This window comes from Pelagibaculum spongiae (assembly GCF_003097315.1).
GTDB lineage: Bacteria > Pseudomonadota > Gammaproteobacteria > Enterobacterales > Pelagibaculaceae > Pelagibaculum > Pelagibaculum spongiae.
The window spans coordinates 1-82,202 of sequence record NZ_QDDL01000016.1; the positions used below are offsets into that span (position 1 = coordinate 1).

75 protein-coding genes are annotated in these 82,202 nt (G+C 42.1%); 47 read left to right on the forward strand and 28 right to left on the reverse strand.

The window, feature by feature from the left end:
* Positions 1 to 274: 274 nt before the first annotated feature.
* Positions 275 to 559, reverse strand: coding sequence for a helix-turn-helix domain-containing protein (locus DC094_RS21055; protein WP_116689101.1), 285 nt, complete (start codon positions 557 to 559; stop codon positions 275 to 277).
* A 1,324-nt stretch (positions 560 to 1,883) separates the two neighbouring features.
* On the opposite strand from DC094_RS21055, the gene DC094_RS21060 reads away from it, so the two are divergent.
* Positions 1,884 to 3,326: an alpha/beta fold hydrolase gene (locus tag DC094_RS21060; protein ID WP_116689102.1), complete on the forward strand. Its 1,443-nt coding sequence runs from the start codon at positions 1,884 to 1,886 to the stop codon at positions 3,324 to 3,326.
* Between the two features lie 306 nt (positions 3,327 to 3,632).
* On the opposite strand, the gene DC094_RS21065 is transcribed toward DC094_RS21060, so the two are convergent.
* Together DC094_RS21065 and dgt are read right to left on the reverse strand one after the other, a co-directional pair.
* The gene (locus tag DC094_RS21065) at positions 3,633 to 3,917 is read right to left on the reverse strand and encodes a helix-turn-helix domain-containing protein (RefSeq protein WP_116689103.1); all 285 of its coding nucleotides are present in this window, start codon (positions 3,915 to 3,917) and stop codon (positions 3,633 to 3,635) included.
* Between the two features lie 77 nt (positions 3,918 to 3,994).
* On the reverse strand, positions 3,995 to 5,455 hold the full coding sequence (gene dgt / locus DC094_RS21070; protein WP_206605722.1) for a dGTPase: 1,461 nt from the start codon (positions 5,453 to 5,455) through the stop codon (positions 3,995 to 3,997).
* A gap of 380 nt (positions 5,456 to 5,835) precedes the next feature.
* Between dgt and DC094_RS21075 the strand changes: the two genes are divergently transcribed.
* Positions 5,836 to 6,312: a pilin gene (locus DC094_RS21075; RefSeq protein WP_116689104.1), complete on the forward strand. Its 477-nt coding sequence runs from the start codon at positions 5,836 to 5,838 to the stop codon at positions 6,310 to 6,312.
* A gap of 61 nt (positions 6,313 to 6,373) precedes the next feature.
* Here the strand turns inward: DC094_RS21075 and DC094_RS21080 are convergent, their stop codons facing one another.
* Positions 6,374 to 8,101 carry a CRTAC1 family protein gene (locus DC094_RS21080; RefSeq protein ID WP_116689105.1) on the reverse strand — a complete coding sequence of 576 codons (1,728 nt, stop codon included), beginning with the start codon at positions 8,099 to 8,101 and terminating at the stop codon, positions 6,374 to 6,376.
* Between the two features lie 289 nt (positions 8,102 to 8,390).
* On the opposite strand from DC094_RS21080, the gene DC094_RS21085 reads away from it, so the two are divergent.
* The gene (locus tag DC094_RS21085; protein ID WP_133245653.1) at positions 8,391 to 8,825 is read left to right on the forward strand and encodes a TlpA family protein disulfide reductase; all 435 of its coding nucleotides are present in this window, start codon (positions 8,391 to 8,393) and stop codon (positions 8,823 to 8,825) included.
* 4 nt (positions 8,826 to 8,829) lie between these two features.
* On the opposite strand, the gene DC094_RS21090 is transcribed toward DC094_RS21085, so the two are convergent.
* Positions 8,830 to 9,357: a DUF4124 domain-containing protein gene (locus DC094_RS21090; protein WP_116689107.1), complete on the reverse strand. Its 528-nt coding sequence runs from the start codon at positions 9,355 to 9,357 to the stop codon at positions 8,830 to 8,832.
* 514 nt (positions 9,358 to 9,871) lie between these two features.
* Here DC094_RS21090 and DC094_RS21095 point away from each other — a divergent pair.
* From DC094_RS21095 to DC094_RS21110, 4 genes are all read left to right on the forward strand, one after another.
* On the forward strand, positions 9,872 to 12,373 hold the full coding sequence (locus DC094_RS21095; protein WP_116689108.1) for a heavy metal translocating P-type ATPase: 2,502 nt from the start codon (positions 9,872 to 9,874) through the stop codon (positions 12,371 to 12,373).
* Between the two features lie 368 nt (positions 12,374 to 12,741).
* Positions 12,742 to 15,648, forward strand: coding sequence for a tandem-95 repeat protein (locus DC094_RS21100; RefSeq protein WP_116689109.1), 2,907 nt, complete (start codon positions 12,742 to 12,744; stop codon positions 15,646 to 15,648).
* 11 nt (positions 15,649 to 15,659) lie between these two features.
* Positions 15,660 to 16,097 (forward strand): hypothetical protein, encoded by a 438-nt coding sequence (locus tag DC094_RS21105; RefSeq protein ID WP_116689110.1) that lies wholly within the window; start codon positions 15,660 to 15,662, stop codon positions 16,095 to 16,097.
* An 877-nt stretch (positions 16,098 to 16,974) separates the two neighbouring features.
* Positions 16,975 to 17,568, forward strand: coding sequence for a cytochrome P460 family protein (locus DC094_RS21110; protein ID WP_241504103.1), 594 nt, complete (start codon positions 16,975 to 16,977; stop codon positions 17,566 to 17,568).
* Between the two features lie 173 nt (positions 17,569 to 17,741).
* On the opposite strand, the gene ylqF is transcribed toward DC094_RS21110, so the two are convergent.
* Entirely contained in the window at positions 17,742 to 18,650 is a 909-nt protein-coding gene (gene ylqF, locus DC094_RS21115; protein ID WP_116689111.1) for a ribosome biogenesis GTPase YlqF, read from the reverse strand.
* A gap of 251 nt (positions 18,651 to 18,901) precedes the next feature.
* Here ylqF and DC094_RS21120 point away from each other — a divergent pair, with 251 nt between their 5' ends.
* Positions 18,902 to 19,726, forward strand: coding sequence for a CvfB family protein (locus tag DC094_RS21120; RefSeq protein ID WP_241504104.1), 825 nt, complete (start codon positions 18,902 to 18,904; stop codon positions 19,724 to 19,726).
* Positions 19,727 to 19,817: 91 nt separating this feature from the next.
* Here DC094_RS21120 and DC094_RS21125 read toward each other — a convergent pair whose 3' ends face one another.
* On the reverse strand, positions 19,818 to 20,249 hold the full coding sequence (locus DC094_RS21125) for a thioredoxin domain-containing protein (RefSeq protein ID WP_133245654.1): 432 nt from the start codon (positions 20,247 to 20,249) through the stop codon (positions 19,818 to 19,820).
* Positions 20,250 to 20,297: 48 nt separating this feature from the next.
* Positions 20,298 to 21,239 carry a LysR family transcriptional regulator gene (locus DC094_RS21130; RefSeq protein WP_116689114.1) on the reverse strand — a complete coding sequence of 314 codons (942 nt, stop codon included), beginning with the start codon at positions 21,237 to 21,239 and terminating at the stop codon, positions 20,298 to 20,300.
* A gap of 258 nt (positions 21,240 to 21,497) precedes the next feature.
* Between DC094_RS21130 and DC094_RS21135 the strand changes: the two genes are divergently transcribed.
* Positions 21,498 to 22,094 (forward strand): FMN-dependent NADH-azoreductase, encoded by a 597-nt coding sequence (locus tag DC094_RS21135; protein ID WP_116689115.1) that lies wholly within the window; start codon positions 21,498 to 21,500, stop codon positions 22,092 to 22,094.
* Positions 22,095 to 22,160: 66 nt separating this feature from the next.
* On the opposite strand, the gene tnpC (DC094_RS21140) is transcribed toward DC094_RS21135, so the two are convergent.
* A complete protein-coding gene (tnpC, locus tag DC094_RS21140) occupies positions 22,161 to 22,946 on the reverse strand; it encodes an IS66 family transposase (RefSeq protein ID WP_158527421.1) in 786 nt (261 codons plus the stop codon).
* An 828-nt stretch (positions 22,947 to 23,774) separates the two neighbouring features.
* On the opposite strand from tnpC (DC094_RS21140), the gene DC094_RS21145 reads away from it, so the two are divergent.
* From DC094_RS21145 to DC094_RS21160, 4 genes are all read left to right on the forward strand, one after another.
* A complete protein-coding gene (locus DC094_RS21145; RefSeq protein ID WP_116689117.1) occupies positions 23,775 to 24,239 on the forward strand; it encodes a hypothetical protein in 465 nt (154 codons plus the stop codon).
* A 127-nt stretch (positions 24,240 to 24,366) separates the two neighbouring features.
* Complete coding sequence (locus DC094_RS21150; protein WP_116689118.1) at positions 24,367 to 24,696, forward strand: hypothetical protein; 330 nt, start codon at positions 24,367 to 24,369, stop codon at positions 24,694 to 24,696.
* A 291-nt stretch (positions 24,697 to 24,987) separates the two neighbouring features.
* Positions 24,988 to 25,473, forward strand: a complete 486-nt coding sequence (locus DC094_RS21155; protein WP_116689119.1) for a Cthe_2314 family HEPN domain-containing protein — start codon at positions 24,988 to 24,990, stop codon at positions 25,471 to 25,473.
* Positions 25,474 to 25,516: 43 nt separating this feature from the next.
* A complete protein-coding gene (locus tag DC094_RS21160) occupies positions 25,517 to 26,623 on the forward strand; it encodes a transposase (protein WP_116689120.1) in 1,107 nt (368 codons plus the stop codon).
* A 685-nt stretch (positions 26,624 to 27,308) separates the two neighbouring features.
* Here the strand turns inward: DC094_RS21160 and DC094_RS21170 are convergent.
* Positions 27,309 to 28,217 (reverse strand): DUF417 family protein, encoded by a 909-nt coding sequence (locus DC094_RS21170; protein WP_116689122.1) that lies wholly within the window; start codon positions 28,215 to 28,217, stop codon positions 27,309 to 27,311.
* Between the two features lie 1,243 nt (positions 28,218 to 29,460).
* Here DC094_RS21170 and DC094_RS21175 point away from each other — a divergent pair.
* From DC094_RS21175 to DC094_RS21210, 8 genes are all read left to right on the forward strand, one after another.
* Complete coding sequence (locus DC094_RS21175) at positions 29,461 to 30,222, forward strand: hypothetical protein (RefSeq protein ID WP_116689123.1); 762 nt, start codon at positions 29,461 to 29,463, stop codon at positions 30,220 to 30,222.
* 61 nt (positions 30,223 to 30,283) lie between these two features.
* A complete protein-coding gene (locus DC094_RS21180; RefSeq protein WP_133245655.1) occupies positions 30,284 to 30,886 on the forward strand; it encodes a SecY-interacting protein Syd in 603 nt (200 codons plus the stop codon).
* A 93-nt stretch (positions 30,887 to 30,979) separates the two neighbouring features.
* Positions 30,980 to 31,852, forward strand: a complete 873-nt coding sequence (gene htpX, locus DC094_RS21185) for a protease HtpX (protein ID WP_116689125.1) — start codon at positions 30,980 to 30,982, stop codon at positions 31,850 to 31,852.
* A gap of 191 nt (positions 31,853 to 32,043) precedes the next feature.
* Positions 32,044 to 32,727 (forward strand): acireductone synthase, encoded by a 684-nt coding sequence (mtnC, locus tag DC094_RS21190; protein ID WP_116689126.1) that lies wholly within the window; start codon positions 32,044 to 32,046, stop codon positions 32,725 to 32,727.
* A 229-nt stretch (positions 32,728 to 32,956) separates the two neighbouring features.
* Entirely contained in the window at positions 32,957 to 33,613 is a 657-nt protein-coding gene (gene queC, locus DC094_RS21195; RefSeq protein ID WP_116689127.1) for a 7-cyano-7-deazaguanine synthase QueC, read from the forward strand.
* Between the two features lie 16 nt (positions 33,614 to 33,629).
* Positions 33,630 to 34,304 carry a 7-carboxy-7-deazaguanine synthase gene (gene queE, locus DC094_RS21200; protein ID WP_116689128.1) on the forward strand — a complete coding sequence of 225 codons (675 nt, stop codon included), beginning with the start codon at positions 33,630 to 33,632 and terminating at the stop codon, positions 34,302 to 34,304.
* Between the two features lie 51 nt (positions 34,305 to 34,355).
* Positions 34,356 to 34,709: a 6-carboxytetrahydropterin synthase QueD gene (queD, locus tag DC094_RS21205; RefSeq protein ID WP_116689129.1), complete on the forward strand. Its 354-nt coding sequence runs from the start codon at positions 34,356 to 34,358 to the stop codon at positions 34,707 to 34,709.
* 249 nt (positions 34,710 to 34,958) lie between these two features.
* A complete protein-coding gene (locus tag DC094_RS21210) occupies positions 34,959 to 35,468 on the forward strand; it encodes a hypothetical protein (RefSeq protein WP_116689130.1) in 510 nt (169 codons plus the stop codon).
* Between the two features lie 37 nt (positions 35,469 to 35,505).
* On the opposite strand, the gene DC094_RS21215 is transcribed toward DC094_RS21210, so the two are convergent.
* The 3 genes from DC094_RS21215 to DC094_RS21225 form a co-directional block, all read right to left on the reverse strand.
* Positions 35,506 to 36,024 carry an Hcp family type VI secretion system effector gene (locus DC094_RS21215; RefSeq protein WP_116689171.1) on the reverse strand — a complete coding sequence of 173 codons (519 nt, stop codon included), beginning with the start codon at positions 36,022 to 36,024 and terminating at the stop codon, positions 35,506 to 35,508.
* Positions 36,025 to 36,461: 437 nt separating this feature from the next.
* Entirely contained in the window at positions 36,462 to 36,794 is a 333-nt protein-coding gene (locus tag DC094_RS21220) for a hypothetical protein (protein ID WP_241504105.1), read from the reverse strand.
* Positions 36,795 to 37,068: 274 nt separating this feature from the next.
* Complete coding sequence (locus tag DC094_RS21225) at positions 37,069 to 37,590, reverse strand: hypothetical protein (RefSeq protein WP_116689131.1); 522 nt, start codon at positions 37,588 to 37,590, stop codon at positions 37,069 to 37,071.
* 158 nt (positions 37,591 to 37,748) lie between these two features.
* Between DC094_RS21225 and mrcB the strand changes: the two genes are divergently transcribed.
* From mrcB to rluF, 3 genes are all read left to right on the forward strand, one after another.
* A complete protein-coding gene (gene mrcB, locus DC094_RS21230) occupies positions 37,749 to 39,977 on the forward strand; it encodes a penicillin-binding protein 1B (protein ID WP_158527422.1) in 2,229 nt (742 codons plus the stop codon).
* A gap of 63 nt (positions 39,978 to 40,040) precedes the next feature.
* Entirely contained in the window at positions 40,041 to 40,526 is a 486-nt protein-coding gene (locus tag DC094_RS21235; protein WP_116689133.1) for a tetratricopeptide repeat protein, read from the forward strand.
* A gap of 174 nt (positions 40,527 to 40,700) precedes the next feature.
* Positions 40,701 to 41,756: a 23S rRNA pseudouridine(2604) synthase RluF gene (gene rluF / locus DC094_RS21240; RefSeq protein WP_116689134.1), complete on the forward strand. Its 1,056-nt coding sequence runs from the start codon at positions 40,701 to 40,703 to the stop codon at positions 41,754 to 41,756.
* 137 nt (positions 41,757 to 41,893) lie between these two features.
* Here the strand turns inward: rluF and DC094_RS21245 are convergent, their stop codons facing one another.
* Positions 41,894 to 42,349, reverse strand: a complete 456-nt coding sequence (locus DC094_RS21245) for a hypothetical protein (protein ID WP_116689135.1) — start codon at positions 42,347 to 42,349, stop codon at positions 41,894 to 41,896.
* Positions 42,350 to 42,464: 115 nt separating this feature from the next.
* Between DC094_RS21245 and DC094_RS21250 the strand changes: the two genes are divergently transcribed.
* Both DC094_RS21250 and DC094_RS21255 read left to right on the forward strand, forming a co-directional pair.
* Positions 42,465 to 42,695, forward strand: coding sequence for a DUF3293 domain-containing protein (locus tag DC094_RS21250; protein ID WP_116689136.1), 231 nt, complete (start codon positions 42,465 to 42,467; stop codon positions 42,693 to 42,695).
* A gap of 308 nt (positions 42,696 to 43,003) precedes the next feature.
* Positions 43,004 to 43,642, forward strand: coding sequence for a YopT-type cysteine protease domain-containing protein (locus DC094_RS21255; RefSeq protein ID WP_116689137.1), 639 nt, complete (start codon positions 43,004 to 43,006; stop codon positions 43,640 to 43,642).
* Positions 43,643 to 43,714: 72 nt separating this feature from the next.
* Here the strand turns inward: DC094_RS21255 and DC094_RS22655 are convergent, their stop codons facing one another.
* A complete protein-coding gene (locus tag DC094_RS22655; RefSeq protein ID WP_255420954.1) occupies positions 43,715 to 43,939 on the reverse strand; it encodes a type 2 periplasmic-binding domain-containing protein in 225 nt (74 codons plus the stop codon).
* Between the two features lie 18 nt (positions 43,940 to 43,957).
* Positions 43,958 to 44,554, reverse strand: coding sequence for a LysR family transcriptional regulator (locus DC094_RS21260; RefSeq protein WP_255420953.1), 597 nt, complete (start codon positions 44,552 to 44,554; stop codon positions 43,958 to 43,960).
* A gap of 119 nt (positions 44,555 to 44,673) precedes the next feature.
* Here DC094_RS21260 and DC094_RS21265 point away from each other — a divergent pair, with 119 nt between their 5' ends.
* Positions 44,674 to 45,699 carry a zinc-binding alcohol dehydrogenase family protein gene (locus DC094_RS21265; RefSeq protein WP_116689138.1) on the forward strand — a complete coding sequence of 342 codons (1,026 nt, stop codon included), beginning with the start codon at positions 44,674 to 44,676 and terminating at the stop codon, positions 45,697 to 45,699.
* 139 nt (positions 45,700 to 45,838) lie between these two features.
* Positions 45,839 to 46,336 carry a thioredoxin family protein gene (locus DC094_RS21270; protein WP_241504107.1) on the forward strand — a complete coding sequence of 166 codons (498 nt, stop codon included), beginning with the start codon at positions 45,839 to 45,841 and terminating at the stop codon, positions 46,334 to 46,336.
* Positions 46,337 to 46,344: 8 nt separating this feature from the next.
* Here the strand turns inward: DC094_RS21270 and DC094_RS21275 are convergent, their stop codons facing one another.
* From DC094_RS21275 to DC094_RS21285, 3 genes are all read right to left on the reverse strand, one after another.
* On the reverse strand, positions 46,345 to 47,040 hold the full coding sequence (locus tag DC094_RS21275) for a hypothetical protein (RefSeq protein ID WP_116689140.1): 696 nt from the start codon (positions 47,038 to 47,040) through the stop codon (positions 46,345 to 46,347).
* 188 nt (positions 47,041 to 47,228) lie between these two features.
* A complete protein-coding gene (locus DC094_RS21280; protein WP_116689141.1) occupies positions 47,229 to 48,233 on the reverse strand; it encodes a S66 family peptidase in 1,005 nt (334 codons plus the stop codon).
* A 110-nt stretch (positions 48,234 to 48,343) separates the two neighbouring features.
* Positions 48,344 to 48,856, reverse strand: coding sequence for a hypothetical protein (locus tag DC094_RS21285; RefSeq protein WP_116689142.1), 513 nt, complete (start codon positions 48,854 to 48,856; stop codon positions 48,344 to 48,346).
* A 345-nt stretch (positions 48,857 to 49,201) separates the two neighbouring features.
* Here DC094_RS21285 and DC094_RS21290 point away from each other — a divergent pair, with 345 nt between their 5' ends.
* On the forward strand, positions 49,202 to 49,471 hold the full coding sequence (locus DC094_RS21290; protein WP_116689143.1) for a type II toxin-antitoxin system TacA family antitoxin: 270 nt from the start codon (positions 49,202 to 49,204) through the stop codon (positions 49,469 to 49,471).
* A 2-nt stretch (positions 49,472 to 49,473) separates the two neighbouring features.
* Positions 49,474 to 49,971, forward strand: coding sequence for a GNAT family N-acetyltransferase (locus DC094_RS21295; protein ID WP_116689144.1), 498 nt, complete (start codon positions 49,474 to 49,476; stop codon positions 49,969 to 49,971).
* Positions 49,972 to 50,029: 58 nt separating this feature from the next.
* On the opposite strand, the gene tnpC (DC094_RS21300) is transcribed toward DC094_RS21295, so the two are convergent.
* Complete coding sequence (gene tnpC / locus DC094_RS21300) at positions 50,030 to 51,472, reverse strand: IS66 family transposase (RefSeq protein WP_116689145.1); 1,443 nt, start codon at positions 51,470 to 51,472, stop codon at positions 50,030 to 50,032.
* A gap of 417 nt (positions 51,473 to 51,889) precedes the next feature.
* On the opposite strand from tnpC (DC094_RS21300), the gene DC094_RS21305 reads away from it, so the two are divergent.
* Both DC094_RS21305 and DC094_RS21310 read left to right on the forward strand, forming a co-directional pair.
* A complete protein-coding gene (locus DC094_RS21305; protein WP_133245656.1) occupies positions 51,890 to 53,035 on the forward strand; it encodes a transposase in 1,146 nt (381 codons plus the stop codon).
* A gap of 406 nt (positions 53,036 to 53,441) precedes the next feature.
* Entirely contained in the window at positions 53,442 to 53,762 is a 321-nt protein-coding gene (locus DC094_RS21310; RefSeq protein WP_116689147.1) for a DUF3293 domain-containing protein, read from the forward strand.
* On the opposite strand, the gene DC094_RS21315 is transcribed toward DC094_RS21310, so the two are convergent.
* A complete protein-coding gene (locus tag DC094_RS21315; RefSeq protein WP_116689148.1) occupies positions 53,748 to 54,674 on the reverse strand; it encodes a LysR family transcriptional regulator in 927 nt (308 codons plus the stop codon). The genes DC094_RS21310 and DC094_RS21315 overlap by 15 nt on opposite strands.
* A gap of 130 nt (positions 54,675 to 54,804) precedes the next feature.
* Between DC094_RS21315 and DC094_RS21320 the strand changes: the two genes are divergently transcribed.
* From DC094_RS21320 to DC094_RS21330, 3 genes are all read left to right on the forward strand, one after another.
* Positions 54,805 to 55,833, forward strand: a complete 1,029-nt coding sequence (locus DC094_RS21320; protein ID WP_116689149.1) for a zinc-binding alcohol dehydrogenase family protein — start codon at positions 54,805 to 54,807, stop codon at positions 55,831 to 55,833.
* A 37-nt stretch (positions 55,834 to 55,870) separates the two neighbouring features.
* Positions 55,871 to 56,161, forward strand: coding sequence for a putative quinol monooxygenase (locus tag DC094_RS21325; RefSeq protein WP_116689150.1), 291 nt, complete (start codon positions 55,871 to 55,873; stop codon positions 56,159 to 56,161).
* 80 nt (positions 56,162 to 56,241) lie between these two features.
* Positions 56,242 to 56,787, forward strand: coding sequence for a thioredoxin family protein (locus DC094_RS21330; protein WP_116689151.1), 546 nt, complete (start codon positions 56,242 to 56,244; stop codon positions 56,785 to 56,787).
* A gap of 6 nt (positions 56,788 to 56,793) precedes the next feature.
* Here the strand turns inward: DC094_RS21330 and modC are convergent, their stop codons facing one another.
* Genes modC through modA form a run of 3 tightly spaced genes read right to left on the reverse strand, consistent with a single transcriptional unit; the run spans position 56,794 to position 59,382 of the window.
* Positions 56,794 to 57,894, reverse strand: a complete 1,101-nt coding sequence (modC, locus tag DC094_RS21335; protein WP_116689152.1) for a molybdenum ABC transporter ATP-binding protein — start codon at positions 57,892 to 57,894, stop codon at positions 56,794 to 56,796.
* 22 nt (positions 57,895 to 57,916) lie between these two features.
* On the reverse strand, positions 57,917 to 58,603 hold the full coding sequence (gene modB, locus DC094_RS21340; protein ID WP_116689153.1) for a molybdate ABC transporter permease subunit: 687 nt from the start codon (positions 58,601 to 58,603) through the stop codon (positions 57,917 to 57,919).
* Between the two features lie 35 nt (positions 58,604 to 58,638).
* Entirely contained in the window at positions 58,639 to 59,382 is a 744-nt protein-coding gene (gene modA, locus DC094_RS21345; protein ID WP_116689154.1) for a molybdate ABC transporter substrate-binding protein, read from the reverse strand.
* A gap of 434 nt (positions 59,383 to 59,816) precedes the next feature.
* Here modA and bioD point away from each other — a divergent pair, with 434 nt between their 5' ends.
* A complete protein-coding gene (gene bioD / locus DC094_RS21350) occupies positions 59,817 to 60,479 on the forward strand; it encodes a dethiobiotin synthase (protein ID WP_116689155.1) in 663 nt (220 codons plus the stop codon).
* A gap of 385 nt (positions 60,480 to 60,864) precedes the next feature.
* Complete coding sequence (locus tag DC094_RS21355; RefSeq protein ID WP_116689156.1) at positions 60,865 to 62,520, forward strand: Y4lR family protein; 1,656 nt, start codon at positions 60,865 to 60,867, stop codon at positions 62,518 to 62,520.
* A 224-nt stretch (positions 62,521 to 62,744) separates the two neighbouring features.
* On the opposite strand, the gene gcvT is transcribed toward DC094_RS21355, so the two are convergent.
* Both gcvT and DC094_RS21365 read right to left on the reverse strand, forming a co-directional pair.
* On the reverse strand, positions 62,745 to 63,875 hold the full coding sequence (gene gcvT, locus DC094_RS21360; RefSeq protein WP_116689157.1) for a glycine cleavage system aminomethyltransferase GcvT: 1,131 nt from the start codon (positions 63,873 to 63,875) through the stop codon (positions 62,745 to 62,747).
* A gap of 89 nt (positions 63,876 to 63,964) precedes the next feature.
* The gene (locus tag DC094_RS21365) at positions 63,965 to 65,341 is read right to left on the reverse strand and encodes an alanine/glycine:cation symporter family protein (RefSeq protein ID WP_116689158.1); all 1,377 of its coding nucleotides are present in this window, start codon (positions 65,339 to 65,341) and stop codon (positions 63,965 to 63,967) included.
* Between the two features lie 606 nt (positions 65,342 to 65,947).
* Between DC094_RS21365 and DC094_RS21370 the strand changes: the two genes are divergently transcribed.
* The 9 genes from DC094_RS21370 to DC094_RS21410 all read left to right on the forward strand — a co-directional run bounded on the left by DC094_RS21370 (position 65,948) and on the right by DC094_RS21410 (position 77,013).
* Positions 65,948 to 67,327 carry an L-serine ammonia-lyase gene (locus DC094_RS21370; RefSeq protein WP_116689159.1) on the forward strand — a complete coding sequence of 460 codons (1,380 nt, stop codon included), beginning with the start codon at positions 65,948 to 65,950 and terminating at the stop codon, positions 67,325 to 67,327.
* Positions 67,328 to 67,450: 123 nt separating this feature from the next.
* Complete coding sequence (locus tag DC094_RS21375; protein WP_116689160.1) at positions 67,451 to 68,746, forward strand: serine hydroxymethyltransferase; 1,296 nt, start codon at positions 67,451 to 67,453, stop codon at positions 68,744 to 68,746.
* 33 nt (positions 68,747 to 68,779) lie between these two features.
* Positions 68,780 to 69,166 (forward strand): glycine cleavage system protein GcvH, encoded by a 387-nt coding sequence (gene gcvH / locus DC094_RS21380; RefSeq protein WP_170114609.1) that lies wholly within the window; start codon positions 68,780 to 68,782, stop codon positions 69,164 to 69,166.
* 305 nt (positions 69,167 to 69,471) lie between these two features.
* Complete coding sequence (gene gcvP, locus DC094_RS21385; protein WP_116689161.1) at positions 69,472 to 72,360, forward strand: aminomethyl-transferring glycine dehydrogenase; 2,889 nt, start codon at positions 69,472 to 69,474, stop codon at positions 72,358 to 72,360.
* A gap of 203 nt (positions 72,361 to 72,563) precedes the next feature.
* The gene (locus DC094_RS21390) at positions 72,564 to 73,601 is read left to right on the forward strand and encodes a hypothetical protein (protein WP_116689162.1); all 1,038 of its coding nucleotides are present in this window, start codon (positions 72,564 to 72,566) and stop codon (positions 73,599 to 73,601) included.
* 381 nt (positions 73,602 to 73,982) lie between these two features.
* Positions 73,983 to 74,978 (forward strand): bifunctional 5,10-methylenetetrahydrofolate dehydrogenase/5,10-methenyltetrahydrofolate cyclohydrolase, encoded by a 996-nt coding sequence (locus DC094_RS21395; protein WP_206605723.1) that lies wholly within the window; start codon positions 73,983 to 73,985, stop codon positions 74,976 to 74,978.
* A 137-nt stretch (positions 74,979 to 75,115) separates the two neighbouring features.
* On the forward strand, positions 75,116 to 76,006 hold the full coding sequence (folD, locus tag DC094_RS21400) for a bifunctional methylenetetrahydrofolate dehydrogenase/methenyltetrahydrofolate cyclohydrolase FolD (RefSeq protein WP_116689163.1): 891 nt from the start codon (positions 75,116 to 75,118) through the stop codon (positions 76,004 to 76,006).
* Positions 76,007 to 76,158: 152 nt separating this feature from the next.
* Positions 76,159 to 76,470 carry a DUF2834 domain-containing protein gene (locus tag DC094_RS21405; RefSeq protein ID WP_116689164.1) on the forward strand — a complete coding sequence of 104 codons (312 nt, stop codon included), beginning with the start codon at positions 76,159 to 76,161 and terminating at the stop codon, positions 76,468 to 76,470.
* 39 nt (positions 76,471 to 76,509) lie between these two features.
* The gene (locus tag DC094_RS21410; protein WP_116689165.1) at positions 76,510 to 77,013 is read left to right on the forward strand and encodes a GNAT family N-acetyltransferase; all 504 of its coding nucleotides are present in this window, start codon (positions 76,510 to 76,512) and stop codon (positions 77,011 to 77,013) included.
* 258 nt (positions 77,014 to 77,271) lie between these two features.
* Here the strand turns inward: DC094_RS21410 and DC094_RS21415 are convergent, their stop codons facing one another.
* Positions 77,272 to 78,009 (reverse strand): MIP/aquaporin family protein, encoded by a 738-nt coding sequence (locus DC094_RS21415; RefSeq protein WP_116689166.1) that lies wholly within the window; start codon positions 78,007 to 78,009, stop codon positions 77,272 to 77,274.
* A gap of 83 nt (positions 78,010 to 78,092) precedes the next feature.
* Positions 78,093 to 79,571: a glycerol kinase GlpK gene (gene glpK / locus DC094_RS21420; RefSeq protein ID WP_116689167.1), complete on the reverse strand. Its 1,479-nt coding sequence runs from the start codon at positions 79,569 to 79,571 to the stop codon at positions 78,093 to 78,095.
* Between the two features lie 860 nt (positions 79,572 to 80,431).
* Between glpK and DC094_RS21425 the strand changes: the two genes are divergently transcribed.
* Complete coding sequence (locus tag DC094_RS21425) at positions 80,432 to 81,115, forward strand: phospholipase D-like domain-containing protein (RefSeq protein ID WP_116689168.1); 684 nt, start codon at positions 80,432 to 80,434, stop codon at positions 81,113 to 81,115.
* Positions 81,116 to 82,202 lie beyond the last annotated feature (1,087 nt).

Consider the following 82,202-nt stretch of genomic DNA (forward strand, 5'->3'; position numbering starts at 1 on the left):
CAAGTATGGGAGAAATCAAGGCAAATTTTTCACGGGTTACATCGCTGGGATAAGGCTGTCTTTCGGACATCAAAGGCTGCTACATAAGTACTTTGATTGTAATTATCTCACAGCATAGAGATTCTAAGCAGGTTCTTAGGTACATGTTCATGATCAACTTCTGTTAGTATTTAGCGCTTCTGAGTGTAGTTAAGGAATTAGAAATTAGTTAATTTAAGGTAGAGTGAAGCTAGGAAGTGAAAAAAATAGCACCTGCTATATTTTATCCTTTGCACTAAAGTTCTAAAACATCCTTTATTTTCTGCAGGTTGTTTTTGATCCATCCCTTGTTAATAGCGCCCCATGACGTTATCGAATAGCTTCTATTTATGGTGCCGCCTGCATCGGTGCACTCTATATCTAATTCTGCAAGCGCTTTAATAGTATCTTGCAAAGTGCGCCTAGGCATTCCGGTTGTTTCTAAAATGAGTGGTGGCGTATTGATACCAGTATCGATCAAATGAGCAACAAGAAGCCTACGGTAATAGCTTGTTTTTGTTTTACTAGGTTTGTTTGTCATTTTAGTGTTAAACCCTCATTTTTAATCGTAGCGATATTGGTAGCTGCTGCTCGATCGAATAGTTTATAAGTTATCTAGCGATGCAATATTAATTGTTCAGCTTCAACATTATGATAAGATCTGATTAAGATAAACTGCATATTCCATTTCTGATACGATGGTTTCAGGTAATATAGATATCTATTAATACATACCTATCAAGTGTCTGGCGAGACGGTCGACTTCGGCTCAAGCATTGTGCCTTGGGTGCAAATGAAGGAGTTAACGATTAATTAATTTTTACTACATTACAAATACATTAAATTAACGGATATTATTAGACATTTTATTGTCAGATAATGAGAGGGCTTCTATGTAACAATCAATAAACTCCATTGGTCGGATGCATTGTTTGACAGATTGCTCTTAAGCTTTTTAGCAATCTATACTACTGTATGTTTTTTTGTGGATGTACAGGTTAAAGGATAAGTGCAATACACTATACGGTAGTTAGAGTCAGCTTATATCTGTTAGAGGGCAAGCATATGGTGATTTCTTGTCAGCTGTTATGGTTTTTTACTCTGCGTAATTTTAAATATATTGAAATACTCAAGAAACTTATACCTCTAACGCCCTTCTGCTTTATTCTCTAATTTTAAAATTAAAACCACTGGCTTCTAGCTGTTATAATCTAGCGTTTCGCTTGAAGAATTAAGTGAATCGTACTTTTGGAGTATCGCTGCAGAAGCTATACAATGTTTGTGATTAAATGCCACTTTATGCTTATGGTGAAATGTCATTGTTTGGCGTTCAATGTTGATGTAATTTTTAGAGCTAGTCGGAGAATTAATAAAGCAGCCATGCTTTTTAAGTAAAAATATTTAAAAAGTATAGTTAGTAAAGGATATGCGCTATTTTTTTTGTATGATTTTAGTTGATGCGAGTGAAAAATAAAACATAGTTTTTAATCAAAATCAGTAAGCTCTTTCTCGGCAGAATGCTAACTGCTAGCAATAGATGTTGACTTGTACTTAGCTTTCAAGCTGAAACACGAACCCACTGATAGTAACTTAACACAATACTTTTTATTTAAACGATTTGATTGGGTGTAGATTGAAAGTATTCTCGACATTTTCTGAATTTCTTCCATCCATGAGATTCATACTAAAGCCAAATGCAGGAACTCAATTGCCATAGGTGGCAACTCAGCAGTAATGAATTAAAAAAACAGAAACAATTTAATTTTATTGCTACTTACATTAGTACTATTGCTCATTGGAGCTAGTCAGCGCTTGTTCAGTTTGACGAATGTTTTTTCATTATTTACCAACGAAGGATTCCACGTATGAACAAAAACCACATAAAGTTAATTGCATGTGCAATAGTTGCAACCAGTGCATTAAGCGCTTGTAGCGATTCCTCTAAAACAGTCACTAAGTCCTATAGATCAATTGATTGTGAACAAATGCTTTCAACAGAGCAAATGGCTTCGTTAACACCTAGTTCAAGTTGTGGTTTTCTTAGCGTACCAGAAATTCATGCAATATACGGTGAGCCTGCGTCAGAGAAAAATATTGAAATAGCAGTTGTTAAATTAGCATCAACCTCTAGCAGTAAAAAAAGCGATCCAGTAGTTTATCTTGAAGGCGGTCCGGGTGGTAGCGCAATTGCTAGCATATCTCGAATTGCAAGAAGTGCGACATTTCTGGATGAAAGAGATGTCTATCTTGTTGATCAACGAGGGACTGGTTATTCAAGACCTGCACTATTTTGTACAGAATATTCTGGTGAAGCAGGCACGCCAGATGAATTAAGAGCATGTAAAGCTAGGCTTGAAGGTTTAGGTGCAAATTTGAATGCTTATAATAGTATTCATAATGCAATGGATTTCATTCAATTAAGGAAATCTTTAGGGATTCCAGAATGGAATATATACGGTATTTCTTATGGTACGCGTCTAGCGACAACAATCATACGTGAAAATAACGAAGGTATTCGAAGTGTTATTTTAGATGGTGTGTTTCCAATAGAAGTCAATGGTCTTTCTGACACATCATGGTCAAACTATGAATCACTCAATCAAATATTAATTAACTGTAATAATAGCACCGATTGCTCGGCTATAGAGTTCTATAATACTGTCGAAAGTATTCTTGCACGTATGCATAATGCAGGCATGATTGAAGAGAGTCGAGTCTTTATTCAAAACTTAATTAATTTTTCTGCCGAGCCAACCATTACTGATTATTTGTCTGCGGTTAATGCAGATATAAGCAGCTATGCTTTAATTTTAGAGGAGGATGAATCCGAGAGTGGAAGTGAAAACATTTTTTATAATGCGATGGGCTTATCGACAGTGTGCGCGGAAGAGTATTATTTCCTTGGTCAAAGTGTATTAAATGATAATAGTGAAGGCTGGTCAGAAGCAGCACAAATAACAATAAATGGCATGTATCATATGGGATTTGATGATATATCTTGTGAAGCGTGGGATGTTGCAGGTGCTAATGATATTGAAAAACAAGCTGTTTCTAGCAACTTACCCGTATTAATACTAAATGGTACGAATGATACGCAAACGCCTGTCGCTTGGGGCAATTTAGTTGCTCAGAACTTAACTAATTCACAGAGTGCAACAAACCCTAGAGGTGGTCACGGGCAACTGTTTGCTGATGAAGCTTGCTTTGAAGAACTTGCTAGTGCTTTTATTAAAAACCCAAATCATATAGTTGATCAAAGTTGTGTGTTAGATATTCCAGCTGTTTCTTATGATCCTCTAGATAATTAGGGATAATTTATAATCCTTATTTAATCTATGGTGTTAATTGTTTGGTTCAGATTGTGGGCAATGTTTTAACTACTTTAATATGACTACAAGGAAGTAGTCTGCTAAGGAAGAAATATCGATTGGTGATAGTGCTAACCTAAAATAAAAGATTTTCTTACATGTTTTTTTTGATTCTTTTCGCATGTTAAAAGAACATTTGAGTGTTTTTTCGAGTGATTGAGAGTCGGAAATCTGAAGCTGTCAAAACACAGTTTTTCTGACTAATTAGTTGTAGGCTCATTAGTTACGCAAAATTTGTTCTTCGCACTAAAGTTCTAAAACGTCCTTTATTTTCTGTAAATTACCTTTAATCCATTCTTTGTTAATAGCGCCCCATGATGTTATCGAATAACTTCTATTTATGGTGCCGCCTGCATCGGTGCACTCTATATCTAATTCTGCAAGCGCTTTGATGGTATCTTGCAAAGTGCGTCTAGGCATGCCGGTTGCTTGCAAAATGAGTGGTGGCGTATTGATGCCAGTATCGATCAAATGCGCAACAAAAAGCCTACGGTAATAACTTGTTTTTGTTTTGCTAGGTTTGTTTGTCATTTTATCTTTTAGTCCTCATTTAATAATTGTTATTTTAATCTTGATCTAACTTGATTCAATTAAAATCAAAATAGTTTTTATCCGCTTGCACTGATATTTTGAAACTCGGCCATGGCAAAGTGATCGGTCATGCTGCTGATATAGTCGATGACTAACCTGGTTCGGTAATAAAACTCCAACAACCGATCTTCTTCTGAGGCTGTTGCTTTTAATGTAATATTGGCGGTGGCTGTGAGGTAAGCGGCTTTCTGTTTTTCAGAAATTTTGTGGAATAACCGAGTTTCAATGATCTTGTGCTTTAGATTATTTTCATTGACTAAAAGCTGGAAATCTGTAAAAGATAAATCAAGCAATTGACCGTATGTTTTTAACAAGCCAGAAATAATTGAAAATCCTTTCAGTTCTAAATCTTCCACTTCTGGGCAGCTGTAGACTTTGCGTACCGACACATCGCGCAAGCTTTCTAGTGCGCAATGGTATTCATCGTGGCCATCGAGTAATGATTCATCCAACGTGCCGTCGAATACTTGTTGGTGGTGTTTTAAATAGCGGTCGGCGGAGTATTCTACCAGATCATTAACCAGCTCGGTACGCAGCGTTAGAATATAATGATGGCTGCTGTCGCTATTGTTTTTATATCTTTCTTGCGCTTTATCGAGGATTTTATAAAAGTAATCGGTTTCTAATTTATCCGATGGTTTTTGTTGACTAAGCTTTAACCATGAATTTCTTAGTTCGCTATTTAATGCCTCAATCGATAAGATTCCTTTCGTCACTGCGTCGTCTAAATCGGCAATGCAGTAAGAAATATCATCGGCGGCTTCCATGATATAAACCAAAGGAAAACGGCAGCCTGGAGCGATAGATAGCGCTTGATTAATTTTTTCGATTAATGGTAATTCAGAAAAATAATAACCAGGTTTCTTCTGTCGATAGCCAAACTGGCTGCTCTTATCTGGTTTGGCTTCGGCAGGTGTTCGAGTGTATTTAATGATGCTAGCTAGTTGTGTCAGGCTTAGATTGAGAGTTTGTAAACTGTGCAAAGTTCGCAGGCCTTGGGCATTACCCTCAAAAGTCAGCAAATCATCCAATAGCTGCTGCTTTAACTCACTGTCATCGAATTGAGCAAAGCAAGCTGTCACTTTTTCTGCCGCCCACAAGTTAATGGCTTCTTCACCAAAATGGCCAAAAGGTGGGTTGCCGATGTCGTGTAATAGGCAAGCAATCTCGATACAACTGACAAAACCTTCAGAAAACTCAAGAGGAAAATGGTTATCTGACTGCTTAGATAGCTTCTTTAGGATAGTTTTGGCGATGTAGCGGCCAACTTGCAACACTTCCAATGAATGGGTCAGGCGGCTGCGAATGGCGGCGTTAGTCTCTAGTGGAAATACTTGGGTCTTTTGCTGCAAGCGCCGCACTGCCGCTGAGTTGAAGGCTCGGCCACGATCGCTTTCCATCTCATCATTGAAATCGCGAGGCTCGGTGATGCTTGAGCCGCGAAAACGAGTGGATTTGAGTTTTAGCTGATAGTCCATTGTCGCTATCCTTTGATATTCTGAAACCATTGTCTGTCTATTATCTGTCATGTCAATAAAAAGCTAGCTTTGAGGGGAACTGAATAAGTATTGGCTGTAATCAGAAAAGGAGGTCGGCCAAGTTATTTTAAATAACATTCTCCTCATTAGTTGCTATGGCTGCTTATTAACTGAACGAAACTAAATGAAAGCTTTGTATAATGATTGGATTAATATTTATGAGTCCTATTAAGAAATTTATAATTTTTGTTTGTTATTGGTTGTTTAATAGATAAATAACTAGGGCTGTAGGTTTTTATAAAAATAATAAGATAGATGTTTGATAGGTATGGGCTTATGCTTTTTAGGTGGTGTCCTGTCTTGTTCTAATTAAAAACATTATGAATAAATACTCTGGTTTAACACTTATCGAGTTAATGTTGGTATTACTTGTAGTAGGTTTTGTTTCTATTTATAGTTTTCTGGCTTATGAAAAAAATTTGAATCGTGCTCGATTTTCTGAAGTGCTCAGTGAGATTTCATCAATAAAAATAGATGTAAACGAATTTGCTGCAATGCATTTACGTTTTCCGTCGATGGTTGAGCGATTTTATGGAAAAGATTACAAGTTTTATCAACGTGATATTTTCATGAGCACTTGGTCTTCTGATGATTTGTATGTTATTCAGATTAAGATTTTGGACAATGGATTTGTTGAACATATTCAGTTTTATGGGAAATTATCGCCACTTCATCCAGGTACTATATCTTGGAATTGTCTGGTTGAATCTCAAACGCTCGGTGGCCCAGGGTCGGCTAGGTTTGCACCTAATTCATGTGTGCATCAAAATGTATTTGTCTACGAAAATAAGCCTTAATTTATCTGTACGCTATACACTTCTTTAAAAGCCATCCTTGGCAATAATTTATATCTGCTAGTTAATTACTAATTGCAGTGCCTGTTCCCTGGTTAAGCGTCACGCTTTGGTTTTTATTGAATGATCCAAAGCTTTCTTTGCTGCCATCGGCCCAAGTAACGCTGATTTGAGCGGCTGTCTCTCGGGCAAGGCCAAAGGTCGGCCATGGTGAATCTGATGATGCAAAGCCGGTACCGGCATATACGCGCTGGGTTTGCGTGCCAGCTTTAGTGGTCACTTGAATTTTTGCGCCGACAGCAGTTGCTTGGCCATTGGAAGGCTGAAGCTTCACCGTGACAGAATTGAGATTATTACCTTGATTTTCTAATAGAATGGGGCGACCTGAATCGACAACGGTTGTAGTACCCGGTGGGACAAAACGTTCGGTTTTTACCAATAGATCGACAAAACCATCGTTATCGTAATCTGCCTTAGATACCCCTGAAGTAACGTTTTGACGTAAATCGCCGCCGCTCTTTTGTTGGCTTGCCTCATCAAAGCCACCATTTTGATTATTAATAAATAAATAACCTGGATTAGCAAAGCGGCCGACTACACCGAGTATTGGAATGGATCCAGTGAAAAATAAATCCTGATAGCCATCGTTATTTACATCAGCAAAAGTAGAGCCCCAGCTGAATTCTCGCTCGGCAAGACCTAATTGATCAGCAACGTCGGTATAAGTATTATCACCATTATTTAAAAATAAGGCATGCTGGCGGAAGTCTTGAATAGGATCATCTGCTGGGTCAGAGATGCGTGTAGACTGGGCAAAGTTACTGGCAAAGAAATCATCATCGCCATCGTTATCGATATCAGCAAAAGAAATACTCATCCAAAAGCCAGGCAGATTAACTCCGGCTTGTACTGCAACATCAGTAAAGGTGTTGTCGCCATTATTTCTGAATAACTGAATGGGCGTGGGGCGAAACTGAACATCGTTGCAGTTACCGACATAGATATCCTGATCACCATCGTTTTCGTAGTCATTGAATGCAACGCTACACGCGCCAATTCCTGAACCTAAACCGGAGCTTGCTGAAATGTCGGTATAAGTTAAGTCACCGTTGTTCAGATATAGTTTGTTGTCATGCTGATTTGCTGGACCACCAAAGAGCCCACTAGGAAGCAGCGGATTAAGGGCGGGAGCGAGATCTAAATGCCCTGGAGAAGAGACAAACAGATCGAGCAAACCATCGCCATTGATATCAGCCATTGCGGCAGAAATAGCCGTTTCAGCTGTTTCAACACCTGCACTAGCAGCGATATTAGTAAAAGTGCCATCGCCATTGTTATGGTACAGGAGATTGGGTGACTGCTCGGAAAAAGCAAAAAATCCTTCGCCGGAAGCAAACAGGTCGATATAACCGTCATTGTCGATATCGCCAGCAACAACCGCAGAGTTACCCCCGTTACTGGTTAAGCCAGCCTGTGCCGTAACATCGGTAAATTCACCATTATTATTTTGCAGTAGTGCATTGGAAAAGCCGATGCTGTTAGTTAAATATAAATCCAAGTCACCATCATTGTCATAATCTAGCCAAGCTGAGCCAGATATTCCTTCGCCACTAATTTGATTAGGTTGAGCAAAGTTTACGGGAGCAGATTGGCGGTTAAAAGAAGACAGCTTGTCTGAAACATTGTTTAATGTGACAGATTCGTCTGAACTGTGGTTGTCGCAGCCTGTCAGAGCGAGAGCAGAACCGATGCTTATTACAGCAAGCAGTTTTTGTTTCTGTTTTTTATTCATTTAACAAACCTTGGATTGTGTTCATTAGTTATTGGTGAGATAAAAGCTTTTTTTGAGTTTTCATAATGATTAAATGTCGCATTTATATTTTGACCAAATCAAACAATATAGGTTCACGGTTTTTATAAACAAATACCTGTTATTATATTTTGTTTTTTATGATGCTTTGTAGTTTTGATAGTTTATGAGTTTGATAGTGAGAGGGAATGGTTAGGTGAAATTAAAATTTAAAAAGTATTTTTTCGAAGTATTAATAGTAGTTATTTTGTTTACAGGTCTCAGTATCTGGATGAGCAGAAACATGCTGGATAGTGGCGTGCAGATTCCAGCACAGCAGTTACCCAATTTGAGTGGTGAGTTGGTTGAACTGCAATGGCCGTCAGAATCAAAAAGAACATTGGTTTATTTTTTCGCGCCTTGGTGCACTTTTTGTAAAGTCAGTATGCCGGGTTTGAATTTTCTTTTACCCGATTCTGACCAAGCTGCAAAAAAACTAAATGTGATTGCGATAGGGCTGGATTATCAAAGCCAAGAAGAAGTGCAAACATTTATTGACGGTACCGGTTTTACAGGGCAGGTATTGCTGGGTAACCGGCAGTTAGCCCAGCAGTTTCAAGTGCAGGTTTATCCGAGCTATTACATTTTGGATCAAAATGGTGTGGTGTTACGGCGTGATCAAGGGCTGAGCACACCGCCGGGATTGTGGTTGCGAGCAAATTTGTAGATTGCTAATTGATGCATCGTTTAGGGTTGTTATATTGATTCATGCAGCGATAAATAGAATTCTTATAACTCGTTAAATCAGTTAAACATTGGTTATATGAAAGGCTGCGTTTTAAATTTGTCAATTGGTGGATTTGAGTGCGGTATTTCTTTTGAGTAATTTTATAATACTTATGCTGGTGCAATAGGTATTTCATTTTTTTATCGATGGATTTTTTTGTATTTTTTATAATTACATTACAGTTTGGTTGATTTTTATTTGTAGATTTATAATTGCGAGAATTTGGTTGGTTGTTGAGGGCTGATTGAGCCCAAGTGCGATTTCTCTTTGCTTGCTTTTTTTGCTCGCGAATATTCTTTCTGGCGGATTGCGGATCTGATTCAACATACAGTTTATTCGAAGGAGTGTTGCGAGGCTTATTGCTGGAAAAGTGTTTAACACCTTGTTCATCTGTCCAGGTGAATACTTCTGCCGCTGGTAACGATGTGCAAATCGCAATAGATGCAAGTAAAATAATCTTTGCAAGATTCATAGTTTGAATAGCTGTGGCTAGTTACAAGGTTTATGCGGTGTACCTTGCTATTGTTGCCGGATAAAAACAAGTTTTATGTTGATTCAGTTGGCGGTTGTTGCTTAGTATTTTTAGGCTACCAGCAATGAAATAAATGCAAAAATTGCGATACAAAGATCTAGCGGCATTGTTATGAGTGCCCCCCAGATAAGGGCGCTAAACATTATGGATTTGAACGCTGTTGTCGTTTGTTCAGGTTCAGATGCCGCGGATTGATAATGGCGGCTCCATTCATGCTGCGGCTCTAAATATCTCTCGCTGGTCAAACCACTTCCTATTTTGTAATGTTATATCCTTGACATCGATGCCATTTAACTTGTTATAACATATCAATATTTGTCGAATTCTGTTGTTATTTGATCCGCCGCAGACTAATTGCGTCAAAAAGGTGTAAAAGAGTATCTCAGGGGTTGCTTTTACTATCTTATGAATTATCATTCATATGAAATTTAATTCATAAGATAGCGGTGACATGATGAATGGCGGAACAAGTTGTTGCTCAAGTAAAAGCTGCTCGGGGGCTAACTCAATAAGCGCCAGCGCTACTTCTCAATCCAAATCCAAATCTGTAGCGAGCCGTTCCAGTGCTGTAGGCAATCATGTCGCAGCGGTGAGTAAACCTAGCTTGGGCAAGATTTCTGCAATTTCTGCTTTGTCGACGCCAGGCAAATCAGCAGATGATTTGCCGCGCCAGCAAGCGAGTGCCGGGTCAGAAGATAGTTGTGCCAGCTCGGATTGCTGTAGCGGAAACAGCAACTATAAAGAGCCAGATTTAGATGCTGCTGAATTAAAAAAAGCCGGTGCCAAGTTTTGGTATGTCGCCGGAATGGATTGTCCTGCTTGCGCCAGTGCAGTTGAAAACGCCTTAGCAAGAATTACTGGCATCGAAAAAGCCGCTATTTCCTTTTCTACTCAAAAACTACAAGTCGTTTTTGCCGATGGATTTAACGGCAATCCCGTTGTGGAATCTACGGTAAGCGGTCTCGGTTTTACCCTTTCTAAAACTAGAATTTCTGCCGATCAGCAACCTAAAGTTTCTTGGTTAGTTCAATATCAACAATTAATTGTTTTGGCGGCACTCATAGTATTGGGCTTGGTGTTAGGTGCTGTTTTACCGACAGAAAATGCAATTTACAGTAAAGCAATGTTGGTTTTGGCGACGCTTTGGGGGTTGATTCCTGTCGCCAAGCAAGCAATTGAACTGGCTAAAACAGGCAGCCCCTTTTCGATTGAAACCTTAATGACGATTGCTGCGTTAGGCGCGTTAATTCTTGGGGAAACCTTAGAAGCCGGCATGGTGTTATTACTGTTTTTAGTCGGCGAGCACTTGGAAGGTTTGGCGGCCAGTAAGGCTCGTCAAGGTGTTGAAAGCTTAATGGCTTTAAGCCCCGACCAAGCTTGGCGAATTCGCACTACTGAAAATGGCGAAGAGAAAACGCAAGTATTAGCCAGTGATTTATTGCCTGGCGATATTATCGAAGTGCTGCCGGGTGATCGATTGGCCGCTGATGGACAGTTACTCTCATTAGCTGCAAGCTTTGATGAAAGTGCATTAACTGGAGAGTCTGTGCCAGTAGACCGAGTTGCTGGAGAAAATGTTCTGGCTGGAAGCTTAGCAGCTGACCAAGTAGCAAGGCTTAAAGTCACTTCAGAGCCAGGTCATAATGCGATTGACCGAATTTTAAAATTAATCGAAGAAGCTGAAGAAAGTAAAGCACCGATTGAGCGGTTTATTGATAAATTCTCCCGCTGGTATACCCCATCAATTATGCTCTTTTCAGCATTAGTGATTGTTATTCCTCCAATATTTTTTGCTGCCGAATGGTCGGTTTGGATTTATCGCGGCTTAACCATGTTATTAATCGGTTGCCCATGTGCCCTGGTAATTTCTACTCCCGCTGCGGTGACTTCTGGTTTGGCTCGAGCGGCTAAACAGGGCATTCTAATTAAAGGTGGTGCGGCATTAGAGCAGTTAGGTTCGGTTAAGCAAGTTGCTTTTGATAAAACAGGAACACTGACTCAAGGTAAACCGCAGGTTGTCGATCTGGTTGCATTTAATGGTAATGAGCAGCGGTTGCTTGAATTGGCCGCAGCGGTTGAATCGGTATCTCGCCATCCACTAGCTCAAGCGGTCGTTGCTTATGCAAAACTTCAACAGATTGATATTCCACTTGCCGAAAATGTTGCAGCTCAAGCAGGTAAAGGAGTTTCCGGTCAGGTTGAAGCACAGAGCATATTAATTGGTTCTCCGGTGCATTTAGCTCAGAAAATTAACCAATATGACCAGTTTGCAGCAAATCGCTTGAATGTTGCCGGTGCTAAAGTAGTAACCAGTGCAAGCGAAAAAATTGCGGAATTGGAAGCGCACGGAAAAACGGTGATTGCAGTCGTTAACCAAAGTGCCGCTGATGATCAGCAATTATTAGGTGTGATTGCGATTAGCGATACTTTACGACCTGATGCAATTAAAGCGATGGAATTGTTAAAGCGGATGAATATTTCCAGCGTCATGCTAACTGGAGATAACCCTCGTGCTGCAGCAGCCATTGCAGGCACTTTAGGCATAGATTTCAGAGCAGGTTTGTTGCCAGAAGATAAGGTCGCCCAAGTTCAGCTGTTGCAGGCAGCGTCACCGGTTGCAATGGTTGGTGATGGTATTAACGATGCTCCGGCGTTGAAATCAGCACATGTTGGTATCGCAATGGGACAAGGCACCGATGTGGCATTAGAAACTGCCGATGCCGCACTGACCAATGATCGGGTAACTGACCTAGCATCGATGATCGATCTATCTCGAGCAACGTTACAGATTATTCGCCAAAATGTAATATTTGCCATTGGTTTAAAAGTAGTTTTCTTGGCCACCAGTTTGTTTGGTGTCACCGGCTTAATGCTGGCAGTAATTGCCGATACTGGAGCAACTGCGTTGGTAACGCTGAACTCATTAAGATTATTACGACGAAAACGACTTGAATAATGAGCTTCGCAGGCTAGCTATTTTTGAAGAGCTGACTTTTGATTTATATGGGAAGTTAAAAGCTGGAGTTTACTCCGGCTTTTTTATGTGCTTAATTTAGCTAAACATTTATTTTCTAATTAGCTAATGTAGTCAATCATGATAGTGGTTGACGTACTTCTCTAAATTGAAAGTTGGTTGCAATGCAAAGATTAATGAAAAATACAAGTTATTTATAATATCAACAATGCCTGATAATATGTACCTTCTCGATCCTACCAGAAGATCGTAAAATGCTAATAACAATATATCGCCATCGAAGCAAATTGATAATTTAGAAATATTAAATATTCTAATATTATTGATTTATAAAAGAAAAAAGGGTGTTTATGAAAGGTAAGTTAGTAACAGTATTCTGTTTGCCGCTTTTGTTGTCATGCGGCGGCGGCGGTGGAGGAGGTTCGGAAGATAAGAGCAATCAGCCACCTCAAGTTGATGATGTTAGTATTACTTTGAATGAAGATAGCTCAGTTAATGGGCAGCTTCTGGCAACAGATCCTGAAAATGAAAGCTTGAGCTATTCATTAGGTGATTTGCCTACTAAAGGCACGGTATCAGTTAATGACGTAACCGGTGCCTTTGTTTTTATTGCAACTAAAGATGCTTTTGGTAGTGATAGTTTTAGTTTGAATGTTTCTGACGGCACGAGTTCTGTTTCAGTCACGGTTCCGGTAACGATCAATCCAATTAATGATGCGCCAAAAACACTGTCGATCCAGCAAACCTTTTCAGGAACTGAAGATCAGCCAGTTGTAGGAACGATCAGCGCATCGGATCCTGACGGCGATATCCTTAGCTACACCATGTTGCAAAATTCCAGTAATGGAGAAGTCACGCTAGATGGAAATCAGTTTAGTTACATGCCAGCAGCTAACTTTAACGGCGCTAGCAGTTTTACCGTCAAGATTTCTGATGAATTGGTATCGATAAATAAAACGGTGCAACTACAAATTGCTCCAGTTAATGATGCGCCTGTTGCCCAGCAGAGCATTCTTTCATTAGAAACGGGTCAAAATCAGCCAAGAAACCTCACGCTACCTGTTATAGATGTTGATGGTGATCCGTTGTCAGCCGTTGTTAAAACAGCGCCAAAAAATGGCAATGCCAGTTTTAATGGGCTGCAATTACTTTATTCTCCAGGTGATTTCATTGGTACTGACCTGCTGATTGCAACGGTCAGTGATAGAAATATTTCGTTAGATATCACCATCAATATCACAGTGACCGAAGCCAGTGAACCGCCAGTGATTAGTAGAAATCAAGTATTCGATGCAAAAGATGGTCGAATTGTTCAAGGACAAATTCTGGCAACCGATCTAGATAGTCGTAATCTAATATTCTCTTTGCCTGCGCAAAACCTTGCGGGTAATTTTAATTTAAAGAGTAACGGATCATTTGATTACACTTATAACGGATCTAGCGTTGTGTTTGAAAATATTTTAGTGAATGTTTCAGATGCGACCAGCACGGTAAGTGGTTCAATACGGATCGATATTACATCAGATCCGTTATATTCTGAACAATGGCATTTAAATAATACTGGACAGAGAGCTTACTCAGCGAGCTCCGGCGTGGTTGGCCAAGATATTAATATTGATGATTTACACCAAAATCAAAATAACGGCAGCGGTATTTTCGTTGCTGTGGTTGATACGGGTTTAGAGATTAACCATCCAGATTTAAAAAATAATGTTATTTCTGGTAAATCAAAGAATTATAGCTCGCCAGTCAACTCAGACCCATCACCAACAAGCAATGGAGGTGATCATGGAACGTCGGTTGCCGGTTTAATTGCTGCCCAAGCCTATAACAATATTGGTGGGCGAGGCGTTGCGCCTAACGCTTCGATTGCCGGTTTTAATTTTCTTTTAAGAGAAAACCAAAGCATATCTAACTTGTTAGATAGTCATGGTGGAGCAGCAACGGCCGATGCGCGAGTAATTAATCAAAGTTTTGGTAGTAGTTTTTTGTCACCGGTTCCATTTAATACTGAAAATCATGATGTGGTTGAAGCACAATTTATTGAAATTACATCGAATAACTCAGGAAGAGGAATTTCTTTTATAAAGTCTGCTGGCAACTCATTTTGTCGAATTTTTAATGCAGATCAACTTGAGTTCAGTGGTGTTACGCCTGATTTTATTTATTGCCAAAATGCTTTTTCTGATAATACAGAGGTAAGGCGATTAACTGCTCATGTTGCTGGCATAGAGCCAATGAGTTCTAGTTTTTATGAAACAGTGATTTCGGCATTAAATGCAACAGGAACCTTGAGCTCCTATTCGTCGGTCGGCTCATCGGTTTGGGCGACTGCACCCGGTGGAGAGTACGGTTTTAACCAACCAGCAATGATTACTACTGATGTGCAAAGTTGTAATCAAGGTTATGCAACTGACCAATCTGAAGCGCCATTTGATCGAGGCCTTAGAGGTGATAATTCAAGCTGCGATTACACTTCTACTTTTAATGGCACTTCTTCTGCAGCCCCCGTTGTTTCTGGAGTATTTGCATTAATCTATCAAGCAGACCCTTCTTTAAGCTGGCGTGATGCTAGAGATATTGTTGCTCGAACTGCGACTAAGGTTGATGCTAATTTTCGGCCAGTTATTTTAAATAATGGCGGGTTATCCATCACCGCTGAACCCGGTTGGCTGGCTAATGCTGCAGGCTTTGACTTTCATAACTGGTATGGTTTTGGGCGGGTAAATGCCAAAGCTGCAGTGACTTTGGCAAAAAGCAGTAGTTACCAGAAACTACCTGTATTGAAAAAAACAGGGTTTATTACTGCATCAACTAGAAACATAACCATTGCAGAAAACAGCGTTTTGGGCGCAGAAAAGCAAATTAATATCACCAATAATTATACAGTTGAATCGATTCAGTTGAAAATTAGCATTCAGCATCGTCGAGATGCTGACTTGATGATTGAAGTGGAATCACCACAAGGAACTAAAAGCGTTGTAATGACGCCAAGAAGTTTATTGGTTTATGATCTTTCGGATGACTATTCAAATTCAGATTTTTTTGGTGATTACAAAGACACAATACTGCTAAGCCATGCATTTTATGGTGAGAATAGCCAAGGTGTTTGGAAAGTAAGGGTTATTGATACTAATTCGGGTGCTTTCCGATTTTATATAACGAACAATTTTGAAAGACCTGTCTCTGTTACTCGATCTAATAATTCCAGCCCAGGGCAATTCCAGCAAGCGGCGATTAAAATATACGGTCACTAAGGGTTTTATATATGAAAAAGATTATTAACATGATTGCCTTAGTGGTCGTGCTTGGCTCTGGTCAACTCGTCGCTCAGGAAAATCAAACAAGTTTTACCAGCGCAGGTTATAACTATCGACCTATTGCGGTACAAAGTGCTTTAAGCGCGGATGCCAACGTTAATGTTGTTGCTAACGGCATTTATGCTGGTCGCCAAGTGCGAGAGTTACAAAGCAATAAAGTCGGTAGTATTTCTGGAGTAATAGTGGTTAAGCATGATGGTACTGTCACTAAAGCGGCTTTGGACTTGCCCAGTGGCGCAAAAACAACTTCGGTAGGCGGACGTTTTTGGTTAATTGAATACCCGAAAACTATCGAATTGCAGCAGGTTTCTATTGACTTGATGGGGGTTGCAGGAGTCGAACGCGCTGAAATGGAAGTGTTAATGCAGCGTAAAATGGCGATGTAATTTTCAAAAAGCCATTTAACTAAAAGCTGATCGTATAAAAGTTGTGGGAAAAAATAGCCCATGTCATAGATAGCTAACTTTATGCTACAAGGTTTATCAAACCTACATACAACATAAGGTTCGGTGCCTCGATAAACAGGATGTTTATTTTATTCCACGACCCTTAGAGTCGTAGTATTTAAGGGAAGTAAAATTTCTGCTGAGAGTGCTAGCAGATCCAAACAGTTTTTAAGTAGAGGTCCAGGTGATTTTATTCGTGCTGTACAGGCTGTTAATCGAGTAAAACTCCGATCAAAAGTTGTTAAGTATAATGCCAGTAATTACTCTTGGTTTGATTATGCGAAAAAGGTTTGGGAGTTACTGTTAGGGGCTCAAGAATTTAAAATTGTCCCGAATATTGTAGGTTTGATGAGGCCGAAAATGTTCCATACATTTTTCGGCATTCCCCACTTCCGTGTGGGTCACGTAGCGAAATCAGACATCTGGCGATACGTCCCAAAAGTGTCTGATTGCGCCGAAGGCTTATCAAACCTACGCGCAACATAAGGTTCGGTGCCTCGAGAAACAGAGTATTTATTATATTCCACGACCTTTAAAGAAAAGAGCAAACCTTAAATCGCCTTCTGCAACGGAATAATTAATCGTGACACTTGATAGCGGTAAAGATATTTATTGGCCTTCGTTTAGTTTCAGTTGTTTTTTAGATATCGAAAGCATATGTTCAAAAAAACTAAAGCTACTTATTCATTAAACAAAATTTTCTTGAATTGCACTGCAGTATGCTTTTCCAAGCGGATGAATGGGATGCTATCGAAGAATATTCGGAAGATTTGTTAGTGATAAATGTTGAATGTTCACTGAATTATGGAGAATTTTTATGAAACGACTTAATACGTTGCGAAAAAAAGTACAAACAAAAATAGTGCCTGCTATATCCATGTCAGTAATGTTGAGTGCATCATTCTTGATGGCGAGCGAAGCAATAGCTGATGATAAATCGTTCTCTCCATATGTTGATACTCAAGGCAATATAAGCTTGCCTGATGATTTTCGCATATCGATGGTTCACTTGGGCTCATGGTTTGTGCCTGAGGGTGCAGCTAGTGGTTTTCATGATGTTTACACCGAGAAGTCGAGCGCACAAGCATATCGAAAAACGGGTAAATTCCCTGATGGTGCAACTCTTGTGAAGGAACTACGAGCTTCTAAAACAGGCGATTATACAACGGGTCAAGGCGTGGGGCACGCGGTGACAGATGTTAAGCAGTGGTTTGTGATGATCAAGGATGCGAAAGGACGTTTCTCTGATAATAAAATTTGGGGTGAAGGTTGGGGTTGGGGTTTATATAAGCCGGACAACCGTAGTAAAAATGTTTCTTCTAACTACAAAGCTGATTGTTTAGGTTGTCACTTGCCAGCTAAAAACACAGACCTTGTTTATGTTGGAGCTTATCCAACCTTAGGTAAGTAGTCAGAAAATAGTGGTTCGAGAAGTTTGCTAGCATGAGTGATGGAATTTTTAAGGCCCTGTAGAGATTTTTAAATTATCCCGATCACTGGAGAAAAGCCTCAGTGCCCTCTGACATTTTGCATTGTTTGTCAGAAGGCACTGGTGTTTTTCTAACCAAAGTGACAGAGGTGACTTTAGCTTCTGCGACCCTTACCTTCTTTTTTGGCTTTTTCTTTTTGAGCTTGCTCAACCGCTGCCAATTCAGCTTCCACCATTTCTGGTGTTTCTAGGGTCACTTTGCCCAGCACGCCACTACGATAATCATTGATCATTGCAGTGGCCACTTTGTGAATATCTGGAATACCACCCTTGCGCATATGACCGCGCACAACCGCAATCATTTCCAGCATTTCAATATTGTCTACCGGAAGTTCTGTCAGGCGGAAATGCTTTTGTGTGATGGCTGGATAACGGTCGAGTAAATATTCGGCCATAAACAATGCAGCATCTTCATATTCAAAGATGGAATCTTTAATCGCAGCCGACAGCGCCAAGCGATATCCACAGGCTTCTGGCTCAAGGCGAGGCCATAAAAAGCCAGGCGTGTCATAAAGCACAATATTGCTAGGTAACTTGATTCTCTGTTGAATTTTGGTGACTGCTGGCGTGTTACCGGTTTGTGCAATCGCCCGATCTGCCAAGGTATTAATTAGGGTCGATTTTCCAACATTGGGAATACCTAAAATCAAAGCATTCAATGGCTTGATAATGTAATTACGCCCTTCTGGCATCATTTTCTGGCACAGCTCAAGTATGCGTTTAACTTCGCCTTTTTGTTTCTGGTGCAGGGCAATGGCTTTAACGCCAGGCTCTTGCTGCAAGGTCTCGACCCATCGTTTAGTCACTGCAGGGTCTGCTAAATCGCTCTTGTTCAGGATCTTTAAAAATGGCTTTTCACCTCTCAGTAGTGGCACCAAGGGGTTGCTGCTGGAGTAGGGTAGCCGGGCGTCCAACACTTCGATCACCACATCGATCTTCGGCATCAGCTGTTTGATCTCTTTGCGGGCCTTGTGCATGTGGCCTGGGAACCAGTTAATCGCCATTCTTAATCTCGCTTGTTAAATACATCGTCGCAGCCAAGGCTATCGCCCTCTAGGGAGAATAGAAACTATTGCTTTCAGCCCAACCATTGGCATGAAATATCAGCTAAACGGTTGGTCTGGCAATTGGCGCGCTATTAAGTCGGCTATTCTAATCGGTTTGACTGCAGATGGCAGCTTGAACCAGAAAACTAATGTATGCTTGCGGTGTTTTTTAGTGTTAGAGGCAGGCAGGCATGGTTAAGTTAGGGCAGATGAATCGACTTAAGGTCATTAAACAGGTCGATTTTGGACTCTTTCTAGATGGCGGTAATAAAGATATCGATGGATTTGGTGAGATTCTATTACCACGTCGTTACGTGCCTGAGAATACTCAGATTGGTGATGATTTAGATGTGTTCATCTACCTCGATTCTGAAGATCAGTATATTGCCACTACTGAAACACCCAAAGTAATGCTGGGCCAGTTTGCCTGTTTGAATGTGGCAATGGTCAACCAAGTGGGTGCATTTCTTGATTGGGGCTTACCGAAAGATTTGCTGGTACCTTTTGCCCAGCAGCGACCAAAAATGGAAGAAGACCGCCATTATGTGGTGTATGTCTACCTCGATAACTCGGGCCGTATTGCCGCAACTGGTCGTTATGATAAACACCTCAACCAGAGCAAGCCTGAATATAAATCACGCCAGAAAGTTAACGTTCTGGTGGCGGGTCGAACCGATTTAGGCACCAAGGTGATTGTTGAAAATGCCCATTGGGGACAAATTTTCCAGTCAGACATTACCCAGCCATTAAAGTATGGCCAGAAGCTGGAAGCCTTTATCAAGAAAATCCATGAAAATGGCAATATTGATATTATGCTAGAGCAACCTGGCTACGCTAAAATCGATGCATTATCGCAAAGTATTTTAAATAAATTACATGCATCTCGTGGCTTTTTGCCGGTACATGATAAAACAGATCCAGAGCTGATTCGCCGTTTGTTCTTGTGCAGTAAAAAATCTTTCAAGCAAGCAATTGGCGGCTTGAAGCGACAGGGTTTGATTGAGATTCAAGGCCAGGGCATTAAACTGCTTTAATTGATTTGAAAAAGCCGCCGCTGTATTAATTATTATATTAATACAGCGGCGGCTTTTTTGTGTCTGTCTTTTAATCGATTATTTTTAGCATTTAAGCGCGTTTAATAATCGAGAATAAATCAACTTCCAATGACACCATCGGTTTTTCTTCAATGCGACCCACTTCACGACCCTCTTTCTTGATGATAAAGGTAGGCACCTTGGTAAATTCATAAGCAGCTGCCAAACCATCTGGGTCTTGCTTTTTACGGTCTACTGCAATGTAGTTAACTTTCCACAGCAGTTTGCTCTTGGCTTCCATCAAGGCGATGAACTTACCGACATGATGATGACAATCGGTGCACCAGGTGCCGACGATTACGGTAATTTCGATGCTTTCATCTGGCAGGATTTTTTGCAAAACATCATGGTTTGGGGTGAATTTGCTATGAAAATGTCTGAACAACTTCTGTTCGATCAACTGTTCTGGGGTAACTTTGCCGAGGATTAACATCTGGTGCTGCTCTTGAAAAAACTTTGGCACAGATTAACACATCTGCAGCCATTACGTGTTGGCTGAGACAATACTCGGTTATGGACTATCCGTTTGACCACTGCAATCTAATGGCTGATGGGCAGCGATTTGCTGGCGAATCATATCGATCATATGGTTAGTTGCCGGGCCACTATAACCGTGGTGGCTGTGCACCATATATAACGGAACCTTGCGGGCTCTGCCTTGTTTCAATGGCAGTGTTTTTAACTGGCCACTGACTAATTCGGGGCGAATTTTTTCTATTGGCAACCAAGCAAAGCCAATGCCCTTGCATGCGGCATAAATTGATGCGGTTGGATGGCTAACGGTCAGGCGTTTTGGTGAACCTAACCAGCCGCCATCTCTATTTTGTTTGCCTGAATCACTAATAACTAGCTGGCAATGCTGACGTAAATCTACCTCGTCAATTGTCCGCTTCAGTTGGTGAAGCGGGTGCTCCGGGCTGGCAACCGCAAGAAACTCCACATCGATAATCGGGTCGCCAATAATCCCCGGCGTTAATATGGCACCAATCGCAATCTGATATTGGCTATCGAGCATTGCTTCAGTGGTACCGCTCAGCACGGTTTCTCTCAATTCGACCCGGGTTAGTGGATAACTTTTTTGGAAATTAGCCACTGCATCCAGAATCATCCAAGTCGGAAATAGTGCGTCGTAAGCAATTTTTATATCGGACTCAACCCCTTTGGAAAACTGCTGTGCCAGAGATTCAATCTGTTGGGATTGTTGTAATAACTGGCAGGCGCTGTGATAGATGAGCTTGCCTCGTTCAGTCAGTACCGATTTTCTGCCTTGTAACTTAAATAACCGTAAACCCAAGTTACTTTCAAGCTTTTGTACGCTGTAGCTAATAGATGATTGGCTTTTTCTTAAATACTCAGCCGCAGCGGCATAACCACCTTGCTCGACCACTGCAATCAAGGCTTGCCACTGTTCCAGCGTGACTTTGGCTGAGGGTTTTATCTGTTGGCTTGCCATTAACGCACCTTAAATGTTGATTAACCCTAGCGGACTGATCTGGCGGGCAGCCAGTCTAAAAGTAGTACTAGTGTAATCAAACACATCTAAAAATTCGATCATACTCCACGGTTTTTTACTATGTATGATCGACTCAATTCATACCAAACTCGCTGTCAGTTGCTTCAAGCCGCTTACAGTCATTTAAAGCGGTCGCAGCAAATTTATTAATCTTCCGGGTAATGGCGCTTTACGGTAATAGCGTTAAAGGTGATAAAAATGAAAAAACTTCTTTATGTAAAAAGCAGCTTGTTTGGTGACAATGGCCAATCGAGCCAACTGGCACAGCATTTAATTGAGCAATGGCAGCAGGTTCATCAAGGTGAAGTGACAGAACGCGACTTAATTGCACAGCCGTTGCCGATGCTTGATTTGGAAGTGATGGGCGCTTTAGGCAGTGAAGCCGGACAACGAAGTGAAGCGCAACAGCAAGTTATTGACTTAGCAGATCAACTGAAAGATGAAATTGAAACCGCCGATGCACTGGTGATCGGTGTGCCGACCTACAACTTCAACCTACCGATTCAAATGAAAGCCTGGTTTGATTTATTAGCCCGTGCTGGTGTGACGTTTAAATACACTGACAAAGGACCGGTAGGTTTAATGCAAGATAAACCGGTGTATTTAATTGCGACTCGCGGTGGGCAATTACATCAGCAAGGTATCGATCATCAAATGCCTTTTGTTCGTCAATTCTTAGCATTTATTGGACTGACTTCGGTGCACACGATTTATGCGGAAGATTTGGCAATGGGTGATGCGGCAGAAGCTTCATTAGATCAAGCCAAAAAAGAAATTAGCCAAATTATTGGGTAAAGCACTCGGCATTCTATTCCATGCCAGTCTTTGTTAAGGCTTCAAAATTTGTAACCATTCAGCATGTCACACCAACCGATCCAATTTCTCCTGAATAAAGTCCGGCCATTTACCCGCAAATAATAACGACAAAGCCTCCCCAACACCGACCCCATGTTTTTGGCAGGTCGATATATAGCTCCGGATTCTGCAATACGCTTTCACGCCATCCCATGAGCGGAAGCAGCCTGATATCTTCTGTTGAACCTTGCTCATACGGAAGTCCCGTTCACCCTGATTATTGGTAAACGGTGCTCGGGTATTACTCATAAACCGCAGCACGTCTGCTTCAAAATCCCGCAGCCGTTCTAATAAATTTCTCGATTTACTTCGTGCTAATTTCCCTCGTTTTAATTGACCTTTTTTATCCGCTTTTTTTGGCTCAGGTGCCGGGCATTCCCGATCACCTGCTTTTAATATTTTTCGATATCGCTTCACCCATTTTTGACACTGCTTTTCATCCAACTCACCCCCCGCCTCATTGACTGCTGTATTCATTTCATAAAGCAGATCTTCCATTGCCTTGGCCCACTGCTGGCCATCTTGCTCATGGGCTCGCGCCAATTCACGTACATGATGGGCGTTACACAATACATGCAAGCACAGCACAAATCGGTAGTAGCTTTTCCAGTGATCGTGTACCAATAAAACGGTAAATTTAGGCAAGATGTCGATCGCTTCCATTGCCTCGATACCTCTTGATTCATGCGCTTCAATCCACGTCCAGCGGTCATTGCTCGCGACATGTAGCCACTTTCGTTTACCATTGATATTGACGCCGGTTTCATCGGCGCGAAAACTGATGCCACCCAAAAGAATGACTATACAAGATAAAAAATAACTTATGAGTAAACTGATTTGATGATTTATTAGTTTGCTTGTTATAAAAATATCTTATTGTTGGCCAAACACGATTGTGGGTGGCAAGCAAGTTGACCTACGGAATTAAATCGATGAATTAATTGCTCGCCCGCGTAGGTTGCACGGAGCGCTATGCGCGACCTGCAACTTTCGGGGGTATCAGTGAATTCCCTGCAAACATTATGTCGGAATTGTTTTGTGGTTTTTAGTGGATATATCAACCGTTGAAATCAATTGCACGATTGTTCCGTACAACCTCGTATCCTGGGTAAGCTCAAGCGCACCCGGGTTTTTCGTAAGCGTTATATTTTTCAAAATTCTAACGTGATTCAATCGTAGAAAAATAAGTCGTTTAATAAATCGCTAACCAGATATTTAAACAAGTCCCCAGCGTCAAACCACCAGACTTCCAGCGCCAAATAACGCACCTCGAAGCCATAAAAGCAACCTGAAGTGAAAAGCTGTATATATAAACAGTCTATTTCTGAGGATGCTGGTTTTTATGCGCGTTTTGACTGAACGCTATCGCTAGAATGCGCGTTTTACCGAAGGTAAACCAGTTTAAATAACATCATATCAATAGGTTGAGGTGAGTCTGTTCCGAAATAACAAAAAACCTGTTATCTTGAGATAACAGGCATGCGCGGTTTCTCGGTCAGGATTGGAAGATCTGAGGAAAACTAGAAGTATTTCAGGTGGTTGCATATTTACCAGTATGCTACAAAACCGGTATATCGCGCATGCATACTATTAAGCTGTTATGACTTTTTAGAGGGTACGATGAAGAAGATTATTCCTGCACTAGGCGTTCTATTATTAGCAGGCTGCGCCACCAAGTATGTCCCGCCTCAAGGAGTTGATCTCGTTGAAGTGACATATAACCTAAGTTCCTCACCTAAGTCGGGGCCATTCTTTTATGCACCAACTTCAGTGTTTAAATTTGAAAGCAAAGACTGTGCAAGTCCGAGCGCTATAGCAACCCTCAAAGCGCCTGATGGTAAAATTGATTCAATAACAGTACAGGTTCCTGCAGATCAGCCTCTAATAAATAGCTACAGCACCATAACTCAAGAAGGCTCCCAAATGGTTACTAGAATAACCGGGACTGAATTTATACCTGAAAAAAATCATCAATATATTATTTCTGTATATGCATTTAGCGGGGCTTTGGTTCGAGATGTTTCTCTGACAGAACAACAAACAATAAATGCCGCTACCGAAAAAAATGAAATCTGTACTTTTTAAATTGTCATAACAAATAAGGATAGGTGTCGCGCAGCGGCTTCGTTCAACAAACACAAGCAACCGACTCGAATTTCGCCAAGGCTCAATTCTCCCTGGTTGTTGTAAACCGTTATATGTACGGGGATGTATGAGAAGTAACTGGAAGACTCAAAAAGGAGATGAATGGAGCTACGAAGATGGCTCTATTAAATCAGTTGCTGATTTTGATTCACATACCCAAATATTTACTATTAGAGATTTAAGTGGTGATCCGAGTAAAAGAAAATTGCTGGCTTTTATCAAACTTACGCAGTCTGGTTTTACTGACGCAGCGTTGGAGCTAAAGGTAAGTCGTTTCAGTCAAGGTACTAAGAAACAACTCGGCTTACTTCAATCTGGCGGCATAATAGAGTTGGCGGCTAAAGAGTCGGATTCCGGTGCTGTTAAAATTAATTACGTTAAACAAAAGAAATGGTGACAAGTGTGGTCTTAGCATATAATCGGGTAGCCGAGGGTCTCTAACCCTCAGCCCCCACAACACCCTGCATGCGGGTCCGCACAGGGCGTTTCACTTGGGATAGTGAAGCGTGATCCATCTTTCTCTTAACGAGAATAAGCCCTCAGCATCTAAATATGCATTGGTTAAACCTTGCTGAATGCCCGGTTTTTTCGGATAAATTTTACAGTCGCGCTTTTTGCAAAAGACACCGCAAAAAGCGCGACTGTAAAATTAGCCGTTGTTTGAGGTGTTATGTTCTAAGGAGTAAATTTGAATCATCGAATTTTCACTCTATTTCTAAGTGATTTAGAGTTTCACAAGAAAGATATAGAACCAACAGATGACCAGCAATATCAAATTGACTGCTGGCAAACGTGTAAATCTATTGATACAGCTTTGAGAAAGCTTGTAATCGCTGAGCAATGTATAAGAAAATCACATGCTTTCTGCCCTAATGATCATCAAGTGGCTGAATATATTGAATTTCATATTGAAAATTACATAATACGAAGTCGCTCTGTATATGACAGAGTTCTGATATTCACAAATTTTCTTTGTGATATTCAAATGTCAAAAGAATATGTGAATCATAATGCAATAATAACAAATCAAAAAATTGAAAAATGGAAACTAAAAAATAAACTAAAATCTGTAAATAAGAGAGTAATAACGCCACCCAAGATCTTATTTATACCTGCCAAAAAACATTTGATTTCTCATTCGATTGCTATTGATTTAATCTGTGAAAACCGTTGATTTTTGCAGGAGCGGCACTTGAAAAAGTTGTCATTTTCACATCATGCCAGCACCTAGAGCCATTCTTTACGATCCGAAGGAAAATCCATTTCTCCACGTAATTTCGCGTTGTGTTAGGCGAGGGTGGCTGTGTGGGGAAGACCCAACTCTGCTCAAAAAACACCGTAAAAATTATGATCACCGTCGCCAATGGATTGTCGATAGAATTGATCGACTGAGCCAAGCGTTTGCGGTTGATATTGCTGCTTACGCTGTGATGTCGAATCACTATCATCTAGTGGTTTATATCGATGTCGAGCGTGCCAAAAGCTGGAATATCAAGCAGGTGTTGTTGCAATACTGCAAAGTGTTTTCGCCTCATCCGTGGGTTAAAGATTATCTCGATCCACACAAGCACCGTTTACTTACCCAGATGCAGGTTCGATGGGTCGAAGAAACTGCCAGCACGATTTACCGAGAGCGGCTTTATTCTATAAGCTGGTTTATGCGCTCAATTAACGAGCCATTGGCACGACTCGCCAATGCAGAAGATCAATGTAAAGGTCGTTTTTGGGAGGGGCGTTTTAAGGCGCAAGCATTGCTGGATGAACAAGCCCTGCTAACCTGCATGGCTTATGTCGACCTGAATCCGTTGCGTGCTGGTATTGCACAAACGCCAGAAAGTTCGAATTACACTTCGGTTCAAGCTCGAATTGAAACTGAATTACCCGCCAGTAATCATCGTAGAAATAAAAGCCGAAAAACAAATGGTCAGCGTCGCTACGATTACAATTTCGCCCGATTAAAACCTTTTGTTGATAGTGAAACCAAGTCCAGTATTAACATCAAAGATAAACCTCATCCGCTGCCATTTAAATTAAAAGATTATCTGGAACTGGTTGATGCTAGTGCTCGCATGGCGCGAGCTAATAAAAAGTATCATATGGACGATAGTTTGCCGCCAATTTTTGAGCGATTAAAAATTGATGCTGATGCACGCTGGTGGGCTTCTGCCATGAGCGGTCGCAGCACTGCAATGGCCAGTGCGCGACAGTTTGCCCATGCGATGGGGAGTGCGCTGAACCTCAAACAGTTCAAAGAGCGAGTCAAGCAACAAACTGAGGCTTGTCGACAGCAGACACATGCGCAAGGAAAACAACCGCCTTCTTGATTTAGCTGTTAAAAAATTAAATACATTTTTAATAACCGGAGCTAATCCGGTATTCGTCGTGGTATCGATTCAGTATCATCGCATCCGAAGCGAAGAAGTGACTGCCGCAACCATTTTAAATACCAGTAATTTTCAGTTATCTCGGTTATCAGAATTTTTGATTGAGATATAGTTAAAAACTTGGGTGGCGTCATTCTTTTCATTCTTTTGCGTCATTCTTTATAGCTGTTAAAAAATTAAACACATTTTTAATAACCGGAGCTAATCCGGTATTCGTCGTGGTATCGATTCAGTATCATCGCATCCGAAGCGAAGAAGTGACTGCCGCAACCATTTTAAATACTAATAATTTTCAGTTATCTCGGTTATCAGAATTTTTGATTGAGATATAGTTAAAAACTTGGGTGGCGTCATTCTTTGTTATCAGAATTTTTGATTGAGATATAGTTAAAAACTTGGGTGGCGTCATTCTTTCACTTCATTCTTTCAGGATGCCGAAGGCTTATCAAACCTATATGCAGCAAAATATTCGATGCCTTGTAAGGAGGGATGTTTATTATTTGCCGCAGCCATAATTTCGCGTTGTGTTGGGCGAGAGTGACACTCTTTATAGATTTAAAATTGGGTAGCGTCATAGAAAATAACCAAAGAGGTTACGAGCCTCTTTGGTTATTAAGGATGTTTTCTAGTACTCACGCCATAAAATAATTGCAGCAGCGAGTAGCAGTTGATCTTTAAGTACAAAAACACCTGTACGGTTTAATAGTGGAAAGAAAGAGTCGGGATTCCAACCAGGAGTAGAAAACATAAAGGTTAATGTGCCAAAAGCAGTCAGAGCAATACCGATAACACCGAGAGTGCCTAGCAGGCGATTAAATGGCAGGCACAATAGCAATGCAAGAAAGGCCCACTCAACAATACCAATAAAGTTAGAAGCACCTTGTACACTCCAAATGGCATAGGTCCAATTGAAAAAGATATTTGGTTCCATCAAGCGGACAATACCCTTGGCTTCAAATTCGTAGAATTTCATCCAGCCAATCCAACCCATAACCAGAACAATTCCTGCAAAGCAGCAGAAAATTGCTAGCTTTCGAACCAACAAAGCATTGCTGCAGTTTTCTTTTTCCTGCAGATATTGCGATAAGATATAAGCTGGAACTGCAAACATCGACAGATATTTTAATAGATTTTGTCCAGAACCTATTATTGGAAACCCACCCAAGGCATCAACCCAAACTGGGTTGGTAAATAAGTAGAGAAAATTGAGCGCAAAAATCGCCATCGCCATCAAACAACCAATAATACCAAGTTTCCGATTGTTTAAACCTAGCAAAATCAGTAAGCCAGCAGGTACTTCAAATAGCGCCATTAAAACACCAATAGTTGGTGTTCCTATGGTTGTTAATAAACCATCGAAAAGTGGGCTATTGCCCAGCCAGAACTCTATTTGTTGATGTTCTGGTGGTGATAGCTTTAATAAACCGACCCAGATTAGATAGAGTGCAGTTACCGCACTCAGATAAATCATTAGCTTGCTATCGGAAGGGCGAAAATTTATAGCTCGCTCTATTGTAGACACTTCATTGTTCATAATTTGCTCTCATGAAAATAATAATAACGTTAGCAGCAGCAAAAGACAGTGGATTCTATTTTTAATATCAGAATTCTCTAATCAAGAAAATACTGATGTTGATTTTTCAATCATGACGCTTTGATGATGTTTTTTTAAATAAGTTTCGATGAGTCAATGAATGTATGATTTAAATCAAAGCATTAGTGTTAGAATCATAAAAATAGTGTAATTACAATTGAAGAAAGACATAAATATTTTGATTGCTGTCATAAATAAAATCACTTGACATTGAAATAAAACAATAACGCCACTCAAGATGCTATTTATATCTGCCAAAAAACATTTGATTTTTCATTCGATTGCTATTGATTTAATCTGTGAAAGCCGTTGATTGTTGCAAGGGCAGCGCTTGAAAAAATTGTCATTTTCATATCATGCCAGCACCTAGAGCTATTCTTTACGATCAAAAAGAAAATCCTTCACTTCCTTTTTAAAGTACGCATGTTATTTTTCGTTGTGTTAGGCGAGGATGGCACTCTTCAATAGATAAGCTCAAGGCTACGGGAAGATTAAACACTACTCAAAAATCACCGTAAAAATTATGACCATCGCCGCCAGTATTTTTCCGTTATATCGATCATCAGGGTTTTTGATTGAGATAGTTAAAAACTTGGGTGGCGTGATGCAATTCGATTTATAGTTTCGAGCATTCTTTGGTTTTTACTTATGCGGCTGATGCATTGTTCATTATATTCTCAACCCTACTATCAGGCTTATTGAGCTATTGGGTGTGTGAGTTAAGAAAAATATAACAAGTAAGGACAGGTATCGGCTGCGCGACAGCTGTCCTAAGGGTCGTAGAATATAATAAATACTCTGTTTCTCCAGGCACTGAACCTTATGTTGCGCGTAGCTTTGATAAGCCTTCGGCGCAATCAGATACTTTTGGGATGTATCGCCAGATATCTAATTTCGCTACGTGACTCACGCGGAAGTGGGGAATGCCGAAAAATGTATGGAACATTTTCGGCCTCATCAAACCTACAATATTCGGGACAATTTTAAATTTGTGAACCCCTTATTTGTTGGAATATTTCAGTGCAACTAGTTGACTGGTTAATTTATAGCCTAGTTTATTAATAAATCATTGATTCGTTTGTATCAGGCAACCTTCCCTTGGTCTAACTAATCCTATATTTCCCACATAACTATCAAATTTCTAATATTATTAATAATTCTATGATTACTTTGGTGCAACAGAATGAAGCTATTCGGTGGGCTGCTTGGATTACTTTTAGCTGCTTTTATTTACGCTACTCCTGTCTTTGCGCAAGACCCATATTGGAATAGCAAGATTTCAAACAATGATTTAGTAATTAATAATAGCGGGCAATTAAACTATGTTTCTTGGTTGATTCGGCGCTTCGGATCTACTGATGTTGGAGATATTGGTCCTTGGAGAAGTAGTAAGTTAATGGAAATTGAATCAAGGGTTTCTCCAGCCGTATTGATTAATGATGCTGAACTGTTAAATGGTGAAGGTTTCGATGGCCGCTCATTTCTTTTATATTCTAATGACCAAGAAATAGAAATGGAAATGGAAATGTCTTTTGCTGAGAGTGAAAATGATGGTGTGGCTCTTATTGATATTGCCCGAAGCACGACAGATGTATTGCTAATGGGTGCAACTAAAACAATTAGTGCTGAATTACAAAATTATAAGCAGATACCATACGCTAGTCTTTATTTTGTTCGCAATGATTATATAAATGAGAGAGAGGCTGACAAGGGTGAAGATAATGTCATTCGATTTGGTAAAGGCCAAGAGTTGAACAACACTTTGCAAGAAGTAGCAGGTGCTACCGCTATTCTATGGGATAAGTATGAATATGCAGTACCACAAGACATTCATAATGCGTTAGTCAGTGGGCGGTTTGAAAAAACCAGAAAAATTAACTTACGAAAGTCATTGTTTATATTGAAGCAACAATACCCAGTCGACCCTAGGTTAAAGCAAAAATAATGTAAATTGGTTGCGCCAAACTGTTAAATCTGCGCTAATTTGTCGCAGATTTTTTTTGTTTATGAGTAGCCCAATGCCTTCTGAATCGACAGTTATCGACCAACTGGATCGTTTGTTTTCTGATCTTTTACAACAGGCAGATCAGCAGCACAGTAGAAAGCCGCTATGTGATTTTGATGAGGAATGGCCGTCAGATTGTCACCTTGAAGGGACTCAGGAAGATAGCGAGCAAGGTCTACAGATTCAATGGCAACCGGTTAAACAACAGCCAATCAAGCAGCTATCTGGTTTAGTTAAATCTTTGGAGCTATCGGTTCATCAAGATTTTCAAGACTATATAGGCGCTTACCATTCAGAATGCTTACCCGCTATTTGGTCATCGGAACATGAAGCGCCAGGCAGTTTGACGCTGATTTTTTGTAATAGCGATCAAGACCTAGATTTGATGCAGCAAAATCTATTAGGTCACTCGTTGGCTAAGCAGAAGAACAAGCAAGAGCAAAACTGGTTCTTTGCCACCACTGATAATGACATGGTGATTTGTTTGAATCAGGAAACCGGTGAAGTTGAACTAGAAAAACCAGGTTATAAGCCAGAGCGAGTTTTGGCAGCTAGCTTATCTACATTTCTGGCCGATTGTCAGGTAGATCAAACACGTATCTAACTAGATCAAAAATTTTGACATAATATGTCTTGATTTTATGCTTGGTGGCTTTATATTACTCCCCATAACCAATCAGTAAGTTTGGAGTTTGTAATGCTGCGAGTTGTTTTATTTTTGGCTACTAACCTAGCTGTGTTGCTAGTTGCCAGTGTGATTATGAGTCTGCTGGGGTTGAGCACTAACAGCATGTCTGGACTGCTAGTGTTTTGTGCATTATTTGGTTTTGGCGGTGCATTGTTATCACTGTTTATTTCCAAGTGGATGGCCAAGCGTTCGGTGGGGGCGATTGTTATTGAGCGGCCGGAAAATGCTGAGCAGCAATGGCTAGTAGAGACAGTTAAAGATTTGTCACAAAAAGCAGGCATTGGCATGCCAGAAGTTGCGATGTTCCATTCGCCACAGTCTAATGCTTTTGCCACCGGCTGGAATAAAAATAAGGCTTTGGTTGCAGTGAGTGATAGCTTGCTGCAGCGAATGAGCCGTGAAGAAGTTAAAGCTGTTCTTGGCCATGAAATTGGACATATTGCCAATGGCGACATGGTGACATTGACCCTGATTCAAGGCGTGGTGAATACCTTTGTGATGTTCTTTGCCCGAATTATTGGTCAAACAGTCGATAGCTTTTTGTCGAGCGATGAAGAAGGCGAAAGCAGCGGTTATGGTATTGCTTACTTTGTTACGACTATCATTGCAGAGATTTGTTTAGGCATTCTGGCATCGATATTGGTTGCCTGGTTCTCTCGCCGCCGTGAATTTCGTGCCGATGAAGCAGGTGCCAGTTTGGTGAGCAATACAGCAATGATTGGCGCACTACAGGCCTTGCAGCGAGAACAAGAGATGCCAGAGCAAATGCCACAATCTTTGATGGCGTTTGGTATTAATAAAGGCAAACGCAAGGGTTTGGCCGAAATGTTCTCCAGCCACCCGCCGTTGGATGTTCGTATTAATGCGTTGCGAAATCAATAATTGCACTACTTGCTAAAGTTGTAGCTTTTTGAATCAAAAAAGAAACTAGACCAGATCGAAAGCGGAGATGACAACTCCGCTTTTTTTTTTGTGTTCTATCGCTATAATGCGCCCTTCTTTTCCGGCCAGCCGAAATTTTTCTATGCTGGCACAGTTCTGACAGGGTAGTTAGATACTGTTTTGGGGGATTTATGACTCGAGCTTTACTGGTTGACCTAGAAGGTACGATTTGTCCGGTCGACTTTGTGTACAAGACTCTTAAGGATTATTCGATCCAGCAGATGTCAGCTTATCTGACAGATCGTGCTGCGAAGAATGCTCTTCCGCACGCTTTGAAAGCTTTAGCAGATGCTGCTGACATCGAGCCAGGTAATTTAGCTGCATTGGCAGATCAACTGGTACATTGGATTCAACAGGATGAAAAATCAGCACAGCTTAAAATGTTGCAGTGCCAAGTTTGGGCTGAAGGCTTTATCAAAGGCGACTTAAGCTTTCCGGTATTTGAAGATTCTGCCAGCCATTTGCGCCAGTGGAAGCTGGTGGGTGTGCGCAGCTATTTATTATCAACTGCACCGGTAATGGCACAAAAGCTAATGCTGGAACACAGTCGTTATGGTGATCTGCAAGACGTAGTGTCAGGCCATTTTGATACGCACATTGGTTGTAAAGTTGAAACTAATACTTACCAACAAGTTGCTAATAAACTAAAGCTCAAGCCGTCAGAAATTTTGTTTATTTCAGACAGTGCTGAAGAGTTAGATGCAGCAGCAGAAACCGGCATGCAAACCTGTCATTTGGTACGAGATGGTCAGGAAGCCGATTCAGGGCATAAAATCGTTAACGATTTTTACGAAATAACCCCGGAATATCTCTAATTTTAATGATGTTAGCTACTGGACAATTTCAAATCAGTAGGTAGCCAAACCCTTTCCTCTGGTCACCGAATGCTTGCAGTGGCCGACAGATTCTTTAAAGTATTATTTATCTACCAGCGGTTAGCTTTATAGCTAATCCGCTGGTTTTGTGTGTCTGGTAATCTTGGTTAACGATTTTAGTTAAACAAGAGCAGCCAGCAGAGAAACGAGCAAGAGAAATTAGACCAGTATGAAAAAAGCAGTTGTTATTTATTCAGGCGGCATGGATTCATTTACCTTGCTGCATCGAGTGATCAAACAGGGCTATCAGCCGTTTGCGTTGTCATTCAACTATGGCCAACGTCATAGCAAAGAACTCGTGGTTGCCGCTGAAGTATGCCAAGCACTTGGCGTTGAGCATAAGGTGGTGGATATCACTGCAATCAATCAGTTGTTGCAGGGTTCTTCGTTGACTTCGAGCGATATCGATGTTGCTGAAGGTCACTATGAAGAAGACAATATGAAGTCGACCGTGGTGCCTAACCGCAATATGATTTTATTATCGCTAGCGACCGGATATGCAATTTCCCTTAAAGCCGATGAAGTGTTTTATGGTGCCCATGGGGGTGACCATGCAATTTATCCAGATTGTCGCCCTGAATTTGTAAAAGCAGTCAGTGATGTGACAAGAATTTGTGATTATCACCCGGTAGAAATCCGAGCACCTTATCTAGATGTCAGCAAGGGACAAATTCTAGCTGAAGGTTTAGAGATGGGGTTGGATTATGGCCAAAGCTGGACTTGCTACAATGGCCGCGAAAAGGCTTGTGGCAAATGCGGCTCTTGCGTTGAACGTTTAGAAGCGTTTTCTCAGAACCAGAAAATCGACCCATTAACTTACGAATAATTTCGGAAGTATTGCCATGAGCTACAGCGTTAAAGAAGTTTTTTATACCTTGCAGGGTGAAGGCGCCATGACCGGCCGAGCTTCGGTGTTTTGTCGTTTTTCTGGCTGTAATTTATGGTCTGGGTTAGAAAAACATCGAGCAGAGTCACCTTGTCATTTTTGCGATACTGATTTTCGGGGAACTGACGGCCCCGGTGGTGGAAAATTTACAGCGGCAAAAACGCTAGCCAATCACATTGCAAGTTTCTGGCCGGAAAATGCCGCTAATACCGGTAATTCGCAAAAGCCTTATGTGGTGATCACTGGTGGTGAACCATTGCTGCAGCTAGACCAAGCTTTGGTTGATGCATTGCATCAAGTCGGTTTTGAAATTGGCATTGAAACCAACGGCACCCAGCCGGCACCTTCGGGCATTGACTGGTTGTGTTTAAGCCCTAAAACCAAAGACATAGTGCTGGAATATTGCGATGAACTGAAACTGGTTTATCCGTTGCAGAATATCAAACCAGAAGATTTTGCTAACTTCCCTGCCAAAATTTATTACTTAACTCCTATGGCCGATCCAAAAGCGGCTGACAATAATTCAACGCTTTATCAGGATCAAATCACCCGTCAAACTATCGATTATTGCCATAGTCACCCGCAATGGCGATTAAATTTACAATCGCATAAGCTGGTCAATATCCCTTAACTTATTATTGCGCTTCTGACTGTTTTTCGGAAAAGCGACAGGTCAAATTGAATGGAAATTTATAAAGATTTTACTTTCGAAGCTGCTCACAAATTACCGCATGTACCCGATGGTCATCAGTGCGGACGTTTGCACGGACACTCATTTCAAGTGCGGATTGTTGTAGAAGGCGAGCCAGACCCCAAAACTGGCTGGATTATCGATTTTGCTGAAATTAAAGCCACCTTTAAGCCGATCTGGAGTCAATTAGATCATTACTACCTCAATGATATCCCTGGGCTAGAAAATCCAACCTCAGAAGTCTTGTGTAAGTGGATTTGGCAGCAGCTTAAACCACAAATGCCACTACTGAGCAGAATTGAAATTAAAGAAACTTGTACCAGTGGTTGTATTTATCGTGGTTAATGCTTTGAAGGTCGGTACTTGCTGACTTTCTTTCCTATGTGATTCACATTTTTAATATGAATCACATCACTGTAATAGCCTGGATTTCAATTAATCTTGTTAGAGGTAAGTGTTACAGGGAAAAGAAATGGACTTCTTTAAGGGTAACAGTAAAGGCGGCAAGGGCTCTCCAAAGGCTGCTGCAAAAGTTAAGGCTGGGGTTATCTACCAAGTGGAGATGATTGGGAGTGCCTGAGATGCGCCAATGCAATGCCTTTAATTAATGACAAAGTAAAAGATGTTATATTTTTAGGTGCAACGCCTTCGCAAGATAAGTTTTTTCGAGAAGCTTGTGCTCATGCAGTATGCAAGCAGTGTTGGAATCGAAGATTTTCTATTGCAACGAACAGAAATCATAATCCTTATGATTATTTTGGGACACCTAGTCCGATAATGCACCCATCAAAAAAGAGTGAGCAGGTTGCCGTATTAGAAACGCTCTCAGATGTAAATGTAAACTGCATGTTTCATCAAAATCCAGTGAATTTCATTTTATATTTTTATGGTTTTTCTTCTATTGATGCCTTGGAAAGAATAGCGTTAAAAACATTTGTTGAAAAAGGTTATGAGATTGCCAGCTACAGAATTGAAAATAGAAAAATTCAGGATGAATTTGGTCACATAAGAAATTCGGTAATTAAAAAGAAATCCATTGAAGTGTTTTGTAAGCGTGCAAAGTCTGAAGAACTAAATGAACATTTGGCTGCTTTAAATTTTTAAAAAAGGGCTTTCTATTTCTTCGGAAAGCCCCTTTTGTTTAAGCTTCTACCGGCGTACGCCAGTCATCAGCACCAGATGTGCCTGCTACTGTATGTTCCCAGTCAATTTTTCGATATGCCACCGAAACTTGAATAAGTTGGGTGAATTCTTTTTTATTACTATCTTGGCAGTGCGGCATTTTGCAATCAACATCGACAATAGTTGCATCAGTTAATGTAGTAGTAAAAAAGTGCTCTTGTTTACCTTCAACTGAAGTACGATACCACCGTAGCTGAATTTTTGGCAGCATTTCTCCAGACGCCAAAGCGTTGTACATCAATGGAACAGCTTTGTTTAATGCAACGGTAAATTTAAAAGGTTTATGAACTCTTTGGCCTGCAGGTTGCCCTGATTGTGGGTCAGTCGGTACCGTGACCACATGATCAAACTCTTGCACCAGCATTTCATCTTCATGGCCTTCAACGTAAATATTACCGACCGAGTCTGAAGTGAACGCACCGGCAGTAATGTTGCCCTGGGTTTTGCCTTCAATGGCGATATAACAAGGTGTTGGCATGGGAAATTCCTTTTCGGTTTTTATGATTTGGCAATTATCGAAAAGCATAGATCGTGCCACTATAGGTAACTTGTTGTTATTGTTTGAATAGTGGTCTATTTGAGTTTTGTGGCAGAAGGTCAAAGTCAGATTTGGCTCATTATTTCAGGTAATAACTGACCTAAAGGCAATTTGTAGTAAAGCAGAGGGGATTAATTTTTTCGAAAAAAGAAATAAGCCTCGATTGAGATTTATCAAGCGATAGAAGGCTAAAGAACAAGAAAAATAAAGAAGTAAAAAATAGGAACAACTTTAAACGCTTTAGTTCGCAGGGCTATGTATTTAAAAAATAATTAAATACATAAAGCCTGCGAGCCTTAGCTATGCGATAGCAGATGTACACCCAAACTACTCCAAAGTGTGCTGAATCCTGCACCTTGGAGTGGTTGGGTATAAAATTAAGCGTATTCGCTTGGGTCGACAGCTACAGCCAGAGAGCGCTTTTCAATTCGCAAATCTTTAGTCGTTTCCTGATAACGGAAAACCAGAGTTTGACCTTCGTTGATACCCAGATCTGGTGTATTGGCAAAATAGGTGAACTCTTTATCGTCAACCGTCAATTTGTGGATCCAGTACTCAGGCATACCTAACCATTCAGTATGCGGGCCATCACTAACATGTTTTTGGAGCACTCCGCGTGCCATTAATTTCTGTTGTTTTTTGAAATTGCGGCGCAAATGACGAGCCATCTGTTTTTCTTCTCCGGTTTTACACAACCAACAACCTGCCATCACGAAGGCTATCCGTGCCAGCAGTTATTGCTAAATGGGATCTAAAACGAGTCCTGTTCGAGCATTGCCAAAGGATGAACGCACTTTTTCCATCCATATGATTTTGACAAACTTCTCATTTGCAGGGTTTTTCTTGTCCCGGTCAGGACGAGCAGCATTATACCTGTCTTGACAAACTTTCGTATTCGAACCAGATCAATATTCATCTAAATCGTGTTAACGGCTGATTCTGATAACTTAATTGCGACAATGCACGTACTAATAGTCAGGCAAGTCAGGCGATTTCAGCCATATCGATCATGTTGTCAGCGACCGGAACGACAATCGCCGTCAGATGACGGTTCGGATGTAGGCTAGAAACATACAAATGTGCTGGCCGTGGCTGACTGGGTTGTCGCTGATTGGGCAGCAGGCAATCGAGCGGTATTTTGCTGTTATGACTAGTGCATTCAATTAATTTCGCCAGTTGATCTTTTGCCAATAACTGCTCAAGCGGTAAATTACCTTGCCAGTGTTTGCGTGCTGCAGGATTAACCGAGCGAAAAGCATTTCGCTCTAATATCTGTTCAGCAATATGCGGATGTTTTTTGATCTGGCAGATTAGCGCTTGGCTCCCACCAGAGAGAAATTTTTCTATCTGCAATTGGTCCAGATCAAGCCTCAGCACTGGCAAAGGCAGCTGATCCAATCTGACAGCAGCTTTTCTAAAACGTTTCGCTTGTCGTTGATAGCGGTAAAGCAACAAAATCATTACCAAGTTAACCAGTAATAAAAATGTCCAGTGAATCGGGGGCATCGGCGTCCGTTCCTTTGCCAATCACAGAGCCAATTATCATGCGATGAATAAACGTGGCTTTGCAAGGGCTTAAAATTGAACGATTTGTTAAAAAACAGTTGTGATGGTGCGCTGGACTGAATAGCCTGTTGCTTTCTGCTACAAACTGTATCCAACCTTTGTTACGTCTTTTTGCCAAACTACTCTTAATTGCTGCGGTATTAGTTACTGTGCTACTGGTTTACTTCGATGCGCAGATTCGTCAGCGCTTTGAAGGACGACGTTGGTCGCTACCGTCGCATGTCTACGCCAAGCCGGTTTCACTCTATCAAGGTGCTGGGTTATCGCGTGCTCAGTTAGTCAGTCATTTAAAGCAACTAGGTTATCGACCTTGTCCCGGTGACTATCCTCGAGTTGGCCAATACTGCGGTAAATCCACCAGCCTGCAGATTAAAACCCGTGGCTTTAATGGCTGGAATGGCAAGCAAACGGCTGAACTGGTGCGAATGAATTTTGCCAGCCAGACAATTCGTCGATTCAAAACTGATTCTGGAAGCGCGCTGGTTCAGCTAGAACCGCTAATGATTGGTGGAATCTATCCGGCGCATCGGGAAGATCGGCAATTGGTGCAACTCAAGCAGGTGCCCACTTTATTGGTCGAAGCACTGTTGGCGACTGAAGATCGGGATTTCTACGAGCACTTTGGTATCTCATTAAAAGGCATTGCCCGTGCGCTGTGGGTCAATATTAGCTCAGGTAAAACTCGCCAGGGCGGTAGTACGCTGACCCAACAATTAGTGAAAAACCTGTTTCTGACCAATCAACGAACGTTAAGCCGAAAAGCCCAAGAAGCCATGATGGCACTCTTGCTGGAGTGGCATTATTCCAAAGCTGAAATTCTAGAAAGTTATCTGAATGAAGTTTATTTAGGGCAGCAGGGGCAAAACAGTATTAATGGTTTTGGCTTGGCGGCACGATTTTATTTTGGCCAGCCACTAGAGCAATTAGATATCGACCAGCTAGCGTTGCTCGCTGGAATGGTTAAAGGGCCTTCTTGGTACAATCCACGCCGCCATCCTGATAGGGCGCTTGAGCGACGTAATTTAGTGCTTAAGTTACTGGCTGAACAAGGAAAGCTGACTCAGGGGCAATTAAATCGTTATCAAGCCCAGCCGTTAGGTCTTGCTTCAAAGCCACAACCAAAAAAACATTGGGGCTATTTGCAGTTGGTCAAGCAACAGCTGGCAGAAGATTATCGAGAGCAAGATTTAAAGCAACAAGGTTTGCAGATATTTACCGCAATGAACCCTATGATTCAGCAGCAAGCTGAAAAGGCATTGAATAACGGTTTAACGCGGCTGGAACGACAAAAGAAAATCACTAAAGCTAGCTTGCAGGGTGCAGTGCTGGTGAGTGATAGCCAGAGTGCTGAAGTGCTGGCGTTGGTGCCAGGCAGAGACAGTTTTCAAAAGGGTTTTAATCGTGCTTTGTTAGCACGCAGGCCAGTAGGCTCTTTATTAAAACCGGCAATTTATCTAGCGGCTCTTGAGCAAGGTATGCCGCTCTATCAATTAATTGATGACCAGCCAGTTTCACTAAAAATGACCAATGGTGAAACTTGGCAGCCTGCCAACTACGACAAAAAAATACATGGCAAGGTAATGCTAGAAAATTCCTTGGCGGACTCGCTCAATTTAGCCAGCGTTCGGCTTGGGTTAGATTTAGGTATGCCAATGGTTGCCGATAGTTTGCAGCGATTGGGGCTGCAATTGCCTGAGAGAATTTACCCTTCTTTATTGCTAGGTGGTGTTAGCTACACGCCATGGCAAATGCAGCAAATGTATCAAACCATCGCTGGTGGTGGCTTTTATAGCCCGTTGCGGAGTGTGTTAGCAGTTACTGACCATCGAGGCGCTTCACTCAATCGTTATCCACTGGAAACCGGACAACGATTTGATGAAAAATCGGTTTATCAATTGAATCATGCGTTGCAACAGGTAGTGAAAACGGGAACTGCACGCGGCTTGAGTTGGCGTTATAAAAAATACCAAATTGCCGGAAAAACCGGAACCACCGATGATTTAAGAGATAGTTGGTTTGCCGGTTACAGCGGTAATTTGTTAGCGCTGGTGTGGTTGGGGCGAGATGATAATAAACCTGCCGGACTTACCGGAAGTTCGGGTGCATTAAAGATCTGGCAAGGGTTGATGGATCCGTTAGTGATGACTCACAATGATCAACCATTACCTGATGGATTGCAGATGATTCCCGTCGATGCGAAAGGTCGTTTGGCTAAAGGATGTAAAAATGTTCAGCAGCTACCGACCCCGGTTGGGCAAATGCCGCAGCAATCAGTAAACTGCCGCCGAGGAATTCTGGATCGGCTAGGTGATTTGTTGGGTGGTTAAGACTTCAACCTAGCCCGTTATTTATGAGCTCTTATACAGATTTTATTTTATCGGAAGCCATTCATGCAGCAGTTTAAGTTTGTTAAAAAGTTAGTGTTCACTATCGCCCTATCATTTTTAGCGGGTTGTGGTGGCGTCGATTATAGAATTATTGGTACCGACAGTAGTTCTGGCGACAACAGAGGGAGCCGTTCTGGTGAGATTATTTATCCTGACACGTCTCCAACTCCCCGGCCTACTCCTGCTCCCGACGCTTCATCACCGCAATCTTCAGAAGATCGGCCAGTGAGTAACCAACCGGCGATTCAGCAGTTATTAACTCAAGCAAGATCAGCCAAGGCTGCCGGTAATTTTCAGTCGGCAGCAGTGACACTTGAGCAAGCACTCACTATTGATAATCGTAACGCTGAATTATGGTTGGAGTTAGCGTGGGTGCGGCAAGCAATGGGGCAACCTAGCCAAGCAATTAACCTAGCTAAGCGAGCAAGGCAATATGGCCAAGGCTTGATAAAACGACAGGCACAGCAGTTGATCGACCGCCTTTCCTAGCTTGATTGCGACAAGCCTGATTCAATAGAAGACAGCTCATCTGCATTAGGTCACTTGCGATAAGCAAAATATTTCTGGCATGGCTGAAAAATGTTAGGCTGCGGCTGTTTTTAACCTGCTGGCTCGGCCTGGAGATAACTTGCTTCAGCTGGCCAACTTCAGCCCGGATGTTGCATGCCTAGTTCAGCCTTTTCCAAACCATCGATTCGTCTTAATAAGTACATCAGTGAAAGTGGCATTTGTTCACGCCGCGAAGCGGATCGTTTTGTCGAGCAGGGCAATGTATATATTAACGGCACGCGTGCTCAGGTGGGCGATCAGGTCACGCCCGGTGACTTGGTTAAGGTTAATGGCCAGCAAATTGAACCGTGGGATCAAGAACAGCTGGTATTTATTGCACTAAATAAGCCGGTTGGCATTGTCAGTACTACCGAAGCGGCTGAGCGAGACAATGTGGTTGATTTTGTTGGCCACACAAAACGTATTTTCCCGATTGGCCGATTGGATAAAGACTCTCAGGGATTGATATTCCTGACCAACAACGGTGATCTGGTTAATAAGATTTTGCGCGCCGGTAATAGTCACGACAAAGAATATATTGTGACGGTCAATAAGCCGATTACCGATGATTTTATTAAAGGCATGGCCGGTGGTGTTCCAATTCTTGGCACCATGACTAAAAAATGTAAAGTTGAGCGGGTTTCTAATAGCAGTTTTAAAATTGTTTTAGTTCAAGGGTTAAATCGACAAATTCGTCGCATGTGTGATCATTTTAATTTTCAAGTGACCAAGCTTGAAAGAACTAAAATCATGAACATCAGCCTGAAGGGAATTTCGGTTGGCGACTGGCGTGATTTAACTGAAAAAGAGTTACAAGAAATTTCTAAATCGATTGAGCACTCTTCTTCTGAAGCAGCGCCAGGTACCCGTACTCAAACTAAAAAAGCATCACCCAATAAAAAAAGTAGCAATCGCCATTCGGGTTCTGGATCGCCGGTAGGCCAACGCTCAAAAGAACAAGGCGATCGCTCAGAGCGAGCAGGTCAGCGTAATGGTCGACCATCTGAGCAAGCGCGTGGTAAGCCAGGTTCCAAACCTGCAGGTGGTCGTTCATCGGGTAAACCGGCGTCACGAGGCGGGCGCAATGCAGCTGCGACTGCTGGCAAGCCGACATCACGCCCGGCAAAAAATAAGTCACGTAAACCGAATAAGCCAAGAAATAGCAGATAAAAAAATTATTAATAAAAAAGGCAGTGAAGATACTTCACTGCCTTTTTTTATTGTCTATTCAATCTATTGAATGTGTTTCCAATAAAATACTAGCATTATAAATTTCAAATATTTATTTGATTAGTTTTTAGCTAGCTTTAGCTGGCAATAGCAGAGGATTGAGGGCGGTTGTTGCTAGCACGCTTAAGTGCGCATTTACATAAACCGCCACACAATGCCGGGCAGCTGGAGCAAGGTTTGTTTTTGAAAGGTTTGCTGGCAAAGCTCTCAGATGCTTCAACCAGCTTCAACTTAGTTTGGGCAGGGGCTTTAACAACTGGGGTAGTGTCAGGTTGAGGTTGACCCAATCCTAATGCAGAAAGTTGTAGCGCCAATGCTTGCTGGTGTTTGCTGCTGGCTTTGGGGGCCAGTAATTGAATGAGCATTTCAGCGGCTTGTTGCTGCTTCTCTTTACTGTCGGCCAGCTGACTAATCATTGGCAATAGCTCCGATAACGCCAACTCGTGGGACAACAGCTTCTTACCCAACTTGCCCTTTGGCTTGTCGGGGTGTTTGCTGCAATCTTTCAACAGTTTTTTGGAAAGAGAAGACATAACTGACTCGTCGTTATCAACTAATGCAAATGATAACGATTATCAAATGAGAGTCAATGCCATTGGTCACCTTTGAGTGCATAAAATCAAAGCGCTGAAGGCGAGGTGTCAATTAATGCTTCGCCTAATGGCGCTTATAACTCCAGCTGAATTCTGCATCTTAATAAGTGGCTTGGTCATAAAACTTGGCTCGATTGCGCTAAGTGATGTTGAAAACCGCATAGCAAATAAGCAGTTGTTGAATCAGATAAAAGCACTTGGGTTGATTGTGATGGCTGGAGATGGGCTGCCGTATGATAGTCATTGGAATATCGAACATGGCTTTTCTATCTGTAATGTTTCCTAGGTACAAGCAGCTGAATTGGCGAAATAATTTAAGCAAAACGTTATTACAGTTTCAGGTGTTGCTAATCTTCTTGAGTTGCTTTGGTTGAATTGATATTTCAATTGGAAAGTCTGAGTATTAAACAATATTTTCAATATATTTTAATGACAATCAGTTGTATTTTTATTAAAAATAAACCACTTAATGATCATAATATGCCTTTTGATGCATTTTCCTTATACTAACTATAAAAATGGTAGTGGTTCAAAAATTAAAGCAGAAATTATTGGTATGATTCTGGAAATACCATAATTTAGTAGTAGCTGTATATGGTCACTAAAGCAGATAAGTTCCGTGAAATAAGCGCACGACATAACGGATACAGTGTCGCGTTTTCGCAAAGAAAAAACTATGGTTACTTTAGAGGGGGGGGAGGGTTAACCCGGGTAGCAGAAAAATTGTTTAATAATGATGCTAAAGAGGGTTATTGTTTTGGCTTATCATTATATTTTTTAGAGTGTAGCAATGATATAGATCAGTTTACTAATTTATATGTTTCTAATGTTGGCCGCGGAAAAATTAGAGGATACCAAAAATCGCAGGCAGTCACTAGAACATCTAATATAACGCACCATACTCTTGCTGCAATGTTGTTACAGCCAAATTATTCCCAGGTGTATGAGAAAAAAGTGTCAACAGCTGAAGAGTTGTTGAGTGCATTAAAAACACCCGATGCAAGTTCGTATTTAATTTCTCTTGCTTCCAAAGGGAGTAGTCATGCGATTACTTGCTCAGCCATGCCCGATGGAAACTGTGTTTATTTTGATCCCAATTATGGAATGATCTCTTTACGAGATAGAAACGAACTAGTTCAAATGGTTTCAGAAATGATAGGTGAACTAAATATTCAAAAATCCTACAAGCATTTTATTGTCAGTGCTTATAGTCCTAAAAATACCGGGCATTAATGTTGGTAATGCATACCACGCCGATACATAATCTAGTTTTTGTGATCGGCGTGGCTATTTGCAGTTAAAAAATTAACTTACTGTGTGCAACATCCCCTTCTCAACTAACTTCTGCAAAATTTTTTTACACTTATTTTTCAGCATATCCCTGAGTAACCTAACCGCCGGTGTGATCGACTGCCGGCTAGGGCAAATAATCCACAGCTCAGTTAGTCTTGGCTGAAATTCTGGCATGATATTCACCACACGCCCTTCTAGTAAATCTGCCGCAATATCGAGGCAGGATTTTACTGCAATGCCTTTGCCTGCAACGCATCAGCGCCGCACTAAATCACCATCGTTAGAAGCACGGTTTCCGTTCATTTTAATTTTATATTCGATGCCGTCTTTAGTGAACTTCCAGACATTATTAATAATGTCGTGCAACTGATAAAAAAGCCCATTATGCGAAGCTAAATCATGTGGATGCTTTGGTGAGCCGTAGCGTAAGGCGATATCGACTGAATCACGGTAAAAATCGATATTACTATCGCTAACATGAGTGCGCAGACTGAGCGAAGGGTAATCATCCATAAACTGATCCATCCATGGAATAATCAAATTCCTACCTAAATCAGATGACAGCGCAACCCGTAATTCACCATCAACCACATCCAAGTCTTCCTTCACATTCTGCTGCGCCTGTTCGAGCATTTGCAGTGCTTGCTGGCAATTAGGTAAATAGCGCTCGCCGACATGGGAAAGCCTCAAATGACGTGTGGTACGAACAAATAGCTCGACACCTAGCGACTGCTCAACCCGTTTAACGGCTGCGCTGGCAGTAGTAATATGCATATCCAAGTTGGCTGCAGCGGCAGTGATACTGCGGAATTCGGCGACTTTGAGTATCACTTGCAGGTCTTCTAACAACATATTGCCAAATAATTTTTGATAATGTTTCTTCTATTGTGCTGTTTCTGGTTAGGTAATCAGGATCTACTATTGGAGTCATTGATCTGAAGTATCGTTGAAGACCCAATAGGATAAATATTATGAAAGCAGTTGGCTATCTTAAATCTCTACCGATTACTGATGTTGAATCTTTGCTTGATATCGAGCTAGAGCAACCAGTTGCCACCGGCCACGATTTACTGGTTAAAGTGAAAGCGATTGCGGTCAATCCGGTAGATTGTAAAATTCGTAAAAGAGTCGCCGGTGAAAATGGCCAATATAAAGTCATCGGTTGGGATGCGGTGGGTGAAGTGGTTGCGACTGGCGAGCAGGTATCAAAATTCAAACCGGGCGATGCGGTGTATTACGCCGGTGATTTAAACCGTCAGGGCAGTAATGCTGAATACCAATTGGTCGACCAGCGAATTGTTGGCAGAAAGCCGACGAGTTTATCTGATGCTGAAGCGGCTGCATTACCGTTAACAGCAATTACCGCCTGGGAATTGTTGTTTGAGCATTTAAATATTCAAAAGCAGTCACCGACTGAAAATAAAAAATCCAATGAAATTATTTTAGTGATAGGGGCCGCTGGCGGCGTGGGTTCTATTTTAATTCAACTCGCTAAAGCCATTTCTGGTGCAACGATTATTGGAACCGCCTCGCGTGAAAGTTCACAGCAATGGGTAAAGCAGTTAGGTGCCGATCATGTGATTGATCATAGCCAGCCGCTGCAGTCACAAATTGAAGCTTTAAATATTGGCTTAATCACGCATATCGCCAGCCTTAATGGTACCGGCAGCTATTTTGATGGTTACCCAGATTTACTGGTGCCGTTTGGAAAAATCGCCATGATTGACGATCCAGGCCCACTAGATGTAATGAAACTGAAACTGAAAAGCCTTTCATTACATATTGAGTTTATGTTTGCTCGTTCCATGTTTAATGCAGTCGATATTGATGAGCAAGGTAAATTATTAAGCGAGTTAGCTGAATTGGTTGATCAGGGATACGTTAAAACCACTGTTGGAAAAAACCTTGGAAAAATCAATGCTGAGAATCTGAAAATGGCGCATCAGCAGCTTGAATCTGGCCAATCAATCGGAAAGATTGTTTTGGAAGGGTTTTAAAGCAGGCTTCATTTTATCTATCTGTGCTGGTCGGCAACAACGGTCAGTACGACTTTTACCGAATATTTTACAAAATAAGTTTTTATGCTGTTAGATACCCACAAATTGTGACTTTGGCTGGAAAGCACCGGACTTTACTTTGCAAAATGCTGATGGTGAAGCATTTACTATGAGTGATCATCTCGGTGAAAAAGGTCTGCTAGTGATGTTTGTTTGTAATCACTGTCCTTATTATGTTCAAGCGATTGCAAGTTCGCTCGCGACAGATAAAAAGTTGCTGATGAGTGAAGGTATTCAAGTGCTGGCAGTCATGTCTAACAACTATCAAATGTTTGAAGAAGATTCACCTGAAAATATGAAACGCTTTGCACAAAAGTACCATTTTGACTTTCCCTACTTGGTTGATCAAAGCCAAAAAATTGGCCAGCAATATAATGCAGTTTGTACGCCAGACTTTTTTGGATTTAATGCACAGGGTGAGCTCCAATATCGCGGCCGCTTTGACAATAAAGGCATGGGTGAAGCAAGCAGCAGAGTACCTGAGCTAGTCAATGCAATGCAGATGATTGCAGCAACCGGTCGCGGACCAGAACAGCAAATACCTAGCATGGGTTGTTCGATTAAGTGGCGGGAATAAATATTGACTTAAACGCAATTAGAATCATTGTTTAGTGCTTTGTTTTTCAATGTGACTTTGATTTTCTTTGCAGCGTTTGCAGGCCAGTTTTGTGCTGTCAAAAAGAGTGCAAATAGAATGATAAATATGAATGATATAGAGAATGCAGCAGTTTTTACGAGGTTTTTGTCATCAGAAAACAAAAAAGAAAGCAATAGTAGTGCCGCCGATATAAACAATAAAATTCCAGAGAAACAATTGTACCAGTAGCTGAGCTTGTCTATTTTCGTAAATTCTTTGATTTGTATGTCATCGCTGCTCGATGTTTCAAAATATGGCGTAGCTCTTTTTATTGTAATCCAATTTATTTCGATAGATGTAGAGTTATAGAGATTAATAAGTTTTTTTCTTTCAAGCTTCTCTGCATAAATTCCTGTGGCGGATTCGAAGTAATATGCATCGCGTAGGTCTTTGATCACTGGCAGAGAATCGTTACACGCACATTCTGCATTGCTAATGTAATTTTCGATATCTTTCAGTCGATTCTTCTTTTTCCGTTCTACTAAATCAAATAGGTGAGAGGAGTCCTTTTTTAGTAGGCTCCAAAATAAAAAACCAACCAATACTACCCAGGCTGAAGGATTTTCCAGGATGCCTTGAAAAGCTTCTAGAAATTTAGGGATACTGTTCAAGGCTTCTGTCGCTGTACTAAGGTCTTTGTCCATGGGGGGAAGGGGGCTCATGGTTAGTTGATTGACGCTAAGGCATCATTTTACCACAGGCGCTACTAATATCTAGCAACGCCAGAAGTCATATCGTATAAGACTTCTGTTTTTAATTATCCACATAACGCCATGATTTTGATCTCTGAATAAACTTAAATGCCTAGAGTTAAAACCAATTGACTGGCTGATTAGTTTGCTGACACCCACCGTTCTTGAAGGCTAAATGACAGGTTATCAAAATCAATTTCGGCTTGAATACCTAGCGGGGTGACTAGCATTGGGTGCGTATGGCAGCTGTCGAAGCCACAGAGTATGGGCACAACTTTACTATTTAATACTTCTAGTAAAACATCTAGTGGCGTTCGCCCAGTTCCTTTATCGTCGAACAATTCATGCTTGCCCAACACAACTGCTCCAACTTTATCGAATACACCACAAGCTAATAGATGAGCGAATGAACGCTCGACAGTTTCAATACCTTTCAGAGAATCTTCAATAAGTAAGATATCACCAGATTGAATTTCTGGCATATATTGGCTGCCCCAAATTCCTGCCATAGTATTTAAATTACCACCGATTATACGCCCTTTAATTGTCCCTTTACCTAGGAATTTCCATTCATTTTGGTAGGTTGGTTTTGCTGAATCTTGAGCTTCCCAGTTATGTTTAATGTCTGTCCATACCTGGGGCATACAATATGAATGGTGATTAGATTCGCAGGATAGGATTTCCATGAAAGCATTAAAAGTTTCATCAACCAAAGGCGGAAATTCGCCAAATGAAGCAACTAAAGCAGGACCATAAAAAGTGATGAGTCCTGTTTGGGCATAAATACCCAACAGCAAAGCCGTTACGTCTGAATAGCCGATGATTATTTTCGGGTCATTTCTCAGTGCTTCATAATCAATGTAAGGCAGTAATGCGTTACTGTTGCTACCACCGATTGTTGACATAATACAACGCACACTAGGATCTCTAATGAGTTGATTTAGCTCTTCTGCTCGCGCTTGGATTGAACCTGATCGATAGTTGTCTGACTTGCCTGTGAGCGAGCCTGATACTAATTCAAAGCCTTTAAATTCTAAGAAAGACTTTGCCCGTTGAAAGCGATTTGGAGCAAATACTGTTGCAGGTGAAGATGGTGAGAAAAAGCCAATTTTGTCACCAATATTCAAAGCTTTTGGATATAACATTTAATTCTATTCTCTATAGCTTTATTAAGTAAAATTATAATTGGTAGAGTTTATTATTCAACGCTCGAATAGATGTCGGCTGCGCGACACCTATCCTTATTTATTATGTTTTAAAGTTGTGAGGATTCGCTTTCCTGTTTGTTACGCCGTTCATTTGATGACTGTTTTTTAAATGAACGCATGAGATCATCTCTAATATAATTCATAGACATATCAAAGCTCATATGAGGGGCATCAAGAGTGATTTCAGTTCCTTCATTTCTGTATTTAACTGATTTGTTTCCGACAAATGGAATCTTGCTGCTTATTTGTTTGTATTTTTTTCCTAATGCTTTATTAACGTATCCGAACTTTGATTTAGGAAGTGTTGTCAACACTGCAATTAGCTTATGGTTTATATCAAATATAGTTGTGACTTCCTTTAATCCGTCAAACTTTATCTCGCTTGTAGGTATGGAATACATATTGCCACCACTGTATTTGTTTGTTCCCGTATGTCTAACATCGTACAATTCTCTTAAATCTTTTTCTGTTGTCTTACCTAAATCCATACCAAATATTGTTGGATCAGCAATTGCAGAAAAGCTCAACAGTGATAAACCTAAAATCATCCCTATTTTCATTTTTACACTCCTTTGTGTGGTTTTGAAACATAACGTTCAAATCATGCGCAGCAGAGTGCGGTCGCATGGTTTTTTTGTGTACGCCCGGCATAGACATGAACTAATGGGGTGAAAGTTCCCTGCAGGAAAACCTACGTCAATGGTTTTGGATCACCTGTTTGTGCGTCATACGTGGCATATCAAACTGAATAAAACCATTTAACGATAACTGTTAGCTAATGGCAAGAGCTTATCTGTGAGGATTGATCTAGAGGAATTCGCGTGCCAAAGTGTCACAAAAATTGCCAGCATCTGGCAGCCATACTATACTCATCGCGTGCCAGTTTGACACTTATGGAGGCAACTATGGCAACTGCTTTACCTCGTATCACTGCCCGCGTAGACATTGATACTCAAGAACTACTATCGCAGGCAGCAGCTATCGCTGGCATGTCTAGTATTAACTCATTTGTTCTTAGTGCTGCTGTTGAAAAAGCAAAACAGATTATGGAGCGTGAACGAACACTTAAGCTCAGCCAACGTGATGCCATGATGCTCATGGATGCACTTGATGGGCCAGCTAAAGTTAACCAACGTTTGCAACAGGCAGCTGATCGTTACAAGGACAAAAACTAATAATGCAGACGGTACAGTTAGACAAAAGCAAACACGACCGTCATCATTTTGATTGTGGTATTGATGCTCTAAATAATTATCTCAGAATAATGGCTAGTCAGCAGGCCAAGAAAGATAATACGCGTACTTTTGTTCTTGAAGATGCTAAATGTACGGAGCATATTATTGGTTACTATACGCTGACTATGACACCAATTGATTTAACATCGTTACCAATAAAATTACAAAAGAAACATCAGAATGTCAGCTCTGGCGGCTTAATCGCACGACTTGCTGTTGACCAACGATATAAAGGTAATGGCTATGGTGAATGGTTGCTTATTGATGCATTAAAAAAATTGTTGATGGCCTGTGAGGCTGTAGCCTTTCCTATTGTTATCGTTGATGCTAAAGATGGTGTTGAATGCTTTTATAAAAAATATGGTTTTACTGCATTTCAAGATACTGAAAACAAATTGTTTATAACTATTTCAGATCTGCGGGCTAGCATTGGTAGCTGATTTTTTTGCCAACGACATTTAAGATCTTTCTATATTTTGGTCGTAACCATTCAGCATGTCACACCAACCGATCCAATTTCTCCTGAATAAAGTCCGGCCATTTACCCGCAAATAATAACGACAAAGCCTCCCCAACACCGACCCCATGTTTTTGGCAGGTCGATATATAGCTCCGGATTCTGCAATACGCTTTCACGCCATCCCATGAGCGGAAGCAGCCTGATATCTTCTGCTGAACCTTGCTCATACGGAAGTCCCGTTCACCCTGATTATTGGTAAACGGTGCTCGGGTATTACTCATAAACCGCAGCACGTCTGCTTCAAAATCCCGCAGCCGTTCTAATAAATTTCTCGATTTACTTCGTGCTAATTTCCCTCGTTTTAATTGACCTTTTTTATCCGCTTTTTTTGGCTCAGGTGCCGGGCATTCCCGATCACCTGCTTTTAATATTTTTCGATATCGCTTCACCCATTTTTGACACTGCTTTTCATCCAACTCACCCCCCGCCTCATTGACTGCTGTATTCATTTCATAAAGCAGATCTTCCATTGCTTTGGCCCACTGCTGGCCATCTTGCTCATGGGCTCGCGCCAATTCACGTACATGATGGGCGTTACACAATACATGCAAGCACAGCACAAATCGGTAGTAGCTTTTCCAGTGATCGTGTACCAATAAACCGGTAAATTTAGGCAAGATGTCGATCGCTTCCATTGCCTCGATACCTCTTGATTCATGCGCTTCAATCCACGTCCAGCGGTCATTGCTCGCGACATGTAGCCACTTTCGTTTACCATTGATATTGACGCCGGTTTCATCGGCATGAATCAAATCTCCAGCACGCAAAATAGCCGGTACTAACTGAGCAAATGGCTTCAGTCGATGAAAAGCTTCCTGATTAAAATTGGCAAGGCTACCGGTGCTGATTGGCGCATCCAATATCTCAGCGAAGTGCTTTTGAGTCCGTTCATAAGGAATCAGCTGGTAGCTCGACATATAAACCGCGTTGGCTTTAAACTCATTGCCATATTGTATTGGCCGAGTGACCCCTTGCGGAAACTCAGCAACAAACTGGTTACCCTGCTCGTCTTGTAGAATCTGCGCCCGATATTCGGTGACATATCGGGTAATACGAACATCAACTACTTGGCGGCTTTCACTGCCAACAACACGGTATTTTCCTTTCGGCAATTGGCTACGATCAATCGTAATATCCAGCACTTCATCTGGGTCATTCACCGGTGATAAATTACTGCCTTTATGGCCAGGCTGCCCGCCTGGGTTTTTATTGCTTTTGGCGCGCGATTTCTTTTCTCGATTAGGATCTGCCGATGGCGGAATGCTGGAGTTTTTGCTGTTTAGCCCTTTGCTATCAAGCAATATCTTACCGACGAGCATCAGCATACGAACCATCGCCACCAGTTCGGGCGGTAAGCTTTTGCTTTTGGCTAACAATCGCTCGGTTTCAGCGATGGTTTTATTAATTTCGATTGAGTCCATGCGGTTATTATCGCACAGGTTTTCAGGGTGGTTTTTTTGTCTCTGAGGCTTACTGTGGCGACTTTTTAGAAGCGGAATGCTGATGCGCTATTCTGAGCAAAAAACATTGATAATCAGGTGTGTTAATAGCAGTTTAATGCGGCGTTTAAGTGGTATTCTGAAAGAGGTGCTTAAATTCGGGAAAATATCAAAAAAACCTGTCAAGCGATTTTTATATTAAATTGTGCTGAATGGTTACTTTTGGTCGAATATTTTAATGGACTAAAATTCATCAAAATAAAGCGCCAAAAAATAAAGCTCAAAGAAATAAAGCGCCACCCACAAATTTATTTATAATCACGCTGCTACTTAAAAACATTTGATTTCAAAAACAAATCTATTCCAGTTAACATCAACCAACCACTGAAATGAGTTGGAGTGGATGCTTGTAAAAAGCTTTCCTTTTCTATTATGCCAGCACCCCGTGCGATCTTGTTTGACCCAAAGTCGAATCCATATGTGCATGCCTGTTCAAGATGCGTTAGGCGAGGGTGGTTGTGTGGTGAAGATCCGACAATTGTGCCTGAGCTTCGAAAAAATTATGATCATCGTCGCCAATGGATTGTCGACCGAATTGATCGGTTAACTCGGGCATTTTCGATTGATGTGGCGGCTTATGCCGTGATGAGCAATCATTATCATTTGGTGCTTTATGTCGATGTTGCACGAGCCAATAAATGGAGTGCGCGCCAGATATTATTGCAATATACCAAAGTGTTCGATGCCGAGCCGTTGGTTAAAAAATACCTCAGCTCACAAAAGCGTCTTTTACTCAGCGAAGCTGAAATTCATTATGTTGAAGCCAGAGCTGAAGAATATCGCAAGCGGTTGTATTCGATTAGTTGGTTTATGAAATCGATTAATGAACCACTGGCTCGGTTGGCCAATGCCGAAGATAATTGCAAAGGGCGTTTTTGGGAAGGCCGCTTTAAAGCTCAGGCGCTGCTCGATGAGCAAGCGTTGCTGACTTGCATGGCTTATGTTGACCTCAATCCTTTGCGAGCGGGCATAGCTAAAACACCAGAAACATCGGATTACACGTCCATTCAAGCAAGAGTCGAAACTGAGTTGGCAGAAGTGGATTCTAAATCAGGCCGTACAAAAAATAATAAAAAAGCGGCTAAAAATCAGCGCCATGGTTATCAGTTTGCTCTGTTGAAACCTTTTTCAGATAGCACTAATTCAAAGAATAAAGCCCATAAGTCACATGTAAATAAAAAACCTTTACCATTTTCATTGAATGATTATCTGGAGCTGGTTGATGCTAGTGCCCGAATGGTACGCAGTGATAAAAAATATCAAATGGATAGCCAGCTGCCACCTATTTTTGACAGACTAAAAATTGATACCACCGCAGTCTGGTGGGCTAAAACCATGAGCGGTCAAAGCAAAGCGCTTTCGAATGTTCGAGCATTTGCCCATGCGGTTGGTAGTTATTTAAGCCTCAGTGCGTTCAAGGCAAGAGTGAAGCAACAAACACAAGTTTGGCGAGCAAGCCAACCGCCACCGAAAAACTCCAGCTAATACTGCTAATAAAACCTGTATGTTTAACTTGCCGGGCATGTCCGGTGTTTCTGCTGCTTAGGCTTTTTAATAACAGCTTAAAAAGAAAAGGTTTAATCAGAATTATCTGTAAATTGTGGTGGTTTTTTTATATAAATAGAATGCCTCTAATTATAAATAGAATTATGGGTGGCGCTGTCATTCTGCTGTCATTCTGGCGTTGTTATTGGTAGTCATTGCGATCTGTAAATTGTGGTGGTTTTTGATATAAATAGAATGTCTCTAATTATAAGTAGAATTATGTGTGGCGCTGTTATTGGTACGCCTACAAACTTTAACGGTTGCAAGAGATTAAATCACTTGCAATCGAAAAAGAAATAGAAGTTTTTTTACCGACGATAAGTAAAATTATGGTTGGTAGGGTTTATTGGTAGGGTTTATTGTTTGTCAAAAGCAATCGATTAATTGCTGGGCGATTATTACAGCTTACAATCCAAAATCTGAGTTGCAGGCAGATGCTGAGAATCAGAGGGCTAACCAGCAGTTGCTGCAAGTGATCACTGATGGTGGCTTTTCAACCTTGCCGGGCGATGGGGTTCCTGCCAGTGAAAGCTGGAGCACAGAGTTGGGTTACTTTATTTGTAATATTTCTCAATCACGAGCAACTGAACTGGCTAAACAATTTAAACAGAATGCAATTATTATTTCGGGAGAGAAAAATCTGGCGAAATTATTATGGATTATTTAACAAGCCACTTTCCACCAGGTCGTTAATAACTTCTTCGCATTTATATTTCATCATATCTCTCAGCATTCTGACCGCGGGTGTAATGGATTGTCTGCTGGGGCAAATGATCCATAGCTCGGTCACTCTTGGTTGAAACTCTGGCATTACGTTGACCAGGCGCCCTTCTAATAAATCTGCGGCGACATCAAGGCAGGATTTAACAGCAATTCCTTTGCCAGCTACACACCAGCGACGTACCAGGTCTCCATCGTTAGAAGCCCGGTTTCCTGTCATTTTAATCTTGTATTCCTTGTCATCTTTATTGAATTTCCAGACATTATTAATAATATCGTGTAGCTGATAAAACAAACCATTATGCGAGACCAAATCATGGGGATGTTTTGGCGTGCCATGTTGTTGCAAATATTGCTGTGTGGCGCAGAGAATGCCGGGGACATCGCAAATTTTAAAACCATAAAGATTGGCATCAGTTGGGGAGCCATACCTTAGCGCGATATCGACTGAGTCTCGATAAAAATCAATATTACTATCGCTGATATGTGCCCGAAGGCTAAGTGAAGGGTAGTTCTCCATAAACTCATCCAGCCATGGAATGACAAGGTTCCTTCCCAGGTCAGAAGACAAAGCGATTCGAAGCTCTCCATCCACTATATCCAGATCATCTTTCACATTTTGCTGGGCTTGCTCCAGCATCTGCAGAGCTTGTTCGCAGTTGGGTAGGTAGCGTTCACCGGCACTCGATAACCTCAAATGCCGAGTGGTGCGAATAAACAAATCGACCCCAAGGGATTGTTCTACGCGTTTAACCGCCGCACTGGCAGTTGCAGTACGCATATCCAAACTGGCTGCTGCTGCGGTAATGCTGCGAAACTCAGCAACTTTCAGTATGACCTGCAGATCTTGTAACAGCATATTGTCAAAAATTATTTGATAAAGTTTCTCTAATTATGCTGTTTTTAAGCAAGTAATCAAACGCTATTCTGAGTGCCAGTTATTAAATGCACTGCACCTTTCACTATCAATTAAATATCTGGAGCGTTTTATGAAAGCAGTAGGTTATTTGAAGTCATTGCCAATTTCTGAGTCGCAATCTCTGATCGATATTGAGCTGGAACAGCCGGTAGCTCAGGGGCGTGACTTGCTGGTGAAGGTGAAAGCGATTGCGGTCAATCCGGTAGATTACAAAATTCGCCAACGTTTCTCGCCAGAGAATAACCAGCATAAAGTGATTGGTTGGGATGCAGTAGGTGAAGTCGTTGCCGTGGGTGATGCTGTGTCGAAGTTTCAACCGGGTGATGCCGTTTATTATGCGGGTGACTTAAATCGGCAGGGCAGCAATGCACAATATCAGTTAGTCGATGAGCGTATTGTTGGAAATAAACCTAAAAGTATTTCTGCTGCAGAAGCCGCTGCTTTGCCTTTGACTGCAATTACCGCCTGGGAGCTGTTGTTTGAACATTTGAATCTTAAGCAGCAAGCAACGGGCGCTAAGGCTAAGTCTGAAGAAATCATTCTGGTCATAGGAGCTGCCGGTGGTGTCGGCTCAATTTTAATTCAATTGGCTAAAGCTATTACTGGCGCAACAATTATTGCAACAGCATCTCGCGAAAGTTCCCGTCAGTGGGTTGAAAAGCTTGGTGCAGATTATGTGGTTGACCATAGCCAGCCGTTACAGCCGCAAATTGAGGCTTTGAATATTGGCCTGGTTAGCCATATTGCCAGTCTTAATGGTACGGATCATTACTTTGATAGTTATCCTGATCTGCTAAAGCCATTTGGAAAAATTGCCATAATTGATGATCCGGAAAAACCGTTAGATGTAATGAAGTTAAAGCTGAAGAGTTTATCATTTCATATCGAATTTATGTTTGCTCGCTCCATGTTTAATGCAGATGACCTTGACCAGCAAGGGCAGTTGTTAAACCAGCTTTCAGAGCTAGTGGATTCAGGATTTGTAAAAACTACTATTGCAAAAAATTTTGGAAAAATCAGTGCAGAAAACCTGAAAATAGCGCATGGCGAGTTGGAATCAGGTCAGGCTATTGGAAAAATGGTTCTGGAAGGTTTTTAAAAATTAATTTGTTATAAAAATATTGTGGGGTTTTTAAATGGCTAGGTTAACTATTGTTGCTAATATTACTGCCAAATCAGATAAGGTTGAGCTGGTTAAAAAAGAACTGGAAAAATTGATTGATATTACCCGGCAAGAAGAAGGTTGTATCAATTACGATTTACACCAGGATAATCAAAACCCAGCTCACTTTATGTTTTATGAAAACTGGCAGTCTCGTGAGTTATGGCAAATTCATATGAGCAACCAGCATCTACAGGATTACCTGGTTGCTACCGATGGAGCAGTAGAAAACTTTACGATCAATGAAATGACAAATATTGGCTAGACTTGCTTGCAAGCCTCTCGCCTCCGGTGGATTTGGTAAAATGAATTTTTTATCAAACCTGCGCTAATCAGGAATAGATCATGCTTTTAGATACGCCATTGTGTGAATTCGGCTGGAAAGCCCCGGATTTTACCTTGCAAGATCCAGCCGGAAACTCATATACCTTAAGTGAACAATTAGGTGATAAGGGTTTGCTGGTTATGTTTATTTGTAATCATTGCCCTTATGTTCAGCAAATAGCAGCCCAGTTAGCAAAAGATACCAGCCTGTTAATGGATGAAGGTGTCAAGGTGCTAGCGGTAATGTCGAACGATTATCAAATGTTCGAAGAAGATTCACCGGTAAATATGAAACGCTTTGCCCGGAAATATGGTTTCGCTTTTCCCTATCTGGTGGATGAAAATCAGCAGGTAGGCCAGCAATATGATGCAGTGTGTACTCCGGATTTCTTTGGCTTTAATGCACAAGGTGCATTGCAATATCGAGGTCGCTTTGATAATCAGGGGATGTCGGGTTCTGATACTCGAGTGCCAGAGCTATTAAATGCCATGCGCCAGATTGCTGAAACCGGGCAAGGTCCGAAACAGCAGTCACCCAGCATGGGCTGTTCGATTAAATGGCGCTAAACAAGATTATCCGCACAGAGCCATGGCTTTTATCTGTGCAAATACTTGCATCCCCGGTGTGAGTGCCAGGCGGCTGCAGGAATAATCTGAGATCTTGGCGTTGATTAAAGCATCGCCTACCTGCAATTGAACCAGCCGTTGTCCGGGTAAACTCTGCTCTAACTGACCGTTAGAAATATCGGTAATGGTAGCCGGTAATATATTTAAAATACTGCTCAGCTGCGGGCAATCCAGATTAATACTAATATCCCTGGCCTGTACTCTTAACCTGACGTTTGAGCCTGCTGCTGCATCGATCATTGGAATGCGTAATCGTTGTTGACCGAATTCAAGTTCAGTTAAATGATGAGCCGGTTGATGAGAAATCACCTTACATTGCAATACGCTAAAAGCATCTTCCCGCTGGGCGATTAAAGTATCATTTCGGGCTAGCATTTCAGCCAGTGGGCCGACGGCGGTGACTTTACCTGATTCCATTAAAATTAACTGATCGGCTAATCGAGCGACTTCTTCCGGGCTGTGGCTGACATAGAAAACTGGTATGTCTAATTGCTGGTGCAGTTGCTCAAGAAAGGGCAGCAGTTCAGACTTACTTTTAAGATCCAATGCCGATAGCGGCTCGTCCATTAATAGTAATTCTGGTTGAGTCAATAATGCTCTGGCAATTGCGACTCGCTGACGTTCTCCGCCAGAGAGTGACGCTGGCAATCGATCAATTAAATGCTCAATACCGGTTAATTGAATAATTTTCGATAGTTCTAATTGTGGTTTGTTGCTTTTTTGTCGCTGCCGATTGTTAATTCTTTTTAATGGATATTTTAGGTTTTCAATTACTGACAAATGCGGGAATAGACTGGCTTCTTGAAATACATAGCCGATAGGGCGCTGCCAAGTTGGAAGGCTTGATTGTTCAGTTTGCCAATGGTTATCGCCGATCGAAAGCGTGCCGCTGGCGTTATCTTCCAGCCCAGCCAAAATTCTTAGTAAGGTAGTTTTCCCACAACCCGATGGGCCGAATATTGCGGTAATGCCTTTGGCAGGAACGCTGAATTTGGCACTGAGTTGAAAGTCGCCACGCTGTATTTTTAAATCGGCTTTAATCTGCATTATTTAGAAAAGGCCCTGAAAACTAATGTTTGGTATTCATTACTGAGAAACGACGATTTAAACCGTAAACCGAAAGCAACATTAATAGCGATAAAATTAATAATCCGCCAGATAATAAATGGGCTTGGGTGTATTCCAGTGATTCAACATGGTCATAAATGGCGATGGATAAAACTTGAGTTTCGCCAGGAATATTGCCGCCAATCATTAACACTACGCCAAATTCTCCCAAGGTGTGGGCAAAACCCAAAACCGCTGCGGTTAAATAACCGCTTCTGGCCATTGGGAAAATCACCGAGAAAAAACGGTCAATAGGAGATGCGCCTAATGTGGCAGCAACTTCTAATGGTCGATCGCCCAAATTAGTAAAAGCATTTTGTAATGGCTGAACCACAAATGGCATTGAATAAAACACCGAGCCAATTAACAAACCAGTAAAGCTAAATGCCAGGCTACCGGCACCAAAAAACTGACTTAATTGACCAAGCGGGCCGTTGGGGCCGAGTGCAATTAATAAATAAAAGCCCAGTACAGTAGGCGGCAACACTAGCGGCAACGCGATAATCGCTTCTAGTAAAGGCTTAAAACGCCAGCGGCTTTGGCTAAGCCACCATGCAAGCGGGGTGCACAGTATTAATAATGTCAGAGTAGTTAGCCCTGCCAGTTTTAATGTGATCCATAATGCGCTGAGATCATCCGGTGATAGCATGAAACGTTCCAATAAATTAATAGCAATTGCCGATGTTACTCGGTGCTATATCCATAACGATGAATAATTTGTCTGGCAGGTGCTGATTTAAACCATGTTAGAAAATCCTGCGCCAGTGGACTGTCTTTTAATAATACAGCTTGTTGTTTGATCGGCGAGTAATCTTGTTCTGGAATCGGCCAGTAGTTGGCTGACATAGTGTTGTTTAAAATCATTTGCGAGATCACTTGTGACAATGCCACTAGCCCTAGCTGTGCATTACCACTTTTCACAAACTGATAGGTTTGGCCGATATTTTCGCCACGGACCATTTGGCTACGGAGCTTTTGCGCTCGATGGGTTTTCTGTAAATATTGCCAAGCCGCTTTACCATAGGGTGCTAATTTTGGATTGGCGATTGCTAAGTACTGAAAATCTTGTCCGTCTAGCACCTGACCATTTTCAAGTTTGTAATCGGCGCTGGGGCTCCACAACACCAATTTTCCGACTGCGTAGGTAAAACGCGATCCTGCAACAATTAGCTGTTTTTTTTCTAGCAGCTCTGGTCGGCGAGCGTCGGCAGCAAAAAATAAATCAAACGGAGCGCCATGGCTGATTTGAGCGAAGTGCTTACCCGTCGAACCGGGGATCACTTTTATTTTGTGACCGGTCTTGGCTTCAAACTGATCGGCTATTTCAGCCAGTGTGGTTTGAAAGTTACTGGCGACTGCAATCGATAATGTATCGGCAGTGGCAGCCGTTGTTATGAATGAACTTGCGAGTAACAGTCCGCTGAACATTGTTTGCCAGAAGAACCTTATTGATAGCGATGGTTTGCTTGCTGCTTGCCTGAAGAAGGCCATTGTCACCCCACTGAATGAACCACTTGCCGTTGGTTACTGACTATACCCATCGTACTTGAAAACGCTCGGGCGTTGGCTGCTTTCGTTCACCCTAATCACTTACAACCGTAAGCTCATGGGGCTTCGCTCACTTGCCATCTACTAGCATCGCCAATTACTTTTGGAATATATCGTCTGTTTGATAACGATTCTATGTTAACAGTCTGAGGCTGATTAGTTGGTAAGCTAAATTTTGAGGTGGATCAATGGTCTGACCGGTTTGGTTGGATTTTCCGCATTCAATACGGGGTTATTGTCACTTTAGACAGAAACCAATTGAGGTCTCGCTGGCTAAGGGTAAAATCCGTTACAAATTCTTTAAGTTGTTTCTGATGCAAGGTCTATTTATTACAGGCACCGATACCGGTGTCGGCAAAACGCTGGTGAGCTGTAGCTTGCTGGAGTATTTCAATCAGCGTGGCCACTCTACGTTAGGGCTTAAGCCAGTAGCTGCCGGTTGTGATTCAACTGCACAGGGACTGCGCAATGAAGATGCCGTGGCGATGATGCAATCATCTTCGGTCAAATTACCCTATGCCGATATTAATCCTTATGCATTTGAACCGGCGATTGCACCGCATTTAGCGGCCGAAGATGCTGGCGTTTGCTTGGATGCCGAGGTTTTATCCCAATATTGCCATTCGATGGAGTCGCGAGCCGATAAGTTAATTATCGAAGGTGCTGGTGGTTGGAAGGTGCCGCTCAATACCCATGAAGGTTTTGATAATTTAGCCCGCAAGCTGGAAATTTCTGTAGTGCTGGTGGTCGGCATCAAGCTGGGTTGTATTAATCATGCCTTGTTAACGGTGGAAGCTATTAGTTTTAGCGGATTAAAACTGGAAGGCTGGGTGGCTAATTGTTGTGACCCGGATGCTGAACGAGTCGCTGAAAATATTTTGACCCTAGAGCAGAAAATTGCAGAACCAAAATTGGCGACTTTGCCATTTTGTGAGACACCTCTGCCTAAGGAGATGGTCCAGTATTTTTGCTTGTGATGCTGCTAACACATGGTTTGGCAATGGATTGCTATTCTGTGACGAGTGATTGGGCAACCGCAGTAAAAACAGTCGGTTAAATGATTGAATGGCGTTGTAAAAATTCAGGTCAATAATAAACTTGCAGATTTTTTAATAGTCAGTGTTCAAGCAAGTGCTTCGGTAGCTTGCCGGTAAAATCCACGAAAAAAACAAGTTCTGCCGCTAACCGCGGCCAGTGGATAAAAGTCGTCGTAACGAAATAAAGCGATTGAACACTGATTCCCAATCTTCGGATCAGTAGTTTGAACCAGAAGCCGGTGCTTTTGGTTCAATATCCAAAACGCCAGGTTATTTACTTTATGTACATGCCTGATGAATTGACCCCGGTGAAAGGGAGTTCACCATGTCAGAGCTTAAGCAGCGAGTACGCAAGTGCTTGGCTGATATTTGTCAAACCCTTGAACAGGGAAAACCTGCGCCAGAATGGCGCGCCATGGCGACTAACTGTTCAGCGCGTGATCTGTTTCAGCAGCTACTCTATCTGACACTTGAGCGGGCAGAGCTCGCTTCTCTTTCTCGTTGCTGGATTCAGGCCTGGACCAGCATGACTCATGTTGCCTTGTTAGAAACCCGAATCTGGGTGCGTGGTCATGATGACCAAGCATTGGCTGATTGGGATTTTTGTCAGAAACAATTAAGTCATTGGTTACGCCAGGATATGGGCGACCGGGAAATGCTCGGTTTATTGCTGCGTCAGTTCGCTTTATTGGAATTGGAAATCGGTCATGATTTATCGGAATCGATCCGGGTTTGGCAAAGCCGACATAAAAGTGAAAATTTAGAAGACTGGCTAGCAGAAAATAATCTGACCGAGCCATTACCTCAGCAAGATTACGATGTTTTTTTATCGGTTGGCGAACGGATTGGTTTTTTAACCCGGGTTCGAGTGTTGGAGTGGTTAACCAATTTATTACGCAGCCCTTATGTTGCACACCGCGAATCATTAATCCTTTTTTTACTCCATCCTCGCTCAGCAGTTGCTGAACAAGCGATGCGCTTATTGCAACAACCAACCTGGCAACGACGAATTAGTAGCGTAGGACTGCGGCGTTTAATTAGCATGCGTAATTGGTTGCCGCGTGGTCGGCGAGTAAGAATTGACGAAATTATTGTTAGTTTACGCCGCTATACACCGATTGATCAGCTTGGCGAATCAAAACTCACTCATTTAATGGCTTCTTCGCTAGATGCCCGAGGTGGCCAGCTATTAATTATGGTCTGGAAACAAGGTTCAAGTTATCGAACCGGTGGCATGGTCTTAAAGCAGCAGGAAGGAATTAGCGATATTTGGGTGGGCCCGCCATCAACCAAAGCACAATGTTTGAAAGATATTAAGCGGCTGCAGGAACACTTCTGTATTTTGCCGGTAGACCAGGAATATCCAAAATTATTGATCCCTCATTTTTTAGCGATCAGTCGTTTACGGCATCAGAGAATTTCACCGTTATTACTTCAGTGGTTTGAAGTGCTAGGGATTGTTGGCTGGAATCCATGCTTTTTACCGCAGAAAGAATTGCTCAGCTTGTGGAGAGGTCAATTAACCAGTGTTGCGGAGCAGCAATATCAGCAATGGGAAGCTAACGGCCAACGCTGGTTGAAGCGAAAGTTTGCTGCTGACTGGTTGGAAGATGATCCCCAGGGGGCCGAACGAGTTAAGCAAGATTATTCTGGCTATGCCTTAATAGCGCCAGAAAAAGAAAAATGGCAAGAGCGGCTGGTGTTAACTGCCTTATGGGCTCGGCATGCAACCGGACGAATGGCACCAGATTTTAAAGAAGCAGCTTGGCAGGCGCTGTTATTTGAATCCGCAGAACGGCCAGAGCAACTACCGTTAATGAAATCGATTGTTAAGGCGACCCAAGGTTACTGGGAAAATGTAGAGCAACAAACATTACAAACTGATCAAGAGGCGTTGCTGGAGCAGAATAAAAATAATGCGCCAATGGGGATTAATGAAAAGAAAAGTATTAAGGCGACATTAACTGATCAGACTATTTGATGATTTTTTAACAGATTGGTCTGACAGAAAATATTTAAATGGACAGATGAATTAAATAGAAATAAAAAACCCTACCTAATAGAGGTAGGGTTTTTTTGGTCTAACCATGATTAAAAAATCGGTTTGACCTCTTTTTTTATCGTGTGCAAAACTTTTAGTTTGTTACCCGATATATTGACGTCGACTAGTTATTGAGAGCTGACCGGGTCAATTAAGCGAGCGAATTAACCACGGAAGTAACGCTGCTCGATGAATGGAGCGCGTGCTACTTTAACTGGCAACTTCTTACCGCGTACTTCTGCAAACAATTCAGTTTCCAGAGCACTATGTTCAATACCAACATATCCCATTAATACTGGGCAGTTAGTGGTTGGACCGAAGCTACCTGAAGTGACTACACCGGCTTTTTCGCCAGCAGCAGTAAATAATTCAACACCTTCACGAATTGGTGCACGGCCTTCACCGATTAATCCAACACGCTTACGAGTGTGATCTTTTTCAACAATTTGCTTCAGGATGATATCAGCGCCTGGGAAACCACCAGCACGTTCGCCACCAGTACGACGGTTTTTGCTGATAGCCCATAACAGGCTAGCTTCTACAGGTGTAGTAGTAGTGTTCAAGTCGTGACCGTACAGGCAAAGGCCTGATTCCAGACGTAAAGAATCGCGAGCGCCAAGGCCAATCGCTTCTACTTCTGGTTGTTCCAGCAACAGACGCGCGAACTTATCGGCTTCTGCATTTGGTACTGAAATTTCATAACCGTCTTCACCGGTGTAACCGGAACGGCTGATCAAGCAGTCGATGCCTTGAATGGTCATGGCTTGAGTATCCATGAATACCATTTTTGCAGTTTCAGGGGCTAAACGCTCCATTGCTGCTGCTGTGCCTGGACCTTGGACTGCCATTAATGCGCGGTCATCCAGTAATTCCATTGTAACGTCGTCAGGCAGATTAGCTTTTAAATGAGCGATATCCTGTTCTTTACATGCAGCGTTAACCACTACATATAAACAATCGCCGTGGTTGCTCACCATCAAGTCGTCCATGATACCGCCTTGCTCATTGGTGAACAGCGCATAACGCTGTTTGCCAGCTGGCAAATCGATGATATCAACAGGAACGAGAGCTTCTAACGCTTTAGCGGCATTGGCACCGTGTAAACGAAGTTGACCCATGTGAGAAACGTCAAAAAGACCAGACTGTTCGCGAGTGTGTAAATGCTCTTTTTTTACGCCTAGTGGATATTGAACTGGCATTGAGAAACCAGCGAAAGGCACCATTTTTGCGCCTAATTCCACATGGAGATCGAACAGAGGAGTTTTTAATAGCGTGCTTTCGGATTGTGTGCTCATGATGTTTAGATTTTCCTTCATTAATCTGACAAAGGTCAAAAGTGCCGCCCTTACTAATTAGTTGTGCGTAAGGGCGACACATTTATCAATTAACCTTTAGAAGCGGATGCTTCTTTTGCATTTTTTTCAAAATACTCTTTTGTCAACTTAAATACCACCGGGCTAAGCATTGCGAGTGCAATTAAGTTTGGTAAGGCCATTGCTGCATTTAACGTATCTGCGACCAACCAAATGAATTCAAGGCTTACTACAGCGCCTAGTGGCACGGCAATAATCCATGCTGCACGGTAGAAAGGAACTGATTTAGTACCTGCCAGATAAATCATGCAACGCTCACCGTAGAATGACCAACCGAGAATAGTGGTAAAAGCAAAAATACTGAGAGAAATAGCAATTAAGTAATTACCAACACCAGGCAAGGCTTGTGCAAATGCCATAGAAGTTAATGCTGCACCTGATTCACCAGAAGTCCATGCACCGGAAGTAATAATTACCAGACCAGTGATAGAACAAATAATGATGGTATCGATAAATGTACCGAGCATTGCAATCAAACCCTGACGAACTGGTTCTTTTGTTTGTGCTGATGCGTGTGCAATTGGAGCAGAACCTAAGCCTGCTTCGTTAGAGAATACGCCACGAGCTACACCGAAACGAATTGCTGCCCATACTGCTGCACCGGCAAAACCGCCTTCTGCTGCTGCTGGAGAGAATGCGTGGGTGAATACCAAGCTAAGGGCTGTAGGTATTTCTGATGCATTAATAAATAATACAATTAGACCAGCAATTAAATAAGCAATCGCCATTACAGGTACCAAAGAACCTGCCACTGCACCAATACGTTTAACACCACCAATAAGAACAGCAGCGGTTAATACCATTAATGCCAAGCCTGTACCCCAGGTTGGAATAGCAAAGTTAGCCTGCAATACGTCAGCGATAGAGTTTGACTGTACGGTATTACCAATACCAAAAGCAGCGATAGCACCAAAAATGGCAAATAAAGTACCTAACCAAGCCCAATTTTTACCCAGACCATTTTTGATGTAGTACATAGGGCCACCAATGTGGTTGCCGTTTGCGTCTACTTCACGGTATTTAACAGCCAGAACGGCTTCAGAGAATTTGGTAGCCATACCGACTAATGCGGTACACCACATCCAGAACAAAGCACCTGGACCACCGAGGAATACTGCAGTTGCAACACCTGCGATATTACCGGTACCTACTGTTGCTGCTAATGCAGTCATCAGTGCCTGGAAAGGAGGGAGCTCACCGTCGTTTGCTTCACCTTCTTTTGCTTTACGACCGCTGAGTAGTAATTTAAAACCCGTACCCAGTTTCAGGATGGGCATCAGTTTTAAACCTATTTGAAGGAATAAACCAACACCAAGGATCATCACCAGCATTAATGGACCCCAAACAATGCTGTTAATTTGTCCGAAGATTTGACTAAGTGTTTCCATATATAAAGCGACCTCATTCTGCTTTGTTATGTAAGAGGCAGCTCCAGATTTTGTGCGCACAAGACCCTGTTTAAATTAGTAAGTTATAAGGGAACTTTGTGACTCTGGGGCTGACAAGAGACAGAAAACCTACAAAAAACAATTGATTGATTATTTTGATAATAAGCTTCAAAGAAGCTGAATCGAACTTACATTATTGAACATGACTTTTCAATTCTGATATCTGGAGTAAAATATCGCAAAAACCGTTAATCCAGAATTAATGGTAAGACCAAAGTAGTAAAAAAAAGATCTATTCTTGATAAGTTTAACTTATCAAGATTCTAACCATATGTTTTCAGTGGTTATTGTTTTAATAGGATAAACTTAATTAACATGAACTCTGATCAGTAAAACTGTTGGTCAAACCAATAGCTGCCGTTTATCAGCGTGCTGTAGCTTTTTAAAAAAAATACTAAGTTGAACTAATGGGACGCCGTTGTTAGCTTGTTAAGGATAAGCTGCTGCTTGATAGTTTTTTTGATGGCTGATTTTTTCAGGCAGACTCATATAACTATCTAGAATTTTCTTAGAATGGAAATTTTGGAATAGATCGAGGTTAGATAGATGGCTCTAAGCATTTTCGACCTATTTAAGGTTGGGATCGGTCCCTCAAGTTCTCATACCGTAGGTCCTATGGTCGCGGGGAATCGTTTTCTTGCTGAGTTGGAAGAGCGCCAACTGTTTGAAAAGATTGCTTCTGTCAGGATTGACCTCTACGGCTCGCTAGCAATGACCGGTGAAGGCCACGCAACTGATGTTGCAATTATGATTGGTCTTGGTGGTGAAGCACCAGATAGTGTCGATCCAGATTCGGTATTACCAACTATTGAAAATATCCGTAAAAAGAAAAAAATCGTCCTTGCCGGAAAATATTCAATAGATTTTATCGAAAAAGAACATTTGATTTTCAATTTCGGGCACTCACTTCCAAAACACCCTAACGGTATGAAAATACAAGTATCCGATGATGCTGGTATTGTTTTATACCAGAATATTTATTACTCGGTGGGCGGTGGTTTTGTATTAAGTGATGCAGAAATTGATCAAAAGGGTAGCGATACATCAGGTGTTAAAATACCCTACCCGTTTGAAAATGCCAAAGAACTGATTGAATTGGCAGACAAAAATGGTTTGACCATTTCTGAGATGGTTTTAGAAAATGAAAAAATCATTTCTGGCCAAGAAAAACTCGAAAAAGGGTTAGACCAGCTTTGGGCGGTAATGGATGGTTGTATTCGCCGTGGTTGTGAACAAACCGGAATATTGCCTGGTGGATTAAATATTCGCCGCCGTGCAAATAAATTAAAAAATGATTTAATCAGCAAACCTGAAGCTGCATTTAAAGACAGTTTGGGTGTTATGGATTGGGTCAATTTGTTTGCCATTGCAGTAAATGAAGAAAATGCAGCAGGTGGCCGTGTGGTTACCGCACCAACGAATGGTGCTGCTGGTGTTATTCCTGCAGTTTTGGCTTATTACGATCGTTTTGTTCACGGTAGTACAAAAGAAGGTATTCGTACCTTTTTAACTACTTCAGCGGCGATTGGCATGTTGTACAAAAAGAACGCATCGATTTCTGCAGCAGAAGTTGGCTGCCAAGGTGAAATTGGTGTGGCGTGTTCTATGGCCGCTGGTGCATTATGCGCCGTCATGGGCGGTACCAACCAGCAAATAGAAAATGCTGCTGAAATTGGTATGGAACATAATCTTGGTCTGACCTGTGACCCAATTGGTGGTTTAGTACAAGTACCTTGTATTGAGCGAAATACCATGGGGGCAGTAAAGGCAATTAATGCAGCGCGCCTGGCAATGCAAGGCGATGGCGAGCATCACGTACCTTTAGATAGCGTGATTGAAACCATGCGCCAGACTGGCGTCGATATGCAAGAGAAGTACAAAGAAACCTCTACTGGTGGTTTGGCTGTGAATGTGGTGGCTTGTTAACCTAGGCGCCAAATTACCCAATACTTTTTTAAAAACAAAGGTAGGTTGTTGCCATAAGCGATAGCCTGCTTAGCCAAAGCCGAAAAGCTTTGTTGCACACAACTAGCAAAAACGGATGTAATCATGAGCAAGAACTACCCGAACGCCAACAGGGCGCGCTTTTTCTCAGAAGATCTCAAAGCAATTGATGCAGATATCTTCGCTGCGATCGGGCTGGAAGCCGACCGCCAGGAAACCCAGATCGAGCTGATTGCTTCGGAAAACATTGTTTCCAAGGCAGTAATGGAAGCGCAGGGTTCACTGCTGACTAACAAGTATGCGGAAGGCTATCCAGGACGTCGTTACTACGGCGGCTGTGAGCATGTTGATATCGTTGAATCTTTAGCGATTGAACGTGCAAAACAATTATTTGATTGTGGTTTTGTTAACGTTCAGCCTCACTCAGGCGCTCAAGCAAACGGCGCAGTTAAGTTGGCGTTATTGCAGCCAGGCGACACCATTTTAGGTATGTCTCTGGATGCGGGTGGACACCTGACTCACGGTGCACGTCCTGCATTATCTGGTAAGTGGTTCAACGCAGTTCAATACGGCGTTGCAGAATCTGATCTGCGCATGGACTACGACGAGATTGAAAGAATTGCAGTTGAATGCGAACCAAAAATGATCATCGCTGGTGGTTCTGCCATTCCTCGCGAAATCGATTTCCCTCGCTTCCGTCAGATCGCTGATAAAGTTGGCGCAATCCTGATGGTCGATATGGCTCACATTGCTGGTCTGGTCGCTACTGGCGAACACCCAAGCCCAATGCCATACGCTGATGTTGTAACGACTACTACCCACAAGACACTTCGTGGTCCTCGTGGCGGTATGATCCTTACCAACAACGAAGCGATTGCTAAGAAGATCAACTCTGCAGTATTCCCTGGTCTGCAAGGTGGTCCTTTAGAGCACGTAATCGCAGCTAAAGCCGTAGCATTCGGTGAAGCGCTGCAGCCAGAATTCAAAGGTTATATCCAAGCAGTTAAGGCAAACGCTGTTGCGTTGGCTGAAGTGATGATCGAGCGCGGTTGCGATATCGTAACTGGTGGTACCGATACTCACCTGATGCTGGTTGACCTGCGTCCTAAGGGACTGAAAGGTAATGTGACTGAAGTTGCTCTAGAGCGCGCAGGCATTACTTGTAACAAAAACGGCATCCCATTTGATTCTGAAAAGCCAATGATCACTTCCGGTATTCGTCTGGGCACTCCAGCGGGCACTAGCCGTGGCTTCGGTGTTGAAGAATTCCGTCTGATTGGTAATTTGATCAACGACGTTTTGGATGCATTGGTAGCGTCGCCAGAAGGTAATGCTGCTGTAGAAGCTGAAGTTAAAGCGAAAGTTGAAGCACTGTGTGCTCGCTTCCCGCTGTATTCATAATATCCGTACCGGTGATTTAAGAGGTTTTTCGAAATGAGCAATATTCCATCTGAACTGAAGTTCGCTAGCTCCCATGAGTGGGTAAAAGACAACGGTGACGGAACTGTAACTGTTGGCATTAGTGAGCACGCTCAGGAATTATTGGGTGACGTAGTATTCGTTGAACTGCCAGAAGTGGGTTCAGAAACTACTGCTGGTGAAGGTTTTGCATTGGTTGAGTCTGTAAAGGCTGCATCTGACGTTTACGCACCAGTAAGCGGTGAAGTTGTTGAAGCTAACGAAGCTTTAGATGACGAGCCTGAGCTAGTAAACACCGATAGCTTCGGTGGTGCATGGATTGCAAAAATCAAATTGTCTGACGCTTCTGAGCTGGACAATCTGATGAATGCTGAAGTTTACGCAGAATCTATCGCGGAATAATTTCCCAATAGAAAAAGCGTAATCAGGGCAGGCCAAGCGAATGCTGTTGCTCGTTTACCTGCCCTTTTTTATCGGCGCTTTGCCTGCACATTGCTTAGCAAGTTTCGATGTTCGACCTAATTTGAGTTTCAGAAGCCAAAGTTGCACACAGGTTAGATTTGACTTTGTCAGATCAACCAAAGGTTTCTGTCGTCAGGGTTTTACCTAGAGCTAACTGCAATTTAGCGGAAATTTTTTTTGGCATTTCATAGAGATGTCGTGATAATCCGCCCGCGTTGCTCATCTGCCGGATACAGGTTGTAGAAATGACCACATCAAATAGCACACTAGATCAGCTGTCTTCCAGTGACGAATTCATCGGCCGCCATATTGGCCCTGATGCCACCGAACAAAAAGCCATGCTGGCTGAATTAGGTGTTGAATCTCTGGATCAGTTAGTAGAAACCACTTTGCCTGAGAGCATCCGTTTGGGTCGCGACCTGAATATGGAAGACGCTGTCAGCGAAGTCGATGCACTGGCTTATCTGAAAAAGCTCGAAGAAAAGAACACAGTAAACCGTAGCTACATTGGTATGGGCTATCACGGCACACATGTTCCTCACGTTATTTTACGTAACGTATTTGAAAATCCAGGTTGGTACACAGCTTACACTCCATATCAGCCAGAGATTTCTCAAGGCCGTTTGGAAGGCTTGTTGAACTTCCAACAAATGGTAATGGATTTGAGCGGCATGGATCTGGCTAACGCCTCCTTGCTGGACGAAGCGACTGCAGCTGCCGAAGCAATGGCGTTGTGTAAGCGTTCTAACAAGCTCAAGAGTAATAAATTCTTCGTTGCTGACGATGTACATCCTCAGACGTTGGACGTAATCAAAACCCGTGCTGAATATTTTGGCTGGGAAGTGATTGTTGGCAATCCTGCAACGGATCTGGCTAACCACGAAGTATTTGGTGTTCAGCTGCAATACCCAGGCACTTACGGTGACGTAGCTGACCTGAAATCGTTAGTTGATGCTGCTAAAGCACAAAAAGCGATGGTATCGGTTGCTGCTGATCCACTGGCATTGATTCTGTTGAAGTCACCTGGTGAATTGGGCGCTGACGTTGTTGTCGGTAATACCCAGCGCTTTGGCGTTCCAATGGGATTCGGCGGTCCTCACGCTGCATATATGGCATCAAGCGAGAAGCTGAAGCGTTCAGTTCCTGGCCGCATCATTGGTGTTTCTGTCGACAGCAATGGCAATCCAGCCCTGCGTTTGGCAATGCAAACCCGTGAGCAGCACATCCGTCGTGACAAAGCGACTTCAAACATTTGTACTGCGCAGGCACTGTTAGCCAACATGGCTGGTTTCTACGCGGTTTATCACGGACCACAAGGCCTGAAGCGCATCGCAGAAAAAGTACTGCGTTTGACTTCTATCTTGGCTAAAGGTCTGGAGTTGGGTGGCGTTAAGCGTTCCAACGCAACTTTCTTCGATTGCGTGACAGTAGAAGGTATCGACCAAGCTGCAGTTAATGCACGCGCACTGGCTAAAGGTTGCAACCTGCGCCTGATCGCTGACGGTCGTATCAGTATCAACCTGGACGAAACTTCTGAGCTGTCTGATGTTGCAGATTTGCTGGAAATCGTTTTAGGCGCTGATCACGGTGTTGAAGTAGCTTCTCTGGAAGCTCAGGTTAATGGTAACAGCGGCTTCGCTGCAGAATTACGTCGTGATGACAATATTCTGAGCCATCCAATCTTCAACACGCACCACAGCGAATCAGAAATGATGCGCTACCTGAAGAAGCTAGAAAACAAAGATTACTCTCTGGTTCACGGCATGATTCCTCTGGGATCTTGTACCATGAAGCTGAACGCAGCAGCCGAGATGATGCCTGTTACTTGGAACGGCTTCTCTAACATGCACCCGTTCGCACCTCGCGATCAGGCTGAAGGTTACATGGAAATGATCCGTGAACTGGAAGCTGGTTTAGCAGAGATTACTGGCTACGATGCGGTTTGCATGCAGCCTAACTCTGGCGCACAGGGTGAATACGCTGGTTTATTAGCAATCCGTAAGTATCAGGAAGCTAATGGCGAAGGTCACAGAACGATTTGTTTGATCCCTTCTTCAGCACACGGTACTAACCCAGCTTCAGCCGCCATGATGGGCATGAAGGTTGTGGTTGTTAAGTGTGACGAAAGCGGAAACATCGATGTTGCTGACCTGTATGAAAAAGCAGAGCAGCACAAAGAAAATCTGTCTTGCCTGATCATCACTTATCCTTCGACTCACGGTGTATACGAAGAATCAGTTGTTGATATCTGTGCCAAGATCCACGAGTACGGCGGACAGGTTTACCTGGACGGCGCGAACATGAACGCACAGGTTGGCTTGACTACGCCTGGCTTCATCGGTTCTGACGTATCTCACCTGAACCTGCACAAGACCTTCGCAATTCCTCACGGTGGCGGCGGACCAGGCATGGGCCCTATCGGTGTTAAAAAGCACTTAGCTCCTTTCGTTGCTGGCCACGCAGTTAGCAAGCCTGAGTGGGCAACTGAAGGTAATGGCGCAGTAGCAGCAGCACCTTATGGTTCAGCTTCTATCCTGCTGATTACCTGGATGTACGTGAAGATGCTGGGCAAGGTTGGCCTGAAGAAGTCTACTGAAGTAGCCGTTCTGAACGCTAACTACTTGGCAAGCAAACTGGCACCTCATTACGAAGTGCTGTATCGCGGTCGTAACGGTCGTGTTGCTCACGAGTGCATCATCGACATCCGTCCTTTGAAAGAAGCAACTGGCGTATCTGAAGAAGATATCGCTAAGCGTCTGATGGACTACGGTTTCCACGCACCAACCATGTCTTTCCCGGTTGCTGGAACTTTGATGATCGAGCCTACTGAGTCTGAGCCTAAGGCTGAGCTAGATCGCTTTATCGAAGCAATGGTTAAGATCCGCGGTGAAATTGATCAGGTAGTTGCTGGTGAATGGCCTGCTGATAACAACCCACTGTGCAAAGCACCGCACACCATGGTTGATATCACGGGTGAATGGAATCGTCCATACAGCCGTGAAGTTGCAGTATTCCCTACTGCAGCAACTCGCGACTCTAAGTACTGGCCAACGGCTAACCGTGTAGATAACACTTACGGTGACCGTCACTTCATCTGCTCATGCCCGAGCATTGAAGAGTACATGGAAGACTAATTTAAAAAATTAGTTTCATTCCTTAAACCCTGCCGGTGTTTTATCGGTGGGGTTTTTTTTACTTAAAATTCGGGCTGAAATTTTTAAATGCCATTTTTAGAAAATAAAAAAAACGATTTGGCCGGATATGCAATAAGGAAAATAGCAAGTGGTAAAAAACACTATGGTCTAGTCTGAATGCAGAGCGAATGCAAGGATACGACATGGAAACGTCTGCAACAAAAACAACCACTCCGGCACTAGAAAGTTTGCGCCTTCAGGTGGAAGACATGCTGGAATATGCGCTGGAAAAAGGAAGAGAGGTGCCAGTTGAATTAATCTGTTTAGGTCATCAGTTGTCAGCTGATGATAATATCGAGCTACAGACGGATCAATTAAACCGACTGAAAAAAATGGCCAGCGCCCATCAGCAATTAACACGAATTGTTGCTCCAGCAACACCACAAATGATTTCCATGCTGGCGCAAGACCGACGCCGATCTTCTCCCCTGACTTTTTTAGGAAAACTGCCGGTGTTAAGGCAATTTTCTCTATTATCAATATTTTTTATTGTCGCTTTTATCGGTTTGGCAATGTTGCCGGAAATTGGCGAAGTGAATGTCGCCGAATGTATGACCAATGATATTAATTGCCACAATTATCACCAGTTATTAGTCGATAAATCCAACACCGAAAATGATATGAGAATAAATTTATTGGCAATTGGTTTTGCCAATTTGCAGGGGCTGGATTTATTAGTTATTGAGACATTTTTGTTGTGCTGCGCTGGTATCGGTGCCTGCTTTTCAAACTTATATACTATCAATCGATATGTCGGGCTGGGTACCTATAATCCATTATTAGAAAGTACCTATTGGACTCGGCTGATCATGGGCCTGATGTGTGGGATTATCATGGCAGAGGTAGTGCCAACTTCTGCTAGTGAATTTGGTAAACCGTTAGTGGCGCTATTAAGCGGTTTTGCTTCAGAAGTTTACTACAGCATGTTGCAAGAGCTGGTGGCTCGCTTTCAACGATTGTTCTCCAATCCAGATAATAAAAATAACCGTGAAGTATTGCAGGTAGAAAAACAGAAAAGCCAATTACAACAGCAAAGGCACCAATTGAATGTGGCCAACTCGCTGATTGATCTCAAAGCAGACTTAAGTCAGCAGCAAGACCCGCAATTGTTGAAGCAAACACTAGACAAGGGTATGAATCAAATACTAAAGCAGCAGAGTTCGACTTCTGCCGTAGATTAGATTGGTAGATTAAGACCTGCGCCGGACTGGCCTCTGCGGTGGATTAGAACGCTGCTGCAGTCTTTCATTTTCAATATTGGACTGACCATTTGTTTTAAGTCAGTTCTTTATTGACATCAAAGTATTAGCATCTAGATCGCAACAAACACTCAGTGATTTTTTTACTATTTTGCCTGTCAGGGATTGCAGCCTGAGCAATCTGGCGTTAGGGTGCTGGCAAAATCTTGATGGATCTATGACGATTTTGTTAATCGCTCATCAGTTTCACAGGCTTTTGCTGCGGACTAAGCCCGTGATCATCGCGTAATAGATGAATTACAAAATAATAATAACAATAACGGGTTGCTAAAGGATCTGGCTCCCCGAGGAGTGGTCTGGACTATGAACAGAACAAATGTGCAGGCAAGAAAATCTTGGTTGCCGAACGATCTTACCGACGCAGAGGAAAAGCTTATGGATCAGAAGGTCATAGACGGCCGGGCCCACGCGGCAGGTAACCTGAAGGTTATTAGCCAGGATGTTGAAGTTTTGAAAGAGCAGGGTTGGAATCCCCAGCTAATTTCTGTGATGGTCGGAGATGTACAAGAAGCGGCACTCTATGTCCGAAACCAAAAGCGTATTGCCGAGCAGGCAGGTATTGCTTTCAGAGAAAAGCGCTTACCAGAAAGCATTACCGAAGCAGAAATGCAGGCAGCGATAGCTGGCTTGAATGCCGATCCAAGTGTTTCAGGTATTATTCTTCAGCGGCCAATGCCCGCTCACCTCAACGTAAAAGCGCTGCAAAAAGCGGTTCATCCTTTAAAAGATGTCGAAGGAATGCACCCAGAATCTATCGGTAATATTGTTTATAAAGAAATGGAACTTGGCCCTTGTACAGCAATGGCGGCGGTTGAAATTCTTAAAAGCACCGGCCTAAAACTCGAAGGGCTGGAAGTGGTGGTTATTGGCCATTCAGAAATTGTCGGTAAGCCAATTGCTTTCTTGTTGTTAGCCGAAGGTGCTACGGTGACTGTTTGCCATCATATGACGCATAATGTGGCAGTACATACTCGTCGTGCCGATGTGGTATTTGTTGCGGTAGGTAAAGCAGGTTTAGTGACTGGCGATATGCTCAAGCCAGGTGCTGCAGTAATTGATATCGGCATTAACCAAGTGGTCGATGCACAAGGTAATTCCAAAGTGGTTGGCGATGCTGATTTCGAAAGCTGTAGCCAAGTTGCCGGTTGGATTACTCCGGTTCCCGGCGGTGTTGGCCCGGTTACAGTATCGGTACTCATGCGAAATGCAGTGACCGCAACCCAGCGCCAAAAAGCGCATTATGAAAGTGAATACAGCCACCGATTTGTCCCAGCGGGCATGAGTCCGGTTGGTTTGTAAATTTCACTAGAAATTAAAAAAGCCCGGGCAGTTGATGCTCGGGCTTTTTGTTATGATTCGCAGTAGATTGAAACCTGCTCGCAAGCTGCATCGTATTGATCGGCTTTTAACCCGGCAAAAATATTCGGAGAAGTTGTGTGACAGCACAGATTATTGATGGCAAAGCGATAGCGGCCAATGTGAAAGTCTGGTTAAAACAGCAAATCAGCCAGTTGAAGCAACAGCATCAAAAGGTGCCACATTTAGCTTGTGTGTTAGTCGGCGAAAATGCAGACAGTGCCAGCTATGTAAGAAGTAAATTAAAAACCGCTAATGACTTAGGCATGCAAGTGAGCGATTTACATTTGCCAGCTGAAATTAGCCAAGATCAATTGTTGCAAAAAATTCAGCAGTTAAATTTAGATCAGAATATTAATGGTATTTTGGTTCAATTGCCTTTGCCAAAACATATCGATGAAAATTTAATTATTGAAACCATTAATCCGGAAAAAGATGTTGATGGTTTGCACCCACAAAACCTCGGTAAATTATTCGCCAATCAAGATGGTATTAAATCGTGCACGCCTTTAGGTTGCATGATTTTAATTGACTCGGTGCTTTCTGATTTATCCGGTAAAAATGCGTTAGTGATTGGCCGTTCAACGCTGGTTGGCAAGCCAATGGCGGCCATGTTGTTAAATGCTGATTGCTCGGTACAAATTGCCCATAGCAAGACTAAAAACTTGGCTGCTTTGTGCCAACAGGCAGATATTATTATCGCCGCAGCTGGTGCACCAAAATTGGTGAAAGCCGATTGGGTAAAAGCTGAAGCAGTGTTAATTGATGTCGGATTAACCTGGGATCAAACCGCTAAACAAGGCAAAGGTGGTTTGGTTGGTGATATTGATTTTGCATCGGTCAGCGAAAAAGCAGCAGCGATTACCCCAGTACCTGGCGGCGTTGGCCCAATGACTATTGCCGGTTTAATGCTGAATAGTTTTGAAGCAACTTGTCGGCAAAATAATCTGCCGGTGGTGGTATATCGGTAGGTTGTTTAAGGCTAGTTCTAATCAACCTACCTAAGTTAATCTTTGGTCTTTGTAGACGTATTGAAGGCAGAGGAAAAGAAGTTCAAAAACATCAATGTCTTCATCGTTGGTGTTTGGGCTGCCAATCATGAATAATCAAATGGAATTGAATTATGAACCTGAGAAATGTTTGCCTTATCCTATTAATTTCGTTTGCTGGCTATACCGGTTATACGATGTCAATTGCAGAACAATCTCTGCTCAGTTTTGGTTATCAATTGATATCCAGCCCAGATACTGCACAGGTAGTTGTTGATTTGTACATCATGGCGATTTTAGCTCTTATTTGGATGTATCACGATATAAAAGGTAGAGGGAAAACAATTAAGCATTGGTTGCCCTATGCATTATTAACATTGACATTTGTTTCAATCGGACCATTGCTCTATTTGGTACTCAGACCTAAAAATAGTGCTGGTAAATGACTCTAGTGCACTAAGAATATAAAGCGCAATTATTCCGTTATGATCAGAAAAGCAATAAAAAAAGACGTAGCTGAAGTCTCAAAGATACATGTGCTGTCATGGCAACATGCTTACAAAGGCATTATTAATCAGTCGTTTCTTGACGGTCTTGATGTTGAAAAAAGAAAGGTGTCTTGGAATAAAATTCTTGAACAATCTCTGGGTGATCTTTTTGTCGCAGTGGACAACCAACAAATTATTGGTTTTGTCCATATTTGCCGCTGCAGAGATTCAGATCAAAACTCTGAAAAAGTAGGCGAGATTACTTCAATTTATCTCGATCCAAAACACGTCGGTAGAGGTGTAGGCTTTCAGTTGTTTACTCAAGCAATCAAAACGCTAAAAGCATCAGGGTTCGAAAAGGTCATGCTGTGGGTTCTGCAAGAAAATTACTCTGCACGAGCATTTTACGACAAGATGGGTTTTGAAGCTGATGGAACAGAAAAGTATCTAGAAAATCTGTTGCTTACCGAAATACGTTATCAACGAGCATTAAGCGAATAGTAAAAAACATTGCTGGCAGAAAGAGCTACGATCCTTAGATATCGTCGTACCAGCATCCCTGCTTCCTTACGACATACAGTCCATCCTTGGACATCGTCGTACCAGCATCCCTGCTTCCTTACGACATACAGTCCGTCCTTGGACATCGTCGTACCAGCATCCCTGCTTCCTTGCGACATACAGTCCATCCTTGGACATAAAAACCGGCCTATTGAGGCCGGTTTTTTATTCGGATTAAAAATTAAGCTCAGTTAATATTTAAACCAGAGCTTTCCATAATAACGCTGCAATAATACAACCAACAATCGGTGCAACGACTGGAATCCAGCTGTAGCCCCAATCGCTATCGCCCTTGTCTTTGATTGGCAAGATGGCGTGCATAATCCGTGGGCCAAGGTCACGAGCAGGGTTGATTGCATAACCGGTGGTGCCGCCCAGAGAGAGGCCAATCGCGGTCACTAATACTGCTACAGGCCATGCGCCTAAAGTACCTAAACCGATTTGTACATTTTCTAGGCCGTTTGCACTAAAGGTCGGGCCAGATAAATATAGAATGACAAATACCAGTGCAAAGGTGCCGATGACTTCGTTAATGAAGTTGTTGGCGGTATTGCGAATGGCTGGGCCAGTTGAAAAAACTGCTAGTTTTAAGCCTTTGTCTTCAGTTGCATCAAAGTGTGTTTTATAACAAGCAAATACACCCAGAGCACCTAACATGGCGCCGATCATTTCAGCAACGATATAGGTTCCAACATCAGCCCATGGGAATAAGCCTGCGACCGCTAAACCAATCGTCACTGCCGGGTTTAAGTGTGCGCCAGAAAATGGCCCTGCCACTGCGACACCGGTAAATACTGCAAAGCCCCAACCAAATGTAATAACAATCCAGCCGGAGTTGTTACCCTTGGTGCCAGTTAAGACGACGTTTGCAACAACACCGCCACCAAACAAAATTAGAAAAAATGTGCCGAGAATTTCAGCTATAAAGGGGGACATACCGCGCCTCCGAAAAAATCTGTGAAATTAATCAGGCTGGCTAAAATAATAATTAAATAGCCAGCCTGATTATTAAAGAGTCATTACTTGTCGGTACGAACACGGTCAACTGCGTCTAACCAACCAGCATAATGAGTTGAGCGTTTCTCGTCATCCCATTTAGCTTCGAAGCGGCGATCTGATTGCCAGTGTTGCTTCAGTGCATCGAGTGATTCAAAGAAACCAACTCTCAGGCCTGCTAGGTATGCAACACCGAGAGCAGTTGTTTCAGTAACCACTGGACGGTCGATGGTAATGCCTAAAACATCAGACATGTTCTGACAAACCCAGTTATTAACAACCATGCCGCCATCTACGCGTAATGCTTTAGGGCGAACGCCATCGGCAGCCATTGCTTCCATCAAATCTTTAGTTTGATAGCAAACAGATTGCAGGCCGGCTGTTACTAATTCTTTGATGCCTGTGTCACGAGTTAGTCCGAAGATGCCGCCACGTGCGTTTGGATCCCAGTAAGGCGCGCCCAGACCGGTAAATGCAGGTACTAGATAAACGCCAGGGTTATCGCCGACTTTATTGGCTAGAGATTCTGTAACAACGGCATCGGGGAATAGACGTAAACCGTCGCGTAACCATTGAATGGTGGTACCGGCGTTGAAGATTGAGCCTTCCAGCGCGTAAGTAGTTTTGCCATCTAAACGGAAGCCAACAGTAGTTAACATCTTGTTTTTTGATTTCAGCGGCTTGTCGCCGGTGTTCAAAATCATAAAGCAACCAGTACCGTAGGTGCTTTTGATTTCGCCTTCTTCAAAACAAGTTTGGCCGAATAATGCTGCTTGCTGGTCACCGGCAATGCCGGTAATCGCAATTTCACCACCAAATAATTCAGGGTCGGTCACGCCGAAGTCAGCTGAGCAGTCTTCAACCTGTGGCAGCATGCAAGCAGGCACTCGGAATAAATCGAGTAATTCTTGATCCCATTCTTGGGTATGAATATTGAACAGATTGGTGCGAGAAGCATTGGTTGCGTCTGTTTTGTGAGATTTCCCGCCAGTTAAACGCCATAGCAAAAAGGTATCAACAGTACCAAAGCGTAATTTACCGGCTTCAGCTAATTCACGAGCGCCTTCGACGTTGTCTAATTGCCAAGCAATTTTAGTTGCTGAGAAATAAGCATCTAGCAGCAAACCCGTTTTATCGCTGACCATATCTGCTTTACCAGCAGCTTGTAATTCTTTACATAAAGGTGCAGTACGGCGGTCTTGCCAAACAATAGCGTGGTGAATTGGCTTGCCTGTTTCTGCATCCCATACGACAGTTGTTTCGCGTTGGTTGGTAATGCCGATCGCAGCGATATCAGAAGCACTGATACCTTTTTCAGCCATTACTTTTTTACAAACAGTAACGGTAGTTGCCCAGATTTCTTCTGCGTCATGTTCAACATATCCGTCAGCAGGGAAGTATTGAGTAAACTCTTGCTGAGCAACACCGGCTGGTAAGCCTTGCTTGTCGAATAAAACTGCACGAGTGCTGGTAGTGCCCTGGTCAATGGAAAGGATGTACATCTTTCATCTCCTGATGCGACCGGTCATCTGTGATGCCGGTGATTGCTTGCAACGCCTGTAAACAATGGGGTGAGAACGCCAAAGTGAGACTCTAGATTATCCTTATCACACCTTGTGTTAAGGATGTTCTCAAAATGTGTCGAGTGGCGATTTCTGTATTTTTGGAAAAGCTTCTCGAACATCGTCTGGTTAAAAATCTATCTAGAATCTGGTTTTTTCATTTGACACAGATCAAGCTAGTTTTTGTTGTTGGTTTATGATCAAGTGGTGACTTCTTTTGTTCGTAAAAGAAAGTCTTTACAATAAATATTTGTTATTTAAGTATTTTTATCAAAAACGTGCTTACCTAATAATAATCGTAATTAAAGTTTTCATAGCTTTTAACTATTTTTCTATTTGACGCTTATTCGTCGTATAACGAGGTAGTCTCTAGGAAATAAAGAGGTACCTGTTCTTTGCAACTATTTGAAAAAAAACTACAAACTAACTTATGGGTGTTTTAATTTAATTGGTTCAACCAATATAACCTGATGCATATCATTAAAAAAACAAAAAATGTTTAATAACTTCAGTTATGAGAGGTTTCTCTAGTGATTATTGTTTCTATCAAAAAAATAGTGCGCGATTGGTGACTAGAAAAAGAGCTTTTCAAATGGATAAATGTGAAATACGAACATAAATAGTGACTATTAAGTCGTAATAGAAAGTCGAAAGCGAAGTTAATAGAGTTAACTGGTTGTTAATTGGCAGAGCGAATGGTTGAAATCGTGACAAATAAAGCAATATAACGGTGGTCGGTCTTGCCGAACCATCATTCTAGCGTGTGTGATTCAAAGCAAACGCTTCAGAGGATTACAAGTATGCATTATCAGCAGTTAGAGCAGCATCTGGTGCAAACACTGGAAGACTTCCGCCTTGATGCTCAGGAAAAAAGTGAGTTGCGAGCGCTGGCTGGGCAGTTGCCAATTGCTGATATTCGCTATTTACGTAATAAGGCTTTTGAGCTGGTTCGCCAGCCAGTGGAAAAGGGGGGCGAAGATGCTGCAATTCATCTTCGGTGGCTTGAGCAGGTAGTAAAAACGATTGATAAAGCGGCGAGTAAAACTGAAATTTCCCCTACCGTCGATTTTAGTCCGGGTCAGAATTGCCTAAAACGCTTAATCGAAACGCTTAGCAATGCTAGAGCCAGCTTAGATATTTGTGTATTTACTATTTCAGATGACCGAATCACCGATGCTATTTTAAAAGCACATCAGCGCGGTGTTCAGGTACGAGTGATTACTGATAATGATAAGGCCAATGATCGAGGTAGTGATGTGTTTTTTCTGAAAGAGCAAGGCGTTCCTGTCCGCTTGGATGAAACACCGTGGCATATGCACCACAAATTTGCTTTGGTTGATGATGCGCTATTAGTCAATGGCAGTTTTAACTGGACGCGAACCGCATCAGAAAAAAACCAGGAAAACCTAGTAATTACTGGCCATACCAAGCTAGTGAGTGAATTTAAAAAACAGTTTGATTATTTATGGAAGAGTTATAAGTAGAGCTATCTGGAAAGGAATGCATTTCGACGAAGTGTTGGCGTTGGCCGGGTCTGTTCTAATATTGCGTAATGATAGTGGCTTACCCCTCTAGGAAGGAGCCCCAAGCTGCGGCTGATAAGGTTGTTCAGTCTGTTCCTGAATGTTTGTGCATCTATATTGTTTGAGATGTCTATTAAACCGACTTCAAACCCTGTTGGTAACATGCAATTCATAATACAAACGTATTTTTTAGACTAGGATAATGCCATACAATTCACTTGTGTAAGATTGCTATTGGTCGCAAAAATAATGATGGACGAGCTATTGTTTTGTAAAAGCTTTCCAAGGTTTACAGACATTTTCATTTCATTATGGGTCATTGAATCTGACAGGCTCAAAAACAAACCACGGTGTGAGTCAGTCATAGCGAAACGAGAGCCATAAGCATTTAAAGAGTGGCAAAATATTGTAATTAAATTGTTAGGTGAAATTACACCTTTGTCATTAAATGCATTTTTTTAATGTATTCAGATAGTTTTATTAGATAGTGTTGATCATAAAAATCGATTCCACTACCTCGCTTGGGGAAAGCTGTTGGGCTACCGCCACTATTTAAGAAAACTAGACACGCCGTAATTTGTGACATAGTAGCAGGATGGATTTCCGATGAAATAACTTCATAGAGTTGGCTAGTATCAAGTGAGTGGAAATTGCTGAAAAAGTATTCTCGCAATAATAATTTAAAACGAGAGACTTTAGGTTTAGTTGTAGGTGACTGGGAATGTTGAAGGCTGCTGTATATGTTATCCCATAACAAGTCTTGTAACTTGTAACCATTCAGCACAATTTAATATAAAAATCGCTTGACAGGTTTTTTTATATTTTCCCGAATTTAAGCACTTCTTTCAGAATACCACTTAAACGCCGCATTAAACTGCTATTAACACACCTGATTATCAATGTTTTTTGCTCAGAATAGCACATCAGCATTCCGCTTCTAAAAAGTCGCCACAGTAAGCCTCAGAGACAAAAAAACCACCCTGAAAACCTGTGCGATAATAACCGCATGGACTCAATCGAAATTAATAAAACCATCGCTGAAACCGAG

What these genes read in the sequence shown, in the direction of transcription:
- DC094_RS21055 (WP_116689101.1), bottom strand. Translation starts at nt 559, where the DNA reads ATGACAAACAAACCTAGTAAAACAAAAACAAGCTATTACCGTAGGCTT.
- DC094_RS21060 (WP_116689102.1), top strand. Translation starts at nt 1,884, where the DNA reads ATGAACAAAAACCACATAAAGTTAATTGCATGTGCAATAGTTGCAACC.
- DC094_RS21065 (WP_116689103.1), bottom strand. Translation starts at nt 3,917, where the DNA reads ATGACAAACAAACCTAGCAAAACAAAAACAAGTTATTACCGTAGGCTT.
- dgt (WP_206605722.1), bottom strand. Translation starts at nt 5,455, where the DNA reads ATGGACTATCAGCTAAAACTCAAATCCACTCGTTTTCGCGGCTCAAGC.
- DC094_RS21075 (WP_116689104.1), top strand. Translation starts at nt 5,836, where the DNA reads ATGAATAAATACTCTGGTTTAACACTTATCGAGTTAATGTTGGTATTA.
- DC094_RS21080 (WP_116689105.1), bottom strand. Translation starts at nt 8,101, where the DNA reads ATGAATAAAAAACAGAAACAAAAACTGCTTGCTGTAATAAGCATCGGT.
- DC094_RS21085 (WP_133245653.1), top strand. Translation starts at nt 8,391, where the DNA reads ATGAGCAGAAACATGCTGGATAGTGGCGTGCAGATTCCAGCACAGCAG.
- DC094_RS21090 (WP_116689107.1), bottom strand. Translation starts at nt 9,357, where the DNA reads ATGAATCTTGCAAAGATTATTTTACTTGCATCTATTGCGATTTGCACA.
- DC094_RS21095 (WP_116689108.1), top strand. Translation starts at nt 9,872, where the DNA reads ATGAATGGCGGAACAAGTTGTTGCTCAAGTAAAAGCTGCTCGGGGGCT.
- DC094_RS21100 (WP_116689109.1), top strand. Translation starts at nt 12,742, where the DNA reads ATGAAAGGTAAGTTAGTAACAGTATTCTGTTTGCCGCTTTTGTTGTCA.
- DC094_RS21105 (WP_116689110.1), top strand. Translation starts at nt 15,660, where the DNA reads ATGAAAAAGATTATTAACATGATTGCCTTAGTGGTCGTGCTTGGCTCT.
- DC094_RS21110 (WP_241504103.1), top strand. Translation starts at nt 16,975, where the DNA reads ATGAAACGACTTAATACGTTGCGAAAAAAAGTACAAACAAAAATAGTG.
- ylqF (WP_116689111.1), bottom strand. Translation starts at nt 18,650, where the DNA reads ATGGCGATTAACTGGTTCCCAGGCCACATGCACAAGGCCCGCAAAGAG.
- DC094_RS21120 (WP_241504104.1), top strand. Translation starts at nt 18,902, where the DNA reads ATGAATCGACTTAAGGTCATTAAACAGGTCGATTTTGGACTCTTTCTA.
- DC094_RS21130 (WP_116689114.1), bottom strand. Translation starts at nt 21,239, where the DNA reads ATGGCAAGCCAACAGATAAAACCCTCAGCCAAAGTCACGCTGGAACAG.
- DC094_RS21135 (WP_116689115.1), top strand. Translation starts at nt 21,498, where the DNA reads ATGAAAAAACTTCTTTATGTAAAAAGCAGCTTGTTTGGTGACAATGGC.
- DC094_RS21145 (WP_116689117.1), top strand. Translation starts at nt 23,775, where the DNA reads ATGAAGAAGATTATTCCTGCACTAGGCGTTCTATTATTAGCAGGCTGC.
- DC094_RS21150 (WP_116689118.1), top strand. Translation starts at nt 24,367, where the DNA reads ATGAGAAGTAACTGGAAGACTCAAAAAGGAGATGAATGGAGCTACGAA.
- DC094_RS21160 (WP_116689120.1), top strand. Translation starts at nt 25,517, where the DNA reads ATGCCAGCACCTAGAGCCATTCTTTACGATCCGAAGGAAAATCCATTT.
- DC094_RS21170 (WP_116689122.1), bottom strand. Translation starts at nt 28,217, where the DNA reads ATGAACAATGAAGTGTCTACAATAGAGCGAGCTATAAATTTTCGCCCT.
- DC094_RS21175 (WP_116689123.1), top strand. Translation starts at nt 29,461, where the DNA reads ATGAAGCTATTCGGTGGGCTGCTTGGATTACTTTTAGCTGCTTTTATT.
- DC094_RS21180 (WP_133245655.1), top strand. Translation starts at nt 30,284, where the DNA reads ATGAGTAGCCCAATGCCTTCTGAATCGACAGTTATCGACCAACTGGAT.
- htpX (WP_116689125.1), top strand. Translation starts at nt 30,980, where the DNA reads ATGCTGCGAGTTGTTTTATTTTTGGCTACTAACCTAGCTGTGTTGCTA.
- mtnC (WP_116689126.1), top strand. Translation starts at nt 32,044, where the DNA reads ATGACTCGAGCTTTACTGGTTGACCTAGAAGGTACGATTTGTCCGGTC.
- queC (WP_116689127.1), top strand. Translation starts at nt 32,957, where the DNA reads ATGAAAAAAGCAGTTGTTATTTATTCAGGCGGCATGGATTCATTTACC.
- queE (WP_116689128.1), top strand. Translation starts at nt 33,630, where the DNA reads ATGAGCTACAGCGTTAAAGAAGTTTTTTATACCTTGCAGGGTGAAGGC.
- queD (WP_116689129.1), top strand. Translation starts at nt 34,356, where the DNA reads ATGGAAATTTATAAAGATTTTACTTTCGAAGCTGCTCACAAATTACCG.
- DC094_RS21210 (WP_116689130.1), top strand. Translation starts at nt 34,959, where the DNA reads ATGCCTTTAATTAATGACAAAGTAAAAGATGTTATATTTTTAGGTGCA.
- DC094_RS21215 (WP_116689171.1), bottom strand. Translation starts at nt 36,024, where the DNA reads ATGCCAACACCTTGTTATATCGCCATTGAAGGCAAAACCCAGGGCAAC.
- DC094_RS21220 (WP_241504105.1), bottom strand. Translation starts at nt 36,794, where the DNA reads ATGGCAGGTTGTTGGTTGTGTAAAACCGGAGAAGAAAAACAGATGGCT.
- DC094_RS21225 (WP_116689131.1), bottom strand. Translation starts at nt 37,590, where the DNA reads ATGCCCCCGATTCACTGGACATTTTTATTACTGGTTAACTTGGTAATG.
- DC094_RS21235 (WP_116689133.1), top strand. Translation starts at nt 40,041, where the DNA reads ATGCAGCAGTTTAAGTTTGTTAAAAAGTTAGTGTTCACTATCGCCCTA.
- rluF (WP_116689134.1), top strand. Translation starts at nt 40,701, where the DNA reads ATGCCTAGTTCAGCCTTTTCCAAACCATCGATTCGTCTTAATAAGTAC.
- DC094_RS21245 (WP_116689135.1), bottom strand. Translation starts at nt 42,349, where the DNA reads ATGTCTTCTCTTTCCAAAAAACTGTTGAAAGATTGCAGCAAACACCCC.
- DC094_RS21250 (WP_116689136.1), top strand. Translation starts at nt 42,465, where the DNA reads ATGCTTCGCCTAATGGCGCTTATAACTCCAGCTGAATTCTGCATCTTA.
- DC094_RS21255 (WP_116689137.1), top strand. Translation starts at nt 43,004, where the DNA reads ATGGTCACTAAAGCAGATAAGTTCCGTGAAATAAGCGCACGACATAAC.
- DC094_RS21260 (WP_255420953.1), bottom strand. Translation starts at nt 44,554, where the DNA reads ATGTTGTTAGAAGACCTGCAAGTGATACTCAAAGTCGCCGAATTCCGC.
- DC094_RS21265 (WP_116689138.1), top strand. Translation starts at nt 44,674, where the DNA reads ATGAAAGCAGTTGGCTATCTTAAATCTCTACCGATTACTGATGTTGAA.
- DC094_RS21275 (WP_116689140.1), bottom strand. Translation starts at nt 47,040, where the DNA reads ATGGACAAAGACCTTAGTACAGCGACAGAAGCCTTGAACAGTATCCCT.
- DC094_RS21280 (WP_116689141.1), bottom strand. Translation starts at nt 48,233, where the DNA reads ATGTTATATCCAAAAGCTTTGAATATTGGTGACAAAATTGGCTTTTTC.
- DC094_RS21285 (WP_116689142.1), bottom strand. Translation starts at nt 48,856, where the DNA reads ATGAAAATAGGGATGATTTTAGGTTTATCACTGTTGAGCTTTTCTGCA.
- DC094_RS21290 (WP_116689143.1), top strand. Translation starts at nt 49,202, where the DNA reads ATGGCAACTGCTTTACCTCGTATCACTGCCCGCGTAGACATTGATACT.
- DC094_RS21295 (WP_116689144.1), top strand. Translation starts at nt 49,474, where the DNA reads ATGCAGACGGTACAGTTAGACAAAAGCAAACACGACCGTCATCATTTT.
- tnpC (WP_116689145.1), bottom strand. Translation starts at nt 51,472, where the DNA reads ATGGACTCAATCGAAATTAATAAAACCATCGCTGAAACCGAGCGATTG.
- DC094_RS21315 (WP_116689148.1), bottom strand. Translation starts at nt 54,674, where the DNA reads ATGCTGTTACAAGATCTGCAGGTCATACTGAAAGTTGCTGAGTTTCGC.
- DC094_RS21320 (WP_116689149.1), top strand. Translation starts at nt 54,805, where the DNA reads ATGAAAGCAGTAGGTTATTTGAAGTCATTGCCAATTTCTGAGTCGCAA.
- DC094_RS21325 (WP_116689150.1), top strand. Translation starts at nt 55,871, where the DNA reads ATGGCTAGGTTAACTATTGTTGCTAATATTACTGCCAAATCAGATAAG.
- DC094_RS21330 (WP_116689151.1), top strand. Translation starts at nt 56,242, where the DNA reads ATGCTTTTAGATACGCCATTGTGTGAATTCGGCTGGAAAGCCCCGGAT.
- modC (WP_116689152.1), bottom strand. Translation starts at nt 57,894, where the DNA reads ATGCAGATTAAAGCCGATTTAAAAATACAGCGTGGCGACTTTCAACTC.
- modB (WP_116689153.1), bottom strand. Translation starts at nt 58,603, where the DNA reads ATGCTATCACCGGATGATCTCAGCGCATTATGGATCACATTAAAACTG.
- modA (WP_116689154.1), bottom strand. Translation starts at nt 59,382, where the DNA reads ATGTTCAGCGGACTGTTACTCGCAAGTTCATTCATAACAACGGCTGCC.
- bioD (WP_116689155.1), top strand. Translation starts at nt 59,817, where the DNA reads ATGCAAGGTCTATTTATTACAGGCACCGATACCGGTGTCGGCAAAACG.
- DC094_RS21355 (WP_116689156.1), top strand. Translation starts at nt 60,865, where the DNA reads ATGTCAGAGCTTAAGCAGCGAGTACGCAAGTGCTTGGCTGATATTTGT.
- gcvT (WP_116689157.1), bottom strand. Translation starts at nt 63,875, where the DNA reads ATGAGCACACAATCCGAAAGCACGCTATTAAAAACTCCTCTGTTCGAT.
- DC094_RS21365 (WP_116689158.1), bottom strand. Translation starts at nt 65,341, where the DNA reads ATGGAAACACTTAGTCAAATCTTCGGACAAATTAACAGCATTGTTTGG.
- DC094_RS21370 (WP_116689159.1), top strand. Translation starts at nt 65,948, where the DNA reads ATGGCTCTAAGCATTTTCGACCTATTTAAGGTTGGGATCGGTCCCTCA.
- DC094_RS21375 (WP_116689160.1), top strand. Translation starts at nt 67,451, where the DNA reads ATGAGCAAGAACTACCCGAACGCCAACAGGGCGCGCTTTTTCTCAGAA.
- gcvH (WP_170114609.1), top strand. Translation starts at nt 68,780, where the DNA reads ATGAGCAATATTCCATCTGAACTGAAGTTCGCTAGCTCCCATGAGTGG.
- gcvP (WP_116689161.1), top strand. Translation starts at nt 69,472, where the DNA reads ATGACCACATCAAATAGCACACTAGATCAGCTGTCTTCCAGTGACGAA.
- DC094_RS21390 (WP_116689162.1), top strand. Translation starts at nt 72,564, where the DNA reads ATGGAAACGTCTGCAACAAAAACAACCACTCCGGCACTAGAAAGTTTG.
- DC094_RS21395 (WP_206605723.1), top strand. Translation starts at nt 73,983, where the DNA reads ATGAACAGAACAAATGTGCAGGCAAGAAAATCTTGGTTGCCGAACGAT.
- DC094_RS21405 (WP_116689164.1), top strand. Translation starts at nt 76,159, where the DNA reads ATGAACCTGAGAAATGTTTGCCTTATCCTATTAATTTCGTTTGCTGGC.
- DC094_RS21410 (WP_116689165.1), top strand. Translation starts at nt 76,510, where the DNA reads ATGATCAGAAAAGCAATAAAAAAAGACGTAGCTGAAGTCTCAAAGATA.
- DC094_RS21415 (WP_116689166.1), bottom strand. Translation starts at nt 78,009, where the DNA reads ATGTCCCCCTTTATAGCTGAAATTCTCGGCACATTTTTTCTAATTTTG.
- glpK (WP_116689167.1), bottom strand. Translation starts at nt 79,571, where the DNA reads ATGTACATCCTTTCCATTGACCAGGGCACTACCAGCACTCGTGCAGTT.
- DC094_RS21425 (WP_116689168.1), top strand. Translation starts at nt 80,432, where the DNA reads ATGCATTATCAGCAGTTAGAGCAGCATCTGGTGCAAACACTGGAAGAC.